The sequence below is a fragment of the Streptomyces sp. NPDC015220 genome (assembly GCF_043079345.1).
Taxonomy (GTDB): domain Bacteria; phylum Actinomycetota; class Actinomycetes; order Streptomycetales; family Streptomycetaceae; genus Streptomyces.
This window is the reverse complement of the sequence record NZ_JBIBUK010000022.1, coordinates 1-101,712: the sequence shown is the minus strand read 5'-3', so window position 1 is coordinate 101,712 and position 101,712 is coordinate 1. Positions and strand designations below refer to the sequence as shown.

Sequence of the window (101,712 nt, the reverse complement as noted above, 5' to 3'; positions counted from 1 at the left end):
CTCTCGGCTCCCACAACCCCGCGCGCGCCGCGCCCCCCGCGGGGGGGGGGGGGGGGGCGGGGGCCGGGGGGGGGGCGGGGGGGGTGGGGGGGGGGGGGGGGGCCCCGGGGGGGGGCGGGGGCCCCCCACCCCAGGTGTCAATCCTCCAGCATCGCCGCTCCGTATCCGACCGGCGCCGACAGGATCAGGAAGAGCCAGTCGCGGTCCTGGGCCTCGGTCTTGAACAGGCGCGCGGCCTCGCTGGTGTCGCTGGTGAAGAGGTGCCAGGCGTCGCTGAAGTCACCAGCGTTCCGAGCGACGGCGATCAGGCAAAGGCCGAGGAGTGTGCCCAGGTAGGTGCCGAGCGGGGTGGCCAAGGCGCAGGTCACGGCGACCGACTGGCTGTGGCTGCTGTAGTTTCCGGCGATGAAGCCGGTGACTGCGGCCATCACCAAGGCACCCCACGTCATCAGCTCTGCCTGGTCCTTGATGACATAAGCCCAGACCAACGACAGGCCGGCCGTCATGCCGAGTGCGATCAGGATGCCTGTGCCCTCGTCGTCGTTGCTCGACTCGCTCATCCCGGCCCCCCTTTGAGATGCGGCGGCCTCTGCGACCAGGGGCGCGCCTGTGGCCACGCACCACCATAGACAAGAGCCCGGGCTTGAGCAGCACCCCGGAAATCACGCGTCCCTGAGGAGGGAGCCGCCGATGGGCCGCATCAAGGCGGGCGAGCCGCACCGACCGCGTCCGGAGTCCCCTACGGCTGCCGCCGTACATCGCGGTCGGCCTCGACGGGCCGGCTCTGGCGCCGGTGTGGGACGAGAACACGGACCGGCCCCTCGCCGAACACGGCGAAACGCTGGTCATCGTCGCACCTTTCCAGGAGCAGGCCCGCGTGCTCTGGAGTGACCTCGCGGCCGAGGCGCCCCGCGTCGGCACCCGCGACCTCTTGGTGAGCGACGCCGGCCAGGGTGAACACGGCTTCGGGCCGAGCGGGAGATGGAGGATCTTCGCGTGTGTGCTCTTGAGACGAGTGAAGGTGACTTGTCCCTGTACCGGTCGGCGAGGCTGGTGAGTCCCCCTCGACACGGCGACGCCGGCCGGCGGGGAGCCTCACACGACTTTCTTGGCGCGACCCGAGACCCCAGGATCAACCTGTTACGGGATGAAACGACGGGAGAGAACGACCCCTCAGGGGCGGAGGAACGGGTGGTTCAGGTGGGCGGTGGCCAGGAGGTGGCCGTGAGCGCGGGCGTCGGCGAGGAGATCCTGTCGGGTGCGTCGGGCCGTGGCCTGGTCCTGTTCCAGCCGGTACGCGATGCTCGGCGCGGCCAGCTGGACGGCGTGGACGAGGACGTCGCCGGTGACCATGACGCGCCTGCGGCCGCCGTCGACCAGCACGGACTGGTGTCCCACGGTGTGGCCGGGCGTCGGTACCGCGGTCAGTGACGAGCGGCCCGGGCCGCCCTGCACCCTGACCCGCCCGTCGATCAGGTGCAGCAGTCCGGCCCGGCGCAGGGGCTCGACCACGTAGGCCATGGCGCTGTCGTCGGCGGAAAGGGCGGCGATCTCCGCCCGCTGGACCACATGGCGGGCGTTCGGGAACAACGGGGTGCCGGCGGTGTCGACCGTCCAGCCGTAGTGGTCCTCGTGGAGGTGGGTCAGGACGACGGTATCGACGTCGTCCCGCCCGACGCCGGCGAGCCGGAGAACCTCCGGCAGGCGGCCCGGCACCGGGGCCCAGCCCGATGCCGGGCTGCCGACCGGCCCGATGCCGGTGTCGACCAGGGTGACGCGGCCGCCGGGCCTGCGGACGGCGTAGCAGCGGAAATCGAGTTCCCATGTGTCGCCCGGGCCGAAGGCGGCGGGGTCGAGCCGCTCGGCGCTCGCCCAGTCCGCGTCGCCGGCGTCGGGGAACCAGTTCTGCCGCGTCCCGGGGAAGGTCCCGTGTGCGTCCAGCAACGCCAGTACCTCATAGGGGCCGGCGTGGCAGGAGACGATGTGCGCGGTGCCGGTGCCGCGTTGGGACGCTGCCGCTGGGGCGCCGCTCGCGCCGGCCCACGCGGTGAGGGCGCCGAAGCCCGCGGCAGCGGCGCCCCGCAGGACTTGGCGGCGGCTCGGGGCGTCGCCCGTCGTCGGGACGTCTGCCGGAATGGGACGGTGGGTCATGGTCTCCTCCTGCGTGGTCTGGTCGTCGTGGCTGTCCCGCCATCGTGCGCGGGCCCCGACACGCCGGGGCTTGTACGTTCGCGTCCGGTTCGTGAGGTCCCGGGCAAGGGGGCCGCGCCCTGCGGTGAGCCCATGGCCGGGAAGCGAGGGGCTGCTCAAGGACGACGTCCGCCTTGCCGGCGTGCGCCGCGGCAGATGCCGCGCGGCTGGTTCGCCCCTGCGGCCCGCTCCGGTGTTCGGCCTGGTGCTGCTCGGGGATCGGTGTGCTGCGCGGCGGGGTCGGCGGCGTTCAGCGTGTGCTGGACACCGCCGGCGGGTACGTCGAACGCCGCCCTCGACTCCGAGCAGCACCCTCATCGGCTGGACCGTCGCCCTCCACCCCGCGACCCGCTCGGCCCCGGACCGCAGCCCCCGGTCCCCGTGCCCGCTGCGGCCGGTGCCGCGCCCGCGCTCAGGGGGGCTCCCGTCGGCGCCATGCCGGTGATCAGTCGATTCACGCATCGCTCACTTCCTCGGCGGACCCAAGCGGCGGGCGCTGCTGTCCCACCAGGATTCCGCCGCCCCCGCGGCCGGTCGACCAGATTCGGGCCACACCGAATAGTGAGCGAACAGCCTGATCGTCCCGTCACAAGACGCGTCCGCTGCACCACGACGAGGTGCGGCGGACGCGTGGAGAGCACCACCACGAACTGCAGGCACAGACCTTGACGGCCTGTGCCGGTGTCGGGGCTGTCACTGAGACAGCGGCGCCTGCCGGTGCGTGCGGATCAGCCCGGCTTCCTACGTCCGCTTGGGGCTCGGCGGCGCCGCATTCGCCTCGGATTTCTCACGGCCTGCCCGCCCGCGTTCGCGACCCCGACGGCCTGGACGTCATGTTCTTTCCCATGCTGTGCGCCGCAGGCGGATCGATCGCGAGCGCATGCTCGAGAGGACCCTCCGAGGCCGGGTCACCACACGGACATGGCAGGCGTGCCCGCCACGTTGAACGGCATGGTGAACGGCGACAGGTCATTGATGCGCTCGATCCAGCAGAGGCCGTCCAGTGTCTCCGCACCCTCGGTATGAGTGCCCAGGGACAAGGGGGCTCCGGCAGGGTCGGCGTGGGGAGGACGTCGTACGCGTCGAAGTACCGCGCCAAGCTACGGGCCACCCGGTTCCGCATCGCGAGAGCGGTGAGGAATTGCGCGCGCGTGCGCCCTTCCTACGTGAACGGTGCGTCGGGCGACACCGTCAACTCCACGACCAGCGGCGTCTGGAAGTACTTCTACCTCACCAAGTGAGGTGAGCGACGGCCGCCCCGCGGACGGATTCTCTGCGGGACGGCCGTCGGTTCTCCACCGCCGCCCGCCAGCTCGTACGGCTCCTGGAGGAGGCGGTCGGGGACGGCGGAGCGGCTACGGTCCGGTGTACGGCCCGGTCATGGCCAGGGGATCTCCGTGGAGGCCAAGTAGGCCAGGCCCCGGTCCTGCCAGATGCGTGCGTGGCGGGCCAGGCGGGCCCGGTGGTCCGGCCACGCCGGCGGCCGGCCGGTCCACGCCGTCTCCGCTACGGACGCGAGGCGAGGCAGCAGCAGAGTGGTCGCGTCGTCGAGCCCTTCGACGGACTCGCCGAAGAGCGTCGCCTCGATCCCGGCGATCCGCGCATCCGGGATCGCGTGGGAGGCCGGGTCCCATGCGGCGGCGTGCCGGGCCCCGCGCGGCCGGTAGGTGGGGAATCCCAGCCGGGCGGCGGTCGCGGCCTGGTCGGGTGGCGTCACGTCGCGGGCGTAGGCGCGATCCAGGTAGAGGTGGGACTGGGGGGACAGCAGGACGCGTCCGCCGCCCTCGACGACGCGGGCGACGTCGTGATCGGCGGGGGCGAAGAACGTCTTCATGGCCTTGATGAGCCCGAGGGTGAGTCCGGCCCTGAGCAGTTCGGGGCGACGGCTCAGCTCCTCCTCCGTGTCGGGCAGGTCCATCATCGCCACGTCCACCCAGAACTGGACGACGGTGTCCTCGGTGACTCCCGCCCGCGAAGACTCCTGCCAGGCCAGTGGCCGTTTCCCGGACGCCTCGACCAGGGCGCGCAGTTCGCGGATCGCGAGGGCGAAGCTCTCCGCGGTCATCCCGACGGCCTCGTCCCCGCCGATGTGCACGTAGGGACCGGAGGTCAGCCGGCACACGTCGGCCAGGATCGCGGCCACGATGTCGTGGGTCGCCGGGTCCGCCAGGTCGAGGGGCGGGACGAACGGGAAGCGGTCCGCCAGCCCTTCCGGTGCGGGCGCGGCCGGAAGTCCCGGCACGGCCTCTCGCAGGGCGGCGCAGTGGCCGGGCAGGTCGATCTCGGGGACGACGGTCACGAAGCGCTCTGCCGCGTACTGCTGCAGATCGCGGTAGTCGTCGGTGGTGTAGAACTCCCCCACCGTGCCGTTGTTCCCGCAGGCGGTCAGGCGGGGCACGGAGGGCACGTGCAGCCGCCAGCCCTCGTTGTCCGTCAGGTGCAGGTGCAGCACGTTCAGTTTGTAGAGCGCCGCGAGGTCGATAAGGCGACGCAGTTCGCCCGGGGTCAGGTAACCGCGCGCCGGATCGACCATCAGTCCGCGCCACGCGTAGTGCGGTGCGTCCGTCAGCTCCTGGAAGGCGAGCCCCGCAGCGGACGCGGTGAGCAACTGGACGGCTGTGGTGGCGGCCCGGAACACACCCTCGGGGGTGGCGGCCCGGCAGGTGATGCCGCGGTCGGTGACCGTGAGGCGGTAGGACTCGTCCATCGGTTGCGGCAGGCCCTGCGGGCTGACACCCACAGGAGTGCGGTGCGGTGCGGGCGACGCCGAGTCCAGGTCGAGGGTGAGGGCGAGATCGGCGTCTGCCGCGATGTCATCGGTGCCCGACGGCAGCAGACGCTTGCCCAGGTGGGGTTCCAGCAGTGCGCGCACGGCCCCGGCGACCGTGGCGAGACGCCCGTCGGTTGCGTGGATGCGCCAGGGCCCGGCGACGGGCAGGTCCCCGCCGCCGGCTACCACCGTGTGCCGCGCGGGGCGGGGAATGACTGCGTCCATGGTCTCCTCCGACGGGCTGGTCCGGAACCTTCACCGGTCGCTTGCGCCATCCGCGACCAGGGACCCGGCGTCCGTGTCAGGTCGGCGCCGGGCCCTGGTGCAGCGGGCCGTGTCCGCGGCGGCCCTGTCGCCTCTTCCTGCCGGACCGGGTCCGCCTGTACGCTAACACGAAAACCGATCAATGAACGCTTTTCACGGAGTCGCGCACGGCCGTCCGCCGCCCCGGCTCCACACGGAAGGAGTCCCTTCATGACCCCCTCGACCGAGCCTGGTCTCGTGCTGCCGGACGGCTTCCTCCTGGGTGCCTCCACCTCCGCCCACCAAGTCGAGGGGAACAACGTCTCCAGTGACTGGTGGGCCCTGGAGAACCGGCCTGGCAGCTTCGTCGCCGAGCGCAGCGGGGACGCGGCCGACAGCTTCCACCGCTGGCCGGAGGACATGGGGATGCTGAGCGAACTCGGCTTCAACGCCTACCGGTTCAGCATCGAGTGGGCCCGTATCGAGCCCGAGCGCGGACAGGTGTCCCGCGCGGCCATCGCCCACTACCGCGCCATGGTGAACGGCGCCCTGGAACGCGGCCTCACCCCGGTGGTGACGCTGCACCACTTCACATCGCCCCGCTGGTTCAGCGAACTCGGGGGCTGGGCGTCACCGGATGCGAGTGAGCTCTTCGCGGCCTACGCCCAGACGGCCACCGAGATCCTCTGCGCCGGTGTGCGCCACGTGGCCACCATCAACGAACCGAACATGATCGCGCTGATGCACAGCCTGATGCGCAGGGCTGCCCAGCGCTCCGACGGCGTCTCCACGGGCCCTCGGCCGACTCCGGCGGACGAAAGCCAGGAAGGTGCCGTGGCCTTCGATCCCGGCGCGGTCGAACCGGACGCCGAGGTCACCCGGGCGCTGATCCGCGCCCACCGGGCCGCATCCGCCGTTCTGAGGTCGTCCGGCCTCGGGCTGGAGGTGGGCTGGACGGTGGCCAACCAGGTCTACCATGCCGAGCCGGGAGCCGAGGACCGCATCGCCGCCTACGCCTGGCCGCGCGAGGACGTCTTCCTGGAAGCCGCCCGCGAGGACGACTGGGTCGGCGTGCAGGCGTACACCCGTCACCGGATCGGCCCCGACGGCCCGCTCCCCGTGCCGACGGGCGCCGCCACCACACTGACCGGCTGGGAGGTCTACCCGGAGGCCCTGGGCGAGGCGGTGCGGCACACGGCCGGTGTCGTCGGCCCGCACGTGCCCGTCCTGGTCACCGAGAACGGCATCGCCACCGGCGACGACGCCCTGCGGATCGCCTACACCACGAATGCCCTGGCAAGCCTGGCGGCGGCCATGCGCGACGGCGTCGACGTACGCGGTTATCTGCACTGGAGCGCCCTGGACAACTACGAGTGGGGTTCCTACCGGCCGACGTTCGGGCTCATCTCGGTCGACCCGCACACCTTCGCCCGCACACCCAAGGAGTCGGCCCGCTGGCTGGGCTCACTGGCCCGCGCCGGACGTATCCCCGGCGGCCCGGCCACCGCCCCCACCGGCGTCCCGGCCGCGGGTTAGGCTGGTCGGCATGGCGAAACGGGGTCCTTACGAGAAGGGCGAGGCGAAGCGCACCGAGATCCTGCACGCGGCTCTGGAGATCTTCGCGGCCGAAGGGTACCGGGGGACCTCGCTGCGCAAGGTGGCCGCCAGGTGCAATCTCAGCCTGCCCGGCCTGATGCACTACTTCGACTCCAAGGAAGACCTGCTGACGCAGGTGCTGCGGATGCGCGACGAGACGGCCCGCGTCCGGCAGGACGAGCGGACCAACCCGGAGAGTTACCGGGAGATCATCCGGGAGAGCGCCCGGACCCCCGGTCTGGTGGAGCTGTTCGTGTCCATGGCGGCGGCCGCCAGCGACCCCGGTCACCCGGCGCACGAGCACTTCGCCCAGCGCTATCCGGTCCTGCGGGATCGCGTCGCCGCCTTCGTCCAGAAGCGGATGGACGAAGGACGGATGACCACCGTGGTCCCCGCCGAACGCCTCGCGGTCCTGCTGCTGGCGGTGGCCGACGGCATCCAGCTGCAGTGGCTCATCGACCGGTCGGTGGACATGGAGCAGCCGATCGACGACATCATGCGGCTCCTCGCAGCAGAGCCGAGCGCCTGACCGGGAGGAGGCGCGGGGGACGCGCGGGGCGCCCGGCCAGGTCCACCACGGGCGGGCGGCCGCGACGCGCGGGTGACATTCGGGTCGAGGGACGGCCGGGTCGGGTCGAGGGACGGCCGGGTCGGGTCGAAGGGCGGCCAGGTCGTGTCGAGAGGTGTCGGGGCGGGGGGGGAGCCGGGTCAGGCCGAGGGGGTCGGGCCCAGGGGTGGCACGCGGACGCCGCGGGGCGGGAGCCGGTCTCGTACCGGCTCCCGCCCCGTCCGCCCCGTCCCTGCGCCGTTCGTGGACTGCCGCCCAGCGTCCCCCGTGCGAGTCGCCGTGCTGTGCGACGTCAGCTCCGGGCGGGGATACCCGCCGCCTCCCTGACGGCCGCCGTCCACTGCGCCCAGCGCGGATCCGGCCCCGACGACGGCTCCCAGGACATCGCCGTACAGACGTAGCCGACCGCGAGCCCGCTCTCCGGGTGGGCCATGCCGAGTTGGCCCCCCGCTCCGGCATGGCCCAAGGAGCCCTCGCCCAGCAGTGGTTCGCCCGGGCGGGGCAATTCGAAGCCGAGCCCGAAGCGGGACCGGTCCGGGCCGTCGAGCCGGTCCAGGGGCGCTGGTTGCGGCAGGTGGTCGGTGTGCGGGGCGCGTGCCCGGTTGAGGGTGGCGCTCGACAGCAGCCGCACGCCGTCGACCCTGCCGATGAGCGCCGCGTAGAGCCGGGAGAGCGAGCGAGCGTTGCCGATGCCCCCCGCGGCCGGAAGCTCGCAGGCCCTGCCCTGTCGCGTGCACAACGCGTCGATGACCGCGGTCAGTTCGGCCGCCGACGCCCGCAGCGCGCCGGCCAGCCTGCCGTCCGGGGAGAGACCGAGACCCGCGATCGCCGTCACGACCTGTTCGGCCGTGGGCGCGTCCCTGACGGCGAACTGCGGGACGAACCGGTGCTCCATCCGTTCCGGCAGCCCGATCCACAGGTCGAGTCCGAGCGGCCCGGCCACCTCCCGGGAGAAGAAGGAACCGACACTCGCCCCCGACACCCGGCGGACGACCTCTCCGACCAGATGGCCGTAGGTGAGGCTGTGGTAGAGGTAGGCCGATCCGGGAACCCACACCGGTCGCATCGCCGCGAGGGCGCTGACGCGTGCCTCCCAGTCCAGGTGCCCCGGCATCCCGACACCCGCGGGATCGTCGGTGAAGGCCGGTAGCCCGGCGCGGTGGGCGAGCAGGTCGGCCACCTTCGTGTCCACCTTGCCCTGCGCCGCGAACTCCGGCCAGTACCGTGCGACGGGCGCGTCCAGGTCCAGGACGCCCCGTTCGCACAGCACATGGGCGCAGACGGCGACCATGGCCTTCGACACGGACATCAGCACGCCGATCCGGTCCGGTCCGAACGGCCGTCCGTCCGGCGGCGCCGCGGTGCCCGTGGACCACAGGTCCACGACCAGCCGGCCGTGGTGATGGACGGCCAGCTGAGCGGCACCCGGATCATGCGCCTGGCCACGGGCGAAGGCGTCCCGCACCCGCTCCCAGCCGGGTTGCACACTCCCGCCGACCGCCACCACCGCCCCGTTCGTCACGTCACTCTCCTCCCTCGTCCCGACCGCCTTGGCCGTGCGCTGCGGCGGCGACCAGAGCGGCCAGTTCGGCCACATCCTCGGGCGGCACGGGACTCTGCGGAAACTCCGAGATCACGTCGAGCGGAATCCCCGCGAGGAACCTGCGCATCACCGGATCGTCCATGGCGCCCGGTCCCGCCCCCTGCGGCCTGGCCCGGGCGAACCTCTCGCTCAGCAGCGGCCCGCCCACGGGGTGCGCGAGCCACTCCGCGAGCGTGCTGCGTCCGCTCAGGCGCAGGCGGGAGAGGTCACCGGCGACGCTCACCTCGGCCGACAGGCGGATATCACGCGAGGAGGAGCCCGCCTCGATGCGGTAGACACCGCCCTCCACCCGTCGGCGGCCCTCGCGTTCGCTGTAGTACGCGAGGTCGTCACGTGCCAGCTCCACCACCACCTCGCGGCTCTCGCCGGAGGCCAGGGACACCGAGGCGAAGCCGCGCAGCTCCCTCGGCGGCCGAGCGACCACGGAGGCCGTCGGGCCACTGCTGTAGATCTGGACGACCTCGCGTCCCGTACGGCCCCCGGTGTTGGTGACGGTCAGCGACACGGTGAACGCCGCGCCCTCTTCGTCCTGGGCGACTCGCAGCCCGGAGTACGCGAACGTGGTGTACGACAGCCCGTGGCCGAAGGGATAGGCGACCTCGCAGTGGCGGGCGTCGTAGCCGCGATATCCGACGAAGACTCCCTCTCCGTACCGGACTCGGCCCTCCTCGCCCGGGAAGGAGAGGTGGCTGGGCGAGTCCTCCAGGCGCAGCGGGATGGTCTCGGCCAGCTTGCCGGAGGGATTGACCATGCCGAACAGCACCCGGGCGAGCGCCCCGCCGCCGGCCTGGCCGAGCAGCCAGCCCTCGACCAGGGCGGGGACGGCCGCCTGCCAGGGAGCTGTCCGTACCACGCCGCCGTTGGACAGCACCACGCACACCCTGGGGTTGACGGCCCGGACCCGTTCCAGCAGGCGCAGTTGGACGTCCGGCAGGTCGATGTGGTCGCGGTCGAAGCCCTCCGACTCGTCCTGGGCGGCAAGGCCGAGGAAGAGCACCACGGTGTCGCTCGCGGCCGCGAGCCGTACGGCTTCGTCGGCCAGGGCCATCTCCGCATCCGTGTCCACGTTCGCGTCCGGGGCCGGGGCCGGGCCCGGTGCCGCCTTGCCGGCCGTGTCCGCCGCCGCGGCGCCCGGGAGCACGTAGCCCGCGGCGAAGTCCACCCGGGCGCCGCGGGAGAGCCGGTGCAGGCAGTCCAGGGGTGTGTCCAGGCGGGTCGGCGTCACCTGGGAACTGCCCGCACCCTGGTAGCGCGGGGTGCGGGCCAGTTCACCGATGACCGCCACCCTTCCCGTCGTCGGATCGAGGGGCAGCAGTTCCGAGTCGTTCTTCAGGAGCACGATGCACCGCTCCGCGGCCTCTTGGGCGAGGCGGTGGTGCTCGTCGACGGGCACCTCGCGGTGAGGGGGTGCCACGCTGGTCGTGCGCCGGGCGAAGCGGACGAGCCGTTCCACCGCGGTGTCGAGCACCGACTCGTCGAGGTCGCCGCCGGCCACCGCGGCGACGACCTGGCGGTCGGTGCGCCCGTCCGTGCCCGGCATCTGGAGGTCGAGACCGGCGCGCAGCGCGGCGATGCGGTCGCGCACGGCGCCCCAGTCGGACATGACGATGCCCTCGAAGCCCCACTCGGTGCGCAGGATGTCCGTGAGCAGCCGGGTGTTCTCGGTCACCGGGACGCCGTTGACGCCGTTGTAGGAGGCCATGACGGACCAGGGGCGGTCGCGGCGGACGATGCGTTCGAAGGCCCGTAGATAGATCTCGCGCAGCGGCCGCTCGTCGACGTCGGCGCTGACCCGCATGCGGTCGGTCTCCTGGTTGTTGGCGGCGTAGTGCTTGAGTGCCGCCCCGACGCCCGCCTCCTGCAGGCCGCGGACCATCGCGCCACCCATCTCGGCCGACAGCAGGGGGTCTTCGGAGAAGTACTCGAAGTTGCGTCCGCACAGCGGTGACCGCTTGATGTTGACGCCGGGCCCGAGCACGACGTGGATGCCGTGGGCGCTCGCCTCCGCGGCGATCGCGCCGGCGACGCGGTGGGCGAGCTGGGGATCCCAGCTGCTGCCGAGGGCCGTGGCGGGCGGGTAGCAGGTGGCGGGAGCGGCGCTGTGCAGGTCGAGCTGTCCGCCGTCGCCGCTCTCCTTCGGCAGCCGCAGCCCGTGCGGGCCGTCGGACAGGGCGACCGCCGGGATGCCGCAGGAGGTGACGGCGGTGGTGACGAAGTCGCCGGCACCGCTGGTCAGCGCCGCCTTCTCGGCGAGGGTGAGCTGCGGCGGTGCCGGATCCTGGGCCGCTGGCGGTGGGGTCTGGTGGGTCATTCGGCGCACCTGTCGAGGTTTCGTGAGGCGGGGTGGGGCCGGGCCGCTGCTTCCAGGCTGCTGCGACGGGCCGCTCGCTGACGGTGTGTGAAGGACTTCCGGGCCGGTGCGGGTGAGCCGCGTCGACGGCCGGATGATCTAAAAACCATAAATTGATCGGTTTTCACTGTCAAGACTTTCTACCGGCGAGTAAGGGGCGAGTCCCGTCGGTCGATTCCGCTCCGCGCAACCTATTGACGAGCAGAAACCGATCAACTTACGGTTTTCGCGCTCGAGCCGCGCCGCTCCGGGACAGCGTCCTGATCCCGCCGCCGCGCCTCCTTCCGCTCGCCGATGAAACGAGGACCGGACATGTCCCCAGCCAGTCAGCCGTCCGCCCCGCCCGCCGCGGGACACACGTCCCGCAGTGCGTCCCCGCACGGCACCGGCACCTCCCGAAGGGCGCTGCTGCGCACCGGCGTCGCGACCGCGGCAGCCATCGCCCTACTGGCCGGCGCGACGGCGGCCGCCACCGCGGCCCCCGCACCGGAGCACCCTGCCGGGCGCACCGCCCAGCGCGCCGCCGGCGAGGTGCGTTACGTCGCGCTCGGGGACTCCTACAGTTCCGGCCTCGGCATCCCCGAGCAGACCGACTCCCTCTGCGGGCGCTCCTCGAACAACTACCCGTCGCTGGTGGCGCGTGCCGTCGGCGCGACGTCGTTCACCGACGTGACCTGCGCCGGAGCCGACACCAGCGACATGACAGGCCGCCAGGACTCGGCCCCGCCGCAACTCGACGCCCTGCGCCCCGACACCACCCTGGTCACCCTGGGCATCGGCGGCAACGACCTGGACCTGGGCGGCGTGATCACACGCTGTGTGCTCCTCGGATACCTGGCGCCGAACGGCTCCCCCTGCAAGCAGAGCTACACCCTGCTCGGTACCGACGAGATCGGTTCCCGCATCAACACCACGGCACCCAGGATCGACACGGTCCTCGCGGAGATCCACGCCCGGTCCCCGCGCGCGAGGGTGCTGCTGGTGGGCTACCCGGCCCTCTTCCCCGACGACGGCACCGCGTGCCGGGAGACGGTCGCGCTCGCCACGGGAGACTTCCCCTGGGTCCGGGACAAGGAGAAGCAGCTCAACACGATGCTCGCCCAGCAGGCCAACGTGTACGACGCCACCTACGTCGACGCCTACCGGCCCTCGATCGGGCACGACGTGTGCAAGTCCGCGGGCGTGCGCTGGATCGAACCCGGCGACTCGGCGGAAGCCGCCGGGTTCCACCCCAACGCGGCCGGGCACCGGAGTACGGCCGATGCGGTTCTCGCGTCGCTCACGCGCTGACGCCGGCCTGTCCCCCGCCGCCTTCGGGGTCGAGTCCCAGCCGGCGCAGGAAGTCGCGTACCAGTTCCTCCATCTCCACGGCGTCCGGCTCCATCAGCCACTGCGTCTGCAGACCGTCCATCAGCGCCAGCAACTGCCGTGCCGTGACCGCCGGATCGCCCTGAGCCTGCGGGGCGACCTCGGCCCGCAGGGCCTCGACGAGCACCGTCATCTCCTCCCGAAGGATGCGGTAGCGCTCCCTGAAGTAGTGGTGGGCGGGGTGCTGGGGGTCGGTGGCCTCCGCGGAGAGTTTCGTGTAAAGCGCGACGAGTCCCGGAGTCCGACTGTTGCGCGCCACCAGACCTACCAGCAGGCGCAGCCGTTCACCCGGACCTGGCTCGGGGGTGCCCGGGTGAACGATGCCGGGGAAGACCGACTGCGCGTCGATCCTGTCGCGGCGGCCGAGCACCTCGATCAGCAGGGACTCCTTGCCCGGAAAGTGGTGCAGCACCCCGGCGTGCGTCAGCCCCGCGTGCGCGGCGATGTCACGCAGCGACACGGCGTTGAAGCCGGAACGTGAGAACAGTTCGGTCGCGGAGTCGAGAATGCGGGCCCGTGTGCGTTCGCCCTTCGACGGGCGTCGCGGAACACTCTCGGGTCGTTCGCTCAACTCTGCGGCCTCCTGCCGTCGTCCGACCGGCGCCCGCCGCAGGGCGGGGGCGCGTCCCCGCCCTGCGGCGGTTGTCACAGGCAGCCTGCCACGGTTCCCCGCCGCTGCGGGCCGTCCGGTGCGGCGGCCGGTCGGCACCGGCCACCGCCCGCTGCCGACCGGCCGACGGCCGGCGCAACTCCCCTGGTCAACTCCATCCCGAAAAACCTACCAAGTGGTTAATTCCACGGGTAAGCTCACCGCCAATCTCGCCCGGGACGCCCTCCCCGGCCCTCCAGACGGAGCGAATCTCATGAGCAGAAACACCCGAAGCGGGGCCGTCGCCGCATGCGCGGCGGCGTCCCTCGCCCTCGCGGGATGCACCGGCTCCGGCACCGGGAGCGCCGGCTCCTCCACGCTGAACATCGCGACCCTGACCTTTCCGCAGAGCCTCGACCCCACGCAGGCGGTCGGCAGTGCCCTGCCCTTCTTCCAGGCCACGTACGACACACTCGTCAAGCGGGAGCCTGACGGCGCCTTCAGCCCGATGCTCGCCACCTCCTGGAAGTACAACTCCGACCGCACCGAACTCGCCCTCACGCTGCGCAAGGACGTGAAGTTCGCCGACGGCACCGCCTTCGATGCCGCAGCGGTCAAAGCGAACATGGAGCGCTTCAAGAAGGGCGGCGGCGCCGACGCGAAGTGGCTGAACGACCTGGACTCGGTCGACGTCGCGGACGCCTCGCACGTCACCCTGAAACTCAAGCAGGCCGACCCCGCCATGCTGTTCTACCTGAGCGACGCGGCCGGCCTCATGGCCAACCCGGCGAAGTTCGCGAAGGCCGACAGCCTCAAGACGACCCCTGACGGCACCGGCCCCTATCGCCTCGTCAAGGCACGCACGACGATCGGCACCAAGTGGGTCTACCAGCGCAACGACGACTACTGGGGCAAGCGACTCCCCTACGAGAACCTCACGATCAGCTTCTTCGACAACGAGACGGCGATCGTCAACGGCCTCAAGACCGGACAGGTGAACGCCGCCCTCCTGCAGACCGCCGACCAACAGATCAGCGTCGAGTCCGATGCCAGGATGAAGACGGCGAAGCAGGAGTTCGACTTCCAGGGGCTGCTGCTCTTCGACCGCGACGGGAAGCTGACCCCGGCCCTGAGGGACCCCCGCGTCCGCCAGGCACTGAACCGCGCGGTCGACCGCGCGGCCATGCTCCACGCCATCCGCCAGGACCGCGGTCAGGTCACCGACCAGGTCTTCGGTCCCGGCACCCAGGGGTACGACAGGCGGCTGGACACGTACTACCCCCACGACCCGGCCAGAGCCAGGGAGTTGCTGAAGGAAGCGGGCTACGCCCAGGGCTTCACACTGAAACTGCCGCGCATCGCCGCCATCGTCAATGACGCGCTCGCATCGTCGCTGGCCACCGACTTCAAGGCCATCGGCGTCAAGCTGGTCTGGGACGACCTCGACGGCGGCTCGGCGGTCCGGAAGGTGTTCACCGACCGTGCGTACTCAGGCCTCGTCATGAACATCGGCCAGTCCGCGTCCGACTGGGTCGTCGTCAACGAACTGGTCACCCCCGGCGCCTTCAACATGTTCGGCACCACCGACCCCACCGTGCGCGAGCTGATCCCGCGGATCCAGACCAGCAGCGGCGAGCAGGCGAAGCAGGCCGCACGGGCCCTGAACGAACACCTCGTGAAGTCAGGCTGGTTCGTCCCCTTCTACCGGATGACCTACCTGCACGTCTCGGACGGCACGGTGAAGATCACCCCGCAGTCCGGCATGGCCGTCCCCTCGATCTACAACTACACCCCCGTCAAGTGAGTCCGCCAAGGGGGCGGTCGGGCGGGAACCCGCGCGACCGCTCCCGGCGGCCGGTCACGGATACCGAGTGCCATGCTGAACTTCGTCGCCCGCAGGATCGCGGCCGGAGCCCTGCTCCTGCTCGTCCTGTCGTTCCTCACCTACCTGCTGCTGTCGATCGCGGACGTGGACGTCGGCCGCCAGCTCCTCGGCCAGAGCGCCGATCAGGCGGCCGTGGACGCCAAGAACGCCTCGCTGGGCCTGGACCGCCCGGTCCTCGCCCAGTACGCCGACTGGCTCGCCCACGCCGTCCGTGGTGACCTCGGCACCTCCTGGTTCACCAGCGAGGACGTCGGCGAGGCCGTCGCGGGCCGGCTGCCGGTCACCGTGAGCCTGATGCTGGGCGTCACGCTCGTCACGACCGTCGTGTCGTTCCTGCTCGGCGTCTGGGCGGGAGTCCGGCGCGGCGCCGTGGACCGCTTCGTCCAGATCCTGGGCGTCGTCGGCTACGCGCTCCCGGGCTTTCTCGTCACCCTGGTCATCGTGCTGGTCTTCGCGGTCCGCCTCGGCTGGTTCCCCGCCATCGGATACACCGCGTTCACCCAGTCCCCCGGCGGCTGGCTGTCCACCATCACGCTGCCGGTCCTGTCCCTGTCGGTGGCATCCGTGGCGGGCGTCTCCCAGCAGGTGCGCGGCGCGGTGATCGACGTACTGCGCCAGGACTACGTCCGGACCCTGCGCGCCCGCGGCCTGCCCGCCTCCCGGATCGTGTTCCGACACGTCCTGCGCAACGCCTCGGCGCCGGCGCTGTCCGTCCTCGGCATGCAGTTCGTGGGCCTGCTCGGCGGAGCCGTGCTGGTGGAGCAGATCTTCGGGCTCCCCGGCATCGGCAGCATGACCGTCACCTACACCACCCGCGGCGACATCCCCGTGATCATGGCGCTCGTCATGCTCAGCGTGGCCGGCGTCGTCCTGATCAACCTCCTGGTCGACATCCTGATCGGCTGGCTCGACCCGAAGGCGAGGGCCGCATGAGCGAGCACCTTCCCGCCGACGCGCCCGCGGCGGCCCGCACGGGGCTCCCCGGCCCCGCCGCCGGGCCCGCCGGCGAACCACCGGCCCACCGCACAGGCGCCGTCCGACGTCTGCTGAGGCACCCGCTCGGCGCCCTCTCCGCCGCCGTGCTGCTGCTCCTGGTCGCGGCCGTGTGCCTGGCACCGCTGCTCTCCCCGCAAGGCCCCCAGGTCTCCTCGCTCGGCGACGCCTTCGCCGCACCCAATGGCGCGCATCCGCTGGGCATGGACTCCGCCGGCCGCGACATCCTCTCGCGCATCCTCTACGGCGGGCGCAACACCCTCGGCGGAGCCCTGATCGCCCTCGGGATCGCTCTCGTCCTCGGGGTGCCGCCGGGTCTGTACGCGGGCTACCGCGGCGGCTGGTTCGACTCCCTCACCAACTGGGTCGTCGACCTCGTCATGGCCCTGCCCGCCATGGTGGTGCTGCTCGCCTCCCGTGCCATCCTCGGCCCCCGCGTCTGGGCCCTGATGACGGTGCTCGGCGTGCTCGCGGCGCCGAGTTTCTTCCGCCTCGTGCGCGGCGTGGTCGCGGGCGTACGCGGAGCGCTCTACGTCGACGCCGCGAAGGTGTCGGGCCTGTCCGACGCCCGCATCGTCGCCCGGCACATCCTCATCGTCGTGCGCGGCCCCGTCATCATCCAGGTGGCCCTCGTCACCGGCATCGCCATCGGGCTCCAGGCCGGTCTGGAATTCCTGGGGGTCGGCAGCGGATCGGCCGCGACCTGGGGGGCGATGCTCAACGAAGCGTTCCAGAACATCCAGCGCGCGCCGCTGCTGATGCTGTGGCCGGGCCTCGCTCTCGGTCTGACCAACGGCTGCCTCGTCCTGCTCGCCGGGGCCCTGCGCGACGTCCTGGAGGACCGGAGCGCCGAAACGGCCGCGCCCCGCCGGGCCCGGCACGGCGCCGCCCACCCGCCCCCTCCCACTGTCGCCGCCGCCGCCGCGAAAAACTTGCCCGCCGGCAGCTCCGACCGCTCCGGGCTGCTCTCGGTGCGCGGCCTCACCGTCGCCTACGCCCAGCCGGACGGCACCCGCAAGCAGGTCGTGCACGGCGTCGACCTCGACGTCCGCGCCGGTGAGATCGTGGGCCTGGTCGGCGAGTCCGGCTCCGGCAAGACGCAGACCGCCTTCTCCGTGCTGGGCATCCTGCCGGACGGCGGAGCGGTCAGCGGCGGAAGCATCACCGTCAAGGGACGGGAAGTCACCGGCCTGCCCGAACGCGCCTACCGCGCCCTGCGGGGCGGCACGGTGGCCTACGTCCCCCAGGAACCCATGAGCAACCTGGACCCCGCATTCACCGTCGGCAGCCAGCTCATGGAACCCATGCGGCACGTCCTCGGCATCTCCCGCCGGGAAGCGGCCCGCCGCGCCGCCGACCTGCTGCGCATGGTGGAGATCCCCTACCCCGAGCGCACACTGCGTCTGTACCCCCACCAGATCTCCGGCGGCATGGCCCAGCGCGTCCTGATCGCCGGTGCGATGTCCTGCGACCCCGAACTCCTCATCGCCGACGAGCCCACCACCGCGCTCGACGTGCGCGTCCAGGCTGAGGTCCTCGACCTGCTGCGCCGCCTGCAGAAGGACCGCGCCCTGGGCGTGCTCCTGGTCACCCACGACCTCGGCGTCGTCGCGGACCTGTGCGACCGCGTCGCGGTGATGAACGCCGGCCGGATCGTAGAGACCGGCAGCGCCGAAGAGGTTCTCCACGCCCCCCGCGACCCCTACACCCGAACCCTGCTCGGCGCCGTGCTCGACGAGGCCCCGCCCAGAGCCCCCTGGCGGGCCCGAGAGACAAGGAGCGCCACCGCATGACCGCGACCGAAGCCGCCACCTCCACGGACATCCTGCTCCAGGTGCGGGACCTGCGGGTCTCCTTCCGCGGCAAGGGCCGGCGTGCTCCGCGCACGGAGGTGCTCAAGGGCGTCTCGTTCGACATCCGACCGGGCGAAACGCTCGGCCTGGTCGGCGAGTCCGGTTCGGGCAAGACGACCATCGGCCGCGCGGTCCTCGGACTCGTCCCGGTCCGGTCAGGCACCATCACCTTCGCCGGTGAACGCATCGACCAGGCCCCTGCCGCCCGCCGCCGCCGGCTGAGCCGCGACCTCCAGGTCGTCTTCCAGGACCCTTACACCTCGCTGAACCCCTCCCTCACCATCGGGGACACCCTCGCCGAACCCCTGCTCGGACACGGCATCGGCACCAAGGAGGCTCGCGGCCGGGTCGGTGAACTGCTCGCCCGTGTCCACCTCCCCGCCGACGCGGCGGCCCGCCTGCCCCGCGAGTTCTCCGGCGGGCAGCGCCAACGCGTCGCCATCGCCCGCGCACTTGCCCTGCGACCCCGGCTCGTCATCTGTGACGAGCCGGTGTCCGCCCTCGACCTCACCACCCGGCGAACCGTTCTCGACCTGCTCCTGGAGATCCAGGAACAGACCGGGATCGCCTACCTCTTCGTCACCCACGACCTGTCGGTCGTGCGCTTCATGAGCCACCGGGTCGCGGTGATCCACCACGGGGACATCGTGGAAGCAGGCGACGCCCGCACCGTCACCACCACACCGCAGCACGAATACACCCGCGCGCTGTTGCTCTCCGCCCCGGTGGCGGATGTCCCCGAGCAGCGTCGGCGCAGACAGACCGCGCGCGGAACGCTCAGCTCCTGACGGCAAGGGCTGCCGTCAGGGGGTGAGCCGGGAGTCCGACAACGACTACCGACTTCGGCTTGTCAAGGTCACGTGAGTTCATCGAGGTCCAGGCCGGTGCCGGCTATCAAGCCGTCGAGGGTGTCGGGCCGGTACTGGAGGCGTTTGAGCCGGTTGCGTACGAGGGTTTCGAGCCGGCCGAGGGCGACCACGGCGAGGTTGGCCAGGCTGCGCTTGACGTGCGGCCATACCCACTCGACCGGGTTAAGGTCGGGCGAGTACGCGGGCAGCAGGAACACCGTCAGCCACTCGCGCTCGGCGATCAGCTCACGCATGACGCGGGACATGTGAGTGTTCAGCCGGTCCCACACCAGCATGATGGGCGCCTTGACCTCTTCGAGGAGGGCGGGGAAGCCTGCGAGTGGCGATTATTACGTCCTCGCAGGTCACGCCGCGTGTGCGTGCTCGTGGGGGATGCCGCCGAGTCGATCACGTCGGCGAACGTCGAGGTAATGGAGTCGGTCCGGGGCAGTGATCGGTTCGGGGGCTGGCCGAAGCGGTGCCGCACTGTGCAGGGTGCGTTGGTAGAGACGTCGAGGTAGGGCAGTCGCAGCAGCACGATCCATCAGCCTGACACGTCCATCCGGCAACCGGTGGCCATTCACGAGAACGCGCCGGTCACAGGCCATGGACGGAGTTTTCGGCACCCACAGGCCAGACCAAGATCGGGGACAGGAACCACTTCGGCCGCGAGTTCGAGGAACTGCTCGCCGACTTGGACGTCCGCATCCTCCGGCCGGCCCGCGGGGCGAGCCCCCAGCGGGCCGGTTCGAAGCTGTTCCACCCCCCGCGGCAGGTCGTCGAGTCGGTCAGCGAGACCTTCAAGGGCCGGCTCGGCCTCGAGCGACATCGAGGCCGGGCCCCCGGCGGGGGTACCCGTCCCAGTCCGGGACAGCGGGGAGTCGTCAGAGGTAGGTGTTCGAGATGTGCCGGCCGACCGCGTCCCCGGTGGCCAGGCCTTGTTCGCCGTCCCACCGGTAGTGGACGCCCAGGAAGACGCGGCTGAGGGTGTTCTCTTCGGCGGCCGCGGACAGAGTGTTGAACGACCGGTACACGCCGCCGTTGTAGGAGTCGTTCGTAGTGGCCGAGAAGGCGATGTTGTCGGTGGCGAAGTAGAGGCGCAGCACGGCGGCCCAGGCGCCCGCGAAGGTGGCGTGCCCGGAGATGTAGGCGGGGAAGGGCGGGGTGAAGCTGCTGCCGTCGTCGCGCGAGGACAGGGGCCGCCAGTCCGGGTCGGCCGTGGTGGCGTCGTTGCCGTCGGTGTCGGCGCGGTTTATCGCCGAGACGGGGCGCCACAGGTCGATCGGGGTGTTGTACTTGGCGTCCCAGGACGCGATGGCCGCGTCGGCCAGGGCCATGGCCAAGAGGGCGAACAGCCTGGCGTTCTGGACGACGGTGAGCGTCCTCTTACGGGCGATGATGCGGGTGTGCTGGAAGAGCTGCGAGGGGGGCTTGTAGGTGCCGTCCAGGTCGTTCGCCCAGAACTTGGCGATCTCGGTCTGTTCGGCAGTGCGCAGGATCGTGGTGCGCTGGGTGTCGCTGTGGCCTCCGAACCGGCGTACCTCGTCGACCTGCTCCGCGTACTGCGCACTGCGCAGCAATGCCTGGTAGGTGGCGAAGCCGCCCGGGAGCGGGGGCCGGAACTGGCTGGACGAGCTCATGCCGAACGGCTTGAGGCTGCCCCACTGCGGGGTAGCCGCGGACTCCGGCCCCGTGGCCAGCCAGGCGCCCGGTTCGCCGTCGGGGGTATAGACGGCAGGGGCGAGTGCGCCGTCGTTGGAGCGGGCGTTGAGCAGGGCGTCGGCGGCGGCCTTGCCGATGGCGCTGCCGCGGTCCTTCTCCGCCTGGGTCACGGTGGAGGCATCCTGCGACAGGGCCCAGGTGTGGTTGCCCTGGAAGGAGGTGATGGCCGGATACAGGTTGCGCAGTACGGTGTACGCGGCGGTGCAGATGGCCGCGTTCAGCGAAGCCGCCCCGAGAACCGGCTGCTTGACCACGTACGGTCGCCCGATCGGAGTGACGGAGTTGGCCGCATCGTACATCGCCAGGTGCATGATCGCGGCGCTGCGGGCCAGCGGACCGGGTGCCCCGCCGACCTGCCGCACCACGTCTTCCAGGATCTTGCTCCAGTAGTGCACCGGTTCGTACGGCGCAGCCTCGGCCCGCGCCTCGAACGCCGGCAGTACCACGGTGGCTGCTCCCGCGCTCAGGCCTGCCAGCACGGCCCGGCGCGTCGGCGCCCACCTCGGTCTGTCCCCGCCCCGCGTTTCAGATGCCCTCATGGCAGTCAGTCCCTCCCCGGTTCGACGATCGTCAGGAATGCTGAGCGCAGCGGCGTGTGTACGCCAGGCCATGGGTGAGGTTCGGCTGGAAGCCGCTACATGGTTGGCCTGTTGGGTGCGATGGTGCTGAAGTGATCCTCCGCCGGCCTGAACCCCAGGTCAGGACCGGACGATCGACCAGGCGACGGGACCGCTGCCGCGGCGCGAGGCCCGGTGTTCCGGCGCTCAGCCGGTGGGTGGGGGCTCTTCGCGAACGGTGCCGCGTGGGCTGGGAGTTGTCGTCCCGGTGGTCTCCCCCGTGCCACCGGGACGTTCCCTTGTCGGCAGCGGCACCTCTGGTGGACGCCGCCGACCGGATCGGAGCCTGTTCGCGCCGCTGTCGGCGCCCCGTGCTCCGTGACATGCGCCCTCGAGGAGTCCAGCTGCCTGCGGGAGATCGTCGGCCAGGCGCGTGAGCGTGCAGCGGGCCGCGTGGGACGTGGCTGCGGCCAGCTGCCCGGCGCACGGTGAACATTCCTCAGGGATGTCCGTGAATTGAGGGCGTGTGGCCGACGCGGACCTGGGGCCTGAGCACGTTACTCGGCCACTGGGCGCTTCAGTTGGCCCCTCTGAGCACGACATGTGGCCGGCCGACGCAGTCAGCGTGGCCGCCGGTGTCCGAGGGCAGATTCTCCGTAGCCGCTGGCAAGTCGACTGGGGGGGCGTATGCGAACCGACTCCAAGATCCACGAGTGGCGGATCGAACCCCGGGAGTACGCGCGGCAGGAGGACAGACGCGGCAGGAGGCACGCCTACGAGAGCCTCGACCCGGTGCGCACCGTACTGGTCGTGATCGACATGGTGCCTTTCTTCGCCGAGGCGAATCCGTACGTCCGCGGCGTCGTGCCCAACATCGGCCGTATCGCCGAGGCGCTGCGCACAGCCGGCGGCCTGGTCGCCTGGGTGCTGCCGGCGAACGAGCCACCGCTCGCGAGCGTAAGCAGTGAGTTCTACGGTCCCACGGTTAGCGAGGTGTTCTCGTCGACGGGCGGTGAAGGGCCGCTGCGCTCGCGCCTGTGGCACGCCTTCGACGTCCGGCCAGATGACTTGGTGGTGGAGAAAACCGCTTACAGCGCCTTCTTCCCCGGCCGCTCGGTGCTGCCAGGGCTGCTGGCGGAGCGCGACATCAACACCGTTATCATCACTGGCGCACTCACGAACGTTTGCTGCGAGTCCTCGGCCCGGGACGCGGCCACCACGGGCCTGCGCGTGCTGATGGTGGCCGACGGGAACGCGGCTCGGCGCGACCAGGACCACAACGCCGCGCTGCTCACGATCTACCGGTCATTCGGCGACGTTCGGGCCACAGACGAGGTCTTGGACCTGATCAGGAAGCGGACGGGACCGGCCCAGCCAGCCCAGTGACGGCGACGTCGGACGGCAGTCTCCCTGCTGGTCTCCTTGCCGACCATGCTGGTCGCGTTCGCCCGCTACAGCCGCGACGGCAGCTTCGCCGTCCTCGGCACCAACCTTCGCCTCACCGTTGTCATGGCCGCCGGTTCCACCGCCGGCGCGGTACTGGGCGGTCGCCGCAGCGAACCCGGGCGTGTGGCAAAGGCTGGCTGCGCTGTCGGCGATGGCACGGCGCAACAGGCCACGGGCGCGATCCATCACCATCGGACAGGCGACCGAGGCAGCGCCGGAGGGCTGGCCGACGACCGTGACGTTGCCCAGATCGCCACCGAAGGCGGCGATGTTCTCACGGACCCAGCGCAGGGCCGCGACCTGGTCGGACAGACCCCGCACCAGCGGTGTCAATCCCTCGCTGCTCCAACAGCCCGGCGTCGGTGCAGCGCTGGGCGCGAAGACTCCGCGGCCCAGGAGTGCCCGGCACAGCCGGCCCGGCCCGCAGCCCACGTCGATAACGGGGCCGACGCAGCGATTGAGCACGGATTCGTCGGCCCCGGTGGGATGCGCGTACCAGCGGTGCGCCGGCATCCGGATCCGGCACCCGTCCGCCAGCCGCAGGTACACCGGTCCATGGCCGGCCCGCAGGGCGAGCGCGTAAGGGTCTCCTCCGGCGCAGGGCGAGCCGTCCTCGTCGGCCGTCACGATGCAGCGTCGTGACCTGGTGCAGGTCGTTCTTCGTCGGCGTGGGCGGCCCGTCGGACGCGGCGGAGTTTGAGAGCGAAGGCCACGGCGGAGGCGGCGAAGAGCACGGCGGTGATGGCCAGCCACCGGCCGAGGTAGACGTCCATGGACAACCCGGTGGCACCCGGGTAGGGAGTCGACAGGGCGAAGATGAGGGGGAACCAGACGAGCAGGAGCACACCCGAGAGAAAGGCGGGCACGCGCAGGTAGTTGATCCACGGTAGTTGTGGCATGCGGGTGGCGCGATGTTGCAGGACAGCGTGTGCCGACAGGTCGGCGAGCGAGTACAGGGGCAGCAGGATCAGGTCGTGGAGGATCGCCGCGCCGACGAACCAGACCGCGACCTCGAGCGGGCGGACGGCGAACAGGCGCACCATGGCGTAGCCGGTGATCGCGAAGGAGGCGATCAGGACGAGAAGGTGCAGGGGACCGGAGCCGTACCAGCGGACGAAGCGTGGCATGGTCACGTCCTGAAGGTGAGCCTGTGCACCCACTTGGTGTTGTTCACGCCAGGGTTGGCCGGGACGATGACGCGGGCCGGGTAGCCGTGGTCGAGCGAGAGGTCCGCGCCGTTGACGTGCAGGGCGAGCAGCGATCGAGGGTCGTGGATCTGGTTGCCTCGCAGGACCACCGAGCTGTAGGGGCCGGATGGTTGGACGGACTCCACCAGGACGCTTCCGGCGGCGGGGCGGCCCGCCAGGGCGGCGAGGTCGGCCAGGCGAAGGCCGCTCCACTGCTGGTTGGGGGTGGACCACCCTTCCACGCAGGCGATCGGCAGTGCGGCGGCGTGCTGGGGCATCGCGAGGAGTTGTGCGCGGGTGTAGACGAGTGTCGGGCCGGGGCCGTGGATCTCCAGCCGCCAGGCGGGGCCGACGTGCGCGGGGGTGATGCCGACGGACGCGGCCGTCTTGTTGATCTGGAAGCTGTTCGGGCCGCTGCCCGGAGTACGGTTGTGCGGAGCGAGAAGGGCGGTGCGGCGCAGCCGGCCGCCGGTGCTCTGTCCTGCGGTGACCACGAGGAGGAGCAGCGATCCGCCCCCCACCATGGCGAGCGCGCCGCGCCGGGTCATCGTCGGCGGCGCGGGAGCGGTCGGGACCAGGCCGTCGGGGTCGGGGGGTTCGGGCCGTGTGTGGGCGAGGTCGGTGCGCAGTTCCGCTGTCAGGCTGCGGGAGCGCAGGGCGCGGGTCATCCGGCGGAGTCTGAGGCTCACATGGACGACGAAGGCGGCGATGAACACCCAGGCGCCGTAGAAGTGCAGGGTGTAGAAGGAGCCGGGAAAGACGTAGAAGAGCTGGATGTTGAAGATGCCGGTGACGAATTCGAAGATCACCCCGCCGACCAGCATGAGCAGGGACAACCGCTCCAGCCCGTGGGCGACGGAGCGGACCGGCAGCCACTCGAACAGCTTCGGGATCACTGACCACAACTTGGCCAGCAGTACGGGCACGAGGACCACGCCGAGCGTCACGTGCACGCCCTGGGTCAGCCGGTACAGCCAGTAGGGATGGGTGGGCCAGGCGAAAAGGTAGAAGCCCAGCAGGCCCTTGTCCGGGGTTTGGTCGTTGATGCGGTCGAGTCCCGGGTTGTAGGAGGCGTAGGAGAGCATCCCGGTGACGAAGAGCAGCGGGATGCCGAACAGCAGCACGAGGCCGAACACGGACGTCAGCCAGGGCCCGCGGAGGGGACTGCGCCAGAAACCGGGACGGAACGGCCCCGGGGGCGGAGGAGTCTGCTCGACCCGCCGCACAAGGGCCCGGGCACGAGCGGCCCCCTTGGTCACCCGCGCCGCCGCGGCAGCGCGGACCCGCTCGAGGCGGCCGTGCGCATGCCCCTCGTCCGATCTCGGGCGCTGCGGTCCGCCGGAGCCCGGGGCCATCGGCCGTCCGCCACCGTCCATCGGCCGCCGCCTCCTCTGTTCCGGGCCGACCTCCAAAGGGGTGGATCGAATTCCACCGCGCCGTCGGTGCCTGCCAGGTCGTCAGCCGTAAAGTGACACAGATAGGGTCGGCTTCCGGTATCCGACGTGCATGCAGTGTCCGTCGCCAGCCGAACGGTCGAACCGGCGCTGCGCACGGCTCGACGCGTCGCACGGTGGCCTCATGATGGTGGGGTGCGACGCCCCAGCGCACGGCACAGCGCCTTCGCCTTCACCCGGCCCGGCCGCTCCACGCTGACCAGACAAGTGCTCTGGTTCGTCGTGATCGGTGTCGCCTCCACGGTGGCCCAGGCCCTGCTGTACTGGGTTCTGCGCCACTGGTCGCCGCCCATCCTGGCGAATCTCGCCTCCCTTCTTGTCGTCACCGTCCTCAACACAGAGGCCAACCGCCGACTGACCTTTCGCGGGTCCGCGGTCCGGGCCCTGCCGGCGCATCTGGCCGCGGGTGGCCTATTCGTCCTGGCGTACCTGGTCACCTCAGGCGCCCTCCTGCTCTTCCGCCACTACCGGCCCACCTCCTCACCAGCGGCGGAGACCCTGGTGCTCGCGCCGAGCTTCGCCCTGGTGACCGTGGTGCGCTTCACCGTCTTGCGGATGGTCGTCTTCAGACGCCGACACCGATGACCCCTCGTGCCGATGGGGCCGGCATGCCTGCGCTCACGCACCGTCCGGCCGCCCGTCTCCGCTGCCACGCGCCCGCGCCCGGACGACTGCACCAGCGAGCACCGTCACGGCGGCCACCGCGTACGCGGAGACCTGAACGCCGTGCCACTGCAGTGCGTCCGCGACATACAGCACGATGCCCGCGGCAGGGATGGCGAGCCACTCCCACGGGCCGCCCATTGCCACGAGGGCCACGACGAGCAGCGCATACCAGTAGTACGCAGGTGAGGTGAGCAGCAGCGCAGTACCCGTGACCAGCAGCGATCCGTGCCACGGCCGCTCCGGATCGCCGCGCCGCAGGACGTACCAGGCGCTGAGCGCCACCAGTGCGACGGCAGCCGGACCGGCCCACGCGTCCGGCAGCGCCAGCCGCAGCAGCGCGAACCGGCGAACGTCACCTGGCTGGTACCCCTCCTCGCGCAGATAGCCGGGGAGATGACCCAGGACCGCTGTACCGGACGCCAGCAGGTACGGGAGATAGGCGAGCGCCACGACACCGACGGCGGCGAGCAGCACGCTCGCCGTGTGCCGCAGCCGGGCACGCGCATGCCCGGGGGCCAGCGCCCCCGAGAGCGCACCGGGGAGGGTGAGCACGGGCAGCAGCTTGACGGCGATCGCCGCCCCGAGCAGCGCTCCCCGGCGTGCTCCCGCGGCCGTGCCGAGCGCGGCCACTGTGAGCAGCACTCCGAGCGTGTCCACATGGGCGTCGTTGACTGCGGCGAACGGCACCGCCGGGCACCATGCCCACAGTGCCACCCGCCGCGTGTCACCACGCGTACGCCGCTGCACCAGCAGCAGCGCCACCGTCGTGGCGACGGCGAGCACTGCACCGGCGAGTTGCAGTGGCTTGTGCCGCCCGCCTGCCGGGGAGACGGCGTGCACCAGCAGGAACCACCCCTCGGCCACGGGCGGATAGATCGTGTGTTCGGACGGCCTGTTGATGTGCGTGCACATATCCGCCCCCGAGTGGAGATCCCACCCGCGGCACGCGGTCCCGGCGGGGAAGAGCCACGGATCACGCAACCGGGCAAGCTGTGGCGCGTTCGGCGGGTAGGCGTACGGGGAGATCCCCGCGCTCTGCACGCGACCGTCCCACGCGTAGCGGTACACGTCGTCGCTGGTGCGCGGCGAAGCCGAGAGCGCCGCCACACACAGGGCGGTCCCCCCGACCAGGATCAGCGCCACGGCGGTGCGCACCGGCACGCGGCGCACCATCCACGCCGCTCCGGCAAACAGCACCCACGCGGCGGCATACCAGTACAGCAGCGCAGCCGGGTGGCCGAGATCACCGCCGATGCGGACTGTCGCGGCGACGACGGCAACGAGGGCGGCGAGCAGTGCCGTGGCGCAGAGCGTGCGTACTCCCACACTCGCCACAGTGGCAGCTGGCAGCGTGGCGGCAGGCCTCGCGGCGCCGCGTGTCCTGATCCAGCCGTAGCCTCGAAGGCATGCTCGTCCTTGTCACAGGAGGGGCCGGATTCATCGGCTCCCACGTCGTCCGGGCTCTCGTCGAGGCCAGGCACGGGGTGCGCGTGTTGGACGTGCGGCCCCCCGAGCCGCCGCAGTTCCCGCCCGGCGTCGCGTTCGTGTGCGGCGACGTGCGGGACCGGGCGGTGGTCGAGGAGGCGCTGCGCGGGGTGGACGCGGTCTGTCACCAGGCGGCGACGGTCGGCCTGGGCCGGGACTTCGACGACGCGCCCGCCTACGTGGGGTGCAACGATCTGGGCACCGCCGTCCTGCTCACGCTCATGGCCCGGCTGCGGGTGAGCGAGCTCGTCCTGGCCGGCTCGATGGTGTACTACGGCGAGGGACACTACGACTGCGCCCGCCACGGGACCGTCCGGCCTGGTCCGCGCCTGGTAGCCGACCTGGACGCCGGACGGTTCGAGCCCGTCTGCCCGCGCTGCGGCGACCCGCTCACCCCCGGCCTGGTGCCGGAGGACGCTCCACCCGACCCGCGCAATGTCTACGCGGCGACGAAAGTCGCCCAGGAGCACCTGGCCGCCGCCTGGGCCCGGGCCACTGGCGGCCGGGCGATCGCCCTGCGCTACCACAACGTCTACGGGCCCGGCATGCCGCGCGACACCCCCTACGCCGGGGTGGCCTCACTCTTCCGCTCCGCGCTCGCCCGCGGCGGGCCGCCCCGGGTCTTCGAGGACGGCGGCCAGCTCCGGGACTTCGTCCACGTCGCGGACGTAGCCGCCGCCAACCTGGCGGCGGCCGACGCCGTCGGCGCCGCGATCCCGGCAGGGACGCTGCGCGCCTACAACGTCGGCAGCGGGAGCCCGCACACCGTAGGTGAGATGGCCACCGCGCTCGCGGACGCCTGCGGCGGGCCCGAGCCGGTGGTGACCGGCGAGTACCGGTTGGGCGACGTCCGCCACATCACCGCCTCCTCGTCACGGCTGCGCAAGGAACTCGGCTGGCTGCCCCAGGTACCGTTCGCCGTCGGCATGCGGGAGTTCGCGAAGGCCCCCCTGCGCGGCCAGCCATCGGCGCCTCGATGAGGCGCGTGCGGGAGATGGCCTCGAGCCCGCAGCCGCCTAAGACGTTGGGGCCCTCATCGGACGGAAGCGCCCTGCATCCGAACCGCACCAGCGGGCATCGAAGACGGCGCGGCGGCGCGAATCAGGTGAGATCCGGGCGCGCCGTCCTAATACTCTTCGTACGCTGAAAGACGTGACCGATAGGCATCGGCCCCCGGCGGACGTCGTACTCCCGTGCCTGAACGAAGCGGCCGCCCTCCCCTGGGTCCTGGAGCGGATCCCGCCCGGCTGGCAAGCCATAGTCGTCGACAACGGCTCGACCGACAGCTCCGCCGAGCTCGCAGCCTCGCTGGGCGCGCACGTCGTCGGCGAACCGGTACGCGGGTTCGGCGCCGCCTGCGCGGCCGGGCTGCGCGCCGCCACCGCGCCCGTGGTCTGCTTCTGCGACTGCGATGCCTCCCTCGACCCGGGGCTGCTGCCGTCCCTCACCCAACCCGTCCTGGACGGTGAGGCGGACCTGGTGCTCGGGCGGCGCAGGCCGACGACGCACGGCACCTGGCCGCTGCACGCCCGGCTCGCCAACCACGAGCTGGCCCGGCTGATCCGCCGCCGCACCGGCCTGCGCCTGCACGACCTCGGCCCGATGCGGGCAGCCAGCCGGGAGGCCCTGCTCGACCTGCACCTGACCGACCGCAGGTCGGGCTACCCCCTGCAGATGGTCGTCCGCGCCGCCGACGCCGGATGGCGAGTGCGCGAGGTCGACGTACCGTACTACCCGCGCGCCGGCCGTTCCAAGGTCACGGGTACCTGGCGTGGGACCTGGTACGCGGTGCGCGACATGCGCGCGGTGCTCAGCGAGCCGCCGCGGAGCCCGGCGGGAGCACCCCGGTGAGCGGCCCGGCCGGGATGACGCCCGAGAGCGCGGACGGACTGACCGCGCTGTTGGTGATCGCCAAGGAGCCGCGGCCCGGGCACGCCAAGACCAGGCTCACCCCGCCGTTCACCCTTGCACAGGCGGCCGCTCTGGCGGAGGCAGCGCTCGCCGACACCCTCGAGACCGTGCTGCGCTGCCCGGCCCGCCGCCGAGTGCTCTTCCTGGACGGCGCGCCCGGACGCTGGCTGCCGCCTGGTATCGAGGTGGTCCCGCAGGCATCCGGCGGCCTGGACGAGCGGCTGGCCGCCGCCTTCGCCGCCGTAGCGGACGGCCCCGCTCTGCTGGTCGGCATGGACACCCCACAGCTCACCCCGAAGCTCCTCGCCCCCGTACTGGATCCCGGCGCATGGCGGGAGTGCGACGCCTGGTTCGGCCCTGCGGAGGACGGCGGGTTCTGGGCGCTCGGCCTGGCCGCACCCGATCCAGCGCTGCTGCGAGACATCCCGATGTCCACCGCATACACCGGCGCCGCCCAGCGCCACCGCCTCACCAGGGCGGGCCTTCGGGTGCGCGACCTGCCACTCCTGCGCGACGTGGACACAGCACCCGACGCGGCCGAGGTGGCGGCCACGGCGCCGGGATCGAGGTTCGCCACCCTCTTCAAGCGCTACTCTGACGACCTACTCTCCTGAGCCGGAGAGTCGCCGTTGGTCTCGCTGCCGCGCGACCCCGATGAGCAGGCCGCTGCTACCGATGCCGCGTGACCGAATCTGTCACCCGAACCTGCATCAGACCCAGCGGGGCCGATAGTCGGCCGTGACGGGCTGCGGCGGCTGGACGGGGGCCTGTCAGTGGCGCCTGGCACCATGGCCACCCATGAACGCTGAATCGGCCGCCCACGCCTGGCTCCGCGACTTCCACCACGGCTTCCTGCTCGAGGGCTACACCCTGACGCTGGTTCGCGGGCTCACTCCGCGTGAGTACCTCGACCGCATCGGCGCCCAGCCACAGGAAGACTGCGACGGCTTCGATGACTTCATCGCCCGGGACCGCGAATTCCAGGACGGTCAGGACCACTGGGGCGACCGCATGTTCGTCGGCGCCACCCTGGTCCACGACCAAGACGCCGACTGGGTCCTGGCACTTGAGATCAACGGCGGCATCGAGATCCACACCGATGCGATGAAGCACGCCACTCGCGGCACCCGCGGCGTCTCGCACTTCCGCAGCCCGAACGCCATGTCCCTGTTCTCCTGGTGGGAGGACGGTGAGCTGCGCACTCGCTTCGAAGGTCCCCTCCATCGAGAAGGCAGCACACCGGACCACCTCCTCGACCTCATGCACCAGACGGGGTTCGACCTTGAAGCCGGCGCCTGTGACCTGGAGAATTACCTCGCACTCGCGGAAGAGCTCACCGGCGTCCACCTGACTGCGAACATGCTCGAAGACGGCACCTACTCGACAGGCACCGTCGAGATCCCCACCGAGCACTGAACCGGTGTCGTCATCGATGTCACCGATACGCACGACACCCGCTCCCCAACCCCGCGCACGAGCAGCGTTAGGTCGGCTGCAAGGCCATGCGGGTAGATAAAGAACAAGCTGCGTGCCTGTTCCTGATCCGATCATGACATTTGATCCGCGGGCTGATCGTGGACGCGAGCGTGTCTCCCATGGGAGTGGCGGGCTGAGTAGAACGTCCTGGGCGAGCCAGGGACCGTCAGACTCTCGCCGTGACTCCGCGCGGTGTGCCGGGGCTGGTTGGGAGAGCATCGTGGCTGGTCCGTCGGTTCAGGCGATTACCTCCGGCCGCTGTCTGGTGGCGAGGGTCAGCGACGAGATTAATTGCGTGACCGACCTGGTGTTCCGCCGTGCTCGCTGCGCTGGCGGGCAGCGCGCGGATCATGCAGTTGGGCGCGACCGCCCGCAAGCACCGCCGGGCCGACCACAGGGCTGCGAAGGCCGAGGCCAAGAACTCGTCGAAGGCCCGGCGGTAGCTACCGGGAGCCCGCCACGGGCTGCCGCTTGTAGAAGGACTCCTCCAGGTAGACGACCTCGTGCGGCTGGTAGGGCTCCTCCAGGTAGGCGGCCTCGTCTTCGTCGAGTTCGACGTCCACCGCGGCGACCGCGTCGGCCAGCTGGGCCGGCTTGGTGACCCCGACGATGGGCGAGGTCACCACCGGGTTGCGCATGACCCAGGCCAGGGCGACCCGGGCCGGGGACAGATCCCGCCTGCCCGCGATCTCGTGGACGCGCTCGGCCACCGCCTGGTCCCCGTCGCGGTGGAGGATCTCGCCGCCCGGGTCTGTTGCGGCACGCGCCGTGGCGGCGCCCCGGACCCGCGTCAGCCTGCCCCGCGCCAGCGGGCTCCACGGGATCACGCCGATGCCCTGGTCGGCGCGGAGCGGGAGCATCTCCCACTCCGCTTCCCGGCGGATGAGGTTGTAGTGGTCCTGCATTGTGAGGAACTCCGGCAGGCGGGCGTGGAACTGTCGGGTACTCCGGTGCTCACCGGAGCATGACGTCTCTGTGGTCCGGCCCGTGCACACAGCGCACGGGCCGGACCCCGCTTGTTGCCGGCAGCCTCTGGCAGTGTCTGTCCCGCGGCCGGCGGGCGAGCGCCTGCCCGACTGGCTCGACGCCGTCCGGCAGGACGTCCTGCCCAGCCTCCGCGCCGTCGCCGCAGGCATTGACCGCGACGGCGACGCCGTCATCGCCGGCCTCACTCTGCCCGGGAGTTCCGGCGTCGTCGAAGGGCACGTCAACCGGATCAAGATGCTTCCCTTCCGGCCCGTGCGAAGCCACAGGGCCGGAAGGGATCAAGCTATGCCTTGTCGAGGAAGAACTTCTCGTCGCCGCCGCCGTTGGCGTTGTACTGGCAGTTCACCGTTCCGCCGGGGCCGGTGGCGGTGGTGACCCCGCTGCCGGTCACCATGCGCAGGAAGATGTTCGTGAAGGTCGCCGACTCGAAGGAGAACGAACCGTCGGTCTGGGCGCGCGCACGGAACTTCTCGAAGGGGCCGATGAAGGACTGGCAGTTGACCGTGCCCCCGCTGCTCATGTCGGTGGGGGCCCCGGTGCCGTCCATGCGCAGGAACACGCTGGGGAAGGCCACCGACTCGAACGCGTACGAGCCGTCGGCCTGCGGCCGGACCTTGAACGTCGTCCAGGCGCCGGTGCCGTACTGACAGTTCACCTTCCCGCCGCCGGGATCACTGGGGGCGGTCACGCCAGTCCCGTCCATACGCAGGTACACGTTCGGGTAGTGCGTCGACTGGATCGTGATCGGAGTGTCCCCTAGCTTCGCGAGGTCGGCTTCCGATAAAGCCATGTCGGCCGTTCCTTCCGTCTGGAGAGATCGCGGAGGAGTTGGATGAGCGCCGTCGTCGACAGATTCCGCGGCGCTGATGTGATGACGTGATGGCGGGGCTGGAGGGAGGTGCCCGTTCAGCGAATACCGCGTCGCGGCGGGGAGCCGCTGAGGCGAACCGAACGGCCCTACCGGGTCTGTGATCGGCTTCCCGTGGTCGCGAAGGCAGGAATTCGCCGAAGTGCGGGATAACAGGGAATACCGCAGTAAGTCATGCTTTCCGCCCCCTTTTCCTGCAGTAGCAGGCCCCGGTACGGACTGTATGGGGGTGGGCACAATCTGTCTACCCCCGGCGCTTCGGAGGGTGGCCGCCCTGCTCAAGCGGCACGGCTGGAGCTGCCAGGTCCCCGCCCGGCGGGCTATCGAGCGGGATGAGACCGCAGTGGCCGGCTGGATGAAGGAGACGTGGCCGACACCCCTGGGCCCCATGCCCGCAGGAGATGTCCCTGGGCATGTGGGTCCGTCGACGGTGAATTTCTGGTCGGCCGTGTCGCGGGGGTACAGGCTGATCCGGGCGCCGTTTGCGGAGCCGCCGTCCGCGGGCACGCACCAGTCCCCGAGGGTGCGGATCTCGTACTTGCCGCCCTGAGCGGGGACGAACCTGAACTCCTGGCGTGGCCGAGGTGTTCTCGACCGCGTGGCACCGGTTGGGGGACATACCGCCCGAGCGGTGTTGCCGTGGCTGTACGCGACGGCCCGGCGGTCGCTGGCCAACACGCGCCGGACCGAGCAGCGGCGGCCGGCCACGCGCCCGCTCCAGCAGAGTACGAAACCTCAACGGAGCTTGCCCAGGGCCTCGACATCTGGGGCGCCCCGGCGAGCGCCCGGCGGGCATCGTCCGGGGCTCCCCGCTTCAGGAGAAGATGACGGAGCGCATGAGGAGGCGGTCACCGGCTCCTGCGCCGGGGGGCAGGGCGTGATGTCGCGGTGCAGGCGGCGCAGCCGGGTCAGCAGGCCCGCCGCGGCGTCCCGGTCGCCGATGTCCGCGGCGGTGCTCGCCCACGACGGGCAGCTCGAACTCGGGGTCGTAGAAGGTCCGGCGGCACACGCAGCCCGATCCTGAGATGGCCGAAGGGCTGGCCTTGTCCTCCGTGACGCACGGGTGGAAGAGGGCCGGGATCTTCTCCAGGTCCACGAGTGTGCAGGGCATCCTCGCGCGGCCTGGAGAGCCGGCTGCAGGGCATGCTCGGGCAGGCCGACAAGCTGCGCACCGCGAAGGGCCGGGGTGCTGAGTCGCGCCTGGAGCGCGGCATCCTGAACACTCCGGAGGAGGCGGAAGCTTTCCCGAAAGGGTCGATGTACAACGAGGCGTACTCGCTGCCCTGCTCACCCGCACCGAGGTCGTACCGGCCGTCAACCGAGTCGCACTGCACCCGTTCCTCGCCCAGCCCGATCTGCGCGCCGTGAGTGCCGAGCACGGCATCGACACTCCGTGGGCCCCATCGGCGGCCTGCACATCAGGAACGCGCCCCCATGGCCGACGCCGACCAGCCCCTCCGAACCCCGAACGGAGGCACGGACGAGGAGGGGTCAGGTCGTGTTCCGGCACGACCTGACCCCTCCGGCCCTCACGGCAGCGGTCGGGAGTGGTCCCGGGCGAGCCGTTCCAACTGCTCGATGCCGTGGTCGAGCTCGATCGGCCGTGCGGAGCAAGCCGCTGAGGAACTGACGAAAGGGCCTGGAGGAGTCGACGCGACGAGCGCCGCTCAGGTCGGCAGCGGCCGTTCGTCGGGCTCGCACCGCGTTCGGCTGGTCAGCCAGATGCTCAGCACTGCGAGGGCGCTCGCAGGCCAGGTCGTGATGCTCAGCGGCCCGGCGAGCAGCGGGTCGACGAGGTAGCCCGAGACGGTGCGGGTCAGCGGCAGCGCGAACTCGTTGAGCGACAGGTGCGCCGCGACAGCCGCCCACACCGACCCGGTGGCCAGCCGGACGGTGGCGATCACCGTTCCGAAGAGCATGGCCGTCATCACGGCGACCGGTATGCCCAGGAGCACGGAATGGCCCGGGTAGCTGCCGCCGAGCGCGGTCATCGGAACGTGCCACGCCCCCCAGATCACACCGCCGAGCAGGAGGCCGCGGGTCCTGCCGTAGCGCAGCAGACGGGGCAGCAGGTAACCCTGCCAGCCCAGCTCCTCACCGAAGTACAGCGGAACGGACACCAGCGCGCTCAGCGCGAGCGCTGTGATCGTCGCGGGCCCGGGCAGGTGCGCGGGGGTGTACCAGCCGACGAGCGTCGCCACGATCAGACCGGCTGCGGTCAGGCCGAGCGGGATCGCGAACGCGACGGCGGCGAAACGGACTTCGTACCGCCACGGCCTGGCCCGGGCGAGCCCGAGGACCCGTAAGGTCTCACGGGCCCCCCGGTGGCGCGCGGTGAGACCCAGGGCGGTCAGCGCCGGCACCAGCATCATGAGGATCATGCACAGTGCCGCGAGTCGCGGGGTCCCCTGCGCCGCGCTCGTGCGACGCAGGCCGTCGATCCACAGGGGGATCATGGTGAGCCACGCGCCGACGAAGCTGATGACCAGGAAGGGCGCGAGACCGGGGCGGGAACCGCCCGGCAGGTTCGTTCGTGTCATGACGTGACGCTACGAACCCCGCGGTGACCGGATCGATCGTGCACACTCACCGACCGATGGTGTAGCGCGCTCCACTGCGCTGCGACGCCGGAGGGGGAAGACTGGCCGCCGTGAACATGTTCTCGAAGACCCGGGTGAGCGCGGCGCGTTCGGTCCGTGCGGCCGGATACTGCGCTGGTGTGTTCGCGCGTGGGCCAGCCCTGCTCGTGCTGGTGCCCGTGCTGGTGTACTCGGCCGTGCTCTGCCTGGTCGGCGTGGGCCTGCTCGTCCTCCCGCTCGAACTGCGGCTGCTGCGCCGGCTGGCCGACCACGAGCGCGAGCGTCTGGGACGGTGGGCGGCGACACCCACAACACCGGCCGGACCGCACGCGCGAAAGCGCCTGCTGGCGGTGTTGACGGACCCCGCGACCGGCCGCGACCTGCGGTGGGCGCCCTGCATGATGATCGCCGGCACGGTGCTCGGGTGCTTCGGCGCGGCGCTGTTCGTGTTCCCTGCGGCCGTGCTCGTACTCGTAGGCCTGTGGTGGCTGTTCCCCGCGGACGAGCCGATCAGGCTGATGCTGGACGTCCCGATCGACGGCTGGGGGGCCGTGGTCTACGCCGGAGTGCCTCAGTTCCTGCTGAGCGTGCTGCTCGCCCTGTTCGGGCCGCCCCTGTTCGCCAGGCTGCTGGCGGCCGTGAGCCGGTGGCTGCTGGCCCCCTCGGCCGCCGCGATCCTCGCCGAACGTGTGTCGACGCTGGACCGGACGCGTGCCGGGGCGATCCACGCGCACGGCAGCGAGCTGCGCCGCATCGAACGGGACCTGCACGACGGCACCCAGGCGCGTCTGGTCTCCCTCGCCATGCAGCTCGGGCTCGCCGAGCGGGCCCTCGGCTCCGACCCGGCGGCGGTGCGCCCCCTGCTGGCCCGGGCGCGCGAGGGAGCCGAGGAGGCGATGGCCGAGCTGCGCGACGTGCTGCGCTCCGTCTACCCGCCGATCCTCGCCGACCGGGGTCTCAGCGGCGCGGTCTCTGCGGTCGCCGCCCGCTGCCCTGTCTCCGCCACCGTGGACGTCGGTGAACTCGGGGACCTACCGGCGCAGGCCGAGGTCGCCGTGTACTTCGCCGTCACCGAGGCGCTCACCAACGCGGCCAAGCACGCCCACGCCCGTGCCGTGGCGGTGACCCTGGCGAGGGACGGAGGCATCCTCCGCGCGGAGATCACCGACGACGGCCGGGGCGGAGCGGCCGAGGGCGGCGGCACCGGACTGCGCGGCATGCGGCAGCGCGTCGAGGCGGTGGACGGCCGGGTGCGGGTGCAGAGCCCGCCCGGCGGCCCCACACTGATCACCGTGGAGTGCCCGTGCGCATCCTGATCGCCGAGGACAACGTGCTGCTCGCGCGCGGGCTTTCCGCGATGCTGGAGGCACTGGGTAACGAGGTGGCCGCCACGACTGAGGACGCCGATTCCTTCGTGACCGCCGCCATCGCCCACCGGCCGGACGTGGCCGTCGTGGACGTCCGCCTCCCGCCGACCTTCACCGACGAGGGCATCAGGGCCGCACTGCACGCCAGGGAACGCGTCCCGGGCCTCCCGATCCTCGTCCTCTCCCAGTACGTCGAGGACACGTACGCCCGGGAGTTGCTCGCCGACGGCACCGGTGTCGGCTATCTGCTCAAGGACCGCGTCGCCCGCGTCGACGACTTCCTGGAGGCGCTGCACCGGGTGGCGTCCGGGGGCACGGTGCTGGACCCGGAAGTGGTAAGGCAGTTGCTCGTGACGCGCGGCAACCCCCTGGCTCGGCTCACCGACCGCGAACGCGAAGTGCTCGCGATGATGGCCCAGGGGCACGGGAACTCCGAGATCGCACAACGCCTCGTCGTGACCGAACGGGCCGTGCACAAGCACGTCGGGAACATCTTCCTGAAGCTCGACCTGCCGCCCGAGGACAGCGGTCACCGGCGCGTCCTCGCGGTCCTCACCTACCTAGGCGCTCCCCAGCGCGAACCCTGACGAGGCCGAGCACGTCGGAACGGCTGGACTCCGCGGCCACCGTCCCACGGACGGGTCGTCGCCCCTGGGCCGTGGGGCGGACGACGATCACTGACGTCGACACCGGCAGGTGCCTCGATCACGCGAAAGAGCACCTCAACCTGACGATCAAGCCCGTCAGCCGCTCCAAGGACGCATCCGGCTTCGTCGTACTCCCACGTCGTTGGGTCGTCGAGCGCAGTCTTGCGTGGATGATGCACGCCCGCCGACATGCACGGGACTATGAAGGGCTCGTCCAGCACTTCGAAACTTTGATCACATGGGCCGCTCGCCATCACCCCCATGACCAGGCGCCTGGCGCGCGAAGGCGCCACCCCCAGCTGGCCGAGGAAACCGGCGTCTGCCGGGGGCTGATCGCCGCATGTTTCTAGGGGTATCGCCGAGGTGAGCCCAAGAGGGACCTGGGGTGAAGTGGTGCGCGACGTTCATCTGCGGCATCAGCGAGCGTCGCGCCGAGCTCACCGCGACGACGCGCCCGCTCACCGGGTGTTGGGGCCGCCGACGCACAGTGCGTGGTCGATCAGGGCGCCGGCCGCGTTCTCCTGCTCCAGTATGTGGTCTTTGGTGTCGCCGCGGGCCTCGGACATGGAGACCACGGCGCTTCGACGCCCGTCATCGGTGACGCCGTTGAGGGTGATGTAGCCGCCGTCCCCTCCCTCGTGGCTCCAGTAGGTTCCTCCACAGTTCAGGGGGCGTTCGACCAGGCCGAGTCCGTACCGGCCGTCGGGCCACAGCTCTTGGACCGCCGCGCTCACGGGGACGGTCTGCTTCATCCTGGCCAGCTGCCGTGCCGGCAGCAGGCGGCCGTCGAGCAGCGCGCGGAGGAAGCGGTTTTCGTCCCGTGTGGTCGTGACCCACGAAAGATTCTCGTAGTCCACCGGTATCTGGTCGGTGACGTTTACCCGGGAGCCGGGGCCGAAGAGCTGGTAGGCCTGGGCGTGAGGGCGGGGCAGGGTGGGTGAGGTGCCCATCCACCGGGTCTGGTTGAGGCCGAGAGGGCGCAGAATGCGGTTCTCGATCTCTTGGTGGGCGGGTTGACCGGTGGCCTTCTGAATGATCATGTCGAGCAGAACGTAGCCGGTGTTGGAGTACGCCCAGCCCTCGCCAGGCACGAAGTCCTCCGGCTCGTGGGCCATGGCGAGGTCGACCAGTCGCTTGGGTTCGTAGACGTTGTGGCGCTGCTGGTAGTACTCCTCCGGCGCGGTGTATCCCGGCAGGTTGTCGCGGATGCCGCTGGTGTGCTGGAGGAGTTGGCGGATGGTGATTGGAGTGCCGTCGTTGCCGTTACCCTGCACCACTCCTGGAAGCCAGTGGTCGACCGTGTCGTCCAGGGACAGCTTGCTCTCGGCCTCCAGTTGGAGGACCACGGTGGCGACCAGCGTCTTGGACGTGCTGGCCATGCGGAAGTAGCCGCTGGAAGAGACCGGGCGACCGGTGGTCAGGTCCGCGGTGCCGCTGGTGGCCACCGACTGCCGACCGTCAGGCCCAATGACGCGGGCCTGCACACCGCTGACACCGAGGGCGTGGATCGTTGCGGCATCTCGGCGTAACTGCTCCACGAGGGAGGGACCGGCAGGCTGGGCGACGGCCGTGCCCGCCTCTGCGGCGAGCAACGTAGCGACACCGATTGCCATGGCGAGGTGCTTTCGCAGAGTCGAGGTCATGGTCGAACGCTAGTTTCGCCCCAGCGGGGGCGCGATCCGGCGCACCTCAAGATCAGAACGGGGGATAACCCCCGGTGCGGGCCGTCACCAGTCTGACGCTGGCCTGATCTGCCGGTAGGCCTCTTCGGGCAGGCGGTCCGGGCAGCGCGCATGCATCACCGTCGCCACCCCGCGCGCCGGCCCCCCGCTCTGCTGTCATCACGGTCACCACCTCCCTCACCACGTTATAGAACAGAAAATCGAACACGCGAGGTGAGAAGGTGGATCATGGGTTTGTGACGGAGCACGGCAGTTTGTGCGGAGCACGACAGCTTGCGAACGTTGGCCGGTGACTACGCCTGCCCCAGTACTGTGGCCTCGCATGACCGACTCCGATATCGAGATCACCGCAGACCTGGTCCACGAACTACTTCAGGAGCAGCATCCGGACCTCGCGGGGCTGGCCATCCGCGAGGTGGCGGGCGGGTGGGACAACCAGCAGTGGCGCCTTGGGGACGAGTTGGCCGTGCGCATGCCGCGGACAGAACGCGCCCCGGGTCTTCAGCGCAAGGAGTGCCGGTGGTTGCCGGTTCTGGCTCCGCGCCTGCCGCTTCCGATCCCGAACCCTGTGCGGATCGGTGAACCGTCGGCGCGCTTCCCGAAGCCCTGGACCGTCATGACGTGGGTTCCGGGCAAGCCACTGGACTACTCCTCGATCAGCCGCGGCGGCCACGCGGCCGACTCCCTGGCGGGCTTCCTCAGGGCGCTCCACGTGGAGGCGCCCGCTGACGCGCCGGTCAGTGAGGACCGCGGCGAGCACCCCAAGAAGTGCATGGACGGCTTCGACCACTTCTTCCGTGCCGTCGTCCCCGACGACCTTGCCGATGATGTCCGGGCCGTCTGGGACGACGCCGTCGCGGCGCCCGAGTGGGAGGGGCCGCCGCTCTGGGTGCATGGCGACCTTCATCCGGCGAACGTCGTCGTCTCGGACGGGACACTCTCGGGCGTTATCGACTTCGGCGACATGTTCGCCGGCGATCCGGCGTGGGACCTCGCGGCCGCATGGGTGCTCCTTCCCTCGGGTGCCGCCTCACGGTTCTTCGACGTGTACGCGCATGCGGACGAGGCGACGGTTCGGCGCGCCCGCGGGCTGGCCGTTTTCAAAGGCCTGTTCCTCATGCTGATGGGCCAGAACGGGGACCAGGGCCTTCCTGGCGGCAAGCCGGCGTGGGGGCCGGCAGGCCGGGCAGCGCTCGATCGTGTTCTTCAGAGCTGGTACTCATCCCCATCCTGACCGTGATCCTGCTCGCTACCGCGATCAGGCTGGCCCGCTACGGTTGAACCGCCCCGTCGATGGTGAGCCGTTTCGAATGATTCCGGTGATCCCGCCACGGCACATGCCCTGGCTGCTCCTGCGGATCCACGGCTTCCGCGACCAGGATTTGTCCACCCGTGCGGCCCCTGGCCAACCTCGCCGTGATCGTCCTCGACCGGCTCGAAACCCTCGTCCGCAAGCGGCTCAAACGCCTCCGGTACCGACCCGCCACCCTCGACGGCTTCATAGCCGGCACCGGCCTGGCCCTCGACGAGCCGGCGTCACCCTGACGAGCCGAAGTCGATATATGCGGGGCGGGCTGGTGGTGGCGGCGCAGCGACCGGTGAGGAACAGGGCATAGCAGCCGGTCAGGTAGGCGGTGGCGACGGCCGCGAGGGCGCCAAGCACGAAAGTAGAGCGTTACTCCCTGAGCGTCACACCAACGCCGCATTCTTGCAGGATTTCGATAACGGCCCCCGCTTTTAGCATGCGATTCGGCAGGACACTCCAACCATTCCCCATTCAGAAGTGGACCCTCGGTCGACGCCCCTCCCCCAAGTACAACAACAACGACCTCCGCACCACGACCACCTACCCCGGCGGAACGGTGCAGAAGGTCGACGTCGACCATTCCAGCCGCCCCAAGAGCATCAAGGTGACCTCCCACCAGGGCACCCCGGTGAACCCGGCCCACACCTACGGCTACGGCACCGACAACGCCACCGACGGCAGCAAGATCCGCACCATGACGGACAACGTCACCGGCCGCAAGCGCACCTACACCAGATGTCGTCCATCACCGTCAACGAGCCTCTACGCCGAAGGCGACCCCGTCAACCGCATCGACCCCAACGGACTGCTGTCGTTCGACATCGGCGGAGATGCCTGCCTCGGGGTGTGCATTGGTGCGGGATTGTCCATCAACAACGACGGAAGCGTTCACCCTTACCTGTCGACGGGTGTTGGGACGCCCGGCGCGAGCGTTGGTGCAAGATCGCGGTGGCCGCGGCCTCGATCCGGTCCAGCGAGGCGTGCGGCGGGATGGGCGGAACGGCCGGGTCGGTTCGGAAATCGATGACGAACGGCCGGTCGGCAGCCAGTGCGTCGGGGAGGACGTCCTTGCCCAGCAGCGCCTTGGCCACGCCGGCGCCGAGCACGTCGGCAAGCTGCTCCACCTCCGCGCGCGCCCCGCGCTGAGGTGCCCGATCAGGACAGCGACCTTCTCGCCGGAGTTCAGCACCACGGCGGCCCGCTGGATGTCCTCGTCCGCCGGCACCGGCGCGTAACGCCCGAGGCCCAAGCTGGAGGGCACCATCTTGAAGGCGTGGGTGGGCGGCGAGTAGTCCAGCTCCTGCTCATCGGCGGGCAGGATGATCGCGGTGACGGTGCGCTTCGCGTACGCCGTGCGCATCGCCCGGTCGATCAAGTTCGGCAGTTGCTCCGGCGCCATCGCCGTCTCGCAGAACTCTGAGGCCACGTCCTTGTACAGGCTCTGCAGGTCGACTTCCTGCTGGTAGCTGCCGCCCATCGCGCTGCGGTTAGGTCTGCCCCACCAGCGCCACCATGGGGACGTGGTCCAGCTTGGCGTCGTAGACCCCGTTCAGCAGGTGGATCGCTCCCGGCCCCGAGGTGGCCGCGCACACCCCCACCTTGCCGGAGAACTTGGCGTACCCCACCGCTTGGAAGGCGGCCATCTCCTCGCGCCGGGCCTGCACGAACTTCGGCTTGTTCTCCGCCCGTCCCCGAGCCGCCGGCAGACCGTTGATGCCGTCCCCGGCGTAGGCGAAGACATGGTCCACATCCCGCTCGCGCAGGCGCTGGAGGATGTAGTCGGACACCTTCGTGCTGGCCATGGCGACCCCGTTTCTGGCCCTGCGTACGCCGTGACCGCCCTCGGCCGCCTCGCCCGGAACAGCGGGCGCGCGGGAACGGCACGACACCATGGGTAACCGTCCCGCTGGAAAGAAAACGTCGCCGGAAGCCGTCCGTGCCGGGCGGATACCGCACGGTGACGGGGTCCCTGGGCCGCCTCCTTGGGGGGCCCGGTGTTCGGACGCGTCCGGGGGGCCGGAGCGGGACGCGTACCTCGCCGTGAGTCGCGGGGCTGGCGCTCCGTGTGCGGGCCGGACCCAGCTGGGTACTCGGCGCCGACACCGCGTGCTGGTCCGCTTGAGCCCGGCGCCGGTCCCCGACCAGCCCGCCCGTTTCTGGAGCCTTGATGTCCCAACCTCGTCAGCAGCAGGTCCCGCCCGGTGTGACGGCCGAGATGACGCCCCGGCCCGACCACGGTGAACACAGCTACCGGGGCTCCGGGCGGCTGGCCGGCAAGGCCGCGGTGATCACGGGCGGGGACAGCGGGATCGGACGTGCGGTGGCGATCGCCTACGCCCGTGAGGGTGCGGACGTCCTGCTCTCCTACCTGGACGAGCACGAGGACGCGGAGGAGACCGCGTGCTGGGTGCGGGAAGCGGGCCGCACGTGCGTACTGGTGCCCGGAGACCTGGCCGACCCCGCGCACTGCCGCTCAGTCGTCGACAAGGCCGTCGAGGAATTCGGCCGGGTCGACGTGCTGGTCAGCAACGCCGCCTACCAGATGACGCGCGACTCCCTCACGGACATCCCCGACGAGGAGTGGGACCGTACCCTGGCGATCAACCTCAGCGCCTTCTTCCACCTGACCAAGGCCGCCGTCCCGCACATGCGGCCCGGCTCGGCGATCATCGGGAGCACCTCGGTCAACTCCGACAGTCCGCCGCCGCAGCTGCTGCCGTACGACGTCACCAAGGCCGGCATCGCCAACATGGTCGGTTCGCTGGCCCAGATGCTGGCGTCGAAGGGCATCCGCGCCAACAGCGTCGCACCGGGCCCGATCTGGACACCGCTCATCCCCGCGACCATGCCGCCCGAGCAGGTCGAGAGCTTCGGCTCCGAGGTACCACTCGGCCGGCCCGGCCAGCCGGCCGAACTGGCGCCGGTGTACGTCATGCTCGCCTCCGACGAGGCCGCCTACGTCTCCGGGGCCCGGATCGCCGTCACCGGCGGGCAGCCGATCCTGTGAGCGCCGGGGACACGGCCCTGTACCCGTTGCGGCTGACCGTCACGGCGAAACCCCTCGTCTTCGGCGGCCACGCGATCGCCCGCCGCCTGGGCAAGAGGGGCCTGCCCGACTGGAGCGTCGCGGAGACCTGGGAATGCAGCGACGTCGAGGGCCACCGCAGCGTGGTGACCAACGGTCCGCTGGCAGGCCGGACCCTGCACCAGGTGCTGTCCGACCACCCCGAACCACTGATGGGCGCCGGTTTCTCCGGTGCGCGCTTCCCCGTGCTGACCAAGTTCATCGACGCCACCGGCACCCTGCCTGTGCACCTGCACGCCGACGACGAAGCCGCCCGGCTCCTGGAAGGGCAGCCCAACGGCAAGACCGAAGCCTGGCACGTCCTGGACGCCGCCCCCGGCGCGACCGCCCTGTGCGGCGTCAAGGCCGGGGTGACGGCAGACCAGCTCCGTGCCGCGCTGGAGGCCCAGGACTTCGATGCCGTACTGCGCCGTCTGCCGGTGCGCGCGGGCGAGACCCTCTACGTGCCAGGCGGGGTCCTGCACAGCTTCGGGCCCGACACCCTCGTCCACGAGATCGAGCAGACGTCCGACATCCAGCAGCACGCGATGCGCTGGAACATGGAGGACGGCTCCCCGGTGGGCGACGAGGAACACCGCTCCAACCTCGACATGCTGATGCGGCAGGCAGACCTGGAGAGCCGGCCGGACTTCATGCCCGGGCTGGGCATAGCTGCCGGGGACGGAGTGGAGCGGGTCTTCCTGTGCGCGGGCCCCTACTTCGCCCTGGAACGCTGGCGTGCCGGAACGGCGGAGCCGTTGCGCCGGTCCTTCGCCACCGCACAGATCCTGTCGAACGTCGGCGCCCCGGTGCGGGTCCGGGCCGGGGCGTGGAGCGAGGAGCTCGGCCGGGCGGAGACACTGCTGCTGCCCGCCGCGTGCGGTGACGTCGAGATCACCGGACCGGCCGACGTCCTGTTCGGCTACCTGCCCGACCTCGACCGCGACGTCCGCGGCCCGCTGCTCGCCGCCGGCTACCCACTGCCGCTCCTGCGGCGGTTCATCGCATCGTCAGCTTGATACGTCGGGCGCCTGCTGCCCCGGCAGACGCTCGCGAGACTGTTTCACCCCCACGCCGGGGGAAACCCACGTGGAACGCGTCGACCCGACGCGTGCACCGGAAAGCCGCAACCTCGGCACCGGAAGGAGAGCGATCATGCCTGCAGGGTCCAGCTCGAAGCGGGAGCGCCAGTACGAGCACATCAAGGACAGCGCCAAGGGCCGGGGGGCGTCCGAGGGGCGGGCCGAGGAAATGGCCGCCAGGACGGTGAACAAGGAGCGGGCCCGGTCCGGAGAGGCGAAGTCCGCGAGCCGTAGCTCGACGAAGGGCAAGTCGCCCTCCCAACGTGGTGGGGAAAGGTCCCGCGGCTCCGGGAGCGGTGGTTCGGGCCCGACCCGGGACCAGCTGTACGAGGAAGCCAAGAAGAAGGGCATCGAGGGCCGCTCCACGATGAACAAGGACCAACTCGCCAAGGTCCTCGGCCACTGACCGCCTCCGGGCGGGACTCTCTCCACTCGCGCGCGAGCCTGCCTCACCACACTTCGGAGACCTCCCAGCCGAGCACGGACGGGGCCGCCCGAGTACGCCGGCCACACCCGTAGCGGCCGGGGTCTTCCACGGTGTGCCTCGGCGTCACCGGAGGCGTCAGACGGCTGCGCGCTCCGAGTACGCGGCCAGCTCGGCGAGAAACCCCTCGCGCACGGCCGGCGCCGCCCAGGAGATCTCGATGGCGTTGCGCTGAAGACGCACCAGGTCGGCGTCGGAGAGGGCCGCGGGCCGGCGCAGTGCGGCGAGGTTCTCCGCGACGTAGCCCGGGAAGTACGCCGGGTCGTCGGAGTTGACGGTCACCTTCACGTCCTGGTCGAGCAGGGCGCGGATCTCAGCGGCCTTCATGCCGTCGGTGACATGCGCGTTGGAGATCGGGCACACTGTCAGGCCGAGGCCGCGCGAGCGGATCAGCTCGATCAGGGACGGGTCCTCCAGGGCGTTCACCCCATGGTCGATGCGGTCGACGCCGATCTCCTCGATGGCCTGCCGGATGTGCTCCGTCGAGTTCTCCTGGTCGACGTCGCAGTGCATCGTCAGCCGGAAGCCCTCGGCGCGCGCCCGCGCGAACACCGCGCGGAACTTCACCGGCGGGTTGCCCGCCTCGTCCGAGTCCAGGCCGACGCCGATGACCCACTCCTTGTAGGGGAGCGCCTGCACCAGCGTGGCCATCGCGAACTCTGTCTGGAAGTCGCGCAGGAAGCACATCACGAGACGCCCCCTGAAACCGGTGGCGCGCTCGGCGTCGTCGAGGGCGCGGGTCAGGCCGCGGATGACGGTGTCGAAAGCGACGCCGCGCGCGGTGTGCGCCTGCGGGTCGAAGAAGATCTCCGCGTACCGCACGTTCTGCGAGTGGGCCTTGGCCGCGTAGGCCGCCGCCAGGTCGTAGAAGTCCTGCTCGGTGCGGAGCACGGACATCCCCTCGTAGTAGACGGACAGGAATCCGGGCAGGTCGTGGAAGTCGTACGCGGCGCGCAGCGCGGCCTCGTCGGCGTACGGCAGCCTGATGCCGTTGCGTTGTGCCAGCGCGAATTTCAGTCCGGGCTCAAGGGTGCCCTCGATGTGCAGATGCAGTTCGCACTTGGGCAGACCGGTGATGAACGCGTCGACGGTGGCGTGCTTGGTGGTCATTGCCGAACTCCTCAGCGAACAGGGTTAGTTGGATGCAGGAAGCACGATGTCGACGACGTCCTGGGTGTGGTAGTTGACCACGCCCAGGTCGGTGACCGCGTACTCGGGGATGGCGGTGATCTCCAGGAAGATCAAGTACCCGAAGGCGGACGGCAGTTCGCAGCCGAGCGCGCGGGCGGCGGCCTCCAGGCGGTCCTCCGCGGCGGCCATCTCCTCCGGGGTGAGGTCGGCGACGATCCCGGCCACCGGCAGCGGCAGGAACTCCTTGATCTCGCCGCTGTCCACGACGACCTGCCCACCGCCCCGCCCGGCCAGGTGGTTGACGGCGAGCGCCATGTCGGCACGGTTGGCGCCGACACAGACGATGTTGTTGTCGTCGGGCGCCGCGGAGGACGCGATCGCGCCGGAGCGCAGGCCGAATCCGTTGATCATCGCGGTGACCGTGCCGCCGCCGGTCTTCCCGTACCGCTCGGAGACGGTGACGTACAGGGCGTCCTGCGTGAGGTCGGCGCGGACCGTGCCGTCCACGACCGGCAGCGTCATCCGGGCGCCCTTGCGCACGAACGGCACGGTGCGGTCCATCTCGACGACCAGGACGCGCGCCTCATCGCCCTCGGCCGGGACGCCGATCGAGCCCTCGGTGAGCGGTGCGACCTCGAAGGCGGGAGAGAGGGCCGCGGAGCGCCGCGGGGCCCGCGGCGCCTCGAGGGTCCGACCGTTCCGCGCGACCAGCTTGCCGCGCGCGAACACCCGCTCCACCTGGAACGACTCGGGCGAGTCGATGATCAGCACGTCAGCGTACCGGCCCGGCGTGAGCGAGCCGACGAGGTGGTCGATGCGGTACATCTCCGCGCAGTTGAGCGTCCCCATCTGGATGGCCTCGACCGGGCGCACGCCCGCCTTGATCGCCATGCGGACCAGCTTGTCGAGGTGGCCTTCGCGCAGGATGTCGGCGACGTGCATGTCGTCCGTGCAGAAGCCGACGCGCCGCGACTGGGCGCCGAACTCGGTGACGGTGCGCACGTTCTCGTTCATGAAATGCGCCACCGAAGACTCACGGATCAGCAGCGACATGCCCGCGCGCAGCTTCTCCAGCGCCTCCTCGGCGGTGTAGCTCTCGTGGTCGAGCCGGACGCCGGCGGCCGACAGGGCGTTGATCGTCGTCGTCGCGGCCATGGGAGCGCAGCCGAAGACGGGCAGCCGGTTGCGGTGGGCGAGTTCGAGGGCGCGCAGCACCTTCTCGTCACGGTTGAGGACGAACTCGGCGACGGTCTCCCACACACCGAAGCAGTCTGCCCACCCCTGCGTCTCGGCGTGCTCCTCGGGGCCGAAGGAGAAGCCGACCGTCGTCTCGGGCAGTGTGTACGGGGTCTTGAACGGAGCACCCCAGAAGATCTTCACAGGGCTCGCCTCCGCCTCCTGGAGCGCCTCGCGCACCCCCTCCAGACCGGCGACGACGAGGAACTGGTCGAGCCCGGAGACGACCGAGGTGGTTCCGTAGCGGACGACGGCGTCGGCGAACATCGTCACCGACAGCTTCGAGCACTCCAGGTGCAGATGACCGTCGACGAGACCCGGCGTCAGGTACCTGCCGGTCGCGTCGACGATCTCGGTGTCCGGACCCTCGTACGCCGAGACGTCACCGGTCGCGGCGATGCGGTCGCCCGTGATGGCGACATCGGCCGGGTAGATCTCACCGGTGCAGACGTTGACGAGCTGACCGCCCTTGATGACGCGGTCTGCCTTGACGACGCCCTCGGCGGCGTCGATGAGCTGGCGGAGGCTGGGGTGGTTCATGAGTCGGCTCCAGGAGGCGGTGCGGGGGGCGGGAAGGAGGATCAGGCGGTGGGCGTCAGCGCGGCCTCGGCCCGGACGGCGCGGCGGGCGAGCAGCCAGTACACGCTCCCGGCGACGAGGGCGCCCGCGAACACCGAGAGGTCCAGGCCACCGGCGGCGGCGGACAGCGGGCCGACGAAGACGGTGGAGTCGACCCAGAGGACGGCGGCGGCGAAGCCGAGCAGTACCGCGAGCAGACCGGCCGGGCGGACGCCGCCCCTGTGCCAGTACAGGCCCTGGCGGCCGGTTTCCTCGGGGAAGAACGACAACACGTCGTAGCGGCCCCGGCGCAGCACCCAGTCGGTGAGGTAGACGGCGGCCCACGGGCCGAGCCACAGCACGATCAGGCTGAGGAAGTCGGACAGGAGGGTGTAGAAGTCGGCGGAGAAGACCGCCCACAGGGTGATGCCCGTGCAGAGCGACAGGTCGATGAAGACGACCATCCAGCGCTTGACGGGCAGGCCGACGGCCAGCAGGTTCAGGCCGGAGGAGTACATGTCCGTGGTGTTCACGGCGAGCAGCGAGACGATCGCGAGCAGCAGGTACGGGGTGGTGAACCAGCCTGGCAGGATCACCGGGAGACCGGCGATCGGGTCGGCGGCGTCGCTCGTCGCGGTGGCGACGGCGGCGCCGAGGATCTGCAGCAGGACGTTGGGCACCATGCCGCCGAGCGCGGCGCACGCGAACACCTTGCGGGGCGCGGAGCCGGCGGGCAGATAGCGCGAGTAGTCACTGCCCATGTCCGCCCAGGACAGGCCGCCCGAGGCGGTGACCATGGCGAGGACCAGGGAGACCGTCACGACGGAGGGCGGCTCGCCGTGGGCGCCGAAGTCGGCCTTCGGCGCCACGAGAAACGCCATCACCGCGAACATCGCGGCGAAGATCCAGGCGAAGTACTTCTGCACCTTCATGATCAGGTGGTATCCCGCCAGCGGCAGCAGCATCTGAAGCCCCGCCGCGACAGCGATGACCAACAGCTTCACGGCCGCACTCGTGGCGATGCCCGCCTCCTCGAGCAGCGCCAGACCCGCGAGCACGATCAGCACCATGCCGCCCGCCTCGAACCCGACGAGCATCATCCAGCTCAACAGCGCCGGGAGCCGCCCGCCACGCGGACCGAAGGCGGCCCGTGAGACGGAGTGCGTGGAGGTGCCGGTGCGCGGGCCCTGGAGGCTGGTCAGACCGGTGACGGCGAAGCCCAGAACGTTACCGAGCACGATCAGCGCGACCGCATACCAGAAGGACAGGCCGAAGGAGACGACGAGGGCTCCGTAGACGACGGTGAAGACGGTGGTGTTGGTCCCGGCCCAGAGCCCGAGCAGGCGGCCCGGGCCGCCCTGGCGCTCACCGGCGGGGACGGCGTCGATGCCGCGCTGCTCGACCGTGAAGACGGACGCGGCAGGTGTGGCGGGCCGGGGGGATTCGGGCGGGGCGGCGGCGGTGGCCTCGGCCATGGTCGGCAGGCGTCCTTTGCGGGATTCGCGCCCCGGCCCGGAAGGGCGGGACGGGCAGTGTACGTGGGGGTCCGGCAGGGCCGGAAAAGGGTGCACAACGCCTGTGGCGGGGGCAGCCTGCGGGGGCCCTCGGGGTGCCTCGGCGAAGGCGTTGCCTAAACGTTTTGGCAACGGGACGGACGGTACTGCCTAAACGTTTTGGCAGTCAACCGGTAAGCTGTCGGCCATGTCAGACGTCACAGAGCCGACAGGCAGCGGCACGCCGCAGGCAGCGCGTGCCGCTGCCCGTGCGGCGAGCGCGGCCAAGGGGGGCGGGCTGCGTGAGGTGGCCCGTCGGGCCGGCGTCTCCGTCACCACCGCCTCGCACGCGCTCAACGGAGTCGGCCGGGTCGGCGCGGAGACTCGCGAGCGGGTCCTCGCCGTCGCCGCGGAGATCGGCTACCGCGCCAACCCCAACGCGCGCGGCCTGCGGGGATCCCGCACTGGACTGCTCGGCCTGACCCACCGCACCGCCATCGAGGGCGGCATCACCGACATCGAGTACTTCGTCAAGATCGGGAACGCCGCGACCTGGACGGCGATGGCGCACGACTACTCCCTCGTGCTCGTGCCGCCGTCCCTGGACGGCCGTCCCTTCGAGTCGCTGCCGCTGGACGGCACCATCGTCATCGATCCGCTCACCGACGACCCGCTGCTGAGCCGCCTCTCCGGCATGGGCGTCCCCGTCGTCACCACCGGCCGCGACCTGTCCCGCAAGGACGCCTTCCCCTGGGTCGACAACGAGCTGTCCACCTGCGCCGTCGCCGCCTTCGAGCACCTCGCCGCCACCGGCGCCCGCCGCATCGGGCTGCTGACCGGCTCGACCGGCCAGTCGTACGACGAGGACGCCGCGAGCGCCTACCGCGACTGGTGCGACCGCACCGGCCGCCCCGTACTCATGGACCGGGCCGAGCCCGGCACCGACTCCAGCGCCGCCGCGCACCGCCTGCTCACCCGGCCCGACCGCCCCGACGCCCTGTACGTCGTGATGGAGAAGTTCGGCTTCGCCACCCTCGCCGTCTGCCGCGACCTAGGACTCGACGTCCCGGGCGACGTACAGATCGTGGTGGGCGCCGACGGGGAGTTCGCGCGCAGCGCACGGCCCGCGCTCACCGCGCTCGACCTGGCCCCGGAAGAGATCGGCAGGCAGGCGGCCGAGCTGCTGATCGACGTGATCCGGCGACCGTCGGGGACCGGGACCGGGCCGGAACACCGTCTTGTCCCGGCCAGGCTGTTGCCGCGCGCCTCCACTCTGCCGGTGCGAGTGGAGCGCTGAAGAAGTCGTTTCTCATGGTTCGGGTGAGGGCTGAGCAGTCTGGGGGAAGCGGTTGAGTAGCGGCCTCCGCCGGCCGCGTCACGGCGCGCGGTGGTACGCCCGAAAGCTCTCCAGGCGTTCCAGCAGCGCGCGGCCCTCCTCGCGCCGGGTGCCCGGGGCGACGGCCTTCAACAGGGCGCCGACGGCGACCGGGTCCGGCCCGGACGGCGCGCGGGTGAGCCGGCGCACCTCGTCAGGGGCCAGCGGGGTGCGGGTCTCGTGGCCGTTCGCCGCGCAGAGGGTGCCGGTGTCCGGGCCCGGCGCCCACAGCACAGGTGCCTGCGGATCGCCGCGCAGCCGGTCCGCGTCACTGAGGGCGCGCGGCGCCGCGGCGGGCGGAACGGGCTCGAAACCTCCGGCGGTCCAGCGGCGCAGGGAGAGCACGGCGACGCGGCGGCGCATCGCGACGGGGTCGGCGAAGTCGTACAGGGCCCGTGTGACGGTGGTGAGCGCCTCGGGCAGCGTGGGAGCGAGGACGCCTCCGGTGGTGGGGCCGGGCGCGGTCAGGGGGACGTCCGTGGTACCCAGCAGGGTGTCCAGGCCGCCGCGGCCGGCGAGGCGGGCCGGGTCGAGGTCGGCGAGCAGGTCTTCGAGTTCGTAGCCGGTGTGGTGCTCGTCGCGGGGGATGCCGACGTTCACGCTGGTCGCCGGGGCGGCGGTGGCGCTCTCGCCGACGTGGTAGTAGTCGGCGGGCCAGTAGAGCAGTTCGCCGGGGCCCACCTCGGCAGGCACGGACGCCGCGATGTGGCGGGCGTAGTCGGTCTTGGTCGAGACGGGTTCCTCCCACGGCCTGCGCGGCCAGAACCGCATCCGCTTGCGGCCGCGCAGGCCGAACAGGAAGGTGGCGAAGCGGTCCTTGTGGACGCCGACCGGGCTGTGCTCGTAGGTGCCGTGGAACAACGTGGTGATGGCGCCGGTCAGCGGCAGGCCGACGGTCTGCCACAGTGGAGCGAAGAACGCGCGCTCCCGGGACCACAGCACGGCGTCGAAGGCGTGGAAGCCGTTGACCACCAACGCGTACCGGCGGTCGTCCAGGCGGGCGGCGAGACGTGCGTCGTAGGCGCCGAAAGCGCCGTCCCCGTCGGCGGGCAACATCCCGTCGGCGTCATCGCGTTGGACGGTGTCGACGGTGAACTGCACGTTGGGCGGCATGGGTGCGCCCGCTCCGCCCGTGGCGCAGCCGCGCACGGCAGCACGGAACACCTCCGGCGCCTTGAACGGCGCCGGAGCGACGGAGCGGAACAGGACCGGGCGCCGGTCCCAGTACCGCTCCATCAGGGTGCTCCAGGAGAACTCCGTCTCGACCGCCAGGATCGGTTCCTCGCTCATGCCGTGTCCGTCCTCCCCACCACGTCCACGCCGCGCAGGGCGTGCAGTTTGTTCAGCAGCGCGGCGACCTGCGCCTGGCGGCCGGGGCCGGCCTCGGCGCACAGTTCCGCGACGGTGTGCGCGCCCGGTTGCCGCAGCAGGCGCAGGACACGCTCGCCGAGCGTGCCCCGCAGGGAGAAGGCGTGGCCGTCGACGGCCCAGATCCACGCCCGCTCCTCGTCGAGCGGCATGCGCACGACGGGCGAGGCGGGCCGCAGCCGGTCCTCCGGTGCGAGGGTTACGGACGGCCGGGGGGCCGGGGCGGGTTCCAGCGCACCCGCGCTGACCCGGCGCGCCCACAGGACGCGCAGGATGCGGCCGAGCCGTTCCTCGCCGGTCACCCGCCGCAAGTCTCGTGCCACCTCCCCCAGTTCGGGTACCTCGGGGGCGCCGCCCTTCTCATCGGCGGGCGGGTACGGCAGGCAGGGGACGTGGTCATGGCCGCGTCGTTCGTGCAGCAGGCCCGCGACGACGTCCTTCACCGCTTCCGTCAGCAGGCGGTCATCGGCCGGGAGCAGCAGCCGCAGCGCGAGGGTCCGCGAGCCGTAGCGCAGGGCGTGGGGGCGTCCCGCGGGCCAGTGCAGCAGCTCCCCGGCGCCGGCCGTGAGGGCATGATCGTCCCGGGGGTGCTCCGGCAGCACCGTGACGCTGCCCTGCAGCACCCATACGAGGCTGGAGTGCGCGGGTTCGCGCCGCAGTCCGTCGCTGTCGGTGATCCCTTCACCGAGGGCGAGTTCGGCGACGACCGGCAGCACGGGATGGCCGATCCGCTCCCACAGCGGTGCGACCAGGTCGCGTATCTGCGCCCACAGGACGTGGTCGAGCAGAAGCGGCTGTTCCACGGCGAGCAGCCGGCCGTTCCCTCCCATCCGGGCGTCGAGCCGCAAAGCGTACCGCTCGGCCGTGTCGTCCTGCGGGCCGGGCAGCAGATCGCCGGGCGTCCGGATCCGTCCGCTCTCGACGAGGAACCGCACGTCGGGCAGCGCGCGGAACCGGGTGCCGGCCCGGAAGGGCCGTGCCGCCCGCACCATGACCGTGTACGCGCGCAGGGCGTCGACCGCGTCCCTCCCGCCGGGCGCGGGAGCGACGGCGGGCTCTCGCGCCCGGTGACGGGCGGCCAGGTCGTCCCAGGCAGCGGTCACCGGGTCCCGACGCGGTAGCGGCTGCGCAGCCGCCCCGCGTAGCGTGCGAGCGGTTCCATCCCCAGGTTGCGTCGCAGTTCGTCGACCCGGTCGGGCTGTTCGATGGGACACGGCTCCAACTCTCCCTCGCGGATCAGGAACTTGGTCCCGTACACCTGTGGGCGGCCCTGGACGACCCGCAGCGCGTCGGTGACGTAGGCCACCTGTCGCCGCGGCAGATCCCCTTCCCGGGCCGCCCGTCGGATCAGCCCGAGGCACTCCTGCTGAAAGGTGATCGGGCCCTCGGCGTGCTGGACGAGTCTGCACGCGGCGGCCGCGGCGGCCGGCCCGACGAGGGCGCGACCGGGCCAGCCGTACCGGGCCACGACGTCGGCCAGCCATCTCATGCCCGCCGTGGTCAATGCGACCAGCCGCTTCTCCGTCGCCTCGTCGGTGAAGCCGGAGGCCACCCAACGGGCGCGCATGACCGCGTCGACCCGGTCCATGCGCAGCAGCCGTCGCCGCACGTCCGGCGCCGGCTCGGGACGGCCGAACGGCTCCACGCGTATGCGGACCGTCTCCCGGTCCCAGATGTACGTGATCCGCCGTCCCGCTTCGGCCCAGGTGAACTCAGCCTCTCCGGTGTGCCGGTCGGTGACGCTCACCCGGACGCCGTCACCCTCGAGGGTGCCTGGTCCCACGGTGGCGCAGGCGTACTCGACCGCGTCGCGCAGTGCCACGCCCAGGCCGGCCAGGTCCCGGCCGCGCTCGTCGACCACGGCGGCGGACGGCGGCCAGGCGGGGTCGGGGTCCGCGGGGACGGTGAGGTATGCGGCTGGGGCGGGACAGCGGGCGGGGTCTGCCGTGCGCAGGAGCGGGCCGCCGTGCGCGCGGCGGAAGAAGTAGGGGACGTCCCCGACGTCGAGCTGGGCCGTCTCGGCCGGGCCGAAGACGGGCTCGGCGAGGGCTTCGTGGACGGCTCCGGCCGTGGCACCGGAGGTGCCCTGGGGCACGGTTGCGGAGGCGCCGCCGGGCCGGGCCGGAGACGGCCCCTCGGCTCGGGTCCCGGTGCCGGTGAGGCGGTCGGCCAGGGCCTCGGTGTACGCCGCCGTCGGCTTGAGCAGCACGCGGACGTACGTGTCCGGTGCGGCCCGCCGGAGGTGGGCGCGGATGCGGTCGTGATGGCGGGACATCAGCGTCCACGCGTCGAACATGCCGCGCAGGAAGGACGGCAGGTAGGGCCCGTGTCCGGCGCGCCCGTGGGTGTCGGCGACGACCGTGCGGGTGGCGACTCGGGTGCAGGGCCGGTCCCGTCGTACGAGTCGTGGTCCGCCGTCGGCGGTCTCGGTGAAGTGGGCGACGGGTCCGTCGACCGTGCACCAACGGGGCCGGTCCTCGAAGCCCGGATGGTGATGGTCTCCGGCGGCTTCGTCGGCGATGAGCCCGGTGTCGTGAAGCCGCCGCAGCGGTGTCAGGAAGATCTCCAGGTCCACGGGGTACGGCAGGGGCTCCCGGTCCTGGGGCCGGGAGCCGGCCAGGAGGTTGTCCTCGCCGAGGTCGGCGATACCGAAACGGAAAGCTGCGGCGGCGAGCGAGCCCGCCCTGTGCCAGTAACGTTCCGCCTGGCGACGGCCGAGGCGGGTGCCGTGCAACCGCCGGCCGTTCCCCGAGCGGATCACGCCCCACTGCGCGGGTGGTTCGACCCACTCCTGCCAGCTGTACTCCCGTCCGTCGGGACCGGAGCCGGGCGTGCAGCGCAGCACGGGTAGACGTACCGGACCGGACGTGCTCGGCAACGCGTTGAGCAGCGCGAACACGGAGTCGTCCGGGGGTAGGAAGAGGACCTCGCCGCCGGCCGGGCGCGGCTTGTAGGCGATGGTGCCGCCGCCGCCCAGGCGCACCCGCAGCACTCGGCGGCGGCCGTTGTGGGTCTCCGCGCCGTGGGCCTCGATGCCGGTCACCGGCAGCCGCAGGTCGGGCTGGTCGAACCAGGGAGTGCCGGTGTCGCGGGCGAGACGTTGCAGGAAGCGGTCCAGGAAGCCCGTCCAGCGGGCGCACTCCTCTTCGGCGCGGTAGGCGACGCCCGCAGCACACGCGGTGAACGCCTCGCACACCATCGGACCGAACAGCGCACCGTCGGTGACGTCGAGCACTCCGGGGGCGAGAAGGGCGGTGTGCTCGGCGGCGGTGCGGCCGCACCAGGCATCGAGGGCGTCCAGGAGCGTGCCGAGCGGAGCGAAGCGGGGGTCGGTCAGCGCAGCTGTCAGCAGCGCGGCATCCGACTCACCGGCAAGGTCGCGGTGATGGGCGAGGAGGCCGTCCTCGCCGAGGCGCAGCACCGGAGGGAACAAGGGGCCGGCGGCGCCCGCCCGTACGGCGTCGATCACCCTGCGCGCGGCGGGACCGAGCGCCGGGGCGTACCCCCGCACGGTCGGCGCGACCGCTTTCGCCTGCCACAGCACCTGGGTCATGGCGTCCTTCCCGGCGCGGTGCCGTCCCGCCTGGGGCGGGACGGCACCCGGTGTACCGTGCCGCGGCCTGTCGTCGGCCGCGGCTGGTGTCAGAAGCAGTAGACGCGGATACAGGTGCCGGCCGCGGCTCCGGTGCGGGCCGGGATCTCCTGCTCCAGCTCGCCGATGACGAGGTCGAGTTCTTCCTCGGCGGAGGGATGGGCTTCGGTGCGGGACTGGCCCTCATGGGTGGTGAGCTGGTTCACGGTGGTCCTCCTGGATCGACAAGAGACACTCGGTGATGCCGCGACAACTCGGCCGAGCTTAGGCAGCGGGGGACGACCGAAACAGGGCTGGAACAGACGACTTCTGGCCAATTACTGACTGTGACTGATGAGCGCGGAATGATGAGAGTGAACTTCCCCCGCCGCGCGGGAGGTGCTGACTAGCTGGTCAGGGCGGGTTTGCGGGGCTCCAAGGTGCGCCGTTTCGGTCGTTGCCTGGTTGGCGTAGTGCTTCTCCTCGAACTCGATGGGGCTGGGGTGGCCGAGCCGTTTCTGGATGCGGCAGGGGTTGAAGAAGCCGTCGGCGTACTCGAAGAGTGCGTGGTTCGTCCCGGCCCGGGTGGCAAAGCTGCGGCCTCGATGCACACCGTCTTGACCAGCATCCACGGGTCCCCCGCCAGGGCTTTGTCGAACGAGTCGCTCCCGGGCCCATGGACGCCTCAATGCCCGACCGGACCAGACGTGTTGTGAACTTGATCGAGTCGGCGGCCCGGACGCGACGAGTGCCGGCTTCGCCGCGTGACGCGGAAGCGGCGGCTGACGCCCGGCGTGCGGACGGGGCGGCTGCGCAAGCACAGTTTCGCCCGACTTCACTTGATCAAGCCGCTGTGCCGAAGACCTCCGCGCCCAGGACCTGGTCGCGGAGCTGGGTGAAGTCGACGTCGAGCTTGGGGGCGTACGCCTCCGGCTGGATGCCGAGCTCGTGAGTGGAGTACTCGCCGGAGGGCGGTGTACGTGGCGTTCTTGTGCGACCCGGAGCGCAGCCGCTTCAGCGGGGTGAGCCTGCACACCGCTCACTGGTTCCGGCGTATGGCTGCCGGTGGTTCCGGAACGGGATCGGCCAGCAGCCTTTGCGCTTCGTCGTCCGTGAGTTCACCGCAGTCGCGCAGGATGTCCAGAGCGGCGCGCCAGCGCGTGCGGGCGGCGTCCCGTTCGCCGAGGTCGTACAGCGTGTGGGCAGGCCCCAAAGTTGCTCGGCCTCGTTCAGACGGCTGCCGGTCAGGCGGACGACTCGCAGGCTTTCCTCGTAGCACTCGATCGACTCCCCGTAGCGGCCGGCGAGCCGGGCGGCCTTGGCCAGATCGCCCATGGTCTGCCCGAGGCGGTACTGGTCGTCCTGGGCGCGGAAGATCTCGACCGCGCGCTCGTGTGCGCTGATCGCCTCGGCGTGATGACCGAGACGTTGATGGACGACCCCCAGATTGGTCAGGGCCCTGGCCCGCCCGTTGTCGTCTCCTGCTTCATGGAACAGGCGGATGGCGCGTTCGTGGCAGCGCACCGCCTCAAGCAGATCACCACGAAGGCGTGCGAGGATGCCCAGGTTGTTGGAGGCCCTGGCGAGCTGATGCCGGTCGTCCAGCACTTCCCACAGCTCTGACGCGTGGCGGAACTCGGCAAGGCTCTCGTCCATTCTGCCGGTCTGGCCGTAGGCCATGCCGAGGAGGTTGTGAGACCTTGCCTCAAGTGCCCGCTGGCCGCTGTCCCGGGCCGTCCCCACGACGCCCGTTACAGGGGCCCGGCCGGACCGTTGTCCCCTGCCGTCGTAGCTGACCACCCAACACACCCCGCCGCGGGGCGGTAAGACGCGGGCGGCAGCCAGCCCGGAATTGACCGCCTGGCTCGACCAGAGCGCTGTGGGCACGTGGGGTGCGCCGGTACCGGGCGACGGGGCGGGCGAAGGCGGGCAGGGGGCTTCAGCCGAGGCCGTAGCGCGCTCCGATCCCCTCGATGACCAGCGCCAGCCCCTCCTCGAAGTGCCGGTCGTAGTCCGTGAAGAGCTCCACGCCCGCCGCCGCCGTCAACGGGTAGTCGGCCAGCCGGCGGGCGCGTTCCTCCACCAGGTCGAAGCCCTCGTGGCGCTCGTCGGGCAGGGGCTGGGCACCCTGCTCCTCGGTGACGAAGCCGAGGGTGAACAGATACGCCGTCGTGAACGCCCGGACCGCCTGGGCGAGGCTGAAGCCCGCGGCGGTGAACAGGCGCAGGCTGTCCTCCAACTGCTCGGCGTGCTCCACGCCGGTGAATCGCGATCCGCTGAACACCTTCGCGCCGTCGCGGTAGCCGAGCAGCGCCGCGCGCAGGCCCCGGTTGGCCTTGAGCAGCCGCTCCCGCCAGGTGTCGTCGGGGGCGAGCGCGAGGCCGGCGACCATACGGCGGTACATCTCGGTGGCCATCTCGTCGAGCAGGGCCCGTTTGTCCTTGAAATGCCAGTACAGAGCGGGCGCCTTCACGTCCAGTTCCCTGGCGATGGCGCGCAGGGTGAGGCCGTCCAGGCCCACCTCGTTCAGCAGTTTCAGCGCCGTGTCCGCGACCCGCCGGCGGTCGAGGGGGGCGCGTCGTTCCGTTCCCACAGGGACAGCTTGACAGCTTAACGCCGTTAAGGCGATCCTGGGGCGCGACAGCGACTTAACAGCGTTAAGGAGAATCGGGATGAATACGGACGTTCTGATCGTCGGCGCCGGCCCCACCGGCCTGGCCCTCGGCGTCGACCTGGCCCGGCGTGGCGTGGACGCGCTGGTCGTGGAGCGCGCGCAGTCACTCTTCCCCGGCTCGCGCGGCAAGGGTTTCCAGCCCCGCACGATGGAGGTCTTCGACGACCTGGGCGTCCTCGACGCCATCCGCGCGGCCGGCGGGACCTACCCCGTCGGGATGATCTGGAAGGACGGGCGGCGGGCCGGCGAGCGCCGGATGTTCGAGCCGCTCCCGGTGAGCGAGGACACGCCCTACACCGAGCCGTGGATGGTGCCGCAGTGGCGCACCCAGGAGATCCTGCGGGCCCGGCTGGAGGAGCTGGGCGGCGAGGTCGCCTTCGGCCGTGAGGTCGTCGGCGTCGCCCAGGACGAGGACGGCGTCACCGCGCACCTCGCCTCCGGCGAGCCCCTCCGCGCCCGGTACGCGGTCGCCGCCGACGGTGGCCGGTCGGCCGTGCGGCGCGCACTCGGCGTCGGCATGACCGGCGAGTTGGTCGATCCGAGCCCGATGCTGGTGGCGGACGTCCGGATCGACGGCCTGGACCGCGACAACTGGCACTTCTTCCCGGGGGCCGACGGCCGCCTCGCGCTCTGCCCCCTGGCCGGCACCGAGGACTTCCAGCTGACCGCCGAGTTCCCCGAGGGAACGGAGGTGGACCTCACCCCGGACGGCATACGGAAGGTCGTCGCTGACCGCACGCACCTCGCCGCCGAGGACGTGACCGAGGTGCGCTGGGCCTCCGACTTCCGGCCTCGCGCGGCGCTGGCCGACCGGTTCCGCATGGGCCGGGTGTTCCTCGCCGGGGACGCGGCACACGTGCACTCGCCGGCCGGCGGGCAGGGGCTGAACACCAGCGTCCAGGACGCCTACAACCTGGGCTGGAAGCTGGGCGCGGTCCTCAACGGCGGTGCCCCGGCCGCGCTGCTGGACACCTACGAGGAGGAGCGGCGCCCGATCGCCGCCAGGATGCTCGGCGTCTCGACCGGCGTCCACCGCGGGGAGGTACGGCGCGGGAAGGAGACCCAGCAGTTGGCGCTGGGCTACCCGGAGTCGTCCCTGACTGCGGAGACGCGTGCCACCCCGACCGGTACGCTGCGCGCCGGTGACCGCGCGCCCGACGGGAGGGTGGACGGCGTACGGCTCTTCGACGCGTTCCGAGGGCCGCACTGGACGCTGCTGGCGCTGGGCACGGGCGCCCCGGCCGAGGACCTCGGAGCGGTACGCGTCGTGCGCGGGCCGGCCCACGGCGCGTACGGGACGGGAGCGTTCCTGGTCCGCCCGGACGGCTACGTCGGGTGGGCGGCCGAGACGGCGGACGGCCTCACGGAGTACCTGGCCCGCGTCGGGCTGCGCTGACGGGTCGGCGCCGCGCTGCACGGACGGCATTTCGTCCACCGGCTCCTACCGCCTGGTGACCACCCTGACCGACGCCCGCCGCCACCCCGCCTGTTGCTGTCCCTCGGGCATGGGCAGGACCGCCAGTGCGGTGTCTGCGATGTTCCGCAGTGTCTCCGGGTCCAGGCCGGCCTTGTCCACCGCCTCGATACCGCGAACCACCGTCAGCAGCAGTGCCGCCAACCGCTCCGGATCCGCAGCGCTATCAATGTCGCCGTGGCGCTGGGCGGCGCTGATCTCCGCCCGCAGCAGGGTCGGCAGTGCCGTCATGGTCTCGGCCGGCCGTGCGGCGACCGTCGGATCGTGCCGTGCCAGTTCCGCCGCGCCCTTGGCCAACAGGCACCCGCGGCGCTCGTGTCGGAGGCGGTGTTCTCCGCCATGAGGTGAACGTATTCCGACAGCCGGGCCAAGGCCTCTGCGTCCGGGCCGCCTGCCAGCTGCCCTACGGCCGCCTCGAGAACTGCGGTGCACCAGTCGCCGAATACACGGTGGAACGGCTTGCCCTTTTCGCCGAATGCGCCGTACAGGCTGCCCTTGGCCAGGCCGGTCGGATGGGCGATGTCGTCCATCCGGGTTCCTGCACAGCCGGTCGCCCAGAACTGTTCCCGGGCCCGCGCCAGGACTTGGGGCTCGTCGAATGCGCGTGGTCTCGGCATGGTCGCGCTCATCTTGACTCGGTCGTCCATTACCGCCCACGTTATGGACGAATCATCCCGGAATTGAAGAGGTGCGACATGCCAGGCGCACTGCAGGAAAGGGTGGCCTGATCACCGGAGGGACCAGCGGGACCGGGCTGGCCATCGCCCGGGCCGCCGGGGCTGGATCAGGGCGCTTGCCCGCGCCAACGCGGAAGCGGTCGTCGCCTCGGTGACGGGGCGGGCGGAGGCACCGTCGACGCTGCTGCTGGGCCGCTATGACGAGGCGGGCCGGCCGGATGTTCACCGAGGCGCGGGGGCATGCGCCGGTCCGGCTCACCGCGCGGCCCGGGCGGGCGTCCGCGACACGGACGCGTACGGCCGGCGCGCAGCCGGCCGTACGCCAAGCCGGGCCCTGTCACCACGCAGCCCTCCGCGCCTGTTCACGGTCGCACTCGACGGGGTGTCGCACCCTGATCAAGGACTGACCGAGTCCGGCCGGGTCCCGTCGCCGGTCTCCAGCGCGGTGACCAGCCGGTCCAGAGCCGGTAGCGCCTGGTGCAGCGCCGCCCGGTCGGCGTCGGACAGCTCCTCCACGACGCGGGTGAGGGCCGCGGTGCTGGCCCGGTCGTAGCGCTCCAGCAGGTGCAGGGCTTCCTCCGACGCGGTGAGCACCACAGTCCGTTGGTCGTGCTCGGGCCGGACCCGTTCCACCAGCCGTTCGGCGGACATCGCCCGGACCAGGTTGCTCACGGTGGACGGTGCCACCCGCACGCGTGCGGCCGCCGCGCCGGGGCTGAGACCCTCGGGCGAGGAGGACAGGGCCCGCAGCAGTTCGATCTGTGCCTCCGGCAGGTCGGGCAGCCCCTCGGCGTTGCGGGTGGCACGCAGGACGGCACGCCGCAGCGGTCCCAGAAGTCCGCCCAGGCCCGCCGCGACGCGCGCCGCCTCCGGTGTCCCGGGTGCACTGCGGTCACCCATCCCATCCGCCGCTCTGTCTGTGTTGCGCATGCCCCATTGTGGACTGCGCAGATAAAGTTTTGCAGCAAACATATTTTGTGGCAAAGTGATGTGTGGAGCGAGGGCACCGGACCGGCCGAACCCCACGCCGGCGGGTGACCGCTCACAGCACAGCAAGGAGCACCACCATGACCACCGTGCACGACACCCCGACGACCGTCGAGAACCCCGTCCCGCCGCAGGATCTGTCCGGCATCGTCGGGCACCGGTTCATCTACACGTACGCCAACGGCTGGCAGTACGAGATGTACGTGAAGAACGCCACGACCATCGACTACCGCATCCACTCCGGGATGGTCGGCGGCCGCTGGGTGAAGGACCAGGAGGTCGACTTGGTGCGGCTCGCCGACGACGTCTACAAGGTGTCCTGGAACGAACCGACCGGCACCTCGGTCGTCGTCAACGTGCTGCCTCACCTGCGGGTCCTGCACGGCACCATCTTCTTCCCGCAGTGGATCGAGCAGGACGGCAGCAAGACGGTGCTCTACCAGAACGACCACCTGGAGGAGATGCGCGCCTACCGGGACGCCGGCCCCACCTACCCGATCTACGTCGTCCCGGAGTTCGCCCGCATCACCCTGTTCGAGTACGTCGGCGAGAACGATGAGAGCGTCGTCGCGGTGGGCCCCGAGGACCTGCCCCGAGGCTTCGCCGACCGCACCTCCTAACGACGTTGTCAAGCCGCCGTCGTGACGGGGAGTTCGCCTCGGTAGCGCCGTCCGTCACGGACCAGAGCCCGTAAGACGTTCACTCGTCGACGGGCCGGGGCGAGGACCGCCTGGACGTGTCGCTCGCCTTCGGCGCGCTTGTGTTCGTAGAAGCGGCGGGACGCATCGCAGTTGCGGATGCTGATCAGCGCGGAGGTGTGGAAGACGCGCTGGAGGCCGCGGTGATAGCGGCGGGGACGGTGCGGGTTGCCGCCGACCCTGCCCGAGTCCCTGGGCACCGGGACGACACCGGCAAGGCCGGCAAGGCGGTCGGCAGAGCCGTACCGGCTCACGTCGCCAGCGGTGGCGGTGAGGAACGGTCGGCGTCGATGTCGGCTCGACGGCCGGTGAGCACGCGCAGATCGATGGCGTGCTCGTCGTCCGGCCCCGGCGCGGTCAGGTCCCGGCGCATCCGTGCCTGGTCAGCGATGACGGTGGCGTCCTTGGCATCCGTCCTGCCGGTGCCCTTGTAGGCGGCCGACGCACGGTTGACCGCGAGGCCGGGTATGTGGACGATGCTGACCGTGATTGAGCAGGATGCTGATCCGGTTCCGCACGCGCTGATGGCGCGGATCGGTGAGGTCGGCGGCACTCTGGTGCGAGCCGGCGCTGCTGACGCCGGGGGCGGCCGACGTCGGGGAGGGCATGCGGGGATGTGGGGCCCGGCCGAACGGATCACCGCCGCCCTTGCCGCGCGCGGTGTCGAACTCACCGACCGCGGTACCGTCGACGTCGCCGTGCGGCGCTCAATGCCGAACGGCTTGCCCAGCGACTCACGGGCCGCCTCTCCGGCCGTCCGGCTCCTGACGCACACCCTGGCCGGGAGCGCCACCGACGCGGCGGCCCGCACCGGCCGCGGCACCCGAAAAAACAGGCAGGTAGAAGTGGAAGAGGCCGATTCCCGCACAGTCAGTTGCGCCCGCGTCACGCGAGAAGATCTACCGGTGCAGCCTCCGCCGCGAGGGCGAACCCCGCAGATCGATCACGCCCCGATATGCGCCCTGAGATCAGCCGAGACCACGATGGGCGGCCCACAACGCCCCGGCACGGCTGGCAGCGTCGGAGACCAGGGCCGCCAGTTCGGGCTTATCGGGGACAGGGAACGAGACGTATGCGCCCCTACCGCCACCGACTGGTCTGCCATAGGCCTTCACGGCGAGGTGACCGTCCGGAAGAAGCCGGACGTTGAGTGTGGTCAGCGTGAACGCCTCACCGCGTCGAGTGTCCGTCCAGCGGAGCGCCTGCGGAATCGTGACATTGATCGCCAGAGCACTTACATCCAGGTCGCTGCTCATGGACGGATGATCTCACGCGAGTTGCCGCAGGCGGCCGCCACCGGCTCACGCAGCAAGCAGTTTGATCACGACTCGACAAGTACTGCAACGGTGCTTGCCGTGACGGGCAACCAGTCCGATCGTTGATGTGGTGGTTATGGGGGGGACCTTGCGGATGTCAGGATGTGGGCCGGTGAGCTGGCGGCTGTGCATGAGCGGTTCGTGCACCGGTTCAGCAGGTCGGAGCCGCGTGTGCGCCCCTGGCACCGACCCGACCGCCGGCACTGGGTCCTCGCCCGCCGCGGCGTCGCCCGCCCCGAGGAGATCTCCTACTACATCGCCTACTGCCCGGCCGAAACGACGCTGGACGAGCTGATCCGTGTGGCAGGCAGCCTCTGGGCGGTGGAGGAGTACTTCCAGACCGCGAAGCAGGCATGCGGAATGGACGACTACCAGATCCGCCGCTATCCCGGCTGGTACTCCATCGCCTGGTGCACCCCGGCCAGCTTCCGGCCCAGGACCGGCAGCTCCCGGGACTCGGCCGCGCCGGCCGCGACCACTACGTTCGGGCACCGTACGTCCTCGCGACCGGCATTTTCGACGGCGCAGGACGTCCGCGCAGGTCGGCGCCGGGCACGGGCACGCCCACCGAACGGAGCCGGCCCCGGCCGGGCAGCGGGTGGGCTGCGCGGCCGGGGCCGGTACCCGGGGTCAGGTGGTCACCGGCTGCCGGTGGTCACTTGAGGTAGGGGCCGTCGGTGCCGATCTTGCCCGGGGCGGCGTTCTTGCCGCCGAGGTCCAGCACGTAGACCCGCAGGTTGCCCTTGCCGGAGGCGGCGACGGACAGGGTGCCGTTGCCGACCACCTTGGTGTCACCGGTGACGGCATCCTTGTAGGTGCCGTTGGGGATCCCGGCGAAGGTGGCGTTGTCGCCCACCGCGACCAGGGCGAAGCTGTCCACCCCGCTGGCGGCGTCGGTGTAGCGGCGCTTGTAGGCCATGCCGCCGCTGACGCCCTCGGTGGAGTACTGGCCCATCTGCAGGGCGGGGATCGCCCGGCGGATCTGGTTGAGCCGCTGCAGGTGCTTCACCAGGGGCTTCTGCAGGGTGGCGGCGACCGCCCCGCTGGCGCTGTCCACCTTGGAGAAGTCCGAGGTGGTGACGGTGCCGGCGATCTGGTCGCCGTAGTAGGCGCGGCCGGTGGTGGCCAGCGGGCAGGTCGGGCCGCAGTCGAGCTGCTTGCCGGCCTGGAACTCGATCTCCGAGCCGTAGTACAGGGTCGGGATGCCGCGGAAGGTCCACATCAGCGACATGTTCTCGGCCCAGGCGTCCGTGCCTCCCGCGTAGCGGGTGGCGGACTTGTTCGGCCCGTAGTCGTGGCTGTCGACGTAGACGACGTTGTAGGTTGCGTCGTTGGTGGAGTCGTCGGAGTCCTTGCCGTTGTAGAAGGCGTTGTGCGCGTCCCCGAAGTTCATGTGCATGCGCATGTCGATGATGTTCATGCCGGAGGCCTTGCTGTGGTCCGGCGTGTGGTAGCTGTTGCCGCTCAGGAAGGCGTTGTTGCTGGTGGGTTGCTGACCGGTGCCCAGCTGCTCCTCGTAGTTGTACTGGTCGAGCGCCGCCTGTACGTCGTCCGAGGTGTAGTCCTTGCGCTCCTTCCAGGTGTAGAACTGCGCGGAGTGGTTGACCGAGCCGCGGTTCCACTTGTCGTTGACGAAGGCCGCGACCTCGGCGAAGACGAAGAAGTTCTGCGCCTTGTCCGGGCCCCAGTCCTGGAGCACCCGCTGCTGGATGGCCGGCAGGAAGCGACGGTTCCAGGTGACCCGCGGGACGTGGACCGCGGTGTCGATGCGGAAGCCGTCGACGCCCATGTCGATGTACTTGTTGTAGGCGCCGATCAAGTAGTTCTGCACCTCGGCGTTCTCGGTGTTGAAGTCGGCGAGGTCCTCGTGGATCCAGCAGGAGCGCGAGTCCTCGCCTTCCCAGTTGCCGATCCAGCACTGGTGGTAGTACTTCGACGGGAACATCTTCGAGGTGGGGCTGGGCCACTGGCAGTTGTAGACGGTGTAGCCTTCGGCGCTCTTGCCGCCCGTGGGTACACCCCAGTTGACGCAGGTGTTACCGGTCGGCTCCGCGGTGGACCACAGGTCGCCGTTGTAGTACGACTTGCCGCTCTTGGGCTCGACGGTCAGGCCGTCGTACTCGAAGCCGGCCTGCTTCTCGTCGTAGTACCAGGACCACTGGGAGTCCCGCACGCCGTAGACGGTCGGGGTGAACAGGCCCTTGGCGCCCCAGCGGGAGCTGTGGTTGTAGACCACGTCCTGGTAGATCTTGATGCCCTTGGCGTGGGCGGCGTTGATCAGGTCCTGGTACGAGGCGCCCGCCGACTCCAGCCGCGCGTCGACCTTGTAGAAGTCGTAGCCGTGGTAGCCGTGGTAGTCGTAGTCGGACCGGTTGAGGACCACCGGGGTGATCCAGATCGCCGAGAAGCCGAGGGCCTTGATGTAGTCGAGCTTCTGGACCAGGCCCTTGAAGTCACCGCGGAACATCGGGTCGTTGTTGGCGGCGTTGCCCGACTTGACGTCCTGGCTGCCGCCGCGGTTGTTGCTGCTGTCACCGTCGTTGAAGCGAGCGGTCAGCACGAAATAGATCGGGTCCTTGCGCGGGTCGGTGCCGATCGGCTTGCCCGGCGGGGGGGTCGGCGGCGCGTCGCCGGTCTTCGCGGTGGCGGCGTCCGACGCGTCGGAGATGTTCCCCGCGGCGTCCAGCGCCTTGACCGTGTACGAGTAGGTGGTCTGCGGCTCCAGACCGGAGTCGGAGTACACCGTGGAACCCGTGTTGACCACGATGGTGCCCTTGGTGCCGCCGGTGCGGGTGACCTCGTACCCGGTCACCTCCTTGTTGTCGGTGGACGGCTCCCAGGTCACCACGATCGAGGTGTTGGTGGCCGACGCCTTCACCTGGGTGGGCATGCTGGGCGCGGTGGTGTCCGGCACGACGTCGGCGCAGGGGTCGTCGGCGTTCTTGGTCACCACCTTGTCCTTGACGGTGCTCAGACCGGTGGACAAGGCGTAGTTGACCCCGTTGTTGTTGTCCCAGACGCCGTTGCCGTTGTTGAACGTCGCGGCCAGGCCGGCCGCGCTGCCCAGGTCGACGGTCTTCCGCACCCAGCCGGTGCAGGCCGCCTCCATGCCCACACCGGGCGCCGCGGTCCAGCTGCCGCCGGTGGGCGCGTAGTGCAAATCGACCGTCGTCCACCCCACCGAGGCGGTGGAGTAGTAGACCGTGGCGGAGTTGGTGCCGCCGCTCTGGGAGGGAGACGGCGACGGCGAGGCGCCGGCGCACGGGTCCCCGGTGCCCACCACACCGTCCTTGACGGTCACCGGCCCGGTCGCCAGGGCGTAGTTCTTGCCGCCGTTGCTGTCCCAGGTGCCGGACCCGTTGTTGAAGGTCGCCTGCAGGCCGGCGGCGGTGCCGGGGTCGACGGTCTTCTTCACCCAGTCCGTGCAGGCCGCTTCCATGGCCACGCCCGGCGAGGTGGTCCAACTGCCCCCGTTGGGCGCCCAGTGCAGGTAGTAGCTGCTCCAGCTCTTCGACTTGGTGTAGTAGAACACCGTCGTCGGGGTCGGCGTGGTGCCGCCGCACGGGTCGCTGTGCGCGATGGCGCCGTCCTTGACGGTGATGGCGCCGGTACCCAGGGCGTAGTTCTTGCCGCCGTTGTTGTCCCAGGTGCCGGACCCGTTGTTGAAGGTCGCCTGCAGGCCGGTGGCGCTGCCGAGGTCGACGGTCTTCTTCACCCAGTCCGTGCAGGCCGCCTCCATGGCCACGCCCGGCGAGGTGGTCCAACTGCCCCCGTCAGGCGCCCAGTGCAGGTCGTAGGCGCTCCAGTTCTTGGTCTTGGTGTAGTAGAAGATCGTCGCGGTGTTGGGTGCCGCAGCTGTCGTGGTGTCCGCCGCTCCGGCGGAGTGCACCCCTGTCGACAGCAACCCCGCCACCAGGGCGAGGGCAGGGGCGAGGACGGCGGCCCAGCGGCGCCGTCCCCGTCGGATATTCGGTTGCAACGAAGGGATCTCCTCGCACAGGGCCGCCTGCGGGGGCGGCCAGGGGCGCACGGGATCGCCCCTTCGACCTTACGCAAGAAATGCAATAACTTGCAGTCGTCGAAGGCCCCGTCCAGGCCCCCTGTCGGGTGGGAAACTGTGCCCACGGCGATCTTCCGTGGCTGGCGGCCCAGCGAGAGTCTCGCCTCCAGGTGTGCGCCAGGGGGAGCTGCTCTCCGACGGAACGGCTCTGAAGTCCACGGATGCCTGGGGTGGGGCTCGATGAACTTCGACGTTCGTACGCGGACGCGGGACGCTTGATGCCACGGCAAGTTCGCCGCCATCCTTGCGAAAACTTCTGCAAGAACTGTCAGGAGAGTAGCGAGGGGTGGTCGGGGTCGTAAAGATGTATGACAGGACAGGTTCAACCGCCGCCCTACCCACCCGCACCCCCGTCGCGACGGCTCAGGGCTGCCGGGGCGGCGCGCAGCGCCGCAGCCGCGCGTGGAAGTCCTCGTCCGGGTCGAAGACCATCTCGACCGTCACACCCCGCCAACGGCCCAGCCGATCCGTTCGTGTGGCACTGAACTTCCCCACCGGCGACGTCCGGCCCCCTCGGGCCCGAGACGCCCGCACCGGCACCGACTTCACCCCGACGAACGACTGGGGGTAGGTCGTTCCGGTGAAGGCGTCCTTCTCGCTGATGTCCGTCCGTGCGGGTAACACCCAGCAGCTGGGCCAGGTAGGTGCTGGTGGTCGCCCTGCGGCGGCGTAAGAGCGCTGACGCCGCAGCGGACGCGGACCTGCGAGCCGGTCGCCCGGGTCGGGACCAAGCAGGAGCTCGCCGAGGTGCTGATGGTCAGCATCAGAACCTTCGGGTACCACCTCGGGAACGTCCTCACTCGACTTGGCGTGCGCTCCCGCGTCGAACTGGCCGCCCGCTTCCGTGGGCGACGTGACCGCTCGGAAACGCCGCCCCCCGCGGAGGCGATCGGCATTCGTTACCAGCACGAACACCTCGGTTCTGGAGCCGCCTGCCCAGGCAAACGCCGATGTGCGCTGGCCGGGGCGCGTCACGGGCGACGCGGGGCTTGATCCGTCGACCGGTGGTTTCTACGGGCCGACGTTTGGGGCCGCGGGTTCCCATGGCTGGAACCATGGGTCGGGCCATGCCTCGGCTGCGGCGAGCAGCGGGTAGAGGGTTGCGCCGTCGATGCTCTCGCGGATGAGGTCGGCGTGGCCTCCGTGCCGTGCGGTCTCCTCGATCAGGTGGAGCAGGACCCAGCGGACCGACCAGCTCCCGACCTCCTCGGGAAACCACGGAAGACCGCGCGGCACCGGAACGGCCTGCCCGAGGTCCGGGATACCGGCGATCACCGCGTCGGTTCGCTCTGCTGCCTCGGCATACGCGGTCAGGACCTCGGCCAGGCTCTCGTCCGGGGCGAGCCGGAATTCGTCGGCGTCCGTCTCGTCCGCCTTTCGCTGGGACCCACGTTGCTGCTGAAGGATGAGGTCGGTCCAGAAGTTCTCACACCGTCCGGCGTGCTTGATCAGCCCACCGATGCTCAGCTCGCCGACGGGAGCCGCCATGCGGGCCTGCTCATCGGTCAGACCATGGGCGGTGGCGCGGAGCGCGCGCCGTTGGTGGGCGAGATAGGCGGTCAACGCCGTGCGTTCGTCGGCGACGGGCGGGGCGAATCCCGGCATGACTGTATCCCCTCGTATGCAAAACGTTGCAGCAATTTTCGGCTGGATTCTACCGCTGTGTCCTCGCGGTGAACACGGGTTTCTCGTCGAAGGGTGCGCGATGACGAGCGTGTTGGGCAAGCTCGTACGACCAGATTGCTCGTGACTTGAAAGATTTTGTGTCACCTTGCGCAAGAGGTGAGAGCGTCTCCTTAGCCAGGAGGTGACTTGCGGAAATCAGTCGGATCGTGGGGCGCGGGCCGCCTGAGGTGCTCGGGGTGCGGCGGGTGGCGGTGTCAGCCGCTTCCCCGTTTCGGCCTCGACCAGGGCCGGTCGGCTGAAATCGGGACGTTCGGCCAGGCGCCGGCCCTGCGCCTGCGCGCCGTGGTGAACCTGCCTCGGGCCGACCCGGACCAGCTGGAGATCAGCGAATCCCGGCGCACGCTCCTCGAACAGCAGCTTCCGTACGGCGAGGTGGCCGGGGCTGTGACGATGCTGTCCAGGCGCCGGAGCGCGGAGCTGCCCGCCGCTCGCTGGGAGCGAGGGCCGTTCGGCAACTCTGCCCCCTCCGTCGGTTACTCGTGCACGGTCGCCGGACCGGACGGCGTGCCGGCGTTGAAGGGCACTTGGTGCGGGGCTTGGCGGGCCGGGCGCCGGCCTGTCGCCTCAGATTCGCTGTTGGAACAGACGGCATCGCAGGCCCAGGCGATCGGCGAGCCCGAGGAGGAAGGCGTCGCCGAGCGGCGGCCAGTTGTTGAAGTGCACCGCGACGCCGGCGAGGTGGATGGCCCACTGGCCGGTCCAGTCGCCCAGCAGGGCGGAAGTAGCTCAGTCCTCGCAAGTCGTTAGCGGTTCCGTCTGGTCAAGCCAGGGCTGGACGAGCGTGATGTGCGCGTCTTCGTCGAGCTGCGTGTTGCAGTTCGGGCAGGTCGGCGGGGTGTATTGGACGCCAGGGTCGTGGACTTGGCGTTGGTCGAGGATGTCGATGCCGTCGCCGACGGGACCGTTGCTGTCGTGGGGGTCGCGGACAGCTGCTGTGGCAGCGGGACCGGGGATGTACCGACTTGGCCGCCAGAGCGGATCAGGTCGGTCATTGGGTTGAATGATCCGCCAGTCGAGAAGCCAGTTGGTGGCGGTCGCCGCCCGCGCGGGAGCTTACTCGGCGAAGGAGGTCAGCTCCGCGATGACGATCGCGCTGTCGCTCATGGCTGCGAGCGTAGCGTTGGGATTCCGAGCGCGGCCGCCCCTGCCCGCGCTGACCGGCAAGGCAGCGGGGTGAATGTGCTGGCGGGTCACTGTACTCGGGGCACGCGGAAGCCGGCCGCGCGGAGCTTCTGTTCGGTCAGTGCGGTCAGGCGGGCCGAGATGGGGGCCTGTTCCTCGCCGTGGTTGTTGATCAGCCGGTAGCGGGCGGCGGCGGTGGCCCAGGCCCGCATGGGGCCGCTGGCATCGAGCAGTTCGGGGTGGGCGAGGTAGTGGTCGGCCAGGGCTGCCGCGAGTTCTTCGATGCGCGGGTCGTCGGGGTCCCAGCTCTCGGCCTCCCAGCCGCGCTGGGTCAGCTCGACGTAGGCGGGGTCGGCCAGGCGGCTCTCCAGGACGGCCAGGAAACCGTCGAAGCCAGCTGGGATCAGCGCCTTGGCGAGGACCAGCGCCTCGCGCTGCGTGGCGACGTACTCGGCGGCGAAGCCGAGAGCGCGCATGCGGTCCAGGAGGGCGCAGGCCCGGTCGGGCAGCAGTGCCCGGTCGCCGTCGGCGAGCCGACGCAGAGTCTCGCGACGAGTTGTCAACTCTGCTATGTGATGGACAAGTTGGCGTTCCACCTCAGCGAGCGCGGCGGTGAACTGCGCGCCGTCCGCAGCCAGCAGGGACGCGGTGTCGGCCAGCGGCACTCCGGCGGTGGCGAGGGTGCGCACCTGCACCAGGCGCAGCAGGTCGGCAGAGCCGTAGCGTCGGTAGCCGGAGCTGTCCCGCTCCGGCTCTGCGACGAGCCCCAGCTTGTGGTAGTGCCGCACCGTCTTCACGGTGACGCCGACGAAGGCCGCGGCCTGCCCGATCGTGACTCCGTTGCTCATGCGCCCAGTGTGCCGAACACCTCCTCGACGAGTCGCTGTTGGGCCTTCTGGAAGGGCGCGGCGAGCGACAGGCCGGGGTCGTCGACGTAGTTGAGCCCGGCGGTCAGTGTCGTGGTGCCGTCGGCCGAGGCGTACATCAGGGCCGCCGAGCCGCCCTGGCCGCCGTTGTGGTGGTAGACGGTGCGGCCCTCGCCCAGGTTCTGAGCGAAGATCCCCAGGCCGTAGCCAATGGTCTGCTCCGGGGTGCGCATCTCGGCCAGCAGTCCCTCCGGCAGGAGCTTGCCGCCCATGAGTGCACAGAAGTACGTGTGCAGGTCCGCGGTGGTGGAGATCATGTCGCCGCCGGCGCCGACCCAGGACGGGTTCTGCCGGGTGACGTCGATCGTGTGCTCCACCCCTGCGTCGTCGTAGCGGTAGTAGCTGTGGTTGTGGGGGTCCGGGATTTCGGGGGACGCGCCCGGCGCCAGCGTGCCGGTCAGGTGCAGCGGTTCGAGGATCCGTTGCCGCAGTTCCTCGGCGAACGGGCGACCGGTGAGTTCCTCGACCAGCAGCCGGGCGATCACGTAGTTGGTGTTGGCGTAGCTCCAGCCCGCCCCCGGCTCGAACCGGGCCGGCCTGGCGAGCGAGAACCGGACCAGTTCTGCCGGTTCGTAGGTGTGGAAGCGCAGGTCCACCCACTCCTTGCCCTGCCAGGGAATGCCGGCGGCGACCGTCCCGTCCTCGTAGTACTCCCCGGTGTGGTTGAAGATCCCGCTGGTGTGCTGGAGCAGCATCCGGACGGTGATGCGGCGGTCGAGGCCGAGCTGCGGCAGTTGGTCGGCGACCGGGGTGTCCAGGCCGGTCCGGCCCTCGGCCACCAGCATCAGCACTGTCGTCGCGACGAAGTTCTTGGTGGTGCTGCCGATCCGGAAGTGCGCGTCCGTCAATGGGCGCTGGGTGTCGCCCAGTTCACGGTATCCGGCGCTGCCTACCCAAGCACCGCGCTCGTCGTCGACCCGCAGTTGCACCCCGAGGATCCCGGACGCCGCGATCTCCTCGATCGCCTTCTGCAGTTCCGGCCGTTCCGGGCCCCGGGGGGTGGGATTGCTGGGCATGGTGCGCCTCCGCGTCGTGTGTGCCCCGCTCGGTGCCGGGCCGTTACGGCGAGCCTGCACCCTGACCTTGGGTCAACCTCAACTGTGGCGTGCATCACGGCACTTGGAGCGCCCTGGACCGGGGTCGTGTTCAGGCGGCGACGAAAGGCACGTACGCGGCCAACCCTGAGGTTCACTTCAACGCCCCGGCCGGCTGACTCGTACGGCCGCAGGGTGCGGACCCCGCCGTTCCACCCGTACCGAACGCCCTGGCAGGGCATTCCGCCCCGGTCAGCCCGCAGGTCGGCCGGGGTGCCGGTGGCGGCCGGAAGACAGCGGACCGCGCAGCACCGGCCTTGCCGGGGGCCCGTGCCCCTGACAGTCTTCCGGCGCGCGCCCTGCGGCAGCCGGACCCCGGCCCCCACCCGCTGACTCTGCCCGATGGACGAACCGACCAGGAGTGCCCGCCATGCCACGTACGACCTTCCGTGTGCCCCGCACGCTGCTCGCCGCCACGGCGACGGCCGCCCTCGCCCTCGCCACGGCCCTCACCACGGCGACCGCCCCGGCCGCCGCCGGGACCATCGCCCAGACCCCCAATGCCGGGACCACCGCCGAGGCCACCGGAGCCGCCGGAGCCGCCTCAGGCTTCTGGGCCTGCTCCGTCCCGTCCGGCTACACGTACACCTCAACCACCAGCTCCTACACCTGCTCGGGAAGCAGCAGCTTCCGGACCACCGAGTTCTACGTCGAGCCGCCCGCCGACGGCCTCTGGGCCTGCAAGAACATGCCCGGCTACACCTACACCGGGGTCACGAGCAACCAGGCGTGCTCCTCTGGCGGGAGCTACAAGACCAGCCAGTTCCTGCTCTACAAGCCCGTGACCGGCATGTGGGCCTGCTACGTGCCGTCCGGGTTCACGTACACGGCCACCCAGCAGAACTACGCATGTTCCGGCGGCAACAGTTACACCACCACCCAGTTCCTGCTGCGCGCGCTGTAGACGCCGAGGGCCCCGGGCCCAAACCCGCGCTGGCTCACGAGCCCGGTCTCCGGCCGGAGGACCATGGGGCGCTGATCCAGCTGCTGCCGCGGGATCCGGGGCTGCCTTCGGGGATCTCGCCGCTGTGGGAGGAGTTCAAGGCGTCCGGCTGGGAGATGGGCGCCGTCCGTCTGCGCAGGGAAGTTGCCGCGCATGGGCGGCTTGTTGTCATCTGCGCTTCGGCGCCGGAAGGTCGTACTCTCACCTCTTGACGGCCTCTGCATGTCCATGAGTGTCTCGCCGACATTCTCGGCGTCGAACACTCGTGAGTCCGGGATCAACTGCTGCACGAGCGCACTGGTCGTCGTCCTGCCCCCGTGTCCGTCTCCCGGCAGGGCGCACCGGCGCCGTGAGAGCGGCCTCTGCCGCGCCCGCCGACGCAGTTGCCGATATCAGGGGCGCTGGCTTCGACCACTTCTTGCGGGGTCTGGCACAACTTCCGTGAAGCCGACCCGATCCTCGATGCCGGAGGTCGGTCTTTTGAAGGACTGGCGGGTCAGCGGCTCGTTGCGAGGCAGGCCACAGTCGAGATCGGTACGAGTTCACGGAAGTTGTGCGCGAGCCCGAGTTTCGACGGCGCAACGCGGTACTCAGCGCCGTCGCTCAGCTTTCAGGCAGTCTCGAACGTGCGCTCGTATCAGTTGGGGTCAGTCAGTGCGGCGGGAGCGGGCAAGAGCCAGCCCACCGAGGGTCGCGCCGATCAGACCCACCAGCATGGCCACGTAGGCCCCACCCAGCCCGTTGCCGGTGCCGAGGCCACCATCGGCGGTGGTCGCGACCAGCCCGCCGAGGACCATGCCGGTCAGCCCCGCCACCATGGCCAGCCTCGCCCCGAGTGGTCCGTTGGCAGTGCCGAGACGAGCTGTGGGCCGGGCCAGCGCCAGCCAGGCGATACCCATGCCGGCCAGCCCCAGCAGCGCGCCTGCGGTGGCCCCGAGTCGGCCGGGGCCGAAGTCGTAGACGTCAGCGGCGAGCGGCTGGACCGATGCGTGCGCGGCCGCCGGTACGGCAAGGGCGACGCCTGCGAGCAGGACGGCCGCGACGGTGGCAAGCAGGCGACGAACAGACATCGGGGTGCTCCTTCTCTTCCTGTGGACGGGTGTCGCCTGAGCATGTACGCCAGGGCCGCCCCTGGTCGTCCGGTGAACGCAGACACTTCGCACTGCCGTCGATGCCGCATCCGGCTGCTACGGACGCCGCAGGGGGCGCGAAGGTACTGCGTGTGCGGTAGTCGGATGCTCGTCCACGAGGGGGACTCGCCCGCGGCGGCAGCCAGCTAAGGTGCGGGCATGAGTGCAGGCCAGTCCCGTGCGCGGGCCCGTGTCGGAGACTGCGTCATCGCTGTCGGCGTGGCAGCGGCGCTGCTGGTAACGGGGCTGTCCGGGCAGCGCTCCGCCACCGATCTCAACGTGCTCGGTTATGTGCCCCTGACGGCCGGCGGGCTGGCACTGGCGGCACGCCGCCGGGCTCCGGTTGCCGTTCTGGCCGTCACCGGGCTGTGCGCGGTGGGGTACCAGGCGGCCGGTTTCGATGTGCCTGCTGTCGCGTACCTGTTCGCGGTGTACGCGGCCGTACGGGCGGGGCACCGCACCACTACCGTGGTGGCGAGCGTGGTCATGCTGGCCGTGCTCCCGCTCGCGGCCTTGGCCTCGGGCCTGCACGACACAGGGGAAGCGTTCGCACAGGCCCGAGGCGCCCTCGAGATCGCCTGGCTGATCGCGGCGGGCGCCGCGGGGGAGGCACTGCGGCAGGCCGAGCGTCGGGCGGACGAGGCCGAGCGCACCCGAGAGGAGACCGCGCGGCGCCGCACCGACGAGGAACGGCTCCGTATCGCACGGGAGCTGCATGACTCGCTCACCCATCAGATCTCGGTCATCAAGGTGCAAGCCGAAGTCGCCGTCCACGTGGCTCACAAGCGCAACGAACAGGTTCCGGAAGCCCTGCTGGCGATCCAGGAGGCCGGCCGTGAGGCAAGCCGTGAGCTGCGCGCGACGCTGGAGGCGCTGCGCGACGACGACACGGCCCCGCCGCGTGGGCTCGAAGATGTCCCGGAACTGGTGGAACGAGCCCGTACACTCGGCCTGGAGGCGACACTGACGATGGCGGGGCAGAGACAGGGTGTGCCGGCCGCGGTGGGCCGGACCGCCTACCGGATCGTTCAGGAGTCCCTGACCAACATCGCCCGTCATGCGAACGCCGGCACGGCGTCGGTTCTCGTCGACTGCCGTCCGGACGCCCTCGCCATACGCATCGACGACGACGGCAAGGCCACACCGGTCACCGCGCTGACACCCGGCGTCGGGCTGCTTGGCATGCGCGAACGCGTCACCGCCCTTGGCGGGCGGCTGCGCGCGGAACCGCGCGACGAAGGCGGCTTCACGGTCCGGGCCGAACTCCCCCTGGACCGAACGTCGTGATCCGTGTCCTGCTGGTCGACGACCAGCCGCTCATTCGCAGCGGATTCCGCGCGCTCCTCGATCTCGAAGAGGACATCGAGGTGGTGGGTGAGGCCGCCGACGGCCGCAAGGGACTGGAGCTCGTCAAAGCACACCTGCCCGACGTCGCGCTAGTCGACATTCAGATGCCGGTCGTCGACGGCATCGAGGCGACCCGGCGCATCGCCGCGGACCCGGCCCTGGCCGAGGTGCACGTCGTCATCCTGACCAACTACGGCTTGGACGAATACGTCTTCAACGCGCTACGCGCCGGCGCCTCCGGATTCCTGGTCAAGGACATCGTGCCGGACGACTTCCTGCACGCCGTACGCGTCGCCGCCCGTGGCGACGCCTTGCTTGCCCCCTCGATCACCCGCAAGCTGATCAACCAGTACGTCACCCAGCCGCTCCCCGCCCACGCCGGCACGGGGCTGGAAGAGCTGACCAGCCGCGAACGCGAGGCCGTTGTCCTGGTCGCACATGGACTGTCCAACGACGAGATCGCCGACCGCATGGTGATCAGCCCACTGACCGCGAAAACCCACATCAACCGGGCCATGACCAAGATCCATGCCCGTGACCGAGCACAACTCGTGGTTCTGGCCTACGAATCCGGCCTGGTAGCCCCACGCAAATCTTGACCGTGCGCCTCGCACGCCTGTGCGTCGCGTGGGAGCGCTGCGCGAAAGCGGCGCGCAGCCGCCGGTCGCTGCCGGTGATGTGCATCATCGGACGCCGGCCGGGGGTGACCTCGACCTCTTCGGTGACAAGACCCCGCCGCAGGCGGTGGCACAGCCGGGTGCGGGACCCGGGCCGCAGCCCCGGGGCGGCCGGCGGGTTGAGCCTGCCTCGTCCTCGAGGCAGATGGAGCCCCCGCAGGCCGCCCGGGCTCTTGGCCTCGGCCCAAGTTGCCTCGTTCCAGCCGGCTCAGCCCCCGCAGCCACCGAACCCGAGGGCGGTCACCGCGTTGTCGTAGGCGAACAGAAGTTCCTGCTTCGCGCCCGGCGGGATGCTGAACCAGTAGCCGTAGTAGTCGGCATCGGTCCAGATGCAGGCGAACTTGTCGCTGCGGTTCCACACCGAACTGGCCCGATCGTTCCACGCCCAGCCGATGTTGGGGATGTCCACCGGATCGAGCTGCAGGACGTCCCCGGTATTGTTGTGGCCGTCAAAGAGGCAGATTTTACCTTCTGAACAGCGGTTCACGGACCCATCTTTGGGGTCATCAGCCGACGCTGTTCCCGGAGCCGTCAGTACGGTGGTGCAGGCGAGGACTGCTCCTACTACCGCGGTTTTGACTGCCAGTTTCACGAGTACCCTTTCCGTTGTTGCCCGTGAAAGCGCGGCCCTGGTCGCCGCGCTCAACTGTTGCTTATTGACGGGTTGCGGTCATAAAACGGTTGCCGCGCGCCTGGGGTTCACAGAAATAACGTTGGTCGTAGTCTCCGCAAGGGATGTCCGTGGCGTTCTCGCGGCTTACCGATCGTTTCAGCATGACGTTCGGAATCGTCGCAGGCAGATGATGCTGCAAGCGATTTGGAGCAGGCCGAGATGGAGGTCGCCACGTATTTCGTAGCGGGTCCGTAGCCGTTTGAGCTGGTAGAGCCAGGCGAAGGCGCGCTGAACGACCCAGCGGGCCTTTCCCAGGCCGGAGCCGTGAGCGGTGTTCAACTGCTCGGTCCGCCCGACAGGTTGGGAAACGCTCAATGTACCAGGTTCGCCACCACTAAGCTCGAGGCGGAACGGAGACACCCTCATCGCCCGCGATCACGGCATTGCTGTTACTGCGCCGTGAACGGCATCGCCGAGGCATCTCCCGTCGAACCCTGCCTCAACTTACCGGGCATTCCACGGGGCCTCCACAGATACGCACGTTGTAAACGCGGGCGTGCAGACCCCAGTCGATAGTGTAGTCCTGCCATTTGCGCAAGGTACGCTCGGTGTAGTAGTCGTTCTCCTCGATAATGTAACTGAACGTAACGATATTGTTGCCCGAATGGAAATTTCTGACGTCGTTGAAGGACACCCTCAAGCTGCCGGCGTTGGCGAAGCACATGCGATTGCCGGTGCTCGTTTCCACCCATGCGAAGTCGGTGCGCGGGGGGAGAGTGGGGTCTCCGCAAGAAGTCTCGTTGGCCGCGGAGGCGGGGGTCGTCGGCATCACGAACGTCAAGCCTGCGGCGGCCACCGCTGCGACGAGAACTCTCTTGGCTACCTGCGTCACGGTTGTTCCCCTCCATGGGACATGAATAGAAATGATCATCAGAACTTGTCGGACCTCTTCACCATCGGCCCGGCGCGAGCGCTGCGGCCAGGTGGAAGGCTACGGAGAGTGCAGGTCGCAGTCGTCACCACACAGAGCCAACTCGGACGTAGCTCCTACGGGGGACAGGCTCTCTGCCCCTTGGCGTAGCCGCGGTGAAGCGCGCTCGGGGTATGTGTCGGCGTACATATCGAACCCACGGCAGTTTCCTCAGCTGCTCGAGGAGGCCTGGGTGGTTGCCCCTGACAACGGCGAGGTGGTTCGGCGGTGAAGGTCCGTTGGTCGCGTATGAGAGCCCACAAGACGTCGAGGCGGCGCCGGGCGAGGGCGAGGACGGCCTGCTTGTGTGACTTGCCCTCGCTCCTCTTGCGCTCGTAGAAGGTCCTGGAGGTCGGACAGCACCGGGCGGCAACCTGGGCGGACAGGTAGCAGACACGCAGGAGACGGCGGTGGGAGCGGTGCGGTCGGCGCATGTTGCCGCTTCCCCCTGTGCCGGGTCGAACCGCACCTTCTCATGACCCGCCCCTGGGGTGCCTGCCGGTTTCGGAGGGGCACGCCGATCCGGCACCACAGTGGTTTCCCGCTGTTCCTTGCCCGCGTGCGTTCACCGCACCCAGTCCCCGCTCGCGGACCGGCGGATTCCACCCACGCTCGTGGGCGATAGCAGGAAGCACTCGAAGGCTCACGAACCGCCTTCCGAGGATGCGGACTGCGTCGAGCTGCCGGAGTTGAGCGTCAAGGTCAGCCAGAGTCGCCGAGCGTGATCACGTAGTCCTCCCACGCAGCGTGATGCTCGATGGCCGCGCGTCGTTCAGCCGTGCGGCGTCGTCTGGGTACTCGTCCGTCTTCAGACACCGTAGTGAATGTAGGCGGCCCACCGCGACGGCAATGCCGGCGTCCGATCCCGCTGGTTGTGAGTCGCCCGGTGCAGCGCCTCGGCCACCGTGTCGAGGGCGGGGGGCGTTGTGCCGTCGTTGGTGAGGACGGTGTAGACATCACGCGCCACAGCGGCTGCGGACCGATCGCTGATCGGCCAGAGGGTTCCGATCACATTGCGGAATCCGGCGAGCTGGAAGGCCGCGGTGAGCTGGGTCGACTCGTCGACCTGGAGCGGATTCCCGTCCGTGGTACTGCATGCGGACAGGTACGCCAGCTCGGCGGACTCAAGATGAAGCTGAGTGATGGCGTGCAGGGTCAGCGGCTGCGTGAGGTGGTCGTGGAGGATGAGACGGCTGCGCGCGGGATCGTTCCAGTCGGCGACGCCGTGGCAGGCGAGGTGGATGATGCCATGTTGCCTGAGCGCTCGGACGACGGAGTCACGGTCGGTCCTGGCACCCGGCGGGGGGAGAACGACGGCGTCCCGGACGAGCGCGCGTACGGCGTCGGCCTCGACGACCGCGGAATCGAGCAGCGGGCACTCGGGCGCGTCCGGAACCGCCACGACGGCGGCGGACGACGAACGTGGGCGTGGGAGCCCGCGCACGTGGGCCAGCGCGCGGATGGTCGGTGTGTAGGAACTGATGACGCGGTCCATGACCGAGTCGGCCGTGGACCTGTCCGTGTGCCGACCGGCGGCGTGGAGGGGCAGGAGGGCGACCGGTCCGACGGGGCACCACCAGATGCGTGGCCAGGGCCCGGGTGCCCGGTGTGCGGAGGTGTGGCCGAGGTGTCGCAGCACCGGTTCGGTGATGGTGTCCCAGGTCCAGCCGAGGACGTCGAGCATGCGCTGTTGCGCGGCCCGGCGCTCCCGGGCGGGCCGGCCCCGGTCGGCTGCGGTCGTCCGGGCCTCGCGGAACGCGGACACCTGCTCGGCGACCGCCGACTCGGTGGCGCCCGGTGGGAGCGCGAGTGCGTGGACCGGGTCGCCGGGGTCGTCACGGACGATCAGCGCATGACCGTGCCGGTCGTGCACCGTGAGGTAGACGATCGGGCCGTGCCCGGCCTGTTCGCGCAGTTCGGCGATGGGCGCGGGCTGAAGGAACCGCGTCAGACCGTCGCGTCGGCGAATCTCTGCCAGCAGCCGGTCCCACTCCTGGTTGAGCCGGTCTCGCATGGCGCCCAACGTCCGCAGTCGTGCGCCGAGTTCCTCCGCCGAGAGGGTGTCGCCGACTGCCGTCGACTCGTGGTCCAGGGCGTTGACGGACCGGCGCAGCTCGTCGAACGGCGCGGCGAGGTCGGGAGCGCGCGACCGCAGCTCCGTCAGGTCGCCGCGGGTGTCGAGCGTGCTGGCCAGGACCAGCCCTCGGGTCTGTTCCAGCAGCTCGACCGCCCGGTCGAACCTGCCGGTCGAGATCGCGGCCGCGGCGGCGGCGGCAGCGAGTCCGTGTAAGGCGCGCAGACGGCTCTCTCGGCTGGCGCGTTCGACATCGCGCACCATCATCTGCGGCACCAGCCCGACCGCGGTCTCCACCAGCGCCATCGCCTGATTGCGGTGCCCGACCGCCAGAGCCGCTCTCGCCGCCCGCTGCCCCGCCCTGACCCGTTCGGTGGGCGACGCGACGGTCATCCGGGTGGCCACGGCGTAGACGCTGACGCACTCACGTGCCGTGGCCGGATCGCCGGTCTGCTCGCCCAGCAGGGTGAGGATGTCTCCGAGGTTGGACAGCAGGACGGCGCGTCGGGGATGGGCGGGCGGCGTGGCCTCGACGGCCTCCCGGGCGAACCGCTCCGCCTGCGTCAGGTCCAGGCCCGGGACGCCCACTCGAGCCGATTCCCTGAGGGCCTGGCAGAGATTCGTCAGGACGCCGGCCCGGGCGGGGTGGGCCGGAGGCGTGGACGCGACCGCGTTTGACGCGGAGTGCACCGCACGGTCGAGGAACTGGCGGACGCCGGTCCGGCGATACAGCACCATGAGCGCGCCGACGAGGCTGGTCAGGCGCTCCACGTACGCGGGGTGGTCGTACGGTGTACCGTCGCATGCCTCGTCGGCCGCGCGCACAGCCTCGAGCATCGTCCCCACGTCGGCCTCGAGCATGGCCAGTGCGACGAGCGCCTCGCTCACGATGGACTGGGCCCTGGCGCGCTCGGGGTCGTCCGGCGCGAACGCGCCGAGTACTCCGCGACCGAGGAGCACCGCCTCACGTGCCACCGCCCGGTCGTGTGTGCGGTCGGCGAGAATCCGCAGGTGGCCGACGAGGTTCATCTTGTACGTCGCGAGATGCGGGGACGGAGGCCGTACGGCGTCGATCGCGTCCCGGCCGGCCTCCACCGCCTCCCGCAGCCTGAGGAGTTCGCCCGTCCGCTCGTACTCCAGCCGGAGCGTGATGGCCAGGACGTTCAGCGCGATCGCGCGGTCCGCGTCGCCCTCGGGGAACGCGGCGACCGCTCCCCGCGCGATCTCCAGGGTTTCACGCAGCAGCTCCGCGTCAGTGCTTCGCTCGTACAGGGCGCGTAGCGCGTTGCCGAGGTTCACCTGGAACCTGGCGTGGTTCGGATCGCCGGGCGGAGTGGCCTCGACCGCTCGCCGGCCGGCTTCGACCGAGTCCCGCAGGGCGTTGAGATCGTCGGTCCGCTCGTAGATCAGGCGCAGCGCGACGCAGAGCCTGTTCCGGCACAGGGCGTGGCTGCTGCTGCCTGGCGGGTGCGAGCTCAGCGCCGCCTGGAAGGCTGTGACGGCCAGTCGCAGGTCCGGGAGCAGCCCCCGCCACTCGTAGGACAGTTGCAGCGTCTCGCCGAGAGAGAACAGCGTGTCCGCGTGATCGGGCCGGTCGGTGCCGACGGCATGCAGCGCGTTCCGGGCGGCCTGGGCCGCTTCGGGCAGGAGCGCGGGGTCCGCCGTCAGATGGAACAACCGGGTCAGGAACTGGGCGGCGTTGTACTGCTGCACCGGGTAGTCGGGATGGCCGGGCCGGGTGAGGGCGGCCGCCTCCCGGCATGCGTCAGCCGCTTCTTGCAAGGCCGCCAGGTCGTGGTTCAGCTCGGACAGCCGCAGCAACGCGATGCCGAGGTGGGAGAGGCAGGTCGCGCGGTCGGGGTCCTGGCGGGGGACGGTGGCGATCAGGTCCCGGTAGGCCGCGACCGCACGCGGGGGGATCCGCGGATCGTGAGTACGCTCGAACTCGATGAGCAGGTCCAGAGCATGCTGCTTAGCCTCTTCGAGAGTCACGAAACGGCCTTACCGGTGTCTGCGACGATCGGCTGTGGCACCATCGTAGCGTGCAGGACATCCACCCGGCGGTGCGCCAGATCGCGCTGCTCTGCGCCAGTCTGGAAGCGGACGGCACCCTTCGAGCGGAGCTGGCCGACGCGGGCCTCTCCGAAGGCACTTGGGCCCGGATGACCGAGGCGGTGCGCCGGGGCGAGGCGGACAGACTGGCACCGATGCTCGAAGAACTCGAAGCCGTGGCGGAGAGGGCGGGCCTCGACGGAGTCACCGTCACGTCCCGGGCGTACCAGGTCCTGCCGGACTCCGACCCGCCCTCACGCACCATCAGCGGCTGGCGATGCCCGCACGCCCGGCCCTGCGGGCGCGCCGAGGTCGGCGCCGACCCGGGCACCGAGCGCCGGTGCGCACTCACCGGCGATCCCCTGGTGTGGGCCAGCGTGACCAGCAGGTGAACGGGCTGCTGCTCGAATTGGGCAAGAAGATCGCCGACCGGTGGCTGACCACGCTGTTCCTGCCCGGTCTGATCTGGGTGTGCACCGCCGCGCTGTCCTGGCAGCTCGGCTGGACGCACGCGCTGGACCCTTCCGCCGCCGAACCGCTGCTCCGGCACGTCGACGGTCGTCATCCCGTCGGGCAGAGCGTCGCCGTGGCCCTCGGCGCGCTGATCGCCGCCATGAGCGCGGGACTGACAGCAACCGCAGTCGCGGCCCTCATCCGCCTGTTCCGGCCCGCCGCCGCGCGGACCGCACCCGTGCGACGCCTTCGCGACGTCCGGCGGCGACGCTGGGAGCGGGCGAGACAGCATGCGCAGCGACTGGAGGAAGAGGCGCTCGGCGCCGCCGTGGGCTCCGTGACGGTCGGTCCCGAGATCGCCGAGGCACGGGCCCGCCAGGACGCCATCAGCCTTGAGGAACCCCGGCACGCCACCTGGGCCGGCGACCGTCTGCGTGCCAACGCGTCGCGCATCCACCGGGCTTACGGCCTGGACATCACCCTTGCGTGGCCGCGCCTGTGGGTGCTCCTGCCCGACGCGCTGCGCGCCGACGTCACCGCGGCACAGGGGGCGTACGCGGCAGCCGAGGTCATGGTCGGATGGGCCGTTCTCTACGCCGTGCTCGGCCTGGTGTGGGGGCCCGCGCTCCTCATCGCCATCGCCGTTGTGGCCGTGGGCTCGCTGCGTGGCCGCTCCGCCACCGAAGTTCTCTGCCAACTCGTCGAGTCCGCCACCGACTTGTACGGCCGGAAGCTTGCGGAGGAATTGCGCATACCGTGCGAGGGGGCGCTCAACCCAGCGATCGGCGGCGCGATCAACGAGATCCTCCGCAAGGAAGGGCCGCGGAGCTGATCCGCCACGCGCCTTGGCTTCGCACGCCCGTCACCTCTGCCAGTCGCCGATGCCGTCCCATACGTACTCGACGAGGCGCAGCGTGCTGCGGTCCAGTGCGCCGACCCGTTCGGCCACCGCCGCCATCAGGGCCATGCCGCCGTCCCGGTGCAGGCGGTGTCCCAACGAACGGAGCTTGACCTGGTCGATGATCCAGTCCGCGATCTGTCCGTCGTTGAACAGGAGCATGTCGAGATGGCTGCCGTCCAACATCTGGCTCTGCCGGTCCGGCGAGACGGTGCGGGACCAGCGTTCGCCGGCGGACGCGAGTCCGATCACCCGCCGGGCCGTCCGGTCCAGAGGCGGCTCCTTGACGTTGTCCCCGACCTGGCTGTCCGGCTCGTTCGCCTTCTTGATCAACGCGGTGATCTTCTGCAGATTGCGCAGGTTGAGCCGGCAGCCCGGGCACCATACGTCGGCGGGGATCGTGATCGGGAATCGGCAGTCGCAGCGCAGGACCGCACCGGACGTCGTGTTGACGTCCCGCTGGCTGATCCGATGGCCCGCACCGCACCCGGGACACGTGATCGGGAAGTCGAGCGCGGGGCCCGCCCCGGACCGGCGGCAGCCCGGACAGGTGCCCTTGTCGGGGGCGTAGGTGCCGTCGTTGGCCGCGTAGCGTTCCGCCAGCCTCTCGTTGACGTCCGGCACCAGCCACTTGCACACGGAGCAGAAGAGCTCCGCGTCATAGCGGAAGGAGAGCCGCTCACACGTGCTGCAGACTGCGTCGTGGACACGCTCCGCCCGCACAGCGTGCGCGATGGAGGACACGACGACATCGGGATGGCCGGTGTGGCAGGCCGGGCAGACCGGATGCACCGCCTCGCACGGCCCCTGGTGCTCTAGCGCGCAGATCCCCTGATGCAAGGGGCCGCACGAGAAGTCGTGAGGGGCATGCGGGCAGTTCGCACGCTGCCCGTCCACATCCGGTCGGTGACCATCCAGTCCTGACACCGCAGCCCTCCAGCAGCCTTGACCGAGAGAATTAACTCGACTGTGCTTCCGCCTAGTTCCTGAGTGAGTTGCCCGCGAGGCGTTCCAGGATCGCGTCGACGATCTCCACCTCCTCGGGCTCCATCGACTCCTGATACAACGAGGGGCCGGCTGAGCCGTAGGCCAGCCGCTCCAGGGAAGCGGCGAACGGATAGGCGATATGGCCGTATTCACGGCGTAGTTCGTCGAGGATGTACTGCACGGTTCGGTCCTCACGGCGGCCTGCACGCCGGCATTCGACGACATGGTCGATCACCTCGGCCGCCGTGTGGTCGGCGTATGTCCTGGAGTTCATGACCGACGGGCCGAAGCTCGTGGCCTGCCCGTCGGCCGCCTGCAGAGGGCCGACGATGTCCCCGCAACGATCGCACCTCGGGCGCCGCGGCTCGTAGGGCAGGTCCACGACGGGGACCAGGCAGTCCACGCAGAAGAGTCGCCCGCAACCCCCGCAGATGCTGGCCGTGCCGCGCATGTTCTCCGGCGTCGAGACGAGTACGCCGCCCTGCCCTGCCACCAGGCGTACCGTGACGTCAATGCGGCAGGAACCGCACTCGACGACTTGATGGTCGGCGAGGCCGTGGTCCTTCCACGGCTCATTGCCGAGCGGCCGCGGTTGCGGTCCGAGCGGGAGCTGCGGCGCAGAGGCGAAGCCGGGGTGGGCGGGGCCGGGGACCAAGGTGCGGTCGCCCTGGGTGATGACTCCGAACACCTCTTCGTCACGCAGGACCTCGTCCGGGCGCCGGGGCCCGGAGACGAAGACGACACGGCAGTTGTTCCAGCTACCGCCGGAGCGCTCCATGATCTGTGCGGCGACCGCTCCCAGCTCGCCTTCGGACGTGTCGACGACACCGTAGGAACCGTCGATGAGGGCTCCGGTCTGCCGGTGGGCCAGGTTCACCCAGCCCCCGTGCCTTCGCTCGACCTGGAGCCGGTAGTGCCAAGCCGCGGTCGGCGCCGGATCTGCCGTCTCTGCAGGGGGCACCGGTGGTACCGCGTCGGGAAGGGGCGGATCGTGTTCCCCACGGTCATTCGGACCCGGCGCCCTTCGACTTCTGATCCATTTCACGCCCTACGTCCCCCTACGTCCCCCTACGAACCGTGGCGTCTCGGTGCGGTGCTTTGGAACTTAGTCACAGCACTCTTCCACACCAGTGGTTGTGAGGCTGCGCGTTGGTAGTACTGGACAGATCAAACTGGCGAACGGTTACGGCCCCCTCGATGCCTGATTCGAAGGGCGGTGCAGCATGCTGACGGAAGGAGGCTATTCCGACCGTGCACTGTCCCCCTTCTCGTCCCGCTCGCTGGCCTCGTCCTCGGCTCGGGCAGCGAGGTACTCGACCCAGTATGCCCGCGAACATCTCCGCCGGGAGTCGTTTCACAAGGCAGGCACCGGCGAGCGCTGGACTCCACCGTTTTGGACGACGCGGTCACACCGGTGGCCTTCACGACCTCCCGCACCGTCTCGAACACCCGGCTCGGCCGGGCAGAACGGGAGAGGCTGCGGCCGAAGCAGGCCAGCACACCTTCACACGGCTCATCGCCACCGCGGCGTCAGCGGTCTCGTCCTGGACGTGCCCGCCAAGTCCCTTCCCGCCCTGATCCAGTGGTTCCTGGTTGGGGCACAGCTCGGGGCCGAGAGGCCGCACGGTTCGGGCAAGGACGCCGACCCGCTGCTGGTGCTCACCGAGGCCGCGTGCGAGCGGTACGGCCTGCCCCCTGCTCTGTCGGAGTCCGAACGGCTTGCCGGGCGGCTGACCGAGGGGCACGAGGTCATCAAGCAGCTTGAGCGGTCCGGCTGGCAGCTCACCGAGCGGGCGCTGGAGCTGTGGGCGCGGATCTACCGCCCCGCTCAGGGGGCCGTCGAAGGCGCGTGCGGTTGTGCGTCCCTTCCTAGGCGCGCCCTGGACGGCCGCCCGTGGGGTCATGCCGCGCAGCTTCAGCCGTCGGAACTGGCACGGGTGCTGGGCGTGTACGCGCAGCGGGTGATGACGCCAGTGGGTTCCACCGCGGTGACGGGGCTGCGTCCGACGACCGCGCTCAACCCGCCGACCCGCGCCGGCGAGCCTGCACTTCCTTGGCCGCGTTGCGGTCGGCCACGTCGGCCGGGGTGACCATGACGGACAGCGGCGGGCCGTTGGTGTCCACGACCAGGTGCCGCTTGCGGCCGTTGATTCTCTTGCCGGCGTCGTAGTCCGCGGAGATGACCAAGCAGGTCGCCACCAGCAAGCTCCACCGACCCAGCGACATCACGAGGTCAACCTCAGTAGGCACGCGGCCCGGCCTCCGCGCGGCGCCGGGTGGCGTGCAGGGAGCCGAGGAGGCCGAGGGCCCGGGCGCTCGGGCTGCCCGGTTCGGCGTGGTAGATGACGAGCTGCTGACCGGGGGCGTCGCGCACGTCGAAGGCCTGATAGGTGAGGGCGAGGGCGCCGACCTCGGGGTGGTTCAGGTTCTTGGCGTCCCGGCTCTTGCCGCGCACGCCGTGGGCGTTCCACAGACGGTCGAACTCTGCACTGCGCTTGGTGAGTTCGGCGACCAGTCGGCGCAGTTCAGGGCTGTCCGGGTCGAGGCCGGCGCCCTCACGCAGATTGGCCACGGCGGCCTGGGCCGCCCGCTCCCAGTCCGCGTAGAAGTGCCGGCCCGCGGGGTCGAGAAAGATCATGCGGGCCAGGTTGTCCGCCGGGTCGAACGGGGCGAAGAGCGCGTCGGCCAGGGCGTTGGCGGCGAGGATGTCCAGGGTGCGGCCCAGGACGAACGCCGGGGTATGCGGGTAGCCGTCCATCAACTGGCGCAGCGGCGGACTCACCCCGGCCGTCGTGTGGACGGAGCGTTCCGCACCGGGTGCGCCGCCGGCCAGGCGGAACAGGTGCGTCCGCGCGTCGCCGTCCAGACGCAGGGCGCCGGCGAGGGCGTCCAGCACCTGGGGGGAGGGGTTGCGTTCACGGCCCTGTTCCAGGCGGGTGTAGTAGTCGGCGTTCACCCCGGCGAGGACCGCGACCTCCTCCCGGCGCAGTCCGGCGACCCTGCGCGTCCCGTGGCTGACCATGCCCACGTCCCGCGGCGTGAGGCCGGCCCGGCGGGCGCGCAGGAAGGCACCCAGGTGGTTCTCGTCCATGCGGTACAGACTAGGCGGCCGTCCAGCGCGTTGCCTGGGTGTGCCGCACCCAGGCAGGGACCGTCCTGGCCCGTGCCCGCCGTTCCGCACAGACTCGGTGGCGCAGTCAGTCGACTGCGGAACCATCCATCCACCGGAAAGGACATCGTCATGACGCGGACCACCAAGGTCGTCCTGGTGACCGGCGCGAGCAGCGGGATCGGTGAGGCGACGTCCCTGCGCCTGGCCGCCGACGGCCACCGGGTGTTCCTGGGCGCGCGCCGCACCGCGCGCCTGGAGAAGCTGGCCGGGCGGATCGCCGCCGACGGGGGCACCGCCGACTTCCGGCGGCTTGATGTCACCGACGCCGCCGACGTACGGGCCTTCGTGTCGGCCGCGATCGAGCGCTGGGGACGGGTGGACGTGATGGTCAACAACGCCGGAGTGATGCCACTCTCGCCGCTGTCGGAGTTGAGGGTGGACGAGTGGGACCGGATGCTCGACGTGAACGTCCGCGGGGTGCTGCACGGCATCGCGGCTGCCCTGCCGGTCATGCGGGAGCAGGGCGGCGGCCACGTCGTGAACGTCGCTTCGGTCGGCGCGTACGAGGTGGTGCCGACGGCCGCCGTCTACTGCGCCACCAAGTTCGCCGTGCGCGCCCTGTCCGAGGGGCTGCGCCAGGAGTCGGCCGGAGACATCCGGGTCACCGTGGTCTCCCCGGGCGTCACCGAGTCCGAGCTCGCCGACTCCATCTCCGACCCGCGTGCGCGCGAGGATATGAAGACCTACCGCTCGGTGGCCGTTCCGGCGTCCGCGATCGCCGATGCCATCGCATTCGCCGTCTCCCGGCCCGCCGAGGTGGACGTGAACGAGATCGTGGTGCGCCCGGCCGCCAGTGCGCAGTAGGGGGGGCCGGGCGGCCATCCGGCAGGCCCCTGTATTCATCACGAGCGTTGTTGACAAGTCATCTCGATCGGCTTGCTCGGTAGCCTGTCGCCGTGGGGATCATTGAGCGGCTGGTGCCGGATGAGCTGTGGGAGTTCCAGCGGGTGGTGCCTCAGGCGCCGACCCGTCCGCAGGGTAGCGGCCGACGTCGGCACGGGGGCCGGGAAGTGCCGGCCGCGATCACGTTCGTCGCGACGTCGGGTTGCACCTGGCAGCAACTGCCTTTCCAGTAGTGCTTCGTTAGACACCACCAGGCGAGTTCACTCGACGTAGCGAAGCACTACTGGAGGGACGCCGCGGGACCCGCTGCTGTCAGCGGGTCCCGCGGCGTCGTCGGTTTCGGTCACACGGGTGCCGGCCGGGATCGGTCGCCCGTGGGTTCGAGGCGGACGACGATGCCCTTCGACGTGGGCTGGTTGCTTACGTCGGCGACGCTGTCGAGCGGCACCAGGACGTTCGTCTCCGGGTAGTAGGCGGCGGCCGAGCCCTTGGCCGCGGGGTAGGACACGACCTCGAAGTTCTCGGCCCGGCGCTCGGTGCCGTCCTCCCAGACGCTCACCAGGTCCACGCGATCGCCTTGGGCGAGGCCGAGTTCGGACAGGTCGGCCGGGTTGACGAGGATCACGTGGCGGCTGCCGTGGATGCCGCGGTAGCGGTCGTTGTTGGTGTACGGGACGGTGTTCCACTGGTCGTGCGAGCGCAAGGTCTGCAGCAGCAGGTGACCCTCGGGGGCCCGGGGGACCACCCGCTCGTTGCAGGTGAACCGGGCCTTGCCGGTCTCGGTCCTGAACACGCCCTCGTTGACCGGGTTGGGTAGCTGGAAGCCTCCCGGACGGGTCACCCGGGCGTTGAAGTCGTGGAAGCCCGGCACGATCCGGGAGATGCTGTCGCGGATGGTGTTGTAGTCGCCCTCGAACTCGGCCCAGGGGATGTCCCCCTCGCCGCCGAGGCTCAGCCGGGCGAGCCGGCACAGGATGGCGACCTCGCTCAGCAGCACGCGCGAGGCCGGTTCGAGTCGTCCCTGGGAGGTGTGCACCTCGCTCATGGAGTTCTCGACGGTGACGAACTGCTCGCCGTCGGCCTGGACATCACGCTCGGTGCGCCCAAGCGTCGGCAGGATCAGGGCGGTGTCGCCGCAGACGGTGTGCGAGCGGTTGAGCTTGGTGGAGATGTGGGCGGTCAGCCGGCACGAACGCATCGCCTTCTCGGTGACCTCGCTGTCGGGCGCTGCGCGCACGAAGTTCCCGGCCAGGGCGAGGAATACCTTGACGCGGCCCTCCAGCATCGCCTTGATCGAGTTCACCGAGTCCAAGCCGTGCGGGCGCGGCGGATCGAAGCCGAACTCCTCCTGAAGGGCGTCCAGGAAGGTGTCCGGCATCTGCTCCCAGATGCCCATGGTGCGGTCGCCTTGGACGTTGCTGTGGCCGCGCACCGGGCAGGCGCCCGTGCCGGCGCGCCCCAGATTGCCTCGCAGCATCAGGAAGTTGACGATCTCCCGGATGGTGGGTACGCCGTGCTTGTGCTGGGTGATGCCCATCGCCCAGCACACGATGACGCGTTCGCTCCGCAGGACCTCGTCGCGGACCCTCTCGATCTCCTCACGGGTTAGTCCCGTCGCCGCGCGCACGTCGTCCCAGTCGACGGTGCGGGCGTGCCGGGCGAACTCCTCGAAACCGGAGGTGTGGGCGTTGATGAAGTCGTGGTCCAGGACGGTGCCGGGACGCGCGTCCTCCGCCTCCAGCAACAGCCGGTTCAGTGCCTGGAACAGGGCGAGGTCTCCGCCCGGCTTGATGTGCAGGAAGCGGTCGGCGATCTGGGTGCCCCGCCCCACGACCCCACGCGGCTTCTGCGGGTTCTTGAAGCGTCGCAGCCCCGCCTCCGGCAACGGGTTCACCGCCACGATGCGGCCGCCGTTGCGCTTGGCCTCCTCCAAGGCCGAGAGCTGCCGGGGATGATTGCTGCCCGGGTTCTGCCCCACCAGGAAGATCAGGTCCGCGTGGTGAAGGTCGTCGAGACTCACGGTGCCCTTGCCGACGCCCAGCGTCTCGTTCAGGGCGAAGCCGCTGGACTCGTGGCACATGTTGCTGCAGTCGGGCAGGTTGTTGGTGCCGTAGGCACGGGCGAAGAGCTGGAAGACGAAGGCTGCCTCGTTGCTGGCCCGGCCGGAGGTGTAGAAGACCGCCTCGTCGGGCGAGTCCAGCCCCCGGAGTTCCTGCGCCAGGACGCCCAGGGCGTCGTTCCAGCCAATGGGCTCGTAGCGGTCCGAGCCGGGCCGTTTGATCATCGGCTCGGTGAGCCGGCCCTGCTGATTGAGCCACATGTCGGAGCGGGCGGCCAGATCGGACACGCTGTGCTCGCGGAAGAAGTCGGCCGTGATCCGGCGCGTCGTGGCGTCGTCGTTGATGTGCTTGGCGCCGTTCTCGCAGTACTCATTGCGATGGCGCCGGCCCGGAGCGGGGTCCGCCCACGCGCAGCCGGGGCAGTCGATGCCGCCCACCTGGTTCATGGTGAGCAGGTCGACCCCGGCCTTGCGCGGGGAGGTCTGCTCCAGGGAGTACTCCAGCGCGTGCACGACGGCGGGAACCCCGGCCGCCCACTTCTTCGGCGGTGTCACGGAGAGGGAGGTCTCCGGCTCCTCACCGGGCGGGTGCTGCATCGCTTGGCCTTTCTCTCTTGCTGTGTGCGGTACGCGGGTCAGCCGACGGGCCACTGGGCGACACGGCTCCTGGGCGGCTCCGGGGTGTCGTGCTGAACCCGGCCGTTGCGGATGGTGCCGCGCCAGGCACCGCCCTCCTGACCGAGCCCTTCGATGAAGTGCTTGAAGCTCACCAGTTCCCCGCGCACCAGTCGCGCGGTCAGCCCCACGACCCTGGACGAGCGGGTGAGGACCTTCGCGGCCCCCTGCGGTTGGAGGAGCATCCGGACCGTGATCGTGGTGCCACCGGACTCCGTCGGCCTGAACTCGACCTCGCCCTGGTGGGTGGGGTGCTGCTCCAGGCCACGCCAGGCCAGGTAGGCGTCAGGGTCCTGTTCCACGATCTCGACCGCGAAACGGTGACGCAGGGGACCGTGGCCGATGGTCCACGCGGTGACGGTAGGCCTGATCTGCTCGACGTCGCGCACCACGGTCGAGAAGCGCGGGAACGTCTTGAACTGCGTCCACTGGTTGTAGGCCGTGCGGACCGGCACCGCGACCTCGATCGTCTCCTCGACGTGCCGCTCGCGCAGCGGACGGCGGCGTGTGACGCCGTCGCCGTCGGCGCGCATGCCCGGAGTGTTCGGCACGGCCTGCCCATCGTCGTCTTCGTGCGCCATCATGGTCCTTCTTCCGGTGAGGGGGCCGGCGTCCGGAGACCCGGCCCTCCCCTTATGGGGCAGGGCATCTCTCCCGGTTCCCCGATCCCGGGTTTCGAGTCACCCGACCGCGTAGGCGTCTCGGGCGGCGCCGAGCGCGAAAAAGGGGCCGGGCCCGGCTCGCAGGAGGGGGTTGCGTCCAGGAAAGTGGTGTACGGACTCCCACCTGATCCGGGCGTTTGGCCCGGCCTCGGCGGACGCGGGGCAGGGCTGGATGCACACCAGGCACTGACCGGGGGCGGCGACGGGCGCCAGGCGCAGTGGACGAAGCCCTCCTTCTGGAGAGTGCGGCCACGCGTCGACGTCTCTGCCGGTCCCACGGTCCGCGTCCCAGAGGGAGCGTTCGGTGATGTGCGTCAGATCGGGCATGAGCGACACGTTAAGTGATGTCGCCGAGGCGGGCCGCACGGGCTCGGAGGTAGCGCTGTTCGGGGAGGCTCAGGGTCTTGGCGGCGGCTGACTCATAGGCGGCTCGGGCGGCCTCGGGGTCGCCGGCGCGTTCCAGGAGGTGGGCGCGGACCGAGTCCAGGCGGTGGCCTGTAGACAACTCCGGTTCCAGCGCGTCCAGTTCGGCCAGAGCGGCCTTCGGTCCGTGGACCATGGCGATGGCCACGGCACGGTTGAGGCGTTCGACGGGGCTGGGGACAAGGTGGACGAGGACGTCGTAGAGGCCGAGGATCTCGGGCCAGTCGGTGCTGTCGGGCGAGTCCGCCTCGTCGTGGACGGCGGCGATCGCGGCTCTCAACTGGTAGGGGCCGAAGCGGCGTTGGGACAGAGCCCAGGTCACCAGGGCCACGCCCTCCTCGATCGCCGCGTTGTCCCACAGCCCGCGGTCCTGCTCGTCGAGGGGGATCAGTTCGCCGCCCGCCCCGGTCCGTGCGGCGCGGCGGGCGTCGGTGAGGAGCATCAGGGCGAGCAGGCCGGTGACCTCACAGTCGCCGGGCAGCAGGCGGTGCACCGCACGGGCCAGCCGGATGGCCTCGCCCGCGAGTTCGGCGCGCTGGAGGGAGGCTCCGGAGGTGGCCGTGTAGCCCTCGTTGAAGACCAGGTAGAGCGTGTGGAGAACGGCGGGCAGCCGCTCTTCCCAGTGATCGGGGCGGCTGAAACGCGTGCCCTTCACCCGCTGCTTGGCCCTGCTGATCCGCTGGGCCATCGTCGCCTCCGGCACCAGATACGCGCGGGCGATCTCGGCCGTCGTCAGACCGCCGACAGCCCGCAGCGTCAGCGCGATCTGAGCGGGCGGCGACAGATCAGGGTGGCAGCAGAGGAAGAGCAGGGTCAGCGTGTCGTCCTCGGAGGGCGCACGATCGGGCCCGGGCGGCGGTGCGGTGAAGGCGTCGCGCGGTGTGAGCGCCGCCGCCTTCTCCTCACGCGACCGCCGCGCCTGATCACTGCGCAACGCGTCCGTGAGCCGCCGTGAGGCGACCCTGATCAGCCAGCCCCGCGGATTGTCCGGAACCCCCGACTCGGGCCACTGCCCGGCCGCTGCCAGCAGCGCCTCCTGTACGGCGTCCTCGGCGGCGTCGAAGTGCCCGTACCGGCGTACGAGCGCGCCGAGGACCTGCGGCGCGTGCAGGCGCAGCAGGTCCTCGACCTCGCTCGTACGTCTCAGAAGTCTCCCCTGCTCACACTTCGCCGAGCGGCCGGATGACGACGGGGTACGTGTTCGCGCCCTCGGGAACGGGGCACTGGGTGACCCGCGCGGCGATCTCCGTGACCCGCTCCAGGCTCTCGCACTCCAGGAGCCAGTAACCGGCGATCACTTCCTTGGTCTCGCCGTACGGCCCGTCGGTGATCACGGGCTTGCCGTCCGCGCCGGCGCTGACGAGGCGGGTCCTGGCAGGCTCGGCCAGCCCCTGGGCATCGATGAACTCGCCTGTCTCGGCGAGGTCGTTGTTGATCGCCCCCATGTGCTGAAACATCGCCTGCATGTCCTTGTCGCTCCAGGCCGGCAGACCCGCGACGGGCTTGCCCGCCTGGGCCTCGTAGTCCGCCTGCGTGCCCTGCACCATCACCAGGTACTTCATGAGTCCGCTCCTTCGGCTCGGGCCGCCTGTGGTGGGCGGCTCTCACAGAGGACGTCGGAGCCAGCCCGCGCTTCTCTACACGATCGCAGAAGTTTTTCAGGCTCGCGGGAAGAGAACGTCAGGGGTCCCGCTGCTTAAGGCTTCTGACAAAGTGACGCGTGGGCCTTGGAACGTGTTGGCCTGACGGGTCGTCGGCCTGCACATGAGTTGGCCCGTAGGGCCAGGTCCTTGCTCAGCCACGGCAGAGATGCCGCAGGCGTCCGGATGGGTCAAGGTGTGGGCGAGGCCTCGGTGAGTGCCATCCAATCCCGGATCGTCTCCTGGTGCGATCCTTTCGCCGTACTCGCAGCCACCGCCTCGGCGTCCTCGACGGAGCACGGCGTCCCTGCTCGGGTGAGCAGGACGAGCGGCCACTCAGGGCCCGCGTCAGCCGGCTCCCCGTCGAAGGGGGTCCAGTCCCAGGGCCCGTCGAACCGCCATGCCCGGCCGACGGCATCGGCAACCTCGTCGCCCACTTGGAGGGATGCGTACGGGCGCATCAACAGTTCGAAGGTGAAGGGGATCCCGTCGCCAGGGTGGATGGTGTACCCCGAGCCATCAAGATGGGTCTCGTCCGGGAACTCTCGATAGGACAGACCTCGGGGCAGCACGGTCACGGTCTGGGTGGGATGTGGCAGCCAGGCCGTCTCCAGCGGGGGGTGGTGGTGGGCGACGTCCGTCACGTGCACGACGGTGGGTGGCACGCCGACCCGGCAGACGTCTCCCGCCTTCAGCTGTTCGGGCGGGGGGTCCGTTCGAAAGAGCTCGGCCTCGACCTCAGGCGAGATGCTCCCGCCGCTGTGCACGCCGAGGGCGACGACCCCGTTCCAGTGCGCGAACTTGTTCTCGGGGTCGATTTCCCACCACGGCCATCGCACCGACACGTGATCCCACGTGACACCCTGCTCGACCCTGGTAACCGTGAAGGGGCAAGCAACCGACAGTACGTCACCGACCCGGAAGTCCCCCTCATCAATCACCCGGTCAGGGTAGACGGGTTCCTTTGGCGGCATACGCGGGCCTACCAGCCAGGGCGCCCGCTCGGACCTACGGGTCACCCACCGCGCACATGGGCCTTTCAAGGCTGTGGCGGGCCTTTCGTGACGGTCAGGGCAGATAGGTTCGCGGTTCCTGCATGTGAGAGAGCCTGGTGAGGGAAACCCGTGGTGGTGAGGTGCCGTTCCAGGTGATGCTGCGGTCGTGATCGAACGGGATGACGCGGTACGCATCGTTGAGGAAGAGCTGGCGCGTGGCCATCAGGCGTGGGTTGCTGCCGGCGTCGAGCGGTTCCCGCGCAGCGTGGTCGTGCGGGTAATCGAGCACGAGCTCGTCTGGAAGGTCTATGTCCAATCCGAGGAGTATGCGCGAACGGGCAGTCTGGCTGCGATGCTGGTGGGACAGGGTCCGTATCTGGTCGACCGCGCCGATGGCGGGCTGCACTCGATTGGAGTCCTCTCCGAGGTCGAGGGTGCTTGGGAGGACGACTACCGCAGTCGTATCCGAGGGCTGCCGGTCCGCACTCCGGTGGATGATCTCCACGACGAGCTACGGACTGTAGCCGAAGGAACAGGTGGGCGCGTGGCTGCTGTCCGTGCCCTTCGTCGGAAGGTGACTGGGCTTTCCCCGAGGCATGCCCTCGCCTATGTGACCGGGCTGCTCGCGGGTGTAGTGCCGACTCAGCTCCTGGCCATCGCTCACCAGGAGCTTGTGGAACCCCTCGACCGTGTGCTCGCCGTACGTACCTTCGGTATTGATGCTGATTTCTGAGATGCGACCAGTCGAAACCACAAAACGCACGCAGTTGGCTGTGTTGGCCCCGTTCTGGGCGCATGCGTCGCCGTCTCGCAGCTCGACGCAGGTCCCGATGACCGGCGCGGTCACCTCGCAGCGACAGACTCACTGGTTCAGCTGAGGCGGGACATCACGGTGGCTGCGCGAGGACGAGGGTCCGCAGCAGTGCAAAGGAGGCGCGACCGTATGTCCGGCGTTTGATCAGCTTGATGCGTGTGCCCCTAAGAAGTCGCAGCTCAGCTGGCGGGAGCAAGGGTGACGGCGTGGCCGAGGAGGTCGAGTTGGCGGACCAGGTCGTGTTCAGGGAGCAAATCGTTCGGAGCAGCTGAACTGGACATCAGTAACCAGCGGCCCGAGCCTGGAAGTCAAGTCGGTACGGGTGGAACCACCCGTACCGACGTAAGGCGATCGATCTCTCCGGAGAGAGGACTTGGGAATGGCAGATCAGAATTCGGTTCAGCTCAGGGACAAGGAACTCGACCACGTGCGCGCGTTGACGCGGGAGATCGACGCCAAGCTTCGGCAGATCCACGAGATCACCATGGGCCATGTGCGCGGCGAGGAGGGTAAGTACCGACCGAAGCAAGCGCGGTTCGTCTTCGACAACATCCGAGTGGTTATCGAAGATGAGGCCGGGTGCGGAGTCTACGAAGACCCGCCCGGGATCTGCCGACCGTGCCGACCGGGTGAGTAGCACCGCCTGACGTACTCGCCTTGCGCTTGCCGGTGGGGATGATCAGGTCGGGCTGGATCTGCTCGACGGACTCGCCGTTCGCCCGGCGTCGGAGCATGCCCGCCCTCCACGCCTACCTTCGCTGGCGCACCAGTGTTCGCCACCCCGAAGTGCTGGCAGCCCAGCGCCGCGAGCATGCCCGCATTCCCAGCGAGAAGTGACTCTGCTGGGGCGGACGCCCACTGACCCGAGCTGCTTGATCGTGGTGGTGGACCCGAACAGGGCCTGTACCGTGCGGACATGGCAAGCAAGCGGCAGCCGTACTGGCGCACCATCGGGACCCCGACGACGCTCGTGCTCTACCGAACCGTCGACAGGTGGCGGTACGCGATCTACTTCGCCGAACCGTCGGGCGTCGCCGACGGCGCGCTCAATGATCCCGCGTCCCCGTCCGAGCCCGGTACCGCGCAGGCCGCCTGCCACCAGAAGGCCGAAGAACTCACGCACAGACGTCTGGAGGTCCTCTGGCGCGAGACCGCTCAACCTGACGAATGGACCGGCACCGTCGCCAGCGCCCGCCCACGTCCACCTGCCTGACCGAATCAGCACGTCATTCGATCCGGCGAGCCCTTGCGGTCAGATCACTAGCCGAAGATGAGCTCAACGTCTCTGTCCACGCAGACCCGCAGGACGGAGACCAACTCGCTGACGTCTTCGATGCGCCGTCGGAGGACGGGATCGCTGTCGTCGGGCTCACGTTGGTTCAGAATTTCGACCAGCCGCGGCAACATCTCCGCGCATTGGGCAGGCGCGATGTCTCCCTCGTCGTCCGGGTGGTTGAGTAGTGGCGCCAGCGTGGTGGAGACGCTGGACCACTGGCGATCCCCGCCGAAGCCGTCCATCTCGGCGAGCGCGAACCCTTCGACCCGGGCCAGCCACTTCCTGAACATGCTGAAGCCGGTGTAGGACCAGGAGACGTCTGGGCTCGTCGCCACGTCGTAGCCACCTGGGAAGAGCATCAGCCCCATCTCGTACCCCTTGCTTGCCGGTGGCCAGGATCAACCATGGGGCGGGGTGTCGGCAATTGGAATGATCTCTGGATGGCTGGTGTGATCACGGTGGCGGAGCCGTCCTGAATGTCCCGTTCACGAGGCTGAGCCCGCTCGCCTGGAGCAAGCTGGTGACCCAGCTACGGAGGGAGGGAGTCGACGCTGCGATCCGCGGGCGGCCACGGAGGTTGCCGCTGGCGGACCGTGTGTCGCCGTGATCGTGATCGTGGACGACACCGTGCGCCACGAGGCTCTCGATGACCGGGCGGGGGTGCGGAGGCCCGTTCCCACGCCGTCGCCGTCGTGGGGTCAGGGTCCCTCCACCGCACTGATCCTGGCCTTGGAGACGTCCACCGAATTGGGGATCATCGCCTGCGCCTTCACCAGGTTGCGCAGCAGGAAGTTCATCAGGTCCGCGCCGCTCATCTCCTTCAGCGTCTTCGCCAGCGTGGGGTTGGTCTGCTCGAAGCGCATGATCTCGACCACGGCGCGGTCGACCAGGCCGGGCAGGATGTCGGGGCCGGCGAGGATGTTGTTGTGGAGCAGCTCGGGACGCTCCAGCCGGCTCCCCGGTCCGTAGACCATGCGGCTGCCCTGGTCCATGAGAGCGTACTGGCGGGCCAGCTGGTGCGCCTGCCGGTCCTCCGTGTCCTCGATGTGGTTGAAGGCGGAGAACGACTCCATGAACTTCTCCTCGTCCGGCGCGCCCCGCTCGAACTTGCGTGAGAGCTCGGAGGCGTCCCCGCTCTTCGCGGGGCCCGTCACCTGGTCCGGCTTGTCCCGGGCAGTACGGATCTCGGGATAGTCGCGCTGCACGAAGTCGCTCAGCATGATCCAGCCCTGGCTGAGCAGCCCGGATTCCTCCAGTCCGAGTTCGATACGGGCCTTGCCCGGGCCCTCGCCCTCCTTGCCCTCACCGAAGCGGGACTTGCGGCCCTTCATGCCGGCGGGCTCGATGTAGAAGAACACGAAACCGTCGTTGGCGAGCATGTACGTGTCGACGTTCATGGTGTTGTGCTTGTCGCCGACGCTCTGCCGGTCGAGTTCCGTCTTCGACTTGAGACTCTTGTCGGCGGACTTCTCGATCGAGGCGAGGCGGGCCTGCGGGGTGTAATGGGCGACCACGCTCTGCCGGAGCGCCTCGGTCAGCTTCGCCCGGACGCTGCGCACCCAGGTGTCCTCACCCCGACCGCCGATCTCCCTGCGCTGGTCGGCCCGGTTCATCTCCGACAGCTCACGGACGTAACTGGCTCCCTCCATCCCCAGGTTGACGGTCCCGTGCTGGAACTCTGCGTCCTTCCACAGCGCCCCGCGATCGGTCATGTCCTTGTATGGGGTCCGGGCGGCGGCGGGCATCCGTGCATCGCGCTCGACCTGATCGCCCAGGACCTCCATCTCGGCCCGGATGACCCGCAGCGCCTCCTCCAGATAGGCACGTTCGCCCTGCTGCGCGCCCTCCATCAATTCGTGCGCCTGTATCTGGATGGCGACCAGTTTCTCCATGCAGCGGTTCGGGTCGCGCTGAGGCGAGTCGTCGTAGGCCTGGATCGCGTCCCGGATCCGTCCCGTCACCGGGGTTTCGGGGTCGGGCTTCTTGAACCAGGACATGAGGGAACCGGTCGTGGACTGCCGGGGCTTGATCTGCCCCTCGAGCTTCTCGTGGCCCTTGCGCTGCACCGCCATGGCGGCCCCGTGGGAAGCGGCTGGCGCACGCTGGACGGAGGCGGAGTGCCCGAAGGTGCCGGGCAGCGCGAGGTCGGGGGGCAGCCCCTGGGAGAGTCTGCGGCCGTTGGCGGCGGAGCTCCGCTCGAAAGCGTCGTTCTCACTGGACACCTTCGCGCCCGCACCGTTGTCGGTCCCCGCCACCGGCCCCATGGCCTGCTGGTAGACATGGTCGACCTCGTGGAACATCGTCTCGTCGTCCAGGCGCGGCTTCTGGCTGACGATGTCCGAACCGGTGGTGTACGCGAGGGCGCCGAACTCCACCGCCGACCGCTGCGCGACCGGGCCGGTGTGCATCCTGACGTGGTCGAAACTCATCCCGTACGCCTGCTCCGCCTTGCTGCGGATACGCGGCTCCAGCGGGGTGCCCGGGGAGGCCAGCGCCTCACTGACCGACGTCCGGCGCTGAACCGCGGCCTGCTCACCGGCCGGCTGCGTCCCCGGGTGTCCGCAGCCGGGCCCGTGCGCATGCCGGTCCTCCTCCACGGCGCGCGACACGGCGGCGTTCCCCGCGAGACGTTGCAGGCTCAGCAGACGCCCGGCCACCGCGCTCGGGGCGGGCACGGAGCCGCGTGTGGCCTGCCCTCGTGTCTGCTGGGGGGCCTGATCCTCATGTGCGCGCACAGCGCTCCCTTCCGCGCGGACGGCTGGCCTCCCAGCCTTACCCGAACGACTCGCGACGGTCGAGGGCCGTAGGGGCAGCGGCGCGGGCACCGACGGGGTGCCCAAGCCCTACGGGCCGGCGAGCGGGGGCCCGACGACGCGGGCCGCTGCCCGGGTCTCGCGGGGCGGGTCCGGCGTCCGCATCCGGCGGCCGCCTCGGCACCGCGTACCTCGCGGGCGTGGTCGCGTCCCCGGACGAGGTGTTCGTGGGCCAGCGCGCCGAAGCCGACGTCGACGGCGATGCCGCCGTGCGGCGTGCCGTAGGTGCACGGTACGTCGGCCCGGTGAGCCGTCCAGGACGGTCCGTACGCACTCCGGGCAATCTCCCCGCGCGGTGCGGCACTCCCCGCGCGGAGCTGACCGAGCAGATCACCGCCGTCCACAGCCAGTCCCGGGGCACCTACGGCGCCCCGCGCGTCCACGCCGTCCTCAAGCGCGAGGGCACGACCTGCGGCCGCGAACGCATCGCCCGGCTGACGCGGGCCACCGGGCTCGCCGGCCGGCACCGCCGCCGACGACACCGCACCACGATCCCGACCCGCATGCGGCCACCCCCCTGACCTCATCCTGCGCGACTTCCGACCGAACCCGGCCACAGCCGGGACCCGATGGTGCGGTCGTATTCAGCTAGTTCAGGCTCTGACCGGGCGAACGGCCGGGGTGCCGTCCCGTCGGGCTTGGCTGCTTTCACCGTGATTCCCCGCTGTTCCCCGCCCGATCCGGTGCGCTTGTGGTGCGCCCATGCCGCTTCGCTTAGGCGCTGCCTATCGCTTCTGCGCCCTGTAGCGTTTCATCAGCGCAGTGATCCGTGCGTGGTCCGCCTGGCCGTTGAGCTCGGCCACGAGATCATCAGGACACAACTCGTAAAGATCCCCCCACCATCGACGTCCTCGGTTGTCCCAGATCCGGTATCCACCTGGCACACCCCGAGCTACATAGCGTCTCCTACTCACGGTCCCTCCCCGTACTCGCGGTACTTCCGTATGCGCTCGCGGACACGATGGCCTCGTGGCTGCCCTGGCTAGAGCGCATCGTGACAGAGATCACGGCGTACTACCGGGCACTCGACGAGGGCGCCACTCTGCGGCAGCACTTCCGCCGTGCCGACGAGGAAGGCTGCCAGGGTACATAAAGGCCGTACCCGACCGCGGCGAGTTGATCGTCATCAAGCAGGCAGAGCTGACTCCGGCCGACCAACGCGTGGGCTGCCCGCCTCATCGAGTCTGCGGCCGCGCCCGGAAGCCTGGAGCTGCGCCTGGTGTGGTCGAGCGACCCGACGGCGACCGTCCACCGGGACCCCATGGGGTTCCAGGCTCATCGGCGGCCGCGGCTGTGTCTGCTCACCGACGGGGCCCGCCGTCGTGCGCGGACGGTGGCCAGACCCCCGCGGTCAGGCGTCCGACCTTGCGTGGAGGCCGTTCCTTGCTCCTGCCCTCGGGTCCGGCCTCCCGTACCTCGTCCGTTCACCGCTACTACTCCTAGGCTCGGTGACATCGACCGAAAGAAGGGGCGAAGCACACGGCGAGCGGTTCGGCAGCATCGACGAGGTCGCCGCCCGGCGGCAGGCGATGACCGATGCGCGGCCCGGAGACGAGTCCAAGCTGCTCACCTCTGCGAGCGGGACAGCCGGGCCATGCCCCTTCGGGCACTCGTTCGTGCCCCATGGCTTACTGACTCGTCGCCATCACCATGTTTAAAGTCCGGGAGTGAGCCTCTGGACTTCCCTCGAGCCCGCCTCCGCGACCGTGGACCCGGGTGGTAGTACGACTGTGCGGCTGCGGCTGCGCAACACCGGTGACGTCGTCGACGAGTACCGATTCGAGGCGGTGGGTCCTCTCGCGCCCTGGGCCGTCGTGGAGCCGCAGTCACTGCGGTTGTATCCGGGGACGACGGGCTCGGTGGATCTGACGTTCGCTCCGCCGCGTACGCCGGACGCGACGGCGGGGCCGAATACGTACGCGGT

The 101,712-nt window shown here is 70.4% G+C and carries 82 protein-coding genes and 16 pseudogenes; 44 read left to right on the top strand and 54 right to left on the bottom strand.

What is annotated here, in order from left to right; genetic code table 11:
* Positions 1–137: 137 nt before the first annotated feature.
* The 4 genes and pseudogenes from ACF061_RS31415 to ACF061_RS31400 all read right to left on the bottom strand — a co-directional run bounded on the left by ACF061_RS31415 (position 138) and on the right by ACF061_RS31400 (position 5,185).
* Positions 138–560, bottom strand: coding sequence for a hypothetical protein (locus tag ACF061_RS31415; protein ID WP_392270385.1), 423 nt, complete (start codon positions 558–560; stop codon positions 138–140).
* Between the two features lie 613 nt (positions 561–1,173).
* Positions 1,174–2,151 carry an MBL fold metallo-hydrolase gene (locus ACF061_RS31410; protein WP_392270384.1) on the bottom strand — a complete coding sequence of 326 codons (978 nt, stop codon included), beginning with the start codon at positions 2,149–2,151 and terminating at the stop codon, positions 1,174–1,176.
* 953 nt (positions 2,152–3,104) lie between these two features.
* Positions 3,105–3,337: pseudogene (locus tag ACF061_RS31405) on the bottom strand (amidase family protein); the annotation flags it as partial.
* Positions 3,338–3,568: 231 nt separating this feature from the next.
* The gene (locus ACF061_RS31400) at positions 3,569–5,185 is read right to left on the bottom strand and encodes a family 20 glycosylhydrolase (protein WP_392270383.1); all 1,617 of its coding nucleotides are present in this window, start codon (positions 5,183–5,185) and stop codon (positions 3,569–3,571) included.
* A 249-nt stretch (positions 5,186–5,434) separates the two neighbouring features.
* On the opposite strand from ACF061_RS31400, the gene ACF061_RS31395 reads away from it, so the two are divergent.
* Together ACF061_RS31395 and ACF061_RS31390 are read left to right on the top strand one after the other, a co-directional pair.
* On the top strand, positions 5,435–6,739 hold the full coding sequence (locus ACF061_RS31395) for a glycoside hydrolase family 1 protein (protein WP_392270382.1): 1,305 nt from the start codon (positions 5,435–5,437) through the stop codon (positions 6,737–6,739).
* Between the two features lie 10 nt (positions 6,740–6,749).
* Positions 6,750–7,328, top strand: coding sequence for a TetR/AcrR family transcriptional regulator (locus ACF061_RS31390; RefSeq protein WP_392270381.1), 579 nt, complete (start codon positions 6,750–6,752; stop codon positions 7,326–7,328).
* Between the two features lie 331 nt (positions 7,329–7,659).
* On the opposite strand, the gene ACF061_RS31385 is transcribed toward ACF061_RS31390, so the two are convergent.
* Together ACF061_RS31385 and ACF061_RS31380 are read right to left on the bottom strand one after the other, a co-directional pair.
* Complete coding sequence (locus ACF061_RS31385) at positions 7,660–8,889, bottom strand: serine hydrolase domain-containing protein (RefSeq protein ID WP_392270380.1); 1,230 nt, start codon at positions 8,887–8,889, stop codon at positions 7,660–7,662.
* A gap of 1 nt (position 8,890) precedes the next feature.
* Positions 8,891–11,281 carry a glycoside hydrolase family 3 C-terminal domain-containing protein gene (locus tag ACF061_RS31380; protein WP_392270379.1) on the bottom strand — a complete coding sequence of 797 codons (2,391 nt, stop codon included), beginning with the start codon at positions 11,279–11,281 and terminating at the stop codon, positions 8,891–8,893.
* Positions 11,282–11,632: 351 nt separating this feature from the next.
* Here ACF061_RS31380 and ACF061_RS31375 point away from each other — a divergent pair, with 351 nt between their 5' ends.
* Positions 11,633–12,610: an SGNH/GDSL hydrolase family protein gene (locus tag ACF061_RS31375; RefSeq protein WP_392270378.1), complete on the top strand. Its 978-nt coding sequence runs from the start codon at positions 11,633–11,635 to the stop codon at positions 12,608–12,610.
* Here ACF061_RS31375 and ACF061_RS31370 read toward each other — a convergent pair.
* Positions 12,600–13,259: a TetR/AcrR family transcriptional regulator gene (locus ACF061_RS31370; RefSeq protein ID WP_392270377.1), complete on the bottom strand. Its 660-nt coding sequence runs from the start codon at positions 13,257–13,259 to the stop codon at positions 12,600–12,602. The genes ACF061_RS31375 and ACF061_RS31370 overlap by 11 nt on opposite strands.
* Before the next feature lie 292 nt (positions 13,260–13,551).
* Between ACF061_RS31370 and ACF061_RS31365 the strand changes: the two genes are divergently transcribed.
* The 4 genes from ACF061_RS31365 to ACF061_RS31350 all read left to right on the top strand — a co-directional run bounded on the left by ACF061_RS31365 (position 13,552) and on the right by ACF061_RS31350 (position 18,796).
* Complete coding sequence (locus ACF061_RS31365; RefSeq protein ID WP_392270376.1) at positions 13,552–15,081, top strand: ABC transporter substrate-binding protein; 1,530 nt, start codon at positions 13,552–13,554, stop codon at positions 15,079–15,081.
* A 72-nt stretch (positions 15,082–15,153) separates the two neighbouring features.
* A complete protein-coding gene (locus tag ACF061_RS31360) occupies positions 15,154–16,095 on the top strand; it encodes an ABC transporter permease (RefSeq protein ID WP_392270375.1) in 942 nt (313 codons plus the stop codon).
* Entirely contained in the window at positions 16,092–17,948 is a 1,857-nt protein-coding gene (locus ACF061_RS31355; protein WP_392270374.1) for a dipeptide/oligopeptide/nickel ABC transporter permease/ATP-binding protein, read from the top strand. The genes ACF061_RS31360 and ACF061_RS31355 overlap by 4 nt, the downstream gene beginning before the upstream one ends.
* Positions 17,945–18,796, top strand: a complete 852-nt coding sequence (locus ACF061_RS31350; protein ID WP_392270373.1) for an ATP-binding cassette domain-containing protein — start codon at positions 17,945–17,947, stop codon at positions 18,794–18,796. The genes ACF061_RS31355 and ACF061_RS31350 overlap by 4 nt, the downstream gene beginning before the upstream one ends.
* 68 nt (positions 18,797–18,864) lie before the next feature.
* On the opposite strand, the pseudogene ACF061_RS31345 reads toward ACF061_RS31350, so the two are convergent.
* Positions 18,865–19,167 (bottom strand): annotated as a pseudogene (locus ACF061_RS31345) (transposase); the annotation flags it as partial.
* 573 nt (positions 19,168–19,740) lie between these two features.
* On the bottom strand, positions 19,741–21,057 hold the full coding sequence (locus ACF061_RS31340; RefSeq protein WP_392270372.1) for a vanadium-dependent haloperoxidase: 1,317 nt from the start codon (positions 21,055–21,057) through the stop codon (positions 19,741–19,743).
* A gap of 765 nt (positions 21,058–21,822) precedes the next feature.
* Between ACF061_RS31340 and ACF061_RS31335 the strand changes: the two genes are divergently transcribed.
* Positions 21,823–22,521 (top strand): isochorismatase family protein, encoded by a 699-nt coding sequence (locus ACF061_RS31335; protein WP_392270371.1) that lies wholly within the window; start codon positions 21,823–21,825, stop codon positions 22,519–22,521.
* Here the strand turns inward: ACF061_RS31335 and ACF061_RS31330 are convergent.
* From ACF061_RS31330 to ACF061_RS31320, 3 genes are read right to left on the bottom strand one after another with little or no spacing between them, the layout of a single operon-like run.
* Positions 22,441–23,208: a carboxylesterase family protein gene (locus tag ACF061_RS31330; protein WP_392270370.1), complete on the bottom strand. Its 768-nt coding sequence runs from the start codon at positions 23,206–23,208 to the stop codon at positions 22,441–22,443. The two genes, ACF061_RS31335 and ACF061_RS31330, sit on opposite strands and share 81 nt — an antisense overlap.
* Positions 23,205–23,708 carry a hypothetical protein gene (locus ACF061_RS31325; RefSeq protein ID WP_392270369.1) on the bottom strand — a complete coding sequence of 168 codons (504 nt, stop codon included), beginning with the start codon at positions 23,706–23,708 and terminating at the stop codon, positions 23,205–23,207. Before ACF061_RS31325 ends, ACF061_RS31330 begins: the two co-directional genes overlap by 4 nt.
* A 2-nt stretch (positions 23,709–23,710) precedes the next feature.
* Complete coding sequence (locus tag ACF061_RS31320; protein ID WP_392270368.1) at positions 23,711–24,904, bottom strand: molybdopterin-dependent oxidoreductase; 1,194 nt, start codon at positions 24,902–24,904, stop codon at positions 23,711–23,713.
* Between the two features lie 453 nt (positions 24,905–25,357).
* Between ACF061_RS31320 and ACF061_RS31315 the strand changes: the two genes are divergently transcribed.
* Positions 25,358–25,807, top strand: coding sequence for a GtrA family protein (locus ACF061_RS31315; protein WP_392270367.1), 450 nt, complete (start codon positions 25,358–25,360; stop codon positions 25,805–25,807).
* Between the two features lie 33 nt (positions 25,808–25,840).
* Here the strand turns inward: ACF061_RS31315 and ACF061_RS31310 are convergent, their stop codons facing one another.
* Positions 25,841–27,214 carry a glycosyltransferase 87 family protein gene (locus ACF061_RS31310; protein ID WP_392270366.1) on the bottom strand — a complete coding sequence of 458 codons (1,374 nt, stop codon included), beginning with the start codon at positions 27,212–27,214 and terminating at the stop codon, positions 25,841–25,843.
* An 80-nt stretch (positions 27,215–27,294) separates the two neighbouring features.
* On the opposite strand from ACF061_RS31310, the gene ACF061_RS31305 reads away from it, so the two are divergent.
* The 5 genes from ACF061_RS31305 to ACF061_RS31285 all read left to right on the top strand — a co-directional run bounded on the left by ACF061_RS31305 (position 27,295) and on the right by ACF061_RS31285 (position 31,203).
* Positions 27,295–28,353 carry an NAD-dependent epimerase/dehydratase family protein gene (locus tag ACF061_RS31305; RefSeq protein WP_392270365.1) on the top strand — a complete coding sequence of 353 codons (1,059 nt, stop codon included), beginning with the start codon at positions 27,295–27,297 and terminating at the stop codon, positions 28,351–28,353.
* A 172-nt stretch (positions 28,354–28,525) separates the two neighbouring features.
* Positions 28,526–29,224 carry a glycosyltransferase family 2 protein gene (locus ACF061_RS31300; RefSeq protein WP_392270364.1) on the top strand — a complete coding sequence of 233 codons (699 nt, stop codon included), beginning with the start codon at positions 28,526–28,528 and terminating at the stop codon, positions 29,222–29,224.
* A 14-nt stretch (positions 29,225–29,238) separates the two neighbouring features.
* Positions 29,239–29,898 (top strand): DUF2064 domain-containing protein, encoded by a 660-nt coding sequence (locus ACF061_RS31295; RefSeq protein ID WP_392270418.1) that lies wholly within the window; start codon positions 29,239–29,241, stop codon positions 29,896–29,898.
* Between the two features lie 184 nt (positions 29,899–30,082).
* Entirely contained in the window at positions 30,083–30,700 is a 618-nt protein-coding gene (locus tag ACF061_RS31290; protein WP_392270363.1) for a DUF6461 domain-containing protein, read from the top strand.
* Between the two features lie 377 nt (positions 30,701–31,077).
* Complete coding sequence (locus ACF061_RS31285) at positions 31,078–31,203, top strand: hypothetical protein (RefSeq protein ID WP_392270362.1); 126 nt, start codon at positions 31,078–31,080, stop codon at positions 31,201–31,203.
* On the opposite strand, the pseudogene ACF061_RS31280 reads toward ACF061_RS31285, so the two are convergent.
* Positions 31,204–31,674 (bottom strand): annotated as a pseudogene (locus ACF061_RS31280) (aldo/keto reductase); the annotation flags it as partial.
* A gap of 356 nt (positions 31,675–32,030) precedes the next feature.
* Positions 32,031–32,537 (bottom strand): hypothetical protein, encoded by a 507-nt coding sequence (locus tag ACF061_RS31275; protein WP_392270361.1) that lies wholly within the window; start codon positions 32,535–32,537, stop codon positions 32,031–32,033.
* Between the two features lie 343 nt (positions 32,538–32,880).
* Between ACF061_RS31275 and ACF061_RS31270 the strand changes: the two are divergent.
* Both ACF061_RS31270 and ACF061_RS31265 read left to right on the top strand, forming a co-directional pair.
* Positions 32,881–32,988 (top strand): annotated as a pseudogene (locus ACF061_RS31270) (winged helix-turn-helix domain-containing protein); the annotation flags it as partial.
* Positions 32,989–33,713: 725 nt separating this feature from the next.
* On the top strand, positions 33,714–33,983 hold the full coding sequence (locus ACF061_RS31265; RefSeq protein ID WP_392270360.1) for a hypothetical protein: 270 nt from the start codon (positions 33,714–33,716) through the stop codon (positions 33,981–33,983).
* Between the two features lie 299 nt (positions 33,984–34,282).
* Here ACF061_RS31265 and ACF061_RS31260 read toward each other — a convergent pair whose 3' ends face one another.
* The gene (locus ACF061_RS31260; protein ID WP_392270359.1) at positions 34,283–35,155 is read right to left on the bottom strand and encodes a CPBP family intramembrane glutamic endopeptidase; all 873 of its coding nucleotides are present in this window, start codon (positions 35,153–35,155) and stop codon (positions 34,283–34,285) included.
* A 116-nt stretch (positions 35,156–35,271) separates the two neighbouring features.
* Between ACF061_RS31260 and ACF061_RS31255 the strand changes: the two genes are divergently transcribed.
* From ACF061_RS31255 to ACF061_RS31245, 3 genes and pseudogenes are all read left to right on the top strand, one after another.
* Positions 35,272–36,510 (top strand): histidine kinase, encoded by a 1,239-nt coding sequence (locus ACF061_RS31255; RefSeq protein WP_392270417.1) that lies wholly within the window; start codon positions 35,272–35,274, stop codon positions 36,508–36,510.
* A complete protein-coding gene (locus ACF061_RS31250; protein ID WP_392270358.1) occupies positions 36,498–37,148 on the top strand; it encodes a LuxR C-terminal-related transcriptional regulator in 651 nt (216 codons plus the stop codon). The genes ACF061_RS31255 and ACF061_RS31250 overlap by 13 nt, the downstream gene beginning before the upstream one ends.
* A gap of 104 nt (positions 37,149–37,252) precedes the next feature.
* Positions 37,253–37,538: pseudogene (locus ACF061_RS31245) on the top strand (transposase); the annotation flags it as partial.
* A 128-nt stretch (positions 37,539–37,666) separates the two neighbouring features.
* On the opposite strand, the gene ACF061_RS31240 reads toward ACF061_RS31245, so the two are convergent.
* A complete protein-coding gene (locus ACF061_RS31240; protein WP_392270357.1) occupies positions 37,667–38,851 on the bottom strand; it encodes a serine hydrolase domain-containing protein in 1,185 nt (394 codons plus the stop codon).
* A gap of 361 nt (positions 38,852–39,212) precedes the next feature.
* On the opposite strand from ACF061_RS31240, the gene ACF061_RS31235 reads away from it, so the two are divergent.
* Together ACF061_RS31235 and ACF061_RS31230 are read left to right on the top strand one after the other, a co-directional pair.
* A complete protein-coding gene (locus ACF061_RS31235; protein ID WP_392270356.1) occupies positions 39,213–40,124 on the top strand; it encodes an aminoglycoside phosphotransferase family protein in 912 nt (303 codons plus the stop codon).
* Between the two features lie 158 nt (positions 40,125–40,282).
* Positions 40,283–40,435: a hypothetical protein gene (locus tag ACF061_RS31230; RefSeq protein ID WP_392270355.1), complete on the top strand. Its 153-nt coding sequence runs from the start codon at positions 40,283–40,285 to the stop codon at positions 40,433–40,435.
* Between the two features lie 786 nt (positions 40,436–41,221).
* On the opposite strand, the pseudogene ACF061_RS31225 reads toward ACF061_RS31230, so the two are convergent.
* Positions 41,222–41,998, bottom strand: a pseudogene (locus ACF061_RS31225) (thiamine pyrophosphate-binding protein); the annotation flags it as partial.
* Between the two features lie 365 nt (positions 41,999–42,363).
* On the opposite strand from ACF061_RS31225, the gene ACF061_RS31220 reads away from it, so the two are divergent.
* From ACF061_RS31220 to ACF061_RS31210, 3 genes are all read left to right on the top strand, one after another.
* Complete coding sequence (locus ACF061_RS31220) at positions 42,364–43,203, top strand: SDR family oxidoreductase (RefSeq protein WP_392270354.1); 840 nt, start codon at positions 42,364–42,366, stop codon at positions 43,201–43,203.
* Positions 43,200–44,279, top strand: a complete 1,080-nt coding sequence (locus ACF061_RS31215; protein WP_392270353.1) for a class I mannose-6-phosphate isomerase — start codon at positions 43,200–43,202, stop codon at positions 44,277–44,279. The genes ACF061_RS31220 and ACF061_RS31215 overlap by 4 nt, the downstream gene beginning before the upstream one ends.
* A 136-nt stretch (positions 44,280–44,415) precedes the next feature.
* On the top strand, positions 44,416–44,748 hold the full coding sequence (locus ACF061_RS31210; protein ID WP_392270352.1) for a plasmid stabilization protein: 333 nt from the start codon (positions 44,416–44,418) through the stop codon (positions 44,746–44,748).
* 156 nt (positions 44,749–44,904) lie between these two features.
* Here ACF061_RS31210 and add read toward each other — a convergent pair whose 3' ends face one another.
* Genes add through ACF061_RS31195 form a run of 3 tightly spaced genes read right to left on the bottom strand, consistent with a single transcriptional unit; the run spans position 44,905 to position 49,226 of the window.
* The gene (add, locus tag ACF061_RS31205; RefSeq protein WP_392270351.1) at positions 44,905–45,936 is read right to left on the bottom strand and encodes an adenosine deaminase; all 1,032 of its coding nucleotides are present in this window, start codon (positions 45,934–45,936) and stop codon (positions 44,905–44,907) included.
* 24 nt (positions 45,937–45,960) lie between these two features.
* On the bottom strand, positions 45,961–47,733 hold the full coding sequence (locus tag ACF061_RS31200; RefSeq protein WP_392270350.1) for an adenine deaminase C-terminal domain-containing protein: 1,773 nt from the start codon (positions 47,731–47,733) through the stop codon (positions 45,961–45,963).
* A gap of 41 nt (positions 47,734–47,774) precedes the next feature.
* Entirely contained in the window at positions 47,775–49,226 is a 1,452-nt protein-coding gene (locus ACF061_RS31195) for a purine-cytosine permease family protein (RefSeq protein ID WP_392270349.1), read from the bottom strand.
* 226 nt (positions 49,227–49,452) lie between these two features.
* Between ACF061_RS31195 and ACF061_RS31190 the strand changes: the two genes are divergently transcribed.
* Positions 49,453–50,541 carry a LacI family DNA-binding transcriptional regulator gene (locus ACF061_RS31190; RefSeq protein WP_392270348.1) on the top strand — a complete coding sequence of 363 codons (1,089 nt, stop codon included), beginning with the start codon at positions 49,453–49,455 and terminating at the stop codon, positions 50,539–50,541.
* A 78-nt stretch (positions 50,542–50,619) separates the two neighbouring features.
* Here the strand turns inward: ACF061_RS31190 and ACF061_RS31185 are convergent, their stop codons facing one another.
* From ACF061_RS31185 to ACF061_RS31155, 7 genes are all read right to left on the bottom strand, one after another.
* Complete coding sequence (locus tag ACF061_RS31185) at positions 50,620–51,909, bottom strand: JmjC domain-containing protein (RefSeq protein WP_392270347.1); 1,290 nt, start codon at positions 51,907–51,909, stop codon at positions 50,620–50,622.
* Positions 51,906–53,090, bottom strand: coding sequence for a hypothetical protein (locus ACF061_RS31180; protein ID WP_392270346.1), 1,185 nt, complete (start codon positions 53,088–53,090; stop codon positions 51,906–51,908). Before ACF061_RS31180 ends, ACF061_RS31185 begins: the two co-directional genes overlap by 4 nt.
* A complete protein-coding gene (locus ACF061_RS31175) occupies positions 53,087–55,540 on the bottom strand; it encodes a DUF4135 domain-containing protein (RefSeq protein WP_392270345.1) in 2,454 nt (817 codons plus the stop codon). The genes ACF061_RS31180 and ACF061_RS31175 overlap by 4 nt, the downstream gene beginning before the upstream one ends.
* A gap of 89 nt (positions 55,541–55,629) precedes the next feature.
* On the bottom strand, positions 55,630–55,785 hold the full coding sequence (locus ACF061_RS31170; protein WP_360669696.1) for a hypothetical protein: 156 nt from the start codon (positions 55,783–55,785) through the stop codon (positions 55,630–55,632).
* 111 nt (positions 55,786–55,896) lie between these two features.
* A complete protein-coding gene (locus ACF061_RS31165) occupies positions 55,897–56,169 on the bottom strand; it encodes an IS3 family transposase (protein ID WP_392270416.1) in 273 nt (90 codons plus the stop codon).
* A 403-nt stretch (positions 56,170–56,572) separates the two neighbouring features.
* Positions 56,573–57,301 (bottom strand): tetratricopeptide repeat protein, encoded by a 729-nt coding sequence (locus tag ACF061_RS31160; protein WP_392270415.1) that lies wholly within the window; start codon positions 57,299–57,301, stop codon positions 56,573–56,575.
* A gap of 196 nt (positions 57,302–57,497) precedes the next feature.
* A complete protein-coding gene (locus tag ACF061_RS31155) occupies positions 57,498–58,151 on the bottom strand; it encodes a TetR/AcrR family transcriptional regulator C-terminal domain-containing protein (RefSeq protein WP_392270344.1) in 654 nt (217 codons plus the stop codon).
* A 79-nt stretch (positions 58,152–58,230) separates the two neighbouring features.
* Here ACF061_RS31155 and ACF061_RS31150 point away from each other — a divergent pair, with 79 nt between their 5' ends.
* Positions 58,231–59,628 (top strand): FAD-dependent oxidoreductase, encoded by a 1,398-nt coding sequence (locus ACF061_RS31150; RefSeq protein WP_392270343.1) that lies wholly within the window; start codon positions 58,231–58,233, stop codon positions 59,626–59,628.
* Between the two features lie 45 nt (positions 59,629–59,673).
* On the opposite strand, the pseudogene ACF061_RS31145 reads toward ACF061_RS31150, so the two are convergent.
* A pseudogene (locus ACF061_RS31145) lies at positions 59,674–60,323 on the bottom strand (TetR/AcrR family transcriptional regulator).
* Positions 60,324–60,779: 456 nt separating this feature from the next.
* Positions 60,780–61,283 (bottom strand): MarR family winged helix-turn-helix transcriptional regulator, encoded by a 504-nt coding sequence (locus tag ACF061_RS31140; protein ID WP_392270342.1) that lies wholly within the window; start codon positions 61,281–61,283, stop codon positions 60,780–60,782.
* A 167-nt stretch (positions 61,284–61,450) separates the two neighbouring features.
* Here ACF061_RS31140 and ACF061_RS31135 point away from each other — a divergent pair, with 167 nt between their 5' ends.
* The gene (locus ACF061_RS31135) at positions 61,451–61,990 is read left to right on the top strand and encodes a phenolic acid decarboxylase (RefSeq protein ID WP_392270341.1); all 540 of its coding nucleotides are present in this window, start codon (positions 61,451–61,453) and stop codon (positions 61,988–61,990) included.
* An 8-nt stretch (positions 61,991–61,998) separates the two neighbouring features.
* Here ACF061_RS31135 and ACF061_RS31130 read toward each other — a convergent pair.
* Positions 61,999–62,574 (bottom strand): annotated as a pseudogene (locus tag ACF061_RS31130) (transposase); the annotation flags it as partial.
* A gap of 462 nt (positions 62,575–63,036) precedes the next feature.
* Complete coding sequence (locus tag ACF061_RS31125; RefSeq protein WP_392270340.1) at positions 63,037–63,324, bottom strand: hypothetical protein; 288 nt, start codon at positions 63,322–63,324, stop codon at positions 63,037–63,039.
* Between the two features lie 231 nt (positions 63,325–63,555).
* On the opposite strand from ACF061_RS31125, the pseudogene ACF061_RS31120 reads away from it, so the two are divergent.
* Positions 63,556–63,783 (top strand): annotated as a pseudogene (locus ACF061_RS31120) (IS701 family transposase); the annotation flags it as partial.
* Positions 63,784–64,039: 256 nt separating this feature from the next.
* On the opposite strand, the gene ACF061_RS31115 reads toward ACF061_RS31120, so the two are convergent.
* Positions 64,040–67,363, bottom strand: a complete 3,324-nt coding sequence (locus ACF061_RS31115; RefSeq protein ID WP_392270339.1) for a carbohydrate binding domain-containing protein — start codon at positions 67,361–67,363, stop codon at positions 64,040–64,042.
* 759 nt (positions 67,364–68,122) lie between these two features.
* Between ACF061_RS31115 and ACF061_RS31110 the strand changes: the two genes are divergently transcribed.
* The gene (locus ACF061_RS31110; RefSeq protein ID WP_392270414.1) at positions 68,123–68,437 is read left to right on the top strand and encodes a LuxR C-terminal-related transcriptional regulator; all 315 of its coding nucleotides are present in this window, start codon (positions 68,123–68,125) and stop codon (positions 68,435–68,437) included.
* Positions 68,438–68,455: 18 nt separating this feature from the next.
* Here ACF061_RS31110 and ACF061_RS31105 read toward each other — a convergent pair whose 3' ends face one another.
* From ACF061_RS31105 to ACF061_RS31095, 3 genes are all read right to left on the bottom strand, one after another.
* Complete coding sequence (locus tag ACF061_RS31105; RefSeq protein WP_392270338.1) at positions 68,456–69,049, bottom strand: DinB family protein; 594 nt, start codon at positions 69,047–69,049, stop codon at positions 68,456–68,458.
* 1,271 nt (positions 69,050–70,320) lie between these two features.
* Entirely contained in the window at positions 70,321–71,100 is a 780-nt protein-coding gene (locus ACF061_RS31100) for a MerR family transcriptional regulator (protein ID WP_392270337.1), read from the bottom strand.
* Positions 71,097–72,194, bottom strand: a complete 1,098-nt coding sequence (locus ACF061_RS31095) for a serine hydrolase domain-containing protein (RefSeq protein ID WP_392270336.1) — start codon at positions 72,192–72,194, stop codon at positions 71,097–71,099. The genes ACF061_RS31100 and ACF061_RS31095 overlap by 4 nt, the downstream gene beginning before the upstream one ends.
* Before the next feature lie 448 nt (positions 72,195–72,642).
* Here ACF061_RS31095 and ACF061_RS31090 point away from each other — a divergent pair, with 448 nt between their 5' ends.
* The gene (locus tag ACF061_RS31090) at positions 72,643–73,176 is read left to right on the top strand and encodes a hypothetical protein (RefSeq protein WP_392270335.1); all 534 of its coding nucleotides are present in this window, start codon (positions 72,643–72,645) and stop codon (positions 73,174–73,176) included.
* 686 nt (positions 73,177–73,862) lie between these two features.
* Here ACF061_RS31090 and ACF061_RS31085 read toward each other — a convergent pair.
* On the bottom strand, positions 73,863–74,285 hold the full coding sequence (locus ACF061_RS31085; RefSeq protein ID WP_392270334.1) for a DUF6223 family protein: 423 nt from the start codon (positions 74,283–74,285) through the stop codon (positions 73,863–73,865).
* 219 nt (positions 74,286–74,504) lie between these two features.
* Between ACF061_RS31085 and ACF061_RS31080 the strand changes: the two genes are divergently transcribed.
* Together ACF061_RS31080 and ACF061_RS31075 are read left to right on the top strand one after the other, a co-directional pair.
* On the top strand, positions 74,505–75,632 hold the full coding sequence (locus ACF061_RS31080; RefSeq protein ID WP_392270333.1) for a sensor histidine kinase: 1,128 nt from the start codon (positions 74,505–74,507) through the stop codon (positions 75,630–75,632).
* Entirely contained in the window at positions 75,629–76,291 is a 663-nt protein-coding gene (locus ACF061_RS31075) for a response regulator (RefSeq protein WP_392270332.1), read from the top strand. The genes ACF061_RS31080 and ACF061_RS31075 overlap by 4 nt, the downstream gene beginning before the upstream one ends.
* 286 nt (positions 76,292–76,577) lie before the next feature.
* Here the strand turns inward: ACF061_RS31075 and ACF061_RS31070 are convergent, their stop codons facing one another.
* From ACF061_RS31070 to ACF061_RS31050, 5 genes and pseudogenes are all read right to left on the bottom strand, one after another.
* The gene (locus tag ACF061_RS31070) at positions 76,578–76,961 is read right to left on the bottom strand and encodes a peptidase inhibitor family I36 protein (protein WP_392270331.1); all 384 of its coding nucleotides are present in this window, start codon (positions 76,959–76,961) and stop codon (positions 76,578–76,580) included.
* 177 nt (positions 76,962–77,138) lie between these two features.
* Positions 77,139–77,315 (bottom strand): annotated as a pseudogene (locus ACF061_RS31065) (IS5/IS1182 family transposase); the annotation flags it as partial.
* 166 nt (positions 77,316–77,481) lie between these two features.
* Positions 77,482–77,874 carry a beta/gamma crystallin domain-containing protein gene (locus tag ACF061_RS31060; RefSeq protein ID WP_392270330.1) on the bottom strand — a complete coding sequence of 131 codons (393 nt, stop codon included), beginning with the start codon at positions 77,872–77,874 and terminating at the stop codon, positions 77,482–77,484.
* Positions 77,875–78,182: 308 nt separating this feature from the next.
* A pseudogene (locus ACF061_RS31055) lies at positions 78,183–78,395 on the bottom strand (IS110 family transposase); the annotation flags it as partial.
* A gap of 365 nt (positions 78,396–78,760) precedes the next feature.
* On the bottom strand, positions 78,761–82,018 hold the full coding sequence (locus tag ACF061_RS31050; RefSeq protein ID WP_392270329.1) for a CHAT domain-containing protein: 3,258 nt from the start codon (positions 82,016–82,018) through the stop codon (positions 78,761–78,763).
* A gap of 50 nt (positions 82,019–82,068) precedes the next feature.
* Here ACF061_RS31050 and ACF061_RS31045 point away from each other — a divergent pair, with 50 nt between their 5' ends.
* On the top strand, positions 82,069–82,470 hold the full coding sequence (locus ACF061_RS31045) for a hypothetical protein (protein ID WP_392270328.1): 402 nt from the start codon (positions 82,069–82,071) through the stop codon (positions 82,468–82,470).
* Entirely contained in the window at positions 82,446–83,363 is a 918-nt protein-coding gene (locus tag ACF061_RS31040) for a hypothetical protein (protein ID WP_392270327.1), read from the top strand. Before ACF061_RS31045 ends, ACF061_RS31040 begins: the two co-directional genes overlap by 25 nt.
* Before the next feature lie 30 nt (positions 83,364–83,393).
* Here ACF061_RS31040 and ACF061_RS31035 read toward each other — a convergent pair whose 3' ends face one another.
* Entirely contained in the window at positions 83,394–84,173 is a 780-nt protein-coding gene (locus ACF061_RS31035; RefSeq protein WP_392270326.1) for a hypothetical protein, read from the bottom strand.
* A gap of 235 nt (positions 84,174–84,408) precedes the next feature.
* On the bottom strand, positions 84,409–85,293 hold the full coding sequence (locus ACF061_RS31030; protein WP_392270325.1) for a hypothetical protein: 885 nt from the start codon (positions 85,291–85,293) through the stop codon (positions 84,409–84,411).
* A gap of 673 nt (positions 85,294–85,966) precedes the next feature.
* On the opposite strand from ACF061_RS31030, the gene ACF061_RS31025 reads away from it, so the two are divergent.
* Positions 85,967–86,506 carry a hypothetical protein gene (locus ACF061_RS31025; RefSeq protein ID WP_392270324.1) on the top strand — a complete coding sequence of 180 codons (540 nt, stop codon included), beginning with the start codon at positions 85,967–85,969 and terminating at the stop codon, positions 86,504–86,506.
* Here ACF061_RS31025 and ACF061_RS31020 read toward each other — a convergent pair.
* Positions 86,448–86,594 (bottom strand): annotated as a pseudogene (locus ACF061_RS31020) (transposase); the annotation flags it as partial. The gene ACF061_RS31025 and the pseudogene ACF061_RS31020 overlap by 59 nt on opposite strands.
* A 61-nt stretch (positions 86,595–86,655) precedes the next feature.
* Positions 86,656–87,507, bottom strand: a complete 852-nt coding sequence (locus tag ACF061_RS31015; RefSeq protein ID WP_392270323.1) for a helix-turn-helix transcriptional regulator — start codon at positions 87,505–87,507, stop codon at positions 86,656–86,658.
* A gap of 150 nt (positions 87,508–87,657) precedes the next feature.
* On the opposite strand from ACF061_RS31015, the gene ACF061_RS31010 reads away from it, so the two are divergent.
* Positions 87,658–88,392: an SDR family oxidoreductase gene (locus tag ACF061_RS31010; protein WP_392270322.1), complete on the top strand. Its 735-nt coding sequence runs from the start codon at positions 87,658–87,660 to the stop codon at positions 88,390–88,392.
* A 92-nt stretch (positions 88,393–88,484) separates the two neighbouring features.
* Positions 88,485–88,655, top strand: a pseudogene (locus ACF061_RS31005) (transposase); the annotation flags it as partial.
* A 119-nt stretch (positions 88,656–88,774) separates the two neighbouring features.
* Here ACF061_RS31005 and ACF061_RS31000 read toward each other — a convergent pair.
* The 5 genes from ACF061_RS31000 to ACF061_RS30980 all read right to left on the bottom strand — a co-directional run bounded on the left by ACF061_RS31000 (position 88,775) and on the right by ACF061_RS30980 (position 94,729).
* Complete coding sequence (locus ACF061_RS31000) at positions 88,775–91,087, bottom strand: FdhF/YdeP family oxidoreductase (RefSeq protein ID WP_392270321.1); 2,313 nt, start codon at positions 91,085–91,087, stop codon at positions 88,775–88,777.
* A 38-nt stretch (positions 91,088–91,125) separates the two neighbouring features.
* Positions 91,126–91,746, bottom strand: coding sequence for an SRPBCC family protein (locus ACF061_RS30995; RefSeq protein WP_392270413.1), 621 nt, complete (start codon positions 91,744–91,746; stop codon positions 91,126–91,128).
* Between the two features lie 418 nt (positions 91,747–92,164).
* Positions 92,165–93,397, bottom strand: coding sequence for an RNA polymerase sigma factor (locus tag ACF061_RS30990; protein ID WP_392270412.1), 1,233 nt, complete (start codon positions 93,395–93,397; stop codon positions 92,165–92,167).
* Between the two features lie 13 nt (positions 93,398–93,410).
* Positions 93,411–93,812 (bottom strand): YciI family protein, encoded by a 402-nt coding sequence (locus ACF061_RS30985; RefSeq protein ID WP_392270320.1) that lies wholly within the window; start codon positions 93,810–93,812, stop codon positions 93,411–93,413.
* 269 nt (positions 93,813–94,081) lie between these two features.
* Positions 94,082–94,729 carry a hypothetical protein gene (locus ACF061_RS30980; RefSeq protein WP_392270319.1) on the bottom strand — a complete coding sequence of 216 codons (648 nt, stop codon included), beginning with the start codon at positions 94,727–94,729 and terminating at the stop codon, positions 94,082–94,084.
* A 322-nt stretch (positions 94,730–95,051) separates the two neighbouring features.
* Between ACF061_RS30980 and ACF061_RS30975 the strand changes: the two genes are divergently transcribed.
* The 4 genes and pseudogenes from ACF061_RS30975 (at position 95,052) to ACF061_RS30960 (ending at position 96,912) form a co-directional block, all read left to right on the top strand.
* Entirely contained in the window at positions 95,052–95,618 is a 567-nt protein-coding gene (locus tag ACF061_RS30975) for a YrhB domain-containing protein (protein WP_392270318.1), read from the top strand.
* A gap of 460 nt (positions 95,619–96,078) precedes the next feature.
* Complete coding sequence (locus tag ACF061_RS30970; RefSeq protein WP_392270317.1) at positions 96,079–96,336, top strand: hypothetical protein; 258 nt, start codon at positions 96,079–96,081, stop codon at positions 96,334–96,336.
* Positions 96,337–96,437: 101 nt separating this feature from the next.
* Positions 96,438–96,536, top strand: a pseudogene (locus tag ACF061_RS30965) (IS630 family transposase); the annotation flags it as partial.
* A 79-nt stretch (positions 96,537–96,615) separates the two neighbouring features.
* Positions 96,616–96,912 carry a hypothetical protein gene (locus ACF061_RS30960; protein WP_392270316.1) on the top strand — a complete coding sequence of 99 codons (297 nt, stop codon included), beginning with the start codon at positions 96,616–96,618 and terminating at the stop codon, positions 96,910–96,912.
* A gap of 47 nt (positions 96,913–96,959) precedes the next feature.
* Here ACF061_RS30960 and ACF061_RS30955 read toward each other — a convergent pair whose 3' ends face one another.
* Complete coding sequence (locus tag ACF061_RS30955; protein ID WP_392270315.1) at positions 96,960–97,343, bottom strand: hypothetical protein; 384 nt, start codon at positions 97,341–97,343, stop codon at positions 96,960–96,962.
* A gap of 72 nt (positions 97,344–97,415) precedes the next feature.
* Between ACF061_RS30955 and ACF061_RS30950 the strand changes: the two are divergent.
* A pseudogene (locus ACF061_RS30950) lies at positions 97,416–97,570 on the top strand (IS5/IS1182 family transposase); the annotation flags it as partial.
* A 103-nt stretch (positions 97,571–97,673) separates the two neighbouring features.
* On the opposite strand, the gene ACF061_RS30945 reads toward ACF061_RS30950, so the two are convergent.
* A complete protein-coding gene (locus ACF061_RS30945; protein ID WP_392270314.1) occupies positions 97,674–99,650 on the bottom strand; it encodes a DUF4157 domain-containing protein in 1,977 nt (658 codons plus the stop codon).
* Positions 99,651–99,928: 278 nt separating this feature from the next.
* Here ACF061_RS30945 and ACF061_RS30940 point away from each other — a divergent pair, with 278 nt between their 5' ends.
* Positions 99,929–100,309, top strand: a complete 381-nt coding sequence (locus ACF061_RS30940; protein ID WP_392270313.1) for a transposase — start codon at positions 99,929–99,931, stop codon at positions 100,307–100,309.
* A 204-nt stretch (positions 100,310–100,513) separates the two neighbouring features.
* Here ACF061_RS30940 and ACF061_RS30935 read toward each other — a convergent pair whose 3' ends face one another.
* Complete coding sequence (locus ACF061_RS30935; protein WP_079077019.1) at positions 100,514–100,702, bottom strand: hypothetical protein; 189 nt, start codon at positions 100,700–100,702, stop codon at positions 100,514–100,516.
* Positions 100,703–101,455: 753 nt separating this feature from the next.
* Here ACF061_RS30935 and ACF061_RS30930 point away from each other — a divergent pair.
* A pseudogene (locus tag ACF061_RS30930) lies at positions 101,456–101,712 on the top strand (hydrolase); the annotation flags it as partial.

What these genes read in the sequence shown, in the direction of transcription:
- ACF061_RS31415 (WP_392270385.1), bottom strand. Translation starts at nt 560, where the DNA reads ATGAGCGAGTCGAGCAACGACGACGAGGGCACAGGCATCCTGATCGCA.
- ACF061_RS31410 (WP_392270384.1), bottom strand. Translation starts at nt 2,151, where the DNA reads ATGACCCACCGTCCCATTCCGGCAGACGTCCCGACGACGGGCGACGCC.
- ACF061_RS31400 (WP_392270383.1), bottom strand. Translation starts at nt 5,185, where the DNA reads ATGGACGCAGTCATTCCCCGCCCCGCGCGGCACACGGTGGTAGCCGGC.
- ACF061_RS31395 (WP_392270382.1), top strand. Translation starts at nt 5,435, where the DNA reads ATGACCCCCTCGACCGAGCCTGGTCTCGTGCTGCCGGACGGCTTCCTC.
- ACF061_RS31390 (WP_392270381.1), top strand. Translation starts at nt 6,750, where the DNA reads ATGGCGAAACGGGGTCCTTACGAGAAGGGCGAGGCGAAGCGCACCGAG.
- ACF061_RS31380 (WP_392270379.1), bottom strand. Translation starts at nt 11,281, where the DNA reads ATGACCCACCAGACCCCACCGCCAGCGGCCCAGGATCCGGCACCGCCG.
- ACF061_RS31375 (WP_392270378.1), top strand. Translation starts at nt 11,633, where the DNA reads ATGTCCCCAGCCAGTCAGCCGTCCGCCCCGCCCGCCGCGGGACACACG.
- ACF061_RS31365 (WP_392270376.1), top strand. Translation starts at nt 13,552, where the DNA reads ATGAGCAGAAACACCCGAAGCGGGGCCGTCGCCGCATGCGCGGCGGCG.
- ACF061_RS31360 (WP_392270375.1), top strand. Translation starts at nt 15,154, where the DNA reads ATGCTGAACTTCGTCGCCCGCAGGATCGCGGCCGGAGCCCTGCTCCTG.
- ACF061_RS31355 (WP_392270374.1), top strand. Translation starts at nt 16,092, where the DNA reads ATGAGCGAGCACCTTCCCGCCGACGCGCCCGCGGCGGCCCGCACGGGG.
- ACF061_RS31350 (WP_392270373.1), top strand. Translation starts at nt 17,945, where the DNA reads ATGACCGCGACCGAAGCCGCCACCTCCACGGACATCCTGCTCCAGGTG.
- ACF061_RS31335 (WP_392270371.1), top strand. Translation starts at nt 21,823, where the DNA reads ATGCGAACCGACTCCAAGATCCACGAGTGGCGGATCGAACCCCGGGAG.
- ACF061_RS31325 (WP_392270369.1), bottom strand. Translation starts at nt 23,708, where the DNA reads ATGCCACGCTTCGTCCGCTGGTACGGCTCCGGTCCCCTGCACCTTCTC.
- ACF061_RS31305 (WP_392270365.1), top strand. Translation starts at nt 27,295, where the DNA reads ATGCTCGTCCTTGTCACAGGAGGGGCCGGATTCATCGGCTCCCACGTC.
- ACF061_RS31295 (WP_392270418.1), top strand. Translation starts at nt 29,239, where the DNA reads ATGACGCCCGAGAGCGCGGACGGACTGACCGCGCTGTTGGTGATCGCC.
- ACF061_RS31290 (WP_392270363.1), top strand. Translation starts at nt 30,083, where the DNA reads ATGAACGCTGAATCGGCCGCCCACGCCTGGCTCCGCGACTTCCACCAC.
- ACF061_RS31275 (WP_392270361.1), bottom strand. Translation starts at nt 32,537, where the DNA reads ATGGCTTTATCGGAAGCCGACCTCGCGAAGCTAGGGGACACTCCGATC.
- ACF061_RS31260 (WP_392270359.1), bottom strand. Translation starts at nt 35,155, where the DNA reads ATGACACGAACGAACCTGCCGGGCGGTTCCCGCCCCGGTCTCGCGCCC.
- ACF061_RS31255 (WP_392270417.1), top strand. Translation starts at nt 35,272, where the DNA reads ATGTTCTCGAAGACCCGGGTGAGCGCGGCGCGTTCGGTCCGTGCGGCC.
- ACF061_RS31240 (WP_392270357.1), bottom strand. Translation starts at nt 38,851, where the DNA reads ATGACCTCGACTCTGCGAAAGCACCTCGCCATGGCAATCGGTGTCGCT.
- ACF061_RS31235 (WP_392270356.1), top strand. Translation starts at nt 39,213, where the DNA reads ATGACCGACTCCGATATCGAGATCACCGCAGACCTGGTCCACGAACTA.
- ACF061_RS31220 (WP_392270354.1), top strand. Translation starts at nt 42,364, where the DNA reads ATGTCCCAACCTCGTCAGCAGCAGGTCCCGCCCGGTGTGACGGCCGAG.
- ACF061_RS31210 (WP_392270352.1), top strand. Translation starts at nt 44,416, where the DNA reads ATGCCTGCAGGGTCCAGCTCGAAGCGGGAGCGCCAGTACGAGCACATC.
- add (WP_392270351.1), bottom strand. Translation starts at nt 45,936, where the DNA reads ATGACCACCAAGCACGCCACCGTCGACGCGTTCATCACCGGTCTGCCC.
- ACF061_RS31200 (WP_392270350.1), bottom strand. Translation starts at nt 47,733, where the DNA reads ATGAACCACCCCAGCCTCCGCCAGCTCATCGACGCCGCCGAGGGCGTC.
- ACF061_RS31195 (WP_392270349.1), bottom strand. Translation starts at nt 49,226, where the DNA reads ATGGCCGAGGCCACCGCCGCCGCCCCGCCCGAATCCCCCCGGCCCGCC.
- ACF061_RS31190 (WP_392270348.1), top strand. Translation starts at nt 49,453, where the DNA reads ATGTCAGACGTCACAGAGCCGACAGGCAGCGGCACGCCGCAGGCAGCG.
- ACF061_RS31185 (WP_392270347.1), bottom strand. Translation starts at nt 51,909, where the DNA reads ATGAGCGAGGAACCGATCCTGGCGGTCGAGACGGAGTTCTCCTGGAGC.
- ACF061_RS31175 (WP_392270345.1), bottom strand. Translation starts at nt 55,540, where the DNA reads ATGACCCAGGTGCTGTGGCAGGCGAAAGCGGTCGCGCCGACCGTGCGG.
- ACF061_RS31150 (WP_392270343.1), top strand. Translation starts at nt 58,231, where the DNA reads ATGAATACGGACGTTCTGATCGTCGGCGCCGGCCCCACCGGCCTGGCC.
- ACF061_RS31140 (WP_392270342.1), bottom strand. Translation starts at nt 61,283, where the DNA reads ATGGGTGACCGCAGTGCACCCGGGACACCGGAGGCGGCGCGCGTCGCG.
- ACF061_RS31135 (WP_392270341.1), top strand. Translation starts at nt 61,451, where the DNA reads ATGACCACCGTGCACGACACCCCGACGACCGTCGAGAACCCCGTCCCG.
- ACF061_RS31125 (WP_392270340.1), bottom strand. Translation starts at nt 63,324, where the DNA reads ATGAGCAGCGACCTGGATGTAAGTGCTCTGGCGATCAATGTCACGATT.
- ACF061_RS31105 (WP_392270338.1), bottom strand. Translation starts at nt 69,049, where the DNA reads ATGCCGGGATTCGCCCCGCCCGTCGCCGACGAACGCACGGCGTTGACC.
- ACF061_RS31100 (WP_392270337.1), bottom strand. Translation starts at nt 71,100, where the DNA reads ATGAGCAACGGAGTCACGATCGGGCAGGCCGCGGCCTTCGTCGGCGTC.
- ACF061_RS31095 (WP_392270336.1), bottom strand. Translation starts at nt 72,194, where the DNA reads ATGCCCAGCAATCCCACCCCCCGGGGCCCGGAACGGCCGGAACTGCAG.
- ACF061_RS31090 (WP_392270335.1), top strand. Translation starts at nt 72,643, where the DNA reads ATGCCACGTACGACCTTCCGTGTGCCCCGCACGCTGCTCGCCGCCACG.
- ACF061_RS31085 (WP_392270334.1), bottom strand. Translation starts at nt 74,285, where the DNA reads ATGTCTGTTCGTCGCCTGCTTGCCACCGTCGCGGCCGTCCTGCTCGCA.
- ACF061_RS31080 (WP_392270333.1), top strand. Translation starts at nt 74,505, where the DNA reads ATGAGTGCAGGCCAGTCCCGTGCGCGGGCCCGTGTCGGAGACTGCGTC.
- ACF061_RS31015 (WP_392270323.1), bottom strand. Translation starts at nt 87,507, where the DNA reads ATGGACGAGAACCACCTGGGTGCCTTCCTGCGCGCCCGCCGGGCCGGC.
- ACF061_RS31010 (WP_392270322.1), top strand. Translation starts at nt 87,658, where the DNA reads ATGACGCGGACCACCAAGGTCGTCCTGGTGACCGGCGCGAGCAGCGGG.
- ACF061_RS31000 (WP_392270321.1), bottom strand. Translation starts at nt 91,087, where the DNA reads ATGCAGCACCCGCCCGGTGAGGAGCCGGAGACCTCCCTCTCCGTGACA.
- ACF061_RS30995 (WP_392270413.1), bottom strand. Translation starts at nt 91,746, where the DNA reads ATGGCGCACGAAGACGACGATGGGCAGGCCGTGCCGAACACTCCGGGC.
- ACF061_RS30985 (WP_392270320.1), bottom strand. Translation starts at nt 93,812, where the DNA reads ATGAAGTACCTGGTGATGGTGCAGGGCACGCAGGCGGACTACGAGGCC.
- ACF061_RS30970 (WP_392270317.1), top strand. Translation starts at nt 96,079, where the DNA reads ATGGCAGATCAGAATTCGGTTCAGCTCAGGGACAAGGAACTCGACCAC.
- ACF061_RS30960 (WP_392270316.1), top strand. Translation starts at nt 96,616, where the DNA reads ATGGCAAGCAAGCGGCAGCCGTACTGGCGCACCATCGGGACCCCGACG.
- ACF061_RS30955 (WP_392270315.1), bottom strand. Translation starts at nt 97,343, where the DNA reads ATGGGGCTGATGCTCTTCCCAGGTGGCTACGACGTGGCGACGAGCCCA.